A 115343-nucleotide genomic window follows, 5' to 3' on the forward strand; every position below is an offset into this window, starting at 1 on the left:
ACTATTCCGACCGCGACACGGTCGCCCGTTTACTGGGGGTGATGGCATGATCCCGATTTCCCTCGACACACTGGCGAACGTCAGTGGCGGTACGTTGTACGGTAGCGATGCAACCGTCAACGACGTGGTCACTGATACCCGAAAAGTGACAGCAGGATGCCTGTTTGTCGCCCTGGTGGGTGAACGCTTTGATGCACACGACTTTGTCGGCGATGCGATCGCCAGTGGCGCGCAAGCGTTGCTGGTAAGTAAGCACTTGCCTGTGGCGGTACCGCAGGTCGTGGTGACCGACACCCGTATCGCTTTTGGTCAACTGGCTGCCTGGGTGCGCCAACAGGCAAAAGCCCGTGTGGTCGCGTTGACCGGCTCGTCCGGCAAAACCTCGGTTAAAGAGATGACCGCAGCGATTCTGCGCGAGTGTGGTGAGACGCTGTATACCGCCGGTAACCTGAATAATGACTTCGGCGTGCCGATGACGCTGCTGCGTCTGACCAAAGACCATGACTACGCGGTGATTGAGCTGGGTGCGAACCACCAGGGCGAGATTGCCTATACCACCGATTTAACACGCCCGGAGACGGCGCTGGTGAATAACCTTGCCGCAGCGCATCTGGAAGGTTTCGGTTCGCTTGCCGGTGTCGCCAAAGCCAAAGGTGAGATTTTTGGTGGCTTACCAGAGCATGGCACGGCCATTATCAACGCCGACAGCAATGATCTGGCGAACTGGCAACCGTTGCTGTCGGGTAAAACCTTGTGGCGTTTTTCACCACAACCGCAAGCTGAGGTGGAGTTTGGTGCCAGCGATATCCAACTGCGCGCCGATGCCACCGCATTCACGCTGCACACCCCGCGCGGTGATATCGCGGTGACGCTACCGCTGCCGGGCCGCCACAATATTGCCAACGCCCTGGCCGCAGCCGCGTTGGCACTGTCGGTAGATGCACCTCTCAGCGCAATTCAGGCAGGTCTGACGAAATTACAGCCTGTTCCAGGCCGCCTCTTCCCGGTTCGTCTGGCTGAGCATCAACTGCTGATTGATGATAGCTACAACGCCAATGTGGGATCGATGACTGCTGCCGCGCAGGTGCTGGGCGATATGCCGGGCTATCGCGTCATGGTGGTCGGCGATATGGCGGAACTTGGTGATGAGACGGAGTCCTGTCACCGTCAGGTCGGCGAGGCGGCGAAAGCCGCTGGAATTGATTGTGTACTGAGCACCGGACGCTTTAGTCAGTTGATCAGTGAAAACAGTGGCAATGGCGAACATTTCGCCAGCAAAGCCGCGCTGATTGAACGTTTACGGACGTTATTGTCCGAACATCAGGAGTTAACGATTTTGATTAAAGGTTCGCGTAGTGCCGCCATGGAGCAGGTAGTACAGAGCTTACAGGAGAAAGGAACATGTTAGTTTGGCTGGCCGAGCATCTGGTCGCACTTTATTCAGGCTTTAACGTCTTTTCCTATTTGACGTTTCGCGCCATTGTCAGCCTGCTGACCGCTCTGTTCCTCTCTCTGTGGATGGGCCCACGCCTGATTGCCTGGCTGCAAAAGCTGCAAATTGGTCAGGTAGTACGTAACGATGGCCCTGAGTCGCACTTCAGTAAGCGCGGCACCCCGACAATGGGCGGTCTGATGATTCTCACTTCCATCACTGTATCGGTGTTGATGTGGGCGTATCCGTCCAACCCGTATGTCTGGTGCGTATTGGTGGTACTGGTTGGATTCGGTGTGATTGGCTTTGTCGATGATTACCGCAAAGTGGTACGCAAAGACACCAAAGGGTTAATCGCCCGCTGGAAATACTTCTGGATGTCGGTGATTTCGCTCGGTGTGGCGTTCGCGCTCTACCTGGCGGGTAAAGACACCCCGGCGACAGAGCTGGTGGTGCCGTTCTTCAAAGACATCATGCCGCAGCTGGGGCTGTTTTACATTCTGCTGGCTTACTTTGTGATTGTGGGGACGGGGAACGCCGTCAACCTGACCGACGGTCTGGATGGTTTGGCAATCATGCCGACCGTGTTCGTCGCTGCCGGCTTTGCGCTGGTCGCCTGGGCGACCGGTAACGTGAAGTTTGCTGAGTATCTGCATATCCCTTATCTGCGTCATGCGGGGGAACTGGTGATCGTGTGTACCGCGATTGTCGGTGCAGGCCTCGGTTTCCTGTGGTTCAACACCTATCCGGCGCAAGTTTTTATGGGTGATGTCGGTTCGCTGGCGCTGGGTGGCGCGCTCGGAACCATCGCGGTGTTGCTGCGTCAGGAATTTTTGCTGGTGATCATGGGTGGCGTGTTCGTGGTAGAGACGCTGTCAGTGATCCTCCAGGTGGGGTCGTTCAAGCTGCGCGGACAACGCATTTTCCGCATGGCACCGATTCACCATCACTATGAATTGAAAGGCTGGCCGGAGCCGCGCGTGATCGTGCGCTTCTGGATTATTTCGCTGATGCTGGTGCTGATTGGCCTGGCAACGCTGAAGGTACGTTAATCATGGCTGACTATCGGGGCAGAAAAGTCGTCATCATCGGGTTGGGGCTGACCGGCCTCTCCTGTGTTGATTTCTTTTTAGCGCAGGGCGTAACGCCCCGCGTGATGGACACCCGTGTGTCACCGCCGGGTCTGGATAAGCTGCCAGAACAGGTGGAGCGCTATGTCGGTGGACTGAACAACGACTGGTTGCTGGCGGCCGATTTAATTATCGCCAGCCCAGGTATTGCCCTTGCGCACCCGGCGTTGAGCGAAGCGGCAGATGCCGGTATCGAAATCGTGGGTGATATCGAGCTGTTCTGTCGTGAAGCGCAGGCACCGATTGTGGCGATTACCGGCTCTAACGGTAAAAGCACCGTGACCACCCTGGTGGGCGAAATGGCGCGTGCCGCAGGCTGGCAGGTGGGCGTGGGTGGCAATATCGGTTTACCGGCGTTGTCACTGCTGAAATCCCCGGCTCAGCTGTACGTGCTGGAACTCTCCAGCTTCCAGTTGGAAACCACTTACAGCTTGAAAGCGGCAGCGGCGACCATCCTCAACGTGACGGAAGATCATATGGATCGCTATCCGTTGGGCATGCAGCAGTACCGCGCTGCCAAACTGCGCATCTACGAAAACGCCCGGATTTGTGTGGTTAACGCCGATGACGGCATGACCATGCCGGTACGCGGTGCCGATACCCGCTGCGTCAGCTTTGGTATCGATATCGGTGATTATCATCTCAACCGGCAGCAGGGCAGTACCTGGCTGCGCGTGAAAGGTGAGAAGGTGCTGAACACCGACGAAATGAAGTTGGTGGGGCAACACAACTTCACCAATGCGTTAGCGGCGCTGGCGCTGGCTGATGCGGTGAATATCCCGCGAGCCTCCAGCCTGAAAGCGCTGACCACCTTTACCGGCTTGCCGCATCGCTTCCAACTGGCACATGAAGCGCACGGTATTCGTTGGATTAACGACTCCAAAGCCACCAATGTTGGCAGCACTGAAGCCGCGTTGAATGGTTTGCAGGTCAAAGGCACGCTGTGGCTATTGCTGGGCGGCGATGGTAAATCCGCTGATTTCAGCCCGTTGGCGCGTTATCTGCAAGGTGACAACGTGCGACTGTTCTGCTTTGGCCGTGACGGCGATGCACTGGCGGCCTTACGGCCGGACGTGGCTACCCGCACTGAAACCATGCAGCAGGCAATGGAACAGATCGCGCAGCAGGCAAAAGCGGGCGATATGGTGCTGCTGTCACCAGCCTGCGCCAGCCTCGATCAGTTCCGTAATTTTGAACAGCGTGGCGATCAGTTCGCGCAACTGGCGAAGGAGTTAGGCTGATGCGCATTCCCGGTGCCGGTGTAGCCAGCTTCCTCTCCCTGCGCCTGAAAGATTGGGTGATGGGCGCGCGGGAAAACGAAGATGCGCCGGTGGTGCTGTACGACCGCACGCTGCTGTGGCTGACGTTTGGTCTGGCCCTGGTGGGCTTCATTATGGTGACCTCGGCCTCAATGCCGGTGGGGCAGCGCTTGAATGAAGACCCGTTCTATTTTGCCAAGCGTGATGCTTTTTATATCGCACTGGCGTTCGGTATGGCGCTGGTCACTTTGCGCGTGCCGATGGATTTTTGGCAACGCTACAGCAATGCCATGCTGGTGGTGTCCGTAGTGATGCTGCTGGTGGTGCTGGTGGTGGGTAGCTCGGTCAACGGTGCATCGCGCTGGATTGCATTGGGACCGCTGCGTATTCAGCCTGCGGAGCTATCGAAGCTGTCGCTGTTCTGCTATCTCGCCAGCTATCTGGTGCGCAAAGTGGAAGAGGTACGTAACAACTTCTGGGGCTTCTGTAAACCGATGGGCGTGATGGTGGTGCTGGCGGTGTTACTGCTGGCGCAGCCCGACCTCGGAACGGTGGTGGTGCTGTTTGTCACCACGCTGGCGATGCTGTTTCTGGCAGGTGCGAAGTTGTGGCAGTTCCTCGCAATCATCGGTTCCGGTATTTTCGCCGTGGTGCTGCTGATTATCGCGGAACCCTATCGTATGCGTCGTGTGACGTCTTTCTGGAACCCGTGGGAAGATCCGTTTGGTAGCGGCTACCAGTTAACCCAGTCATTGATGGCGTTTGGCCGTGGTGAGTTCTGGGGGCAGGGGCTGGGCAACTCGGTGCAGAAACTGGAGTATCTGCCGGAAGCGCATACCGACTTTATCTTCTCCATCATCGGTGAAGAATTGGGTTATGCCGGTGTGGTTTTGGCGCTGTTGATGGTATTCTTCGTCGCTTTTCGCGCGATGTCGATTGGCCGTCGCGCGCTGGAGATCGACCAACGTTTTTCCGGCTTTCTGGCCTGTTCCATCGGCGTATGGTTCAGCTTCCAGGCATTGGTTAACGTCGGTGCGGCTGCCGGTATGCTGCCGACCAAAGGTCTGACGTTACCGCTAATTAGTTACGGTGGTTCCAGTTTGATCATTATGTCGACGGCCATCGTGTTTTTGTTGCGCATAGATTATGAAACGCGTCTGGCGAAAGCCCAGGCGTTTACCCGAGGTGGTCGATGAGTGGGAAGCGACTGATGGTGATGGCAGGTGGAACCGGTGGACATGTGTTCCCTGGTCTGGCTGTCGCCCATCATCTGATGGAACAGGGCTGGCAGGTACGCTGGCTGGGGACCGCCGATCGCATGGAAGCCGATCTGGTGCCAAAACATGGTATCGAGATTGATTTTATCCGCATCAGCGGATTACGTGGCAAAGGGATGAAAGCCCAACTGCTGGCACCGCTGCGCATCTTTAATGCCTGGCGTCAGGCGCGCCGCATCATGAAGAACTGGCAGCCAGATGTGGTATTGGGTATGGGCGGTTATGTGTCTGGCCCTGGTGGTCTGGCGGCATGGAGCTGCGGTATCCCGGTGGTGTTGCATGAACAGAACGGTATCGCCGGGCTGACCAACAAATGGCTGGCAAAGATCGCCAGCAAAGTGATGCAGGCTTTTCCCGGCGCATTCCCCAATGCGGATGTGGTTGGAAACCCGGTACGTACCGATGTGTTGGCACTGCCGTTACCTGCTGAACGCCTGACTGGCCGTAGCGGTCCGGTACGTGTGCTGGTCGTAGGGGGCAGCCAGGGGGCGCGTATCCTCAATCAGACGCTGCCGCAGGTTGCCGCTGAACTGGGTGATGTCATCACGTTATGGCATCAGACCGGCAAAGGTGCGCTGGAGACGGTGCAACAGGCGTATCGCGATGCCGGTCAGCCGCAGCATAAAGTCACCGAGTTCATCGATGACATGGCTGCTGCTTATGCCTGGGCTGATGTGGTGGTGTGCCGTTCCGGTGCGCTGACCGTCAGTGAAGTGGCCGCCGCAGGCTTACCGGCGATTTTCGTGCCTTTCATGCATAAAGATCGTCAGCAGTACTGGAATGCGTTGCCGCTGGAGCAGGCCGGCGCAGCCAAAATTTTTGAGCAGCCGCAGTTCACCGCAGCTGTGGTCGCGGAGACGCTGCGCCACTGGGATCGCGCTACCTTGCTGGAGATGGCAGAAAAAGCCCGCCAGGTGGCGATTCCCGATGCAACTGAACGGGTTGCTCAGGAAGTTGCGCGCGCCGCGAAGTAAGTTAATCGGTCAGTCAGATTGACCCGTACCTGGTTCAGGTACAAATGGAAAACACAGGTAACAGAGACAGATGAATACACAACAATTGGCAAAACTGCGTTCCATTGTGCCCGAGATGCGTCGCGTCCGGCACATCCACTTTGTCGGCATTGGCGGTGCTGGCATGGGCGGTATTGCCGAAGTGTTGGCGAACGAAGGTTATCATATTAGCGGTTCCGATTTGGCACCCAACCCGGTGACGCAGCATCTGGCATCGCTGGGCGCAACGATCTATTTCAATCATCGCCCGGAAAACGTGACCGATGCGAGTGTGGTGGTGGTCTCCACTGCCGTGGCGCAGGACAACCCGGAACTGGTGGCGGCGCGTGAACAGCGTATCCCGGTGATTCGTCGCGCAGAGATGCTGGCGGAGCTGATGCGCTTCCGCCACGGCATCGCGATTGCCGGTACGCACGGCAAAACCACCACTACCGCGATGGTAGCCAGTATTTATGCCGAAGGTGGCCTGGATCCGACCTTCGTCAACGGTGGCCTGGTGAAAGCCGCAGGTACCCATGCACGGCTGGGCAGCAGTCGTTATCTGATTGCTGAAGCGGATGAAAGCGATGCGTCGTTCTTGCATCTGCAACCGATGGTGGCGATTGTCACCAATATCGAAGCCGATCATATGGATACCTATCAGGGCGATTTCGAGAACCTGAAACAGACGTTTATCAATTTCCTGCATAACCTGCCGTTCTACGGCCGTGCGGTGATGTGTGTCGATGATGTGGTGATCCGCGATTTGATCCCGCGCGTCGGCCGTCAACTCACCACCTACGGTTTTAGCGAAGATGCTGATGTGCGCATCGAAAATTATGAGCAGCGTGGTGCACAGGGGCACTTCACCCTGATTCGTCACGACAAGCCAGTGCTGCATGTGACGCTGAATGCGCCGGGTCGCCATAACGCGCTCAACGCAGCGGCTGCGGTGGCGGTAGCGACCGAAGAAGGCATCGACGACAACGCGATTCTGGCTGCGCTCGAAAGCTTCCAGGGCACGGGCCGACGTTTTGATGTGCTGGGTGAGTTTGATACCGCCCCGGTTAACGGTACGCCGGGTAGCGCGATGCTGGTCGACGATTATGGTCATCACCCCACCGAGGTGGATGTGACGATCAAAGCTGCGCGCGCTGGCTGGCCTGAGAAAAAATTGGTGATGGTATTTCAGCCGCATCGCTACACGCGCACCCGCGATCTGTTTGACGACTTTGCCAACGTGTTGTCACAGGTGGATGTGTTGCTGATGCTGGATGTGTATCCGGCGGGCGAAGCCGCGATTCCGGGAGCGGATAGCCGTTCGCTGTGCCGCGCGATTCGTGGTCGCGGTAAAGTTGACCCGATTCTGGTGTCTGAACACGATGCGCTGCCAGAGACGCTGGCACCCCTGTTGAGTGGCAACGACCTGGTGATTGTTCAGGGCGCAGGTAATATTGGCAAAATCGCGCGCAAGCTGGCGGAAATCCGTTTACAGCCCGCAGTGAAGGCGGAGGTGCGCAATGGCTGAGAAGGTAGCGGTTTTGTTTGGCGGCACCTCGGCGGAGCGTGAAGTTTCGTTGATGTCCGGTAGCGCGGTGCTGGCTGGATTGCGCGAGATGGGTATTGACGCGCATCCGGTGGATACGCGCGATGTTTCAGTTCTCACCCTGAAACAACAAGGATTTGATAAAGCTTTCATTGCCCTGCATGGTCGTGGCGGTGAAGACGGTACTTTGCAGGCGGTGCTGGAATTCCAGCAGATCCCCTACACCGGCAGCGGTGTTATGGCCTCGGCGATCACCATGGATAAACTGCGCAGCAAATTGCTGTGGCAGGGCAGGGGATTGCCGGCTGGAAAATTTGTCTGGCTGACGCGTCAGCAGCAGGAAAACGGGCTGGATGCGCAGACGTTGGCCGATATTGATGCACTGGGCTTACCGGTGTTCGTCAAACCAAGCTGCGAAGGTTCAAGCGTGGGGATCAGCCGGGTTAATACGCGTGATGCGTTACCGGCGGCGCTGGCAGAAGCGTTTCGTCACGATGATGACGTGCTGGTGGAAGCGTTTTTGAGTGGTGCGGAATACACCGTCGGCATTTTAGGCGACCAGATTCTGCCATCCATCAAAATTCAAACTGCCAGTGAGTTCTATGACTATGAAGCAAAATACATTTCTGACGATACTCAATACTTCTGCCCGAGCGGCTTGAGTGTTGAGCGTGAAGCAGAATTGCAGTCGTTGGTACTGGCGGCCTGGCGGGCATTAGGTTGCAGCGGCTGGGGACGAGTGGATGTGATGGTCGACGGTGAGGATAATTTCCAGCTGCTGGAAGTGAATACTTCGCCAGGAATGACCAGCCATAGTCTGGTGCCGATGGCAGCGAAGCAGGCGGGACTCAGCTTCCCGCAGCTGGTTGCCCGTATTCTGGAGTTGGCCGACTGATATGTCACAGGCGGCGCTGAACGTACGCAACCGCGAACCCCAGGAGCGCACGCGCTCCGGGCGTAGCAACGGTGCCCGGCTTTTCGGCATCGTGTTCCTGCTGATTGTGTTAGGCATTATGGTGGCTGGCGGGCTGGTGGTGTTGAAGTGGATGAACGATGCATCTCGCCTGCCATTATCGAAACTGGTGGTGACCGGTGAAACGCATTACACCACGCATGATGACATTCGCCAGGCGATTTTGTCACTCGGCGCACCGGGCACCTTTATGTCGCAGGATGTCGACATTATCCAGCAGCAAATTGAACGTTTGCCGTGGATTAAACAGGTCAGCGTGCGTAAGCAGTGGCCTGATGAGCTGAAGATTAACCTGGTGGAGTATGTTCCGGTGGCTCGCTGGAATGACCTGCACATGGTGGACGCTGATGGTGTCTCCTTCAGTATCCCGGCCAGTCACATTGGTAAAGAAACCATGCCAATGCTGTACGGGCCGGAAGGCAGTGAGAAAGAGGTGCTGGCCGGGTATCACACCATGAGTGATGTACTGAAGGCCAGCAAGTTTACCCTGAAGGTCGCGTCGATGACGGCGCGGCGCTCGTGGCAGCTGGTGACCAGCGATGATGTGCGCATCGAGTTGGGGCGCAGCGATACCATGAAGCGTCTGAACCGTTTTATTGAGCTCTACCCGGAACTGCAACAGCAGGCCCAGAGCGGTAACAAGCGCATCAGCTATGTCGATTTGCGCTATGACTCGGGTGCTGCCGTAGGATGGACACCGGCACCGTTAGAGCCACAGGAAGTCAATCAGCAACAGAACCAGGCACAGGCTAAACAACAATGATCAAGGCAACGGACAGAAAACTGGTAGTAGGACTTGAAATCGGCACCGCGAAGGTCGCCGCCCTGGTTGGGGAAATTCTGCCCGATGGTATGGTCAACATTATTGGGGTGGGCAGCTGCCCGTCTCGCGGTATGGACAAAGGTGGCGTGAATGACCTTGAGTCGGTGGTGAAATGCGTGCAGCGCGCCATCGATCAGGCTGAACTGATGGCAGATTGCCAGATTTCATCCGTCTACCTTGCTTTATCGGGCAAACATATCAGTTGTCAGAACGAAATCGGGATGGTTCCGATTTCCGAAGAGGAAGTCACTCAGGATGATGTAGAGAACGTGGTGCATACCGCTAAATCGGTTCGCGTTCGTGATGAACATCGTATCCTGCATGTGATTCCGCAGGAATATGCCATCGACTACCAGGAAGGCATTAAGAATCCGGTTGGGCTGTCCGGTGTGCGCATGCAGGCGAAAGTTCATTTGATCACCTGCCACAACGATATGGCGAAAAATATCGTGAAAGCGGTGGAACGATGCGGTCTGAAAGTGGACCAACTGATTTTTGCCGGTTTGGCTTCCAGCTTCTCGGTGTTGACGGAAGATGAGCGCGAATTGGGCGTGTGCGTGGTCGACATCGGTGGCGGTACTATGGATATCGCGGTGTATACCGGCGGCGCGCTGCGTCACACCAAAGTGATCCCGTATGCCGGGAACGTGGTGACCAGCGATATCGCTTACGCTTTTGGTACACCGCCGACGGACGCTGAAGCGATTAAAGTTCGTCATGGCTGCGCGCTGGGTTCCATCGTCGGTAAAGACGAAAATGTGGAAGTCCCGAGTGTGGGTGGACGCCCACCGCGTAGTTTGCAGCGTCAGACGCTGGCAGAAGTGATTGAGCCGCGTTACACCGAACTGCTGAATCTGGTGAATGACGAGATTCTGCAATTGCAGGAACAGCTGCGCCAGCAGGGCGTGAAGCACCATCTGGCAGCCGGTATTGTGCTGACCGGTGGCGCGGCGCAGATTGAAGGCCTGGCGGCCTGCGCCCAGCGTGTTTTTCACACGCAGGTGCGTATTGGTCAGCCACTGAACATCACCGGCCTGACGGATTATGCGCAGGAGCCGTACTATTCAACCGCAGTTGGTCTGCTGCATTACGGCAAAGAGTCACATATGAATGGTGATGCGGAAACGGAAAAACGTGCTTCAGTGGGTAACTGGTTCAAACGAATCAACAGCTGGCTGAAGAAAGAGTTTTAATTTTTGTAAAAGGGGATCATGCTGGCAGTTTTTATGATCTCCAGGCGACAGGCACATAACGGAGAGAAATCATGTTTGAACCTATGGAATTGACCAATGACGCGGTGATTAAAGTCATCGGCGTCGGCGGTGGCGGTGGCAACGCCGTAGAACACATGGTACGCGAGCGTATCGAAGGTGTGGAATTCTTCGCTGTGAACACCGACGCGCAGGCGTTACGTAAAACGGCGGTCGGCCAGACTATCCAGATCGGGACCAATATCACCAAGGGTCTGGGTGCGGGTGCAAACCCGGAAGTCGGTCGCACTTCAGCGGAAGAAGATCGCGAAGCACTGCGTTCTGCGCTGGATGGGGCAGACATGGTGTTTATTGCGGCGGGCATGGGCGGCGGTACCGGTACGGGTGCGGCACCGGTGGTTGCGGAAGTCGCGAAAGATTTGGGTATCCTGACCGTTGCGGTGGTGACTAAGCCCTTCAACTTCGAAGGTAAAAAGCGCATGGCTTTTGCCGAGCAGGGTATCGCTGAACTGTCGAAGCATGTCGATTCACTGATCACGATTCCGAACGACAAGCTGCTGAAAGTGCTGGGTCGTGGCATTTCTCTGCTGGATGCCTTCGGTGCAGCTAACGACGTACTGAAAGGTGCGGTGCAGGGTATCGCCGAGCTGATTACCCGTCCGGGTCTGATGAACGTTGACTTCGCCGACGTACGTACGGTGATGTCAGAGATGGGTTACGCCATGATGGGTTCTGGCGTGGCATGTGGTGAAGACCGTGCGGAAGAAGCGGCCGAAATGGCGATCTCCAGCCCGCTGCTGGAAGATATCGACCTGTCTGGCGCGCGTGGGGTGCTGGTTAACATCACCGCTGGCTTCGATCTGCGTCTCGACGAGTTCGAAACCGTGGGTAACACCATCCGTGCCTTCGCTTCAGACAACGCTACCGTGGTAATCGGTACTTCTCTGGATCCAGAGATGAACGATGAACTGCGTGTGACCGTGGTCGCGACTGGTATCGGTATGGACAAGCGTCCGGAAATCACCCTGGTGACCAACAAACCGGCCAGCCAGCCAGTGATGGACCATCGTTACCAGCAGCATGGCATGGCACCGCTGCCGCAGGAGCAAAAACCTGCTGCGAAAGTGGTTAACGACCCGGCGGCTTCGTCAAGCAAAGAGCCTGACTATCTGGATATTCCGGCGTTTCTGCGTAAGCAGGCCGACTAAGAATATCCCGAGAATTGGGATTCTCCGCTCTTTGTGCTAAAGTGTTCGCCCGCCGGTAATTTATACTGGCGGTCGGATGGGTAATATTGCGAGATAATGCGATGATCAAACAAAGGACATTAAAACGTATTGTTCAGGCGACTGGCGTCGGTTTACATACCGGCAAAAAAGTCACGCTGACCTTACGCCCTGCGTCGGCTAATACCGGGGTCATCTATCGTCGCACAGACTTGAATCCACCGGTAGATTTCCCGGCTGATGCAAAATACGTGCGCGACACCATGCTGAGTACTTGCCTGGTGAATGATGAAGGCGTGCGTATTTCGACCGTAGAACACCTGAACGCCGCGCTGGCGGGTCTGGGTATCGACAACATCATTGTTGAAGTCGATGCGCCGGAAATCCCGATCATGGACGGCAGTGCTGCACCTTTTATCTATCTGCTGATGGATGCGGGCATCGAAGAGCTGAACAGCGCGAAGAAATTTGTGCGTGTTAAGCAAGCGGTGCGCGTTGAAGATGGCGACAAGTGGGCAGAGATTAAACCGTACAATGGTTTCTCACTCGACTTCACCATCGATTTCAAACATCCGGCAATTGATTCAAGTTCGCAGCGCTATCAGCTGAACTTCTCGGCCGAGGCGTTTGTTCGCCAGATCAGTCGTGCGCGTACCTTCGGCTTTATGCGTGAAATCGAATATCTGCAGTCTAAAGGCCTGTGCCTGGGCGGTAGTTTAGATTGTGCGATTGGCCTCGATGATTTCCGCGTACTGAACGAAGAAGGTCTGCGCTTTGAGGATGAGTTCGTTCGTCACAAAATGCTGGACGCGATCGGCGACCTGTTTATGTGCGGCCACAACGTTATTGGCGCGTTTACCGCCTTTAAATCAGGCCATGCATTGAACAACAAGCTGCTGCAAGCGGTACTGGCGAAGCAGGAAGCCTGGGAATGGGCAACCTTCGAAGACGAAGCTGAACTGCCGCTGGCATTCAAAGCACCCAATCTGGTTCTGGCGTAAGTCAGACATAAAACGGCGGGTCTCCCTGACACTCTCTCCGGTCAGTGGAACCTGCCGTTTTTTATTCTCTATCCTTTCTGCGTAACGACTCGCATTTCACTGCCAACACGGGTTAGTTCTTGTACGAAAAAGCGTGAATTCGCCCGACGACCATTGAATCACTGGTGTGGAAGCCACACATAAATGCTATTATCAGGCGCCTGAATTGGCAGGGTAAGTACCGCCGCAGGCGGGAATACTATTTTACTGAAGCATTGTGGACGGGTTGTGATCGGGATTTTCTCACGCTGGCGACAATTTGGCAGACGCTACTTCTGGCCGCATCTCCTGTTGGGGATGGTTGCAGCCAGTTTTGGCTTGCCCGCGTGTGCGCAAACCTCCGAACCTACTTCCGCTGATACGCCTGTCAGCAGCCTGTTTGTCGGTAATATCGTCCGTTTCGACCACCTGATCCGTCTCCAGGAAACGGCACGCCGCCCAAGTTTTAATGTCGATTACTGGCATCAACATGCCATTCGCACCGTTATTCGCCATCTCTCTTTCAGCATGACGCCACCGGCGCAGGCGCAGAGCGATCAGGTGGCTCCGCTGGCAGCACAAAAGCTGGCGCTCATCGATTCATTACAAGCATTGCTGACTTCACCGGCGATGCCACAGATGGTTGCCGAACCGCAACGTGCCGTTCGCGTCTCAGAACCGCAAATTAATACCCCCGCTTTCTGGTTGTCTGCTCTTCAGGGCATTCGCGCCGGACCTTCATTGCTCAACTGCTAACCTTTTTCACTCACTTTGTTTAGATTGCGCAGTTCGTGGTGTCACGACTGAATTGAGAAAATAATTATCATGTTAATCAAATTATTAACTAAAGTTTTTGGTAGTAGCAATGATCGTACTCTGCGCCGCATGCGCAAAGTCGTGGATGTCATCAATAAGATGGAGCCGGATTTTGAAAAGCTCTCCGATGACGAATTGAAAGCGAAAACGGGTTTATTCCGCGAGCGTCTGGAAAAAGGTGAAAGCCTGGAAAGCTTGATCCCGGAAGCCTTCGCCACCGTACGTGAGGCAAGTAAGCGTGTGTTTGGCATGCGCCATTTCGACGTGCAGTTGATTGGCGGCATGGTACTCAACGAACGTTGCATCGCTGAGATGCGTACCGGTGAAGGTAAAACCCTGACAGCTACGCTGCCTGCTTACCTGAATGCCCTGAGTGGCAAAGGCGTCCACGTCGTAACCGTGAACGATTACCTTGCTCAACGTGACGCCGAAAATAACCGTCCGCTGTTTGAATTCCTTGGTCTGACCGTGGGTATCAACCTGCCAGGTATGCCGTCAATTGCCAAACGCGCTGCCTATGCTGCCGATATCACCTACGGTACCAACAACGAGTACGGTTTCGACTATCTGCGTGACAACATGGCTTTCAGCCCGGAAGAGCGCGTGCAGCGTAAACTGCATTATGCGCTGGTGGATGAGGTCGACTCCATCCTGATCGATGAAGCGCGTACGCCGCTGATCATCTCTGGCCCGGCTGAAGACAGCTCTGACCTGTATATCAAGGTCAACAAAATCATCCCGCACCTGATCCGTCAGGACAAAGAAGATTCCGATACCTTCCAGGGCGAAGGTGACTTCTGGGTGGATGAAAAAGCGCGTCAGGCACATATGACTGAGCGCGGTCTGGTTAAAGTCGAAGAACTGCTGGTTAGCCAGAACATTATGGATGAGGGTGAATCTCTCTATTCACCGACCAACATTATGCTGATGCACCATGTCACTGCGGCTCTGCGTGCGCATGCGTTGTTCACCCGTGACGTTGACTACATCGTTAAAGATGGCGAGGTTGTGATCGTTGATGAACACACCGGTCGTACGATGCAGGGACGTCGTTGGTCTGATGGTCTGCATCAGGCGGTTGAAGCCAAAGAAGGCGTGGAGATCCAGAACGAAAACCAGACGCTGGCGTCCATCACCTTCCAGAACTATTTCCGTATCTACGAAAAACTGGCCGGTATGACCGGTACAGCGGATACCGAAGCCTTTGAATTTAGCTCGATCTACAAACTCGATACCATCGTGGTGCCAACCAACCGTCCGATGGTGCGTAAAGATATGGCCGATCTGGTCTACATGACCGAGAAAGAGAAGATTGATGCCATCATTGAAGATATTCGTGCCTGTACTGCCAATGGGCAGCCGGTACTGGTGGGTACCATTTCAATTGAAAAATCTGAAGTGGTCTCCAACGAACTGACGCGTGCCGGCATCAAACACAGCGTACTGAACGCCAAATTCCACGCCCGCGAAGCAGATATCGTGGCACAGGCTGGTCAGCCTGGTGCTGTGACCATCGCCACAAACATGGCGGGTCGTGGTACTGACATTATGCTGGGTGGTAACTGGCATGCAGAAGTGGCGGAGCTGGAAGCGCCAACCGACGCACAGATTGAAGAAATCAAAGCCGCCTGGCAGCAGCGTCATGAAGCGGTTCTGGCTGCCGGTGGTTTGCATATTATCGGTACTGAGCGCCATGAATCGCGTCGTATCGATAACCAGCTGCGTGGCCGTGCGGGCCGTCAGGGTGACGCCGGTTCTTCACGTTTCTACCTGTCAATGGAAGATGCATTGATGCGTATCTTCGCCTCGGATCGTGTCTCTAACATGATGCGTAAGCTGGGGATGAAGCCAGGTGAAGCGATTGAACACCCGTGGGTAACCAAAGCGATTGCCAATGCGCAGCGTAAAGTAGAAAGCCGTAACTTCGACATCCGTAAGCAGCTGCTTGAGTATGATGATGTTGCTAACGATCAGCGCCGCGCGATCTACAGCCAGCGTAACGAGCTGCTGGATGTGTCTGATGTATCAGAAACCATCAACAGCATCCGTGAGGATGTGTTTAAAGCAACCATCGACACCTATATTCCGCCGCAGTCGCTGGAGGAAATGTGGGATGTGCCTGGCCTTGAAGAGCGTCTGCGTACTGATTTCGACCTGGATCTGCCGATTGCGGAATGGCTGGATAAAGAACCTGACCTGCATGAAGAGACGCTGCGCGAGCGCATCATGAAGCATGCGACAGAAAGCTACGCTGCCAAAGAAGAAGTGGTGGGCGTGGAAATGATGCGTAACTTTGAAAAAGGCGTGATGCTGCAAACGCTGGACTCACTGTGGAAAGAGCATCTGGCTGCGATGGATTATCTGCGTCAGGGTATTCATCTGCGTGGTTACGCGCAGAAAGATCCGAAGCAGGAATACAAGCGCGAATCTTTCTCCATGTTTGCCGCCATGCTGGAATCGCTGAAATACGAAGTGATCAGCACCCTGAGCAAAGTTCAGGTGCGTATGCCGGAAGAAGTTGAAGCGATGGAGCAACAGCGTCGTGAAGAAGCTGAGCGTCTGGCACAGCAGCAGCAGTTGAGTCATGTTGATGATGAGACCGCAGCGGCTGCCGCGCTGGCGGCGCAGGGCGGCGAACGCAAGGTCGGTCGTAACGATCCTTGCCCATGTGGTTCAGGTAAAAAATATAAGCAGTGCCACGGCCGTCTGGCCTGATAAAGAAAGGAGCCGATTGGCTCCTTTTTTTATGCGTTTTCACGGTGACTGCTTTAGAATCAGCGACTCATTTTATTCTTTTAGCGGAATTCAGCTTATGAAACACCTGCAAGTCGCGGTGGGCATCATTCGCAATGCCAGTCACCAGATCTTCCTTGCTCAACGTGCAGCAAGTTCCCACATGGCTAACAAATGGGAGTTTCCTGGCGGCAAAATCGAACAGGACGAAACCGCTGAACAGGCGTTGAAGCGTGAGCTAATGGAAGAGACGGGGATTGAAGTGACGGCAGCTCAGCCAATTGGGCAGGCTGATCACAGCTATGAAGATTTGCGTGTCACGCTGCACTTCTTTCTGGTGGAAGGTTGGCATGGCGAGCCCTGGGGTAAGGAAGGGCAGCCGCAACGCTGGGTCGAGCAAACAGCCTTGGTTGCAGAAGAATTCCCACCCGCAAACCATGCATTGATTGCACGCCTGGTGGCGGGAGAAATCTGATATCAGGGGCCAGGCCCCTGATAGTTACTGTTGTTCTTCGCTCCAGTCGTCGCTGTCGGTCATATCACCGCTGCTGGCAATACGTTTTTCTTCTGCTGCCCATTCGCCTAAATCAATCAGCTGGCAACGTTTGCTACAAAATGGGCGCCAGGGACTCAGTTCGTCCCACATCACGTCTTTACCGCAATTGGGGCAAGGTACAACAATCATTTCTTCCTGCATAACATCCTCTAACAACAGGCCAGTTCAAAGTTAAGTCGTTCGGGTACTTCACCACGTTCACTGTCCAGCGGCAGGAAGCGAATGGCATAACGGCTCTTATGGCCGGAGACTTGCGGATATAAGGCATCTTCCAGTGTGAGTTGCAACCGCAACAAATCAGCACCTTCGGCGTTATCCTGATAAAACCCGTTCAGGCTGGTTTGATTGCGAAACACACCCGATTGGCGAACTAAATCAAGGATCATCGCAAGGCTGTTACGCAGTGGATTAAGCGATTCCAGCCAGGCGTTGACTTGCGCATCACGCATCGGTTGTTCGAGATGCAACCAGATATGCAGGCCGGGCAAATCAAAACTACAGCAACCACCAGGAATGCTCAGGCGCTGACGAACCAGCCCGATCAGGCGATCTTCACGTAATTGCTGGCCCATACGTGGTGCCTGTAACAGCTCACTCGATTGCTGTTTTAGCTGCTTACTTAACGTCTGCACTCGTTGCAGATCCACTCCCGGGACATCGAGCCAGGCGCGCAACTTTTGCTGCTGGCGTTCCTGTTCTTTCAGCAGTTCAGTGCGCATGTCACCCCGTTCAAAGATGTCCAGCAAATCGGCAAGAATGCGGAAGACACCCAGCGCGGAAACGGAACTGGAGACGGGGATGGTTTCGTGCAATTGGTTAAGCAGAAATTCGACGCGTAACCAGGTACGCATTTTCTCATTCAGGGGATGTTCAAACAGAACGACTGTACTCATGATGTTAATCCTGTTCTGCTGCGGCCAGACGCAAGTAGCGCTGGTGAAGTTCAGCAACACGCGGCAGCGCATCATCAGGCGTGCCGCTATTATCGATGATGTCATCCGCGACGGCCAGGCGCTGTTGTCGGCTGGCCTGCGCGGCAAGAATATTTTGGGCTTGCGCGAGGGATATCCCGTCGCGTTGTTGCGTACGCTGCAATTGGGTTGCCTCATCCACATCCACCACCAGCACGCGATTGGCCTGATGTTGCAGGCCGTTTTCCACCAGCAACGGCACTACCCACAGCACATAAGGTGAGGTAGTGAGTGCCTTTAACTGCTGAGTTCGCGCATTAATTAATGGATGCAACAATTGGTTCAGCCAGTTTTTTTCCTGCGGCTGCTGAAAAATAATTTCGCGCAACCGTGCACGATAAAGCGTGCCTTCTGCCGTCAGGATCGATTCGCCATGACGTTTAACGATCGCCTGCAATGCTGGCGTACCCGGTTCAACTACTTCTCTGGCAATGGAGTCGGCGTCGATGATCTCGGCACCCAGCGCCGCGAAGGCATTGGCGATGGTGGATTTACCACTGCCAATGCCACCCGTTAGCGCAACGGTAAAAGGCATAGCGTTTTCCTGGAATCTGCACCGTCATGCTGCCACAACCTGCGTAAAACTTAAGGCAAGATGAGAGCAGGATCACAATCGATTTTCTCAGCTAAATTTAACGGATTGTAGCTTAAATAAAGTGAAATTCGCAGTCTTGTCGCAGAACGAATGGCGCGTATGATAACGACACTGGAGCCGTGAGCGCTACCCGAACTGAGGTTCGATGCCACTAACCAGGACACCCGTTATGCGTATTGAAGAAGATGTAAAACTGGGCTTTAAAGACGTACTGATCCGCCCTAAACGTTCCACTCTCAAAAGCCGTTCTGATGTTGAACTCGAGCGTACTTTTACCTTTAAACACTCTGCTCTAAGCTGGACTGGCGTACCGGTTATCGCCGCTAATATGGATACGGTCGGTACTTTCACTATGGCAGAAGCGCTGGCAGGATTTGGCGTGCTGACCGCCGTGCACAAACACTACAGCGTCGAAGACTGGCAGGCGTTTATTCAGCGCGTGCCCACATCTGTGCTGGGGCATGTAATGGTGTCTACCGGTACGTCAGAAGCAGACTTCAGCAAACTCAGTGCCGTTCTGGCGCTTTCACCTCAACTTAACTTTATCTGCATCGATGTTGCTAATGGTTATTCCGAGCACTTTGTCGCGTTCCTGCAACGTGCGCGCGAGAGTTTCCCGGATAAAACGATTTGTGCCGGTAATGTGGTCACCGGGGAAATGGTGGAAGAACTGATTTTGTCTGGTGCGGATATCGTAAAAGTGGGTATTGGTCCCGGCTCAGTCTGCACCACACGCGTGAAAACTGGGGTGGGTTATCCGCAGCTTTCAGCCGTGATTGAATGTGCAGATGCTGCTCATGGGCTGGGGGGGCAGATCGTCAGTGATGGCGGTTGTGCCGTACCGGGTGATATCGCCAAAGCCTTTGGTGGCGGAGCCGATTTTGTCATGCTTGGCGGTATGCTGGCGGCACATGATGAGTGTGAAGGCACTATCGTTGAGGAGCAGGGCGAGCAATTTATGCTGTTTTATGGCATGAGTTCAGAATCAGCCATGAAGCGCCATGTTGGTGGTGTTGCGCAGTACCGTGCGGCAGAGGGCAAAACCGTTCGGCTGCCGCTGCGTGGTCCGGTTGACGACACGATTAAAGATATCCTCGGTGGCCTGCGATCGGCATGTACTTATGTTGGGGCGGAAAGACTCAAAGAGCTGACCAAACGCACCACTTTTATTCGGGTGGCGGAACAGGAAAATCGGGTGTTTACTCGCTGATTCACCGGTAGCGGCGCGATTTATCGCGCGACCTTTTCTGACTTCGTGTACGAAATTGCGCGAATAATCAAGCCGCTGCGAATAAAAATGCACACCCATCAGCGAATAGCATCACCCAGGCCAAATACCGGCAGATACATCGCAATCACCAGTGTCCCCACGATGCCGCCAATAACGACCATCATCATGGGCTCAAGTGCTGCGGCCAGAGACTCTGCGCGGCTCAGCGTATTCTGCCGATGCCATTCCGCCAGGCGTGACAGCATGACATCTAAAGCACCCACCTCTTCACCCACTTTAATGAGTTGGGCACACAGGGGAGTGAACAATTGATGTTGTAGCAGAGCCTGATGCAAGGGTGCGCCAGCGGCAATATGTTGCTGCAATTCCCCGATAGCCTCACGCCAGAGTCGGGCAGCCAGTGTGACTTCAACCGCTTGCAAACTTTGCAGCAAGGTCAGGCCGGCCCGCTGTGTCAGTTGCAGAATGTCATAAATTTGCGTGAGTTGGCTGCCGCGCCATAGCGGTGCCAGCAATGGCAGCCGTAATAACCAAAGCTGGCATTGACGCTGCCAGCCGGGAGAGCGTCGATAAAATTGTTGAACCAGAATGGCAACGGCTCCGCAGGTCAACAGTAACGGTAAAGCAACCGCCTGTAGCAAGGCTGATAATGCCATCACACCGGCAGTGAGTGCCGGGAGTGGTGCATCGAAGCTGGCGTACACCGAGACAAATTCCGGCAAGACAAATAGCAGCATGCCAGCACTCACTGCTATCGCGACCAACATTATGAACAATGGATAGCGCAGTGCCTTGACCACTTTCTGACGCAAAAGCTGTTGGCCGGTTTGCTGCTGCGCCAGTTGGCGGCAACATTCGTCTAATTGCCCGGTAAGTTCTCCCACCTGCATTAATGCCGGAAACAACGGCGGGAAAATTTGCGGCCAGTCGCGTAATGCCTGGGAAAAGGGTACTCCTGCAAGCACCCGTTGCTGCAACCCTCTGAGTAATGTACGCCAGCCGATATCGGGATGTCCTTCGGCAAGCAGAGCCAGGCTTTCTGCCAGAGGAAGTCCTGCCTTGAGCAGCGTGGCAAGTTGTTGGATGAGGTTGCTTTTTTGCTGCCACTTCCAGTCGCGCGCACGCCAGCACTTCCCCCGTTTCCAACTCACGGCCATCATTCCACGATCCGCCAACTGGTGCAGCAGTGCATCCGGGGTGGAGATTAATGATTCACCGTTTTGCAGTAAACCCGCGCTATCCAGTGCCTGCCAGCGAAAATGATAGAGATTAGCCATTGCCCAATCCAACCACGCGTTGCATCTCTTCCAGTGAGGTTTCCCCTCGACTGACCGCTTCCAGTCCGGCGGCGACCAGCGTTTTCATTCCCTGTTGATTTGCCAGTGAGAGCAGATGCTCCAATGGCATATCAGCAGAGATGGCGTTCTGCAATTTGGCGGTCATGGGCAGGAGTTCGAAAAGTGCCAACCGCCCATAGTAGCCAGAAAAACAGTGGTCGCACCCCGGAGCCCGCCAGGTCTGAAGCGTTCCCGGCCATAATTCGGGGGGCAGGTGAGCAATTGCCTGCCCCGGTTGGCGGCAATGTATACACAGGCGTCTTACCAGCCGTTGTGCAACAATCAGTTGCAGCGCCGGACCTAGCAGATAGCCGGGGATCCCCATTTGCCGTAGCCGCGTCAGGGTTTCAGCGGTTGAGTTGGTATGCAGCGTAGAGAGGACCAGATGACCGGTTTGCGCGGCTTTGACGGCAATCCCCGCCGTCTCCGCATCACGTATTTCACCCACCATGATGATGTCCGGGTCCTGGCGCAATAAGGCGCGCAACACCAGATTAAAATCCAGCCCACTGCGGGGCTGAATTTGTGTCTGGTTGATACCTTCAAGCGGAATTTCCACCGGATCTTCAACACTACAGACGTTTTTTTCCGGCACATTGAGTGCACTCAATCCGCTGTAAAGGGTGAAGGTTTTGCCGCTACCGGTTGGACCGGTTACCAGAATCAACCCCTGTGGTTTCGCCAGTGCCGTGCTGAACTGACGCAACTGGCTGGTCGGCATGCCGAGTTTATCCAGCGCAATCGCGCTATTTTCGCTCTGCATTAAACGTACAACCGCTTTCTCTCCGTGGCTGATGGGTAAGGTGGAGAGACGAAAGGCGGCCTGCTTCCCTTCCAGTTCCAGGGTAAATTGCCCATCCTGCGGCAACCGTCGTTCAGCAATATCCAGCCCGCCGAGAATTTTCAGCCGGGCCAGCACCGCAGCGGGTTGAGCATCGGGTAATTGCGCCAGCTTGTGCAGGACACCATCAATACGCAGCCGAACACGCAACGCGTGATGCTGTGGCTCAAAATGGACATCGGATGCACGACGTTGTAATGCCTGGCGCAGAATATACTCCACTGCGTTGATGGCAGACTCCACCGCAGCCTGTTCTTTGGGCACCTCAGAACGCCCCGGCTCGTGGAGTTGCTGCTCGATTCGGGCGGCTGGCCAGCACTCCACCTCGACTTTGCACTGACTGGCAAATTGCAGTGCCTCCAGCAGCGCCGGTTCAGGTGTACCGGACACAGCCACGCGCAGCAAAGTGTCATCATGATGCAGGATTATCGCGTTATGACGCCGACACAGCGTCTTGAGCATGTCATCAGGCTTCTCCATGACGTCCACCTTTGTCAGCAAAGCGGAACTGTTCCAGGCAGTTTTCGCGCAGGGTGCTGTTGTCGCTGTTACAGCTACGTTGCCAGTCAAGCGTGCCATCGGTGCTGTTCCACACCGGTTGCATCTCCACCGTTAATCCTGACAGGCTTTCCTGCCCGGTCAGCGTGATGACACCGTTGATGACGGCAAGTGTCGCGACATAACGCGAACCTTTGGCTGCCGGTATCCCCCGATCACCTGCCTGGCATTGAGCAGGGCCACCACGTTCAATGGCACAAAGTTCCACCGCCGTCTTGTAAGGCACCATCGTCTGTAACATATCCGTCAGAGCGGCGCGTTGTAGATAATTTTGATAAGCCGGAACACCGATTGCGCTAAGGATGGCCACAATGCCGATCACAATCATTAATTCGATGAGGGTAAAACCACGTTGTCGTTCCATAAGCAGGCTCCTTGTTGTGGAGCCGTCACGGTAAAAAAGGGGGCAGGAAAGAAAAAGCGATGAAATCAAACGGCTGGAAACGTTACGCAGAAAAGATCCGCATTTGCAGTCTGCTGAACAGGGAACTGGAAGCAACCTCGCAGATTCGCGGTGCAGCGCACCGCGACGGGACTATCAGGTTTCGCGAAAACGCATGGAGAGATCAAGTGCGCGTACGTGTTTGGTTAACGCTCCTACCGAGACATAATCTACCCCGGTTTGCGCAATTTGCGGCAGTGTCGTTTCTGTCACGTTGCCGGACACTTCGAGTAATGCGCGCTTTTGTGTCAGCACCACAGCGTCACGCATCATCTCGAGACTGAAGTTATCGAGCATCACGATGTCGGCACCCGCATCCAGCGCATCCCGCAGCTCATTCAGCGTTTCAACTTCGACCTCGACCGGCACATCAGGGTGCAGCCACAACGCTTTCTCCACGGCCTGGCGCACCGAGCCACTGGCGATAATATGGTTCTCTTTAATCAGAAAGGCGTCAGACAGACCGAGACGATGATTACTACCGCCCCCGCAGAGCACGGCATATTTAAGGGCGGTTCGCAGCCCCGGTAAGGTTTTTCGTGTATCCAGTAACTGCGTATTGCTACCTGCCAGCAAGGCCACATAATGACTGACTTCGGTTGCCACACCAGAGAGCGTTTGTACAAAATTCAGCGCGGTGCGTTCCGCCGTCAACAGCAGACGTGCCGGACCCTGGAGTTCAAACAACAACTGGTCAGCGGTCAGGGTTTGCCCATCTTCAACATGCCAGGTGATGGTGATTTTATTACCCAGTTGGATGAAGACCTCTTCCACCCAGCGTTTACCACAGAAAACACCGGCTTCGCGTGTGATGATTTTGGCTTCGGCTTGTTTGTCTGCCGGGAGCAATAGCGCTGTGATGTCACGATCGGCATTCACTTCGCCGCCTAAGTCTTCCCGAAGTGCAGCGGCAACGGCTTCCGGGATGTCCTGCTCAATGCGCCTGATCAATGCCTGACGACGATGATCGGGATCGTAACGACGCGATGCCATACTATTTCTGCTCCAGATGACGAGAGAATGAGCGCACACCTTAGCCTGATTTTTGCGTCAATGCCAGTTCATGGCGATGAAATGTTTAGTATCCTTAACTTCCTCTGCCTTTCGCATTAACTCACAAGCTCCCGGAAAGAATCATGTTATTCTCAGCCTGACCTCAACGTAGGGAAAACGGCATGAAACTGGAAGATGGCTGGATTAGCAGTGCGCGTAAGGTGCTTTCACCGCACTTCAATCAGCGGCCGGAAAATGAAATACCTTCGGTGCTGATTATTCACAATATCAGTTTGCCGCCCGGCGAATTTGGCGGCCCGTGGATTGATCGTCTGTTCACGGGGACTCTGCCTGCGGATGCGCATCCTTATTTTGCCGATATTGCCCATTTACGTGTGGCTGCGCACTGTCTGATCCGGCGCGACGGTGAACTGGTGCAGTATGTTTCCTTTGACCAGCGAGCCTGGCATGCGGGGGCATCGCAGTTTGACGGTCGGGAAAATTGTAATGATTTTTCGATGGGGATAGAGCTGGAAGGCACCGATATTCTGCCCTATACCGATGCACAGTATGCGACGCTGGCACAGGTAACCGAGCTATTGATGCAACACTATCCGCTGACAGCGGAACGTATCACCGGACACAGTGATATTGCGCCGGAACGTAAAACCGATCCGGGACCGGCATTTGACTGGGTACGCTATAAACATGCCTTAAAGCGGGAGAATCCCTGAATCAGCAGGAGCAGGTATGACGTTGTTTAGCTTGTTATTGGTTTTAGGTTGGGAACGATTGTTTAAGCTGGGTGAGCACTGGCAGCTGGATCATCGGCTGGAGCCATTGTTTCGTGGTCGTCGGCATTTTTCGCTGCTTCGCACTCTGGTGATGACGATTATCGCCATGCTGATTGTCTGGCTGCTGGTCTGGAGCCTGAAAGGGTTGCTTTTTGGTGTGGTGCAGCTGTTGTTCTGGATTGTCGTGGGATTGCTGTGTATTGGCGCAGGTTCGGTACGCCTGCATTATCACACTTATCTGAAAGCGGCGAGTCACGATGACCAGGCGGCGCATCAGGCGATGGCGGCAGAGCTGACGCTGATTCACGGGGTGCCGGTTGAGTGCAGCGAGCGCGAATTTCTGCGTGAGCTTCAGAACGCGCTGATCTGGATTAACTTCCGATTTTATCTGGCCCCGCTGTTCTGGTTCGTGGTGGGCGGTCCTTACGGGCCAGTGCTGCTGGTGGGCTACGCCTTTCTGCGAGCCTGGCAAAGCTGGCTGGCAAAGCATCATACTCCGCTGGAACGCGCGCAATCAGGTGTTGACCGCATTCTACATCTGCTGGACTGGATTCCGGTACGTCTTGCAGGCGTTGCCTACGCGTTACTGGGGCATGGTGAGCGAGCGTTGCCCGCCTGGTTCGCCTCGCTGACTGACTGGCATCGCTCGCAATATCAGGTGTTGACCAGTCTGGCGCAGTTCTCCCTGGCGCGGGATCCCCATGTTGATAAAGTGGAAACCCCGCGCGTGGCTGTTGCGCTGGCAAAACGCATTTCCCTGGTGCTGGTGGTGGTGGTAGCGCTGTTGACCATCTACGGTACGCTGGTGTGATCGGCGGGCGGCACACCAAAATCCGGTGTGCCGTCCTCACGCCAGGCAAAGTATTTCAACCGCGTATGGCGATTAGGATCCCATAACGGATCGCCCTCAATTTCCGTGTAGTTACGCGCGTGATAAACCAGTACATCCTTCCCTTGTTCGTCGACGGTAAAGCTATTGTGGCCTGGTCCGTATTGATGATTGTCCCAACTGGTGTTGAAGACCGGGCGCGCTGATTTTTGCCACGCGGCTGCTTGCAGTGGGTCGGCATCCGCATCAATGCTGAGAATTCCCAGACAATAGTTTTCATCCGTCGCGCTGGCGGAGTAGGTGACAAACAACCGCTTACCATGACGAATCACCGCCGGACCTTCGTTCACGCTAAATCCGGCGCATTCCCATTCATACTCCGGGCGGCTCAGCATCTGTGGCGTGCCTTTCAGCGTCCAGGGATTAAGCAATTCAGCGAGATAAAGATTCGAGTTACCTGGGATAGCGGGATCTTTCTGCGCCCACAGATACCAGTTTCTTCCCTGATGAACAAAATGCGTAGCGTCGAGTGAGAAGCTGTCTAACGGCGTATGCACCCGACGCACCGGCTGCCAGTGGCCGGTCAGCGGGTCAACATCGCTACAAACCAACGCGTACATGCGGTGCTGGAACAAGCCATCTTTAATTTCACGCGTGGGGGCAGCAGCAAAATAGATCACCCACTGGCCGTTGATATGATGCAGCTCGGGTGCCCAAATCAGTGCACTAAACGGTCCCGTGTCCGGTTTGTGCCAAACCACAACCGGTTCAGCCTCGGGCAGTGCTGCCAGCGTGGCTGCATAACGTATTTCCAGACGATCATATTCAGGCACTGACGCGACAAAGTAATACCCGTTGTCATGACGGAGAATAAAAGGATCAGCACGTTGCGTGATAAAGGGATTAGGCCAGGAATGACTCATTTAATTTCTCCGGGTTCGATAACGGCGGCAGAGGAGGGACGTGATGTTTGCAGATCGCGAAAGTTCGCGCGGCGCAACGCCAGATCGTCCTGAATGGTACGCATCAATTTTCGATCCACTTTCAGCAGACGGACGACACCGGCGGTGATCAGATAACCAACGCCAGGAATAACGGTGAATAGCAGCATAATGCCGTTGATTGCCTGGTCTGATTGTTGTTTCGCCCCGGCATCATAGCCATAGATGGAGAGCAGGAAACCGACCATCGCCCCGGCGACGGCCAGACCGACTTTGAGGAAAAACAGGTTGCCAGAGAAGCTCATGCCGGTAATGCGTTTGCCGGTTTTCCACTCGCCATAATCATCAACATCGGCCATCAGCGACCAGTGCAGCGGTGAAGGAATTTGATGCAGGATATTCAGCAGGAAGTAGGCGATCACCACGCTCAGAGTGGCATGCGGGTTGATCCAGTAGAAACCAGAGGAAAACAGCGCCAGGGCGATGTTCGTCCAGAAAAACACTTTTAATTTGCACCAGCGATCGGTCAGCACTTTTGCCAGCGTGCTGCCCAGCATCATGCCAATGACGCCCAGGCTGATAAATAAGGTGGCAAAATGGGTCGACTGACCCATTACCCAGGTGACGTAATACATGGTAGCGGCCATGCGGATAAAACCCGGGCAGACGTTGCAGAATGTCAGCAGCAGAATGCGTACCCACTGGTCATTTTTCCACACGTCACGCAGGTCGTTTTTCAAATCATCATTGGTCGGTACCGCCGGGCGAATACGCTCACGTACTGTGGCAAAGCAGAACAGAAACATCGCCAGGCCAATCAGTGCCAGCACGCTCATCGCCATCTGATAACCACGCGCTTTGTTGTCGCCGCCAAACCACTCGGCCATTGGCAACAGCGACAGGGACAAAATCAATGTGGCAACCCCGACCATGACAAAACGGTATGACTGGCAGGAGACGCGTTCACCCGGATCATTCGTGATGACGCCACCCAGCGAGCAGTAAGGAATATTGATGGCGGTGTAGGTTAATGACATCAAAAAGTAAGTAACAAAGGCCCAGATGACCTTGTTTTCATAGCTCCAGTCCGGAGTGGTGAACATCAACACGCTAAACAGAACATAAGGGACGGAGATCCACAGCAGCCAGGGGCGGAAACGGCCCCAGCGGCTTTGCGTGCGATCGGCAATGGCACCCATAATCGGGTCTGTCACCGCATCCAGTACCCGCACGGAAAGCAATAAGGTGCCGACCAGCGCCGGTGCGAGGCCAAACACATCGGTATAGAAATAGTTAAGGAAGAGCATGATGGCCCCGCCAATCATGTTACATCCGGCATCGCCCATGCCGTATCCCAGCTTTTCCCGAAATGAGAGCGCGGTTCCTTTCATTGTTGTTCTCCAGTAATAACCAGTGGGAAAATTATTAGCGGAAAATCAGCAATCTGGCGGGGACCATTTGGTCAGGATGATGGACAAAACACCTGGGCGGAAAAAAGTGTGAGGAAGATCTAAAGAAGGAAGATCTCTGCCCGCCGATCAAGGGCGGGCAGAGTGGGCAGATTTACGCTTGCTGCGCTTTGTTTTTAATCGCGTAGCCGATAGCCAGTACTACCAGCCAAACCGGAATCAGCCAGACAGAAATCGCCATGCCGGGAGTAATCGCCATAATCACCAGAATACCGGCGAGGAACACCAGGCAGATCCAGTTACCCAGCGGGTAAAGGATGGCGCGGAAACGCGTGGTAACGCCCTGCTGGTCTTTCTTCTTACGGAATTTCAGGTGAGCGAGGCTGATCATCGCCCAGTTAATCACCAGCGCCGAAACCACCAGGGACATCAACAGGCCGAAGGCTTCGCCAGGCATCAGGTAGTTAATCAGCACGCAGAGGGCAGTTGCTACCGCAGACACCAGAATGGTTGCCACCGGTACACCGCGTTTATCGACTTTCAACAGGGCTTTCGGGGCATTGCCCTGCTGCGCCAGGCCGAACAACATGCGGCTGTTACAGTAAACGCAGCTGTTATACACCGACAGTGCCGCCGTCAGGATCACCACGTTGAGTGCATTCGCCACCAGCGCATCACCCAGTTCGTGGAAAATCAGTACAAACGGGCTGGTATCAGCGGTGACGCGAGTCCACGGCAGCAGCGACAGCAGCACCGCCAGTGAGCCGATATAGAAAATCAGAATACGCCACAGCACCTGGTTGGTCGCTTTAGGGATGCTTTGCTCCGGGTTGTCGGCTTCCGCAGCGGTGATCCCCACCAGCTCCAGACCGCCAAACGAGAACATAATGATCGCCATCATCATCACCAACCCACCAAAGCCATTCGGCAGGAAGCCGCCCTGGTTCCACAGGTTGCTGACGGTCGCCTGCGGGCCGCCATTGCCGCTGAACAGCAGCCAACCGCCAAACAGGATCATACCAATGACCGCAACGACTTTGATGATGGCAAACCAGAACTCCATCTCACCAAACACTTTCACGTTGGTCAGGTTGATGGCGTTAATCGCGACAAAGAAGATGGCGGCGGTTGCCCAGGTGGGGAAGTCGGGCCACCAGAACTGGATATATTTACCCACGGCGGTTAACTCGGCCATGGCAACCAGTACATACAACACCCAGTAGTTCCAGCCAGAGGCAAAACCGGCGAAGTTGCCCCAATATTTGTAGGCAAAATGGCTGAAGCTACCGGCAACCGGCTCTTCCACTACCATTTCGCCCAATTGGCGCATAATCAGAAAGGCAATAAATCCGGCAATTGCATAGCCCAGAATAACGGCCGGGCCGGCAGATTTGATGACTGAAGCGCTACCCAGAAACAGACCAGTACCTACGGCACCACCCAGCGCAATCAGCTGAATATGGCGATTTTTCAAGCCGCGGTGCAGCGTGTCGCCATGCTGTTGTTCCATACGAACCTCGTGATGTTGTTATTTTTCGCCCAATGTAAGGCTATTTTTACATAACGTACTCATTTATTTACGGTATCTGGCGTGCTGTGTGCATACGTGAGCTACCTTGGCGACCAGAATAGTGATAAGCGCGACGCTTTGCACCTGCTTTTGCTTTTTGTGCTAAGAGACGCCTGGAAAAGCAGCAGCATCCACTGCCGCGCTGACGCGGTATTTCTGACATGAATTGGTAATAAACACGAATAGCTTTCCCTTATGGTGAGTGTGGAAGGGATACGCTAAGCCTGTGTAAGGTTTGGTAAAAGCGGATTCTGTTAACAATTCGTCCCGCAGCTCTATTTCTGTCTTTATCCCAGCCGTTTAGCGCATTTAACCAATGATAATCCCCTGAAGTGTGACGGCTGCCATATAGACACAAGGTGAATACTTTGTTACTTTACCGGCAACTTTTGGCAATTGGTATTACCAATTTACTCCGGACGTCAGTCACAATAAGAAGGGACGATGGCTTACAGTAAGATTCGCCAACCAAAGCTCTCCGATGCCATTGAGCAGCAGCTGGAATCCCTGATTATGGAAGGGACTCTGCGGCCAGGAGAGAAGCTGCTACCCGAGCGCGAACTCGCCAAACAATTCGATGTATCACGTCCTTCTCTTCGTGAAGCGATCCAGCGCCTTGAGGCGAAAGGGTTGCTGCTGCGCCGTCAGGGTGGCGGCACCTTCGTTCAAAAGCATCTCTGGCAAAGCCTGAGCGACCCGCTGGTCAGCCTGCTTGCCCAACATCCGGAATCTCAGTTTGACCTGCTGGAAACCCGCCACGCGTTGGAAGGCATTGCTGCGTATTACGCGGCGTTGCGTGGTACGGATGAGGATCTGCAACGCATTCGCGACTGCCATGTTCAAATCCAGCAGGCCCAGGACAGCGGCGATCTCGACGCTGAAGCCGACGCCGTGATGCAGTATCAGATCGCTGTCACAGAAGCGGCCCATAATGTGGTGCTTTTGCATTTGCTGCGTTCTATGGGCCCTATGCTGGAACAAAACGTCCGTCAGAATTTTGAATTGCTCTACGCTCGCCGGGAAATGCTGGCGAAAGTGAGCGGTCACCGCGCCAGTATTTTTGAGGCGATTGTGGCTCGTGAGCCAGAACAAGCACGCGAGGCATCACACCGTCACCTGGCGTTCATTGAGGAAATCTTGCTGGATAGAAGTCGGGAGCAGAGTCGTCGTGAACGCTCCCTGCGTCGTTTACAGCAACGTAAGGAATAACGCGCGGCAACGAACGTGCGGATAAAAAGCGACGGGCCTGTCTTCTTGTGCTGTGAACTGAAGCAAAGCACAAGCAGACAGGCTCCTGACAATTCAACGTATTAGACACAGATAAGGAATACACCCCATGTCAGAACGTTTACACAATGACGTGGATCCGATCGAAACTCGTGACTGGCTACAGGCGATCGAATCGGTCATCCGTGAAGAAGGTGTTGAGCGCGCGCAGTATCTGATTGACCAGGTATTAAGTGCTGCACGCAAGGGCGGCGTAAAAGTTGCAGCAGGTTCTTCTGCCGTGAGCAACTACATCAACTCTATTGCCGTTGAAGATGAACCGGACTATCCGGGCAACACCTCGCTTGAACGTCGTATCCGTTCCGCAATCCGCTGGAACGCCATCATGTCGGTACTGCGTGCGTCGAAGAAAGATCTGGAGCTGGGTGGTCACCTCTCATCCTTCCAGTCTTCCGCGACTATCTATGAAGTGTGTTTCAACCACTTCTTCCGTGCGCGTAGCGAGAAAGATGGCGGCGATCTGGTCTACTTCCAGGGCCATATCTCTCCGGGTATCTACTCTCGTGCGTTCCTTGAAGGCCGTCTGACCGAAGAGCAGATGAACAACTTCCGTCAGGAAGTGCATGGCAACGGTCTTTCTTCTTATCCGCACCCGAAACTGATGCCGGAATTCTGGCAGTTCCCGACCGTATCCATGGGCCTTGGCCCACTGAATGCGATCTACCAGGCGAAATTCCTGAAATATCTGGATCATCGTGGTCTGAAAGACACCTCTGCTCAGACCGTTTACGCCTTCCTGGGTGACGGTGAGATGGATGAGCCGGAATCTAAAGGTGCGATCACCATTGCTGTCCGTGAAAAACTGGACAACCTGGTGTTCATCATCAACTGTAACCTGCAACGTCTGGATGGCCCGGTCACCGGTAACGGTAAGATCATCAACGAGCTGGAAGGCATCTTTGCCGGTGCTGGCTGGAACGTGATCAAAGTGATCTGGGGCGCACGTTGGGATGAGCTGCTGAAGAAAGATACCAGCGGTAAACTGATCCAGCTGATGAACGAAACCGTTGACGGCGACTATCAGACCTTCAAATCACGCGACGGTGCCTACGTGCGTGAGCACTTCTTCGGTAAATACCCGGAGACTGCTGCGCTGGTGAAAGACTGGTCAGACGAAGAGATCTTCGCCCTGAACCGTGGTGGTCACGATCCGAAGAAAATCTACGCGGCACTGAAAAAAGCGCAGGACACCAAAGGCCAGCCGACGCTGATTCTGGCACATACCATCAAAGGTTATGGTATGGGTGACACCGCCGAAGGTAAAAACATCGCTCACCAGGTGAAGAAGATGAACATGGATGGCGTTCGCTACATCCGCGATCGCTTCAATGTGCCGGTAGCTGATGAAAACATCGAAAAACTGCCGTACGTGACCTTCGAAAAAGGCTCAGAAGAGTACAACTACCTGCACGGTCAGCGTGAGAAGCTGGGCGGCTACCTGCCGACTCGCCAGCCAAACTTCACCGAGAAGCTGGAAATGCCGGCACTGGAAGAGTTCAGCGCGCTGCTGGAAGAGCAGAGCAAAGAGATCTCTACCACCATCGCTTTCGTGCGTGCGCTGAACGTGATGCTGAAGAACAAGTCGATCAAAGATCGTCTGGTGCCGATCCTCGCGGACGAAGCCCGTACCTTTGGTATGGAAGGTCTGTTCCGTCAGATTGGTATCTACAGCCCAAACGGCCAGCAGTACACCCCGCAGGACCGTGAGCAGGTTGCTTACTATAAAGAAGATGAAAAAGGCCAGATTTTGCAGGAAGGGATCAACGAGCTGGGCGCAGGTTCATCCTGGCTGGCGGCGGCGACCTCTTACAGCACCAACAATCTGCCAATGATTCCGTTCTACATCTATTACTCGATGTTCGGCTTCCAGCGTATTGGTGATCTGATGTGGCTGGCAGGCGACCAACAGGCGCGCGGCTTCCTCGTCGGCGGCACCTCCGGTCGTACCACCCTGAACGGTGAAGGCTTGCAGCATGAAGATGGTCACAGCCATATTCAGTCGCTGACTATCCCGAACTGTATCTCTTACGATCCGTCTTATGCCTACGAAGTGGCTGTCATCATGCATGATGGTCTGGTGCGTATGTACGGCGAAGCGCAGGAAAACATTTACTACTACATCACCACGCTGAACGAAAACTACCACATGCCTGCGATGCCGCAGGGTGCGGAAGAGGGTATCCGTAAGGGTATCTACAAGCTGGAAGCGGTTGAAGGTAGCAAAGGTAAAGTGCAGCTGCTTGGCTCTGGTTCTATCCTGCGTCACGTCCGTGAAGCGGCTCAGATCCTGGCGAAAGACTACGGTATCGGTTCTGACGTCTACAGCGTGACCTCGTTCACTGAACTGGCGCGTGATGGTCAGGATTGCGAGCGCTGGAACATGCTGCATCCGACTGAAACCCCGCGTGTGCCTTACATCGCTCAGGTGATGAATGACGCGCCGGCCGTTGCGTCAACTGACTACATGAAACTGTTCGCAGAACAGGTTCGTAGCTACGTACCGGCGAGCGATTACCGTGTGCTGGGTACTGATGGCTTCGGTCGTTCAGACAGCCGTGAAAACCTGCGTCACCACTTCGAAGTGGATGCATCGTATGTCGTGGTTGCAGCACTGGGTGAACTGGCTAAACGCGGCGAAATCGATAAGAAAGTGGTGGCGGAAGCGATCACCAAATTCAACATCGATGCCGATAAAGTTAACCCGCGTCTGGCTTAAGAGGTAAGAGAGTAATGGCTATCGAAATTAAAGTGCCGGATATCGGGGCAGATGAAGTTGAAGTCACCGAGATCCTGGTCAAGGTAGGTGACAAGGTTGAAGCCGAACAGTCACTGATCACCGTGGAAGGCGACAAAGCCTCGATGGAAGTGCCATCACCGCAGGCTGGCGTAGTCAAAGAGATCAAAATTGCCACCGGCGACAAAGTCGAAACCGGTAAACTGATCATGATCTTTGACGCAGAAGGCGCAGCGGCTGCTGCACCGGCGGCAGAAGAGAAGAAAGCAGATGCCGCGCCGGCACCTGCGGCTGCCGCTGCTGTCAGCAAAGACGTCAACGTGCCGGATATCGGTGGTGATGAAGTCGAAGTCACCGAGATTCTGGTTAAAGTGGGCGACACCGTTGCGGCTGAGCAGTCCCTGATCACCGTTGAAGGCGACAAAGCCTCAATGGAAGTCCCGGCACCGTTCGCGGGCGTAGTGAAAGAGATCAAAATTGCTACCGGCGATAAAGTGAACACCGGTTCACTTATCATGGTATTCGAAGCGCAAGGCGCTGCTGCTCCGGCAGCCCCTGCGGCGGCGGCACAACCTGCTGCGGCCCCGGCACCGGCCGCTGCTGCTGGCGCGAAAGATGTCAACGTACCGGATATCGGTGGTGATGAAGTTGAAGTCACTGAAGTGCTGGTCAAAGTGGGCGACAAAGTTACCGCTGAGCAGTCACTGATTGTGGTTGAAGGCGATAAAGCCTCAATGGAAGTCCCGGCGCCGTTCGCGGGCACCGTGAAAGAGCTGAAAGTTTCCACCGGTGACAAAGTGAAAACGGGTTCGCTGATCATGGTGTTTGAAGTCGAAGGCGCTGCGCCTGCTGCTGCTGCACCGGCGAAACAGGAAGCTGCTCCGGCACCTGCTGCTCAGGCCGCTCCGGCACCCGCTGCCGCCAAAGCGGAGGCGAAGAGTGATTTTGCTGAGAACGACGCTTACGTGCATGCTACCCCGGTGATTCGTCGCCTGGCGCGCGAGTTCGGTGTCAACCTGGCGAAAGTCAAAGGTACTGGCCGTAAAGGTCGCATCCTGAAAGAAGACGTTCAGGCGTATGTGAAAGACGCGGTGAAACGCGCTGAAGCAGCTCCGGCTGCGGCGGCGAGTGGCGGCGGTCTGCCTGGCATGTTGCCGTGGCCGAAAGTGGACTTCAGCAAGTTTGGTGAAATCGAAGAAGTCGAGCTGGGTCGTATCCAGAAAATCTCCGGTGCTAACCTGAGCCGTAACTGGGTCATGATCCCGCATGTGACTCACTTCGACAAAACCGATATCACCGATCTGGAAGCGTTCCGTAAGCAGCAGAACAGCGAAGCAGAGAAACGTAAACTGGATGTGAAATTCACCCCGGTGGTGTTTATCATGAAAGCCGTTGCCGCTGCGCTGGAGCAGATGCCGCGTTTCAACAGCTCACTGTCCGAAGATGGTCAGAAACTGACGCTGAAGAAATACATCAACATCGGTGTGGCCGTGGATACGCCAAACGGTCTGGTGGTTCCGGTGTTCAAAGATGTGAACAAAAAAGGCATCACCGAGCTGTCCCGTGAACTGATGGCGATCTCGAAAAAAGCGCGTGACGGTAAGCTGACTGCGGGCGATATGCAGGGTGGATGTTTCACCATCTCCAGCCTGGGTGGCCTGGGCACCACGCACTTTGCGCCAATCGTGAACGCGCCGGAAGTGGCTATCCTCGGTGTCTCCAAATCGGCGATGGAGCCGGTATGGAATGGTAAAGAGTTTGCTCCGCGTCTGATGATGCCAATCTCTCTTTCCTTCGACCACCGCGTGATTGACGGTGCTGATGGTGCGCGCTTTATCACCATCATCAACAACATGTTGTCAGACATTCGCCGTCTGGTGATGTGAAGTTAATCAAGGCCGGCGAATGCCGGCCTTGTTGTACGCATTCAGAGTCACCGCGGTTGGCAGTTTATTAACAATTCTGTAAACTCTTGCGGTGAAATGTGCCGGTGGAATAAGGGCATCCAGAGCCTGGGACAGGTTCGCGTCTGACCGCCGGAAATCTAATAAGAGGTCATGATGAGTACAGAGATTAAAACTCAAGTCGTGGTACTTGGGGCAGGTCCTGCAGGTTACTCTGCAGCCTTCCGTTGCGCTGATTTAGGTCTGGAAACCGTACTGGTAGAGCGCTACAGCACCCTCGGTGGTGTCTGTCTGAACGTTGGCTGTATCCCGTCAAAAGCGCTGCTGCACGTAGCGAAAGTCATTGAAGAAGCGAAAGCACTGGAAGAACACGGTATCGTGTTTGGCCAGCCTTCAACTGACATCAACAAAATTCGTACCTGGAAAGAGAAAGTCATCACACAACTGACCGGTGGCCTGGCGGGTATGGCCAAAGGCCGTAAAGTCAAAGTGGTGAACGGTCTGGGTAAATTCACCGGTGCTAACACCCTGGTGGTTGAAGGTGAAGGTGGGGCGACCACCATTAACTTCGACAACGCTATCATCGCTGCCGGTTCTCGTCCGATTGAACTGCCGTTCATTCCGCACGAAGATCCGCGCGTGTGGGATTCAACAGATGCGCTGGAACTGAAAGAAGTACCGAAGCGTCTGCTGGTTATGGGTGGCGGTATCATCGGTCTGGAGATGGGTACCGTTTACCATGCGCTGGGTTCAGAGATCGACGTGGTTGAGATGTTTGACCAGGTTATCCCGGCGGCCGATAAAGACGTGGTGAAAGTGTTCACCAAACGCATCAGCAAGAAATTCAACCTGATGCTGGAAACTAAAGTCACCGCCGTTGTCGCGAAAGAAGATGGCATTTACGTTTCCATGGAAGGCAAAAAAGCGCCGTCTGAAGCACAGCGTTACGATGCCGTGCTGGTGGCGATTGGCCGTGTGCCGAATGGTAAAGGTCTGGATGCCGGTAAAGCGGGCGTAGAAGTGGACGATCGTGGTTTTATCCGCGTCGACAAACAAATGCGCACCAACGTGCCACACATCTATGCGATTGGTGACATCGTTGGTCAGCCGATGCTGGCGCACAAAGGCGTGCACGAAGGTCACGTTGCGGCTGAAGTTATCGCCGGTATGAAGCATTACTTCGACCCGAAAGTGATTCCGTCAATTGCTTACACCGAGCCAGAAGTGGCATGGGTAGGTCTGACCGAGAAAGAAGCGAAAGAGAAAGGCATCAGCTACGAAGTTTCCACCTTCCCGTGGGCTGCTTCAGGCCGAGCTATCGCCTCTGACTGTGCTGACGGTATGACCAAACTGATTTTCGACAAAGAAACGCACCGTGTGATTGGTGGCGCCATTGTCGGCACCAACGGCGGCGAGCTGCTGGGTGAAATCGGTCTGGCGATTGAGATGGGTTGTGATGCCGAAGATATCGCGCTGACCATCCATGCGCACCCGACGCTGCACGAGTCTGTGGGCCTGGCAGCGGAAGTGTTCGAAGGTAGCATCACCGACCTGCCGAACGCGAAAGCGAAAAAGAAATAAGCGCTGAAAAATAAAAAAGCGGCTCACTGAGTGAGCCGTTTTTTTTGGCATATTTCGTAACGGCGCGACTTTTTTGATAATCCGTTACCGATTTTCCTTAAGCCAGTCAATGAAATAACGCAATGGCGTAGACAGATATTTACGACTTGGATAATAAAGCCAGAACCCTTCTTCCACCTGAGTAAAATCAGATAAAATTTCCACCAGATCACCACGCTGGATCGCCTCCATCACCGTCCCCTGATGTAGAAAGGCAATACCTGCTCCCGCCAGTGCCGCTTGCAAAATACGTTCATTATTGTCGAGTACTAACGAACCGTTTACCGCCACTTCCTGTTTTTGTCCGTCCTGCCAGAACTCCCAACGGTAACGACGCCCACTGGGAAAGCGGCGTTCGATACAGGAAAAATTCAGCAGTTCAGCGGGGGTGCCCGGCACGCCATAGCGTGCAATGAATTCGGGGGTGGCAACGGCCAATGCGCGCATTGGGATGCCGAAGGGGACCGCCACCATATCCTGTGCCAGCACCGCACCATAGCGCACGCCGGCATCGAAACCGGCGGCCACAATATCCAGCAGCGTATCGTTGCTGTCGATCTCCAGAGTGATGTCTGGATAGCGCTGCATAAACGGCAGGATCAGGGACTGGAAAAACAGCGCTTCTGCTGAACGTGGCATGCTGATACGCAGGCTACCGCGCGGGTCGCTGCGCCAGTCGTTTAGTTCATCAACCGCCTGCGCCAGGTCCTGCAATGCGGGTTGAATACGCTGGAGAAAACGATCTCCGGCTTCGGTAAGGGCCACTTTGCGCGTAGTGCGATTCAACAATCGTACTCCGAGGCGCTCTTCAAAATTACGCATCGCATGGCTGAGCGCCGAGGGGGTGATATTGCGTTCACTGGCGGCTTTGCGAAAGCTCAGATGCTGCGCGATAGCGGCAAACATCTCCAGTTCCTGTAGCGTGGCGCGATAAGGGTTCATTACTGAGTTTTACTCACTAAATCGGCAAGAATGCCTCAATTGTTGCTGCAATTGTTGAGGGTTATAACAATAACACTGACAGCAACGAGGATGAAACAATGCAACAGCGTCAATTAGGCAATCAGGGATTACAGGTTTCAGCATTGGGATTGGGCTGCATGGGCATGTCATTTGCCTATGGCCAGAATGATGAGAAGCAAGCGTTGAATACCCTGGCACGCGCCTTTGAACTGGGTGTCAATTTTCTTGATACCGCCGAGGTTTATGGCCCTTTTACCAATGAAACCTTGCTGGCAAAAGCGTTGCAAGGGCGCAAAGACATTAAAATTGCCACCAAATTTGGTTTCCGTATCAACGAACAGGGGGAAGGCTGGGAGCGCGTTACTGGCGTGAACAGCGACCCGGCGCATATTCGCCGTGCGGTAGAAGGCTCGCTGCAACGTCTCGGTGTAGAGAGCATCGATCTTCTCTATCAACATCGTCTTGATCCTGCGGTACCGATTGAAGACGTGGTGGGCGTGATGGCCGATCTGGTGCGTGAAGGTAAAGTCAAATACCTCGGCTTGTCGGAAGTCTCCTCCGCCACCTTGCGGCGCGCCAATGCGGTACACCCTATCTCGGCGTTGCAAAGTGAATACTCCTTATGGACGCGTGACCCGGAGCAAGAAATCCTCGCCACCTGCCGCGAGCTGAATATAGGCTTTGTGCCTTACAGCCCATTAGGTCGGGGGTTCCTGACAGGACAATTCCCAGCGGGGGAAGCGCTGGCAGAGGATGATTTCCGGCGTAACCTGCCACGCTTCCAGCAGGATGCTCAGGCGCATAACCAGAAGTTAGTGAATCAGTTGACAGAGATGGCTACAGGTTATGATGCCGCGCCTGCACAGCTGGCGCTGGCTTGGGTGCTGGCAAAAGGGGAGTTTATTGTCCCGATTCCTGGCGCCAGCAAAATCGTGCATCTGGAACAAAACTGTGCCGCCGCCACGCTGCCATTGCGCAGCGCCGATATCAGCACCCTGGATACGCTGTTCGATCCGCAACATATCCAGGGTGAGCGTTATAACGCCACAGAATTTGTGCTGGTTGATCGTTAAGGTGCCCTGAAAAATGCTCAACTTAACAGGCACTTGCTGCCTGCTAAGGCACCATTCGTAGCGGCGCGATTTACCGCGCGAGTTTTCCCGGCATCGCTGCTGTTATTGCGTGATAAATCGCGCCGCTACGGAGCAATACGTTTGCCTGCTTTTTTTGTGATGTGTCCTCTGTGCAGCGAAATCTGCTGCTTAACGAAAGGATGTTGCTTTTTTGTAAACAGATTAACAATCAGCCGAAATGCTGCTATGCTGGCCGACGCGGAACCGGGCACCTCACCCTACTGTTGGACTGCGTTAAAGGGTGCACCGGAAAGCTATACAATGAGAGCGAGGAGAACGTCGTGCTAGAAGAATACCGTAAGCACGTTGCCGAGCGTGCTGCCCAGGGAATCGTACCTAAGCCGTTAGATGCTTCCCAAATGGCCGCGCTGGTTGAACTGCTGAAAAACCCGCCAGCGGGTGAAGAAGAATTCCTTACTGACCTGTTGGTCAATCGTGTCCCACCGGGTGTTGATGAAGCGGCGTATGTAAAAGCCGGTTTCCTGGCAGCTGTCGCGAAGGGCGAAGCCCACTCTCCTCTGGTTACTCCTGAAAAAGCAGTCGAACTGCTGGGCACCATGCAAGGTGGCTACAACATCCATGCGCTGATTGAATCGCTTGATGATGAAGCACTGGCACCGATTGCCGCAGAAGCCCTGTCTCACACGCTGCTGATGTTCGATAACTTCTACGATGTCGAAGAGAAAGCCAAAGCGGGTAACCCACACGCGAAAAAAATCATCCAGTCCTGGGCCGATGCAGAATGGTTCCTGAAGCGTCCTAAACTGGCAGAAAAAATCACCACCACCGTGTTCAAAGTGACCGGCGAAACCAACACCGATGACCTCTCTCCGGCACCGGATGCATGGTCTCGCCCGGATATTCCACTGCACGCACTGGCGATGCTGAAGAACGCCCGTGAAGGCATCGAACCCGATGATGCCGGTAACATTGGTCCGATCAAACAAATCGAAGCATTACAGAAAAAAGGTTTCCCGCTGACCTACGTTGGCGACGTGGTCGGAACCGGTTCTTCCCGTAAGTCAGCCACCAACTCGGTGCTGTGGTTTATGGGTGAAGACATTCCGTATGTGCCGAACAAGAAGGGTGGCGGTTTGTGCCTTGGCGGCAAAATTGCGCCGATCTTCTTCAACACTATGGAAGATGCCGGCGCGCTGCCGATCGAAGTGGACGTTGATCGTCTGAATATGGGCGATGTGATTGATGTCTACCCGTATAAAGGTGAAGTGCGTAATCACGACACCGACGAACTGCTGGCAAAATTCGAGCTGAAAACCGAAGTCCTGCTGGATGAAGTTCGCGCGGGTGGCCGTATTCCGCTGATTATCGGTCGTGGCCTGACAGCCAAAGCCCGTGAATCTCTGGGTCTGCCGCACAGCGATGTGTTCCTGCAAGCCAAAGACGTTGCTGCCAGCACCCGTGGTTTCTCACTGGCGCAGAAAATGGTTGGCCGTGCCTGTGGTGTTGAAGGTATCCGTCCTGGCGCGTACTGCGAGCCGAAGATGACTTCAGTAGGTTCTCAGGACACCACCGGTCCAATGACCCGTGATGAGCTGAAGGACCTGGCGTGTCTCGGCTTCTCTGCTGACCTGGTGATGCAATCCTTCTGTCATACTGCCGCTTACCCGAAACCGGTAGACGTGACCACGCACCATACTCTGCCAGACTTCATTATGAACCGTGGCGGTGTGTCGCTGCGTCCAGGTGACGGCGTAATTCACAGCTGGCTGAACCGTATGCTGCTGCCGGATACCGTGGGCACCGGTGGTGACTCGCATACCCGTTTCCCGATTGGTATTTCGTTCCCGGCCGGTTCTGGTCTGGTGGCGTTTGCTGCGGCAACCGGTGTGATGCCGCTGGATATGCCTGAATCGGTACTGGTGCGTTTCAAAGGCGAAATGCAGCCGGGTATCACGCTGCGCGATCTGGTGCACGCTATCCCGCTGTATGCCATCAAGCAGGGTCTGTTGACCGTTGAGAAGAAAGGCAAGAAAAACATCTTCTCTGGCCGCGTGCTGGAAATCGAAGGTCTGCCAAAACTGAAAGTGGAGCAGGCGTTTGAACTGACCGATGCCTCCGCTGAACGTTCTGCTGCTGGTTGTACCATCAAGCTGGATAAAGAGCCGATTATCGAGTACCTCAACTCGAACATCGTGCTGCTGAAGTGGATGATCTCCGAAGGCTACGGCGATCGTCGTACGCTGGAGCGCCGCGTCGAAGGCATGGAAAAATGGCTGGCCGATCCGCAACTGCTGGAAGGCGATGCGGATGCGGAATACGCGGCGGTGATCGACATCGATCTGGCGGAAATCAAAGAGCCAATTCTGTGTGCACCGAACGATCCGGATGATGCGCGTCTGCTGTCTGACGTGCAGGGCGAGAAGATCGATGAAGTGTTTATCGGTTCTTGCATGACCAACATTGGCCACTTCCGTGCGGCGGGCAAGCTGCTGGATAGCCACAAAGGTCAGCTGCCGACCCGTCTGTGGGTGGCTCCGCCAACCAAGATGGATGCGGCACAGCTCACCGAAGAGGGCTACTACAGCGTGTTCGGTAAGAGCGGAGCGCGTATCGAGATCCCAGGTTGCTCGCTGTGCATGGGTAACCAGGCGCGTGTGGCTGACGGTGCGACGGTGGTTTCCACCTCGACCCGTAACTTCCCGAACCGTCTCGGTACGGGCGCGAACGTTTATCTGGCCTCTGCGGAGTTGGCGGCAGTCGCTTCGCTCCTGGGTAAACTGCCGACGCCGGATGAGTATCAACAGTTTATGACTCAGGTTGATAAAACGGCGGCAGATACTTACCGCTACCTCAACTTTGATCAGCTGCACCAGTACACCGATAAAGCCGACAACGTGATCTTCCAGACCGCGTTGTAATTGGGAAAAGGTGTTATCAGGGGGCGATGAGAATCGCCCCCTTTTTTTGTGTGCTTTTTTCCTCTGGCGCGGCCTGGCATAATGCGAGCACGATCCCACTTTATTCAGCGTGTTGCGCACAAAATGCTCTCAGGGAGTGCCTCGTGGCGCGCTATCAGTAAGAGGTAAAACTCATGGAATATGAATTTTTGCGCGATCTGACCGGTAAGGTCAAAGTGCGTATGTCGATGGACCACGAAGCGGTGGGGCACTGGTTCAACGAAGAGGTGGATGAGAATCTTACCCTGCTGGATGAAGTCGAAGCTGCCGTGCAGCAGGTGAAAGGCACCCATCATCAGTGGCAACGTGTCGGGCATGAATATACGCTGTGGCTCGATGAAGAAGAGGTGATGATTCGCGCTAACCAGCTGGCGTTAGAGGATGATGGCCTGGAAGAAGGCATGACCTACTACGATGAAGAGAGCCTGGCGTTCTGCGGCGTAGAAGACTTCCTGGCGGTGATTAGCGCGTATCGGCAGTTTTTAGCGGGGAAATAATCGTCCTGATTGCCTTAAATGAACCGATTCCCCCAATCTGGCAACAAAGCCCGCCTTAATTAGGCGGCTTTTCTCTTGATGCACAGAAGTATAAAAAGAAGAGCATAAACACAAATAAAAGCCAGACTGGAGTATAGCGGCTTCTGTAAGCTTACTGCCCATGAGGAGAGAAAATAACCAATGGTCAACCCTGCGCCAAAAGTCATTAAATTATATGTTGAGAGAAACTTCAATATTTCATGATGGTTGTCTGATTGAGATATCTTCTGCAAAATTATTTGTGGAGTTATTATTTCCCCCAAGGTAAATAATGAAGTAATGACCAGAATGGATGCAGATGAATGACAATATGGACTAGCGATAATGCTTATTAGCGAGCAAAAACTACCGAATATGATTGCGATTACTGAATTGACTCTCCATCTTCTAATTACATTCAATACTGGAATGGTCAGCGTTATCAGCAAGATGGCATTCACAGAAAACATCAACGGCAGGAAGGCAGATGCAGGATTGTTTTTTTCCACTGAAATCGCCATGAATGCATAAATCTGTGCTTCAAAAACAAAATGTACCAGTGCAATGAGGCAGAGTAAAAATACATCGCGTGGCATGTGAAATAAGCTTATCCCTTTAACTCTGGTGGGTACCACTCCATGTGTTTCTGACGTTAGTAGTGAGATCAGTAGTGCAGAAAGCAAAAACAATACAGCTGAGAAAAATAATAATACGATTACATTGTATTGATTGATTAAAAAGCTACCACATATTGGACCAAGTGCACCTCCAACACTGGTTGTGACTTTTATATATCCCAGCATCGAAGCCCGGACTGTTTCCGTCTTGATATCTTTCAGTTGTAGAGTTTTAATTAAATTGGAGGTGTAGCTAATCGAGAAGCGAAATATTATGAGGCTCAGGGAGAAAGAAAATAAAGGAATTAATGCCAATTTGTTAACGATAATAAGGCTAAGAATTGAAGAAAACCCGATAAAGAAAGTCAATACAATTTGTTTTCTTAAGTTGCGAGCCGAAAATAAAGTAGAAAATAAGTAGGCTAGTATGCTACCACCCATCACGCCCGTTCCTGCCGCTGAAGAAGCTTCAGCTGATGTCAAAAGCATCCAAGCAGCGAGGTCGGTACTGATGTAAGGAAAAAATGAGAACGATGCCAAAGAGGAAAATATATTGGCTAAAAGAATAAGATAATCATCACGTGATAGTTTTTTATTTTTCAAGTGAGTTTCTCAAGGGAATTGATTTTGAATAAAGAATTCCTGGGCAAGCGTAAGGGAATTCTTTTCTCATGCTGGATTTTTTATCATAGAAGTATTGTGCGAATAATACGCCATCCTCATCAACATTTAAAAGAGGGTTGTTAATAATGAATTTATAGGCAGAGCTGTTTTCATTTGGGACTCTGAGAAGTAGTCGGAGTTCTTTAAAGACATTATCAGGAATGCATGCTTCAGTGCCGAAGCGTTTTTTATATTGAAAAGTCCCTTTTGTCAGGAATGGCTCGCATCCCTGAAAATCAACAATGTCAATAAACTTTTCATGACAAGACCATTCAAGAATGGAGTGATAGACAAAGTTTTGTGAGCCGTCTGCTCTGTATCTATAATCACCGTCTAATACGCCAATCAATCTGGAGTTCATCTTCTTATTCAATGTGTCAATTTGGCCGACACTTCCTGCAACCCATTTCCCATTTTTGAATATTCTAAATAACAATCCATTCTTAAATAGTGTCTCATAAGCATCTTGGCGAGGTAAACTCCTGGCTTTCGATCCATATCTTTTTGCCATTGTTGGCGCATGCATCTTATCGTAGAAATAGAAGAAATCTTCATTGCTATGCGAAATGTCATAGGAAAAACCCTCTTTCTGGGAGCGAATAAACCTTTTTCTTTCTCGTGTTGACATGTTGTCAAGTATCACATCGAAATTAATGTCTGTCCTAACATACTGATGAATGCGTGAAACTCCAATTATATCATGATCGGTCTTTATTTTTTCAATAGTATCAATGTCTAGTACGACAACGATTAGGTCGCAACTATATTCTGAAATAACTTTGTCTATTTCCAGTGAATTGAAACATAAACTGCTTATGATCAAACTTTCAGAATCCTGACCATAAAATTGCTGTTCCACATAAGGAGATATGTAAGTTAAACCTTCTTTAACACCTAAATATAATATTCGGCTTAATCTTCCTTCTTGACAATACCCTTGCGTCAGACGCAGGTGATATTCAGTTATATCCATACCTAAATCACCTTAATCAGATGTAGTTCATCATTTGGTCTTCATTCATAACTGAAACGTAGTCATCTGACCCAAGGGTTTCATAATCACCGGAGGAGTAATACCCAGTACCATGTATAACAAACTTATTTATATCCTCCCTGATCAGGTTACGATCAATAGCGTTCATAGCGCCGGTCATAGCCATAATTAGTGACCATTCTTTAACATTTTTAGTGTCAGAGACCAACGAAACACCTGCGTTGCACAGCATCTCGCGAATTAATGCATAACGCTCAAGGCACTCCAGAAGCGACACAACAACACCATTTCCACCGTATGTATTAATGATGTCTGTCATTTCATGTACTGTAGCGGGTTTATGACTATAAAATGTCTGCTCCAGAACTTCTTTAATACTGGAGGTACGGAAAGGATAGTTTTTGAGATGACTCTGATGGTAATATCCATCCTTACTTAAAGAATAAATATTTTTTGGAGGCTCAAATGATCCTGTTAAAAGAAAATCTACCATGTCGCTTGTTGCCAGGTGCTGTACCAATAAAAACTCTGGCATTTGTGTTTTACATCCTAAGTCATTAAGTCTATCAACGCCGGTTTTATAACCCAGGAATCCATAGGCGCTGGAAACTGAATGTACGTGAACGCATTTTTTGTTTTCAAGTTCACCAAATTCATAATCATAAAAAGCACGAATTTGGTCAGCGAAACGATAGTTTTCAAGTTTAAGTGAATGCCATAGTTTAGTGTCGCTTTTATTGTTATCATTAAATTTTTCTTTGAATTTGTTTCCAATCTCTTTTACTTTCTCTGGGCTATCCGTATCGAGCACAAATGCTGGGTTAAGATTTTTCAGATGGTTATCTGAAGATAGCTCTGAAATTCTCAATTTTTCTTTAGTGTCTTTAGGCGTTAGCGTAATTATTCTCAATTCTTCTGGTGAGACTAAGTCACTCTTAATTGCTCTTAAGACGGCATCCCTTAATGCAATTGCCTTATTTCCCGATGATGGAGAGAAAACGATGATTTTCTCTCGTTTTTCTCTTATGTGGCTGACTGCTCTGGCGATCATTAGCGTAGCTGCAAACGTTTTTACCGTGTTGGTCGCGGGGTTTTTCATTAAATTAAAAAGACTGATTTCTTTTCCTTTATACTTTCCAATGCTGACTATAGATGCTTTTGTTGGTGAAAGATATTTTTTTAATTTTTCATCCATGAAAGGAATTTTAAAATCAGGCTCAAATGTGTGTGAAGATCCTGAAGGAGTATTATTATTTTCTGAGGAAAAGAACTCTTCTGAGTTGAGTAGTAAATTGTAGTATCGCTCTACAAGATTATCAGAATCGATCAGTGCTTCTGAAAATTTTATTGATTTCATTATATATCCTTGTCCTGACAGGACTTGAGTTATTTGTAGATTGCTATCTGGTTATAACCGATGCTTAGTATTATTAGCGTTTTTCTTATTTAAAAGTCAATAGGCTGGGCGCATTTCTTCTATACCAAGGTATAGTTTTATTTTTTATTCATATAAATCAGATGGGTAGAGGTGTTTCCGTGATTGTCTGGAATAAACAGCTAAAGGTAGTCTACGTGTCTACATACTCATAATGGGTTAATTTATTTTTGTCGGGAGTGGGGTGGAAATAGTAATTTTTTATTTTTGGTGCGAATTATAAGGTGGCTATTGAAACTTTAGTGTGAGATTCGTGAGGAGATGAATGCTAAATGTCTCCGGTAAAATATAAGGAATGATATTGTTTTGCATGGAGTATTAGTGAATGTATTTCTCCATGAAATGAATTTTTCAACTTTTCTATTCAATGAAGTTGTAAGTAAATAACGCGAAATCCGGTTGTAATGAATCCGGTAGTGCCCCGGACTCATTACCAGATATTACTTTATTAAACCGTTGCAATCGGCGTAACAGGCGACCCTACTGCACCCGGCAGCCGCAGCGGCGGGGCCGTCAGCAGAAACGCATGACGCTGATGATGCGCCAGCCAGTCTGCCAGCGGACTCAATAGCCACAGCTCGCCGAGATATACCCCCAGCCGGAACAGGCAGAGATCATGCAACGGATGCGACGGATAAAAATCTTCGTTCAACGGTCGTGCCGGTAGCATCTCCACCGCCGGATTGTCGGCAATCAGCGCCACAACACCGCTTTCTACAATCCACTGCCGCAATTGCGCATCGCTGCCGTCCAGCCCGGCAAAGTGGCTGTTAAGGAAAGTCATATCTGGCTCGCCTTGCATCGACAGAATGGCCTCATCCATGCCGGTACGGAAACACACCAGATCGCCAGGGCGCACTTCAATACCGTCAGCCTGCAAAATCTGTTGCAGATGGGTATAGCCAAAGGCAAAACGCTCGGTGCCAAAGTGGCGCTTGATATCGATCATCACCGCCCGTCCCTGAATACCGTGCTGCGCCATATTTTCGATGCCCAGCGCTTTGGCTCCCAGATGGCTACCGTGGTGGCAGCCACACCCGGCGCGGTAGTCGGTTTCGCCAACGATATCGACATTCGCTTTATAGCCGTTGTAGAACACCATTTCTGGCTCGCCGTTCGCGTTCACGTCAAACCATTGTCCCATGTGTGCAAGGCTGTCCCACTGGGTGGAATATTGCAGCGCCAGCGTCACGGTGTCGTCGCAAATCACATCACTCAACTGTGGATTATCACGCGACAGCGGATAGGTCATATTGGCGTGCTCGCCGCGCCGTGTGGCGTTGAGCTGCGGCGGTGGACGACGTGGGTTCATCGCCGTGCCGCCCGGTAAATCGAGCGGCAAACTCAGGCAAAAGGTTTCTCCGGTCTGCACTTCCGCCACACCTTCCCGCACTTTTTGTGGCGTGAGTAGATTGAGGCGGCCTAACTGGTCATCGGGGCCAAAATCACCCCAGGTGGAGTGGGGCGGGCGTTGTTTCCAACGGCTATTCATACTTCTCTCCTCAACGCGCCATCCGGCGCAGCGTTGTCGGCCACACCCATCGGCTGCACGCGCGGCAGCCAGAAGGCATACACCAGCGCGCCGACCACACCGATGACGCCAGCGATTTCCAGCGGAATCACAAACGAATGGGTGAACTGCATGATCACACCGATCAGAATCGGCGAAATGATGCCAGCAAGGTTGGCCGCCATATTCTGGATACCCCCAATGGTGGCGACATTGGCGCGGTTGGGTGCCACGTCTGACGGCAGCGCCCACAAAGCCGCCGAAGCAAAGGTTGCGGCAAAGTTAGCGAAGCACAGCGCAGACAGCGCCAGACCTACCGTCGGGGAAAAGGCCGCCAGGCCGATAGTCGCGCTGCCAAGCATCCCACCGACCAGCGGGATTTTGCGCGCCACGCTGAGTGAATAACCTCGGCGCACCAACGAATCCGACAGCAAACCGCCACACCAGCCACCGACAATCGCAGCGATACCCGGCAGCATCCCCAGCAGGCCGAACTTCATCAGCGAAAGATGGAAGGTTTCCACCAGATAGGTTGGGAACCAGGTGAAGAAGAAATAGGAAACGAAGTTGATGCAGAAGAAACCCGCCATCATCGCCTGCACGGTGCGCTGCGCCAGCAACTGACGTACGCTCATCGGTTCGCCGTTTTGCGGGTCCTGATTGGCCTCAATAAACGCCACTTCTTCTGCGGAGACGGCCTTGTGTTCGCGCGGATCGCGATACCACAGATACCATGCCAGCGCCCAGACCACCGCCACCAGGCCGGAGATGACAAAGGTCATACGCCAGCCAACCAGCGCAATCAAAAACGAGATGATTGGAATCGCCAGGGTGCCGCCAATTTTGCTGCCGTTGTTAAAGGTGGCGGCGGCGAAGCTGCGTTCCTGGCGCGGGAACCAGCGTGTCACGGTCGAGGAACTGGCGGGATAGCTGGGGGCTTCGACCGCACCGAGGACAAAACGGAAACCCACCAGCGCAGCGATGCTGCTGGCGAGGCCGCAGGCCGCGGTAGCCAGTCCCCAGCCGAGGCTACTGAGGGCGAAAGTGATGCGTGGGCCGAGTTTATCCACCAGCCAACCGCCTGGTAACTGGAACAGGACATAACTCCAGAAGAAGGCGGAGAGCAGCAACCCGCTGTCGGTGGGCGAGAAGTGTAACTCCTGGCTCATAAACGGGATGGCGACGCTCATTGCGGCGCGGTCGATGTAGTTGATGGCGATGCCGACAGACAGCACCGTCAGAATGATGAAACGAAATTTCCCTTTTCTTGCCGAAACAGCAGCAGATGCTCCATTGGAATTCAGCGACATCATCGCCTCCAATTGTTTTTTATAGTGAGTTGTAGGGAACGCCGCATCAGGACGATGCGGCGGGTCAGGGCGCTTACGCGCCGCTGGTCAGGGTTTGTGAATGATGAACCTGTTCCTCATCCACGATAGGTTCTACTTTGCCCATCAGGAACAGGTAATTAAGGATGCCAATCACCACCAGTACGGCAGAGAACACCAGCGCCCAGGTGAAATGGCCGGTGGCACCCACGATAGCGCCGGTAATGATCGGGCCAACCGCCCCGCCCATATTGGAAACGGTATTCTGCAATCCGGCGACAATTGACACGCTGTTTTTCGGTGCCACGTCACCCGGCAACGCCCACACCTGGGAAGCCGCTACGGTCGTACCCGATTTGGCGATGCACAGCAGCAGCACTGTCATAAATACCGAGTCAGTGAAGGGTGCAAAACCGATGCACAGCGCCATCACCAGGCCAATGGTCAGGAACAGTTTACGCGTCGCGGTCAGCGACAGGACTTTGTTGTGCACCATCCGGTCGGATGCCCAACCAGCCAGCACTTCAATCACCATGCCGCAAATCAACGGCAGTGCTGCCACCATCCCCATTTTCAGGAAGTCCATGCCTTTATCTTTCACCAGGTAGGTCGGCAGCCAGGTGATAAAGAAATAGGAGGTGTAGTTGATGGTGAAGAAGCCAATGCACATTGCCCAGATATTGCGATAGCGCAGCAGCTTGTACCACTTCATCGGCAGCACGCTTTTATCACCGTGCTTGTTAGCCTGGCCATCACGGATCAGGTGCACTTCATCGCGGCTGATCGACTTATGATCTTCCGGGTTCTCGGCATAGATAAAGTACCAGGCAATTACCCAGAACAGACCGACCGCACCGATGGCGAGGAAGGTGATGCGCCAGTCAAACATGGCGATCATCCATACAATCAGCGGCATGGCGATAGCACCACCAAATTTGGAGGCGCTGTCAAACAAGCCAGAGACGGTGGCGCGTTCGCGGTCCGGGAACCAGCGGGCTGCGATCCCGGCGTTGCTCGGGTAGGCCGCCGCTTCACCGACACCCAGCGCCAGACGCAGCGCCAGTAGCGATTTAAAGCCCGTTGCCAGGCCCATTGCCATAGTGGCGATTGACCACCAGCCAACGGCAATCCCCAGCCCTTTTTTCTGACCGAAACGGTCAGCAAACCAGCCAGCCGGAATTTGCAGTAGTGCGTACGACCAGAAAAACGCGGCCATGATTACGCCCATCATCTCTGGATTGATTTCCAGTTCTTTGATCAGATGCGGGGCAGCAGCAGAGAGTACAGTACGGTCAATATAGTTAATGGCGACAGCCAGCCACATCAGGCCAGCTATCCACCAGCGAATACGGGTCGAGCGTGAGGGTGTATTCATAATAATCACTCGATTCAGGGGGGCGGCCCTCAGGCCAGCCCGTTCATCACGTTAACCGGGCGTTCGCCCTGTTTAATGCACTGCACAATTTGCGTCACGCAACGTTCGCCAATGGCGCTGATTGCCCCGTCGGTGTAGCCCGCAATATGTGAGGTCGGAATAAAGTTGCTCAGGGTGAACAGCGGATGTCCGGCCAGAGGTTCCTGCTCAAAGACATCCGCAGCCGCTCCGGCGATCACGTTGTCCTGCAACGCCTGGAACAGATCCTGTTCATTCACCACGCCACCGCGCGATACATTGATCAGGAACGCGCTTTTCTTCATCCGTTTGATACGAGCTGCATCAAACAGGTTGCGCGTTTCATTGGTCAGCGGGGTATGCAGGGTGATGAAGTCACTCGCTTCGGTCAGTTGATCCATGCTGACGAATTCGATGCCATGTTCCGCAGCGAATTTCTCATCCGGGTAGAAATCGAAGGCGATCACGCGCATGTTGAAGCCTTTGGCGCGCAGTGCGACCTGCTTACCAATGTTGCCCAGCCCAACGATGCCAAGCGTTTTGCCGTAAACGTCGGTGGCAAAAATACGCGGCCAGTTGCCGGCACGGGTTTCCACCGCCGCTTGGGTGACCTGACGGGCGCTGTTGAGGATCAAAGCAAAAGCGAAGTCAGCCACGGCATGCTTGTTGGCATCCGGCACGTTGGTCACGTAAATACCGCGTGCGCGGGTGGCTTCCAGATTGATGTTGTCGACGCCAACGCCGTGCTTACAGACAATCTTCAGCTGTGGCGCTTTGCTCAATAGTTCTTCATTGACGTCGGTAAAGGCGACAATCATCGCCACGGTGTCGGGCAGATGCGGCTCCAGCGCGCTGAGCGGGGCATCGGCGGGCAGGGTGATCAGTTCAAAACCCTGCTGTTGCAACGTGGTGATTGGCGTTGCGTCATATTTAGCGAATGATGGTGAGGTACAGATGACTTTCATAACGCTTCCCGGTGTAAAAAGTGGAACAGGCAAGGGCAGCACACGCTGCCCTGACGGCCATTACTGCAAATACTGGTTCACGATCTGACGGATCTTCTGCTCTTCTTCGGCAGTGAAACGCACCGCATAGCGGCTGTCACCGACGTTATAACCGAGCAGAGAAACCGCCTTTTTCACCGCTGCCGGTGAGAAGCCGACGCTGTACAGGTCGGTGCGTAAGCCGGTGACGTTTTCCTGTGCCAGGCGCGAACCTTCGATATCGCCGGCGTGGAAGCGTGCCCAGATGGCGTTGATCTCTTTCGGTGCCACGTTGGCAAGGCCGGAGATGCAGGCTGAGCAGCCATCAACAAAACCCTGATGAATCAGCGAGTCCGGGCCATTCAGCACGTCAAAATTATCGATACCTTTGGCGGCTTGCAGGAAACCGCTCAGGCTTTCGTAGCTGCCCGCGCTGTCCTTGATACCGATGATGTTGGGATGTGACGCCAGCGTGCGCACGGTTTCCGGTTGCAAGGTATTGCCGGTACGCGCCGGGATGTTGTAGAGGAACAGCGGCACGTTCAGCGCATCCGCCACCGTCTGATAGTGGTAAATCAACTCATTCTGCTTCAACGGCACGAAGTACGGGGTGATCACCGATACCGCATCAACACCCAGTTTCTCAATCTGCTTACCGAGACGGATGGTTTCACGGGTGGAGATCTCGCCAATATGTGCCACTACGGGCGCGCTGCCGTTCACTTCATCCACGCAGGTTTCAGTGACCGCCAGTTTCTCCTGCTCATTCAGCACGAAGAATTCACCGTTGGTGCCGCCGCAGAAAATACCGTTACCGGCGCTCAGTTGACGCTTCACCTGCTCACGTTGTGTGGCAGGGTTAAAGGCACCGTCGCGGTCGAAGGTGGTGACAATGGCGGTCAGTACGCCCTGAATTTTGTTGCTCATGATTTCCTCGATAGTCCTTAGTGATTCAATGCCGGAAACAGCGTCAGGTAGACGTTTCGCACGTCATCGGCGCTCACTTTCATCGGTACATTCTTCATCAGGCGTTGCACGTCGAGCGCGGCTTCCACCAGATAGGGCAGGTGATCCGGGCCGATACCCAGCTCTTCCAGGCTGGCAGGCAGTTTCAGGCGCTGTACCAGCGCGGCGAAGTACTCAACCAGCGCGTGCGATTTCGCTTCTTCATCCAGAGTCTGGTCGGCATCAGGCAGCAGGTCATAAGCCTGAGCAAATTTACTCACTGCTGCCGGGCGTACGAAACGCATACAGGGTGCCAACAGGATGGCGTTCGCCACGCCGTGCGGAATGTGATATTTGCCGCCCAGCGGATAAGACATCGCGTGCACCAGATGCGTACCGGCGTGGGCAATCGATGCGCCGCCGTAATATGACGCCCACAGCATATTCAGACGCGCTTCAAGATTACCCGGCTCGGCAACGGCGGTTTCCAGGCTGGCAAACAGCTTTTTCATGCCAATCATCGCGTAGTTATCACTCACCGGGTTGGCGACCGTGGCGGTGAAGCACTCAATCAGGTGGCACAGTGCATCAATGCCGGTAGAAGAGGCGATGTGTGGCGGCATGCTGGTGGTCAGCTCCGGCACCAGCGCGACATAGTCCGGCAGCATCACCGGGGTAATAATGCCGACTTTGGTTTCTTTCTCCGGGATCGCCAGGATGGCGTTCGGCGTGGCTTCTGAACCGGTGCCTGCGGTGGTCGGGATCAGCAGCGAAGTGGTGCGGGTTAGCGGTTTTTCCCCGGCCAGCAGGGCCTCAAGGGTAGGCGCGCCTTTCACGCACAGAATAGAGAGCAGTTTGGCAACGTCCAGTACGCTACCGCCGCCTACACCAATCACCAGATCGACATCGGTCGTCGGCAGGGCAGCAACAATCGCCGCCACATCATGCTGGCTGGGTTCTGGCGGCACGCTGTTGACCACACTGAGGCTGGCAATGTGCTGCTTCAGTTGGGCAATCAACGTCTGGACTGCCGGGATGCCCTCTATATTCTTATCAGTGACCAGCAGCGCTTTCTGCCGACCTTTCAGCAGGTAGCTGAGGTCATTGAGTGCCTGATAGCCGCTAATCACGGTGCTGTTGATATTCATTTCGTACCCTTTTCCCGATGTTATCGCGCTGATTGATTGGTTTTGCTCATCAGTCTGCGATATCTGTCACTAACTGTGCCTGAATTTATAGGGCATATTGATTTCAATTAATTTGATCTTGCTCACATATAATCAATCATGATTGAATATAATCAATCTCAACACGGCAAGCTGCCCGTTACAGGAGAGAGGATGCGTTCACAACCTTGGAAAACGCCGGTTCTGGTGATTGCCGATGATTTTACCGGCGCTAACGATGCCGGAAGCGGTCTGGCCCGGGCAGGGGCGCGCGTGCATGTGCTGTTTAATAGCGATACGCCGCATGATGCCAATGCCGCCGATGTACTGGTGATTAGCACCGACAGCCGGGCAGTAAGTGCCACCGAGGCCGCGCAACGCACTGAACGCGCGGTACAGCAGCATCAGGCGATTGCGCGGGATGGCTGGTTGTTTAAGAAGATGGATTCCACGTTACGTGGCAACCCCGGTGCGGAAATTGCCGCAGCGATGGCGGCCAGTGGCAAAGCGCTGGCACTGGTCGTGCCTGCGGTACCAAAGCTGGGGCGCACCACGCGAGGGGGCGAGGTGTGGATCAATCAGCAGCGCCTGACTGACACCGAATTTGCCAGCGACCCGAAAACGCCCGTTACCAGCAGCAATGTGCTGATGCGCTTGCAGATGCAGAGCGATTTGCCAGGTGAAGTGATCAATATCGACACGCTACGCAGCGGCAAGCTGGCGCAGGTGCTGGCAGGGAAGCAGGGGCTGGTGGTGATTGATATTGAGCAGGACGCCGATTTACGCGTTTTGATGCAGGCGGCAGCTGTGCTGTCAACGCGTCCGCTGTTGGCCGGGGCATCTGGTCTGGGTGACGCGCTGGGTGAGTATCTGGCAGGCCGGGAGGCGCGGCCGGTGCTGGCGGTGGTGGGTTCGATGAGCGCCATTGCCCAACAGCAGATTGATCGTCTCAATAGCCAGCGGGCGATTCGCATTATCGATATTGATATCCGTCAGTTGTTTGCCCAGCCAGCATGGCCGCAGGCCAGCAACTGGCAGCAGGCGATGGAGCAGGCATTGCGCATGGGTGAACACTGCGTGGTGCGCACCACCCAACATGCCGCACAGCGTCATGAGATTGACAGGCTGTGCCAGCAGCAACAGGTTTCCCGCCAGCAACTGGGCGAGCGTATCTGCCAGTTTTTGGCCCAACTGACCGAAGCAGTGTGCCGCAACGTCCAGCCTGCCGGGCTGTATCTCTCCGGTGGGGATGTGGCGATTGCCGTGGCACAGGCGTTGGGGGCCAGCGGTTTTCAAATTCAGGGTCTGGTGGCGGGCTGTGTGCCGCACGGGGTTCTGCTTAATAGTGATTTACACCTGCCGGTGATGACCAAAGCGGGTGGCTTTGGCGACGAAAACACCCTGGTAGAAGCCATTCGTTTTATTGAGGAGATGTCGAGTGAATAAAATTATTGCGGTGACCATGGGCGATCCGGCGGGCATCAGCCCGGAGATCATCATTAAAGCGCTGGCGGAAGGCGAGCTGGCCGGTGTTCCGGCGGTGGTGGTGGGCTGTGCCGCAACGCTGCGTCGGGTGATGGGATTGAACATTACGCCGCAGGCTGAGCTGCGCGTGCTGGACCAGGTAAAAGACGCGCATTTTGCGCCGGGTATCATCAACGTGATTGACGAGCCGCTGGCGAACCCGGAAGCGCTGCAACCCGGTGTGGTGCAGAAAGAAGCGGGCGATCTGGCATGGCGCTGCGTGAAACGTGCCACCGAACTGGCTCTGGCTGGGGAAGTGCAGGCGATTGCGACTGCGCCGCTGAACAAAGAAGCCCTGCATTCGGCGGGTCATATCTATCCCGGCCACACCGAACTGCTGGCGCAACTGACCAACACCAAAGATTACGCGATGGTACTGTACACCGATCATCTGAAGGTGATTCACGTCACGACGCATATCGCGCTGCGTAAATTCCTCGACACCCTCAATCGTCCGCGTATTGAGACGGTGATCGGCATGGCAGATACTTTCCTGCGCCGTGTCGGATTCGACAAACCGCGTATTGCGGTTGCCGGGGTTAACCCGCATGCCGGTGAGAATGGTTTGTTTGGTGATGAAGAGATCACTACCGTGGCACCGGCCATCAAAGCGATGAAGGAAAAAGGCATCGATGTTTATGGCCCGTGCCCACCGGATACGGTGTTCCTGCAATGCCAGCAAGGCCAGTATGATATGGTGGTGGCGATGTACCACGATCAGGGGCATATCCCGCTGAAATTGCTTGGTTTTTATGATGGCGTCAATATTACAGCCGGTTTGCCGTTTATCCGTACTTCTGCGGACCACGGCACCGCCTTTGATATCGCCTGGACAGGTAAGGCGAACTCTGCGAGCATGGCGATCTCCATCAAACTCGCGATGCAACTTGCATAGGGAAATATGAAGGGACAAAGTCGCCTCGACCAGATTATGGACTATCTGAAAAGCCATAATCTGGTTACTGTTGAACAGCTGGTGAGCGCTATTTCTGCCTCACCGGCCACTATTCGCCGCGATCTGATCAAGCTGGATAAAGAAGGCGTGATTAGCCGTAGTCACGGCGGCGTTACCCTTAATCGCTTTATCCCCGCCCAGCCAACCACTCTGGAAAAGATGCAGCGTAACCTGGCGGAAAAACAGGCGATCGCTCATTTTGCTGCCGGTTTTGTACAGTCCGGAGATGCGGTGGTACTGGATGCTGGCACCACCATGCTGGAGCTGGCGCGTCAACTGACCCATTTACCGCTGCGGGTGATCACTGCCGACCTGCACATCGCGCTGTTTTTGTCTGAATTCAAACAGATTGAAGTCACCATCATTGGCGGGCGGATCGATGATTCCAGCCAGTCATGCATCGGTGAACATGGTCGCCGCCTGCTGCGTAGCATCAACCCGGATGTGGCCTTTGTCAGCTGTAACTCGTGGAGTATCGAACGCGGCATAACTACGCCAACCGAAGAGAAGGCCGGGCTGAAGATGGATTTGCTGGCGAATGCGCGTCGCCGGATTCTGCTGGCCGACAGCAGCAAATACGGTTCATGGTCACTGTTCTGTGCCGCACCCATTGAGAGTCTGACCGATATCGTGACCGATGCGCGCCTGGATGACGAAGTGTGTCGCAATCTGCGGGAACGTGGAATTGCGCTGCAACTGACAGAATAAATCGATATCCTCACCCTGTCGTGGCTCAAGAGTTCAGGCGCAAATGCGCCGACTCGCTCTTGAGCACGATGATGCCATTCCACGTACTCTTTTCTGAATTCAGTTTGGCATGATGTTAATTCTACCGGCGATGAGTGGTTATTATTTCAGGAACCGGATCAAAAATAGACTCTGCTGTATGCAAAGAATATTATCAATGCCAGTATTATCACTGCCGTGATAAAAACCAGAAGATCGGCAAATAATTTACGCATTTTCGCCTCTTTATACAAAGTGATAGCGTTCTGAGTGATATTTCGCTAACGGAACCTGTAAAGCTGCCAGCGTTTTTTCAATCTCATCCATCATTCTGTTTGGGCCACAGATAAAGTATTCATGTTGTTCATATGGCGCTGGAATATAACGTTGTATCAGTTCACTGCTAATGATACCCGTTTCTCCCGTCCAGTCTTTCGGGGGTTGTTCAAGAACATGTATGACCTGTAGATTAATTCTGTCTGACAAGGCTTCCAGTTCTTCTCTAAAAGTAATGCCATCCCAATTTTTATTACCATAGATTAGTATTATCGGACGTTTATCACCGAGATCGGCAAAAGTTCGGATGATACTCATCATCGGGGTAATACCAATCCCCCCGGCAATTAACACATGCATATCCGCCGGATTACCCACAGTGAATGCGCCATAGGGACCATCAATATAAACACGCTTACCCGCCGTCACATTTCTGATCTTCCGGGTGTAATCGCCAGCATCTTGTATGGTCATTTCAATCGTCTCTTTCGCCATTTCCGCGCTGGATGAAAAAGAGAAGGGATGAGACGTCAATTTGAAAGGACTTCCCCAGACATTCAGCCAGCCAAATTGACCGGGGACAAATGGAAACCCTGCATGACCAACAGGTTGCATCACCAGCGTGGTACTGCCTCCTCGTTCATGGCGCGTTGCAATGACCTGGTAGGGTTTTCGCAACATCAGGAAAGGACGGACGATGCGTGTATAAATCAGCAGGCAGCACCAGAGTATGGCTAATCCTGTCCACAAGGCACGTTTTAAGGGCGCATCTAAATAGAACCCCCAGGCAACCGTATGAAGTAGCCCCGCGCCAATAACTAAAACTGCCAAAATAATATGAGTATAGTGCCAGACTTCGTAGCTAATTTTTAGTTTCACACGCCACAGTGCCATCACCATTAAGGCAATAAGAGAATAGGTAGATATTGCCGCAAAGCGTGCCCGCCACGGTGCTTCAATGAAATTAAGTAGTGCCAGTCTTTCTGGTCGCAAAATAAAAAGGATGACAGGATGGGCAATAATCAGGACCAGGGCTATAAAAGACATTTGTTTATGGAAATGATAAATAGTATCTTCGCCCCACGGGCTTGTCACCGCACGAAAGCGGGCGGTAAGACCAACCTGCAATCCTAAAATGGCCAGGCCAGCATAGCCTGCCGCAGCAGAGAATTCTGTCCAAAAATCCCTGGAGGGGGGGAGTGGACCTATCAGAAGAACAAATAACGGACCGGCAGTGAAAAATAGATAGAACAATACCCAGAGAGTATTTCGTGTGAAAATGTTCATGTCCACAACCCCGTGCAGAGTTATTACGGATTATAAATCATTTATTCTGCCATCAGCCTTGTGTTGGTGAAATAATGGTCAATCTATTGTACATACGAAGCGTAGACGAACATTTCTGTTTATACCAAATAATAACTGATACCACACGGGCGTGTGTTTATTAATGGGTGGTATTAAAGTGCATCTGAATAATGAATTTATTGATAAATTTTCGCGGCATCCAGGAGGTGGCGGGTTGTTGCCCGCCATAAAGAATTGGCTGGATCACTTTCGTGAACCGTATCAGAACGCTCCGGGTTTCAGGCCCACAGACGGAATATTGCGGCCATAGTAGATCTCCCGCATCTCTTTCCACAGCAAGCCGGTAATGCGCTGGTGTTCTTCCGGGCTGAGATCTTCCGGTTTGGTGTTGAACAGGTAATGCTTCAGATCGAACTCTTTCAGCAACATTTTGGTGTGAAAGATATTTTCCTGATAAACGTTCACATCCAGCATGTCATACATCGACTTCATATCATCCGACATAAAGTTCTGAATCGAGTTGATCGCATGGTCGATAAAGTGCTTCACGCCATTCACATCACGGGTAAAACCGCGCACGCGATAGTCAATGGTGACGATGTCAGATTCCAACTGGTGAATCAGGTAATTCAACGCTTTCAACGGTGAAATCACGCCGCAGGTCGAGACTTCAATATCGGCGCGGAAGGTGCATAATCCGCCTTCCGGATGGCTTTCCGGATAGGTATGCACGCAAATATGGCTTTTATCGAGGTGCGCGACGACGGAGTTGGGCAGCGGGCCGGGATGTTCTGAGTTATCGATGTCTTTCGGATCGATCGGCTCCTCGCTGACCAGAATGGTCACGCTTGCTCCCTGTGGTTCATAGTCCTGGCGTGCGATGTTGAGCACGTTGGCACCGATGATCGAGCAGGTCTCCGTCAGAATTTCCGTCAGACGGTTGGCGTTGTATTGCTCATCAATATAGGCGATGTAACCATCACGCTCGGCTTCAGTATTTGCATAGCAAATATCGTAAATACAAAAACTCAGGCTCTTTGTCAGGTTATTGAAGCCATGTAGTTTTAGCTTTTGCAATTTCGTTCACCCCCTTATAAATATCCGGTCAGCGCACGTCTGACAGGGCATTCAGCAGATATTGCGGCAGGGCAAAGCTGCCAGTGTGGATTGCCGGATTGTAGTAACGGCAGTGCAGGCCAGCGGCCGCAAAACGCGACTGCAAGGTGGCGCTATCAAGTTGACGTAGCGCCGGATTGTCGCTAGCCCAGGCAAAGGTCATGATGCCACCGTAATAGGTCGGAATCGCTGCCTGGTAAAAGCTGACATCGGAAAAGTAGTGGCTGAGTTTGCGATGGCTGTTAATCGCCTCGTCTTGCTGTAAAAAGCAGACGCCGTTCTGTGCGACAAAAATACCGCCCGGGTTGAGGGCGTTTTTGCAGCCGGCATAAAATTCTGAGGTGAACAGGCTCTCTCCCGGACCGATCGGGTCGGTGCAGTCAGAGATGATCACATCGAATTTCTCCGGCGTCTGGTTGACGAAATTGACGCCATCATCAATCACCAGCTGCAAACGCGCATCGTCATAGGCACCCGCGCTGTGGTTGGGCAGATACTGTTTGCAGAAGTTCACCACCCCGGCATCGATCTCCACCATGGTGATCTGTTCAATGCTGGCATGGCGTGATACTTCGCGCAGCATGGCACCGTCGCCACCGCCGATAATCAGCACACGCTTTGCCGCCCCGTGCGCCAGAATCGGCACATGGGTCATCATTTCATGATAGATAAATTCATCGCGCTCGGTGGTTTGTACCACGCCGTCCAGCGCCATAACGCGACCGAAAGCCGCATTTTCAAAGATGACTAAATCCTGGTGCGCAGTTTTCTCGCGGTAAAGTTCCTTATCCACCGTGAAATACTGTCCGAAACCGGCATGAAGGGTTTCATACCACATTTCATTTTGGGCCATGATTGAGGCTCTCCTGTGATGACATCGCCATGAAAATGGGCGGCAAATCATAGCGAATTATGACCGTGGTTGCACGGTCAAATGTTCAGCAGCAGAGCGGGGCGGCGGGTTATTTCACGTAGGCGAGCAGGCTTAACGAGTCGCGTGCCAGTGACTTACATTTTTTGTCATTGGTGATGGCGATGCCGCTCAAATCTTTGTAGCTGTCTTCGCCGAGCGCTTTCATGTTGAAGGTACTGTAGTTGCTCAGATCCCAGCGGTTTTGCTGGGCGAAGAACACCAGTGCTTTGCGAATCTGCGCATCGGGTAAGTCCTGATAGCCGCAATCATTCTTCAGATAAACAAATACTGCGGTGAGATCAGCCAGATCTTCCGCTTCGGATTCGCTCAGGGCAAAGCTGGTGGAGGAGAAGCCAAGGAGTCCCGCCAGCAGCAGGATCTTGATGCTTTTCGTCATAATCATTCTCAACAAGGGACAATAAACTGACGTTAGCACAGATACTGGCAGGATTCCGATAAATTTGCCGTCGTGCCGCACTTCGCAATTTTTTCGCTGCATTATACAGCAGGGCTTGACCCTCCCGCAGGGGCAAGGTTTACGCTGAGGCCTTATGCACAATAAGGATATGAATATGCAACGTCGTCATTTTCTGAAGCTGACTGCTGCTCTCAGCGCGGCAGGTGCCCTGCCCCTGTGGAGCCGCTCATTGATGGCCGCCACGCGCCCTTTATTGCCGATCCCCGCGCTGCTGGAAGCGGATGCGCACGGCACCTATAACCTTATCGCTCAGGCTGGCACCAGCCAGTGGAACGGCAAAGCGGTGCCGACCTGGGGTTACAACGGTAGCCTGCTCGGCCCCGCCATTGCCTTGCAGCGCGGTAAACCGGTGAACGTCAATATCCATAACCGTCTGCCGGAAGCGACGACCGTCCACTGGCACGGGCTGGAAGTACCCGGTGCGGTGGATGGGGGGCCTCAGGCGGTCATCGCGCCCGGAGCAACCCGGCAGGTGAGTTTTACTCCGGATCAACCCGCAGCGACCTGCTGGTTTCATCCCCATCAGCATGGCAAAACCGGCCATCAGGTCGCTCAGGGGCTGGCTGGACTGGTGCTGCTTCAGGATGACGCATCCGGCAAATTGCGCCTGCCCATCCAGTGGGGCGTTGACGATGTCCCCCTGATTTTCCAGGACAAGCAGCTAACGAAAGATGGCAGCCGCATCGAATATCAACTGGATATTATGCGCGCGGCAGTGGGTTGGTTCGGCGATATGATGCTGACCAACGGCGCGCAATATCCACAACATGCGGTGCCTCGCGGCTGGTTGCGCCTGCGTCTGCTGAATGGATGTAACGCCCGTTCACTGCATATCGCCACCAGCGATAAACGTCCGTTATATGTGATTGGCAGCGACGGTGGTTTGCTGGCGGAACCGGTGAAGGTGGAGAGTCTGCCGCTACTGCCAGGCGAACGTTTTGAAGTGATGGTCGATACTTCCGACGGCAACGCCTTTGATATGGTGACGCTGCCGGTGACACAGATGGGTATGATGCTGGCCCCGTTCGATCAGCCGCTGCCGTTGGTGAACATCCTGCCGCTGCGTGTCATGGCGAGCGGCGCGTTGCCAGATAAGCTGGTGGATCTGCCGCCAGTACCCGCGACTGAGGGGCTGCAAACCCGTTGGTTGCAACTGATGATGGACCCGCAGCTCGACAGCCAGGGGATGCAGGCGTTGATGGATCGCTACGGGGCAAAAGCGATGGGTAATCATCACGGCATGGCCATGCCAGCCGACAAAAAGCCGATGGACATGAAGATGGACATGGGCGGCATGCAGATGGATCACGGCAACATGGCGATGGATCACAGCGGCCATGCTAAGGCTGCGCCGGGTTACGATTTTCATAATGGGAACAAAATCAATGGCGTTGCCTTTGATATGGCGAAGCCGATGTTCGGTGCGAAACTTGGCAGCATGGAGAAATGGACCATCTCCGGCGAAGGCGACAGCATGCTGCACCCGTTCCATATCCACGGCACCCAGTTCCGTATTCTGTCAGAAAATGGCAAGCCGCCGGCTCCACACCGCCAGGGCTGGAAAGATATGGTCAGCGTCGATGGCTGGCGCAGTGAGGTGTTGGTGCGCTTCAACTATGTTGCCAGCGCTGAACATGCCTACATGGCGCACTGTCACCTGCTGGAACATGAAGACACCGGCATGATGCTGGGCTTTACCGTGACTTAACTGGCTAACGCCTGCCGGATATCTTCAATTAAATCATCGGCATGTTCGATGCCGATGGATAATCGCACGGTGGCGTCAGTGATACCAATACGCTGACGTACTTCGGCGGCGACACCGGAATGGGTGGTGCTGGCCGGATGGCTGGCGAGTGATTCGGTGCCGCCGAGGCTCACCGCCAGTTTGAACAACTTCAGGACGTTGAGAAAACGGAAAGCGGCAGGCTGACCGCCGCGAATATCAAAAGAGAAGGTGGAACCTGCGCCAAAGCACTGACGACGATAGGTTTCCCCGGCGCTGCTGTTTTTATCGAGGAAGGGGAGCCAGTACAACTTCTCCACCTGCGGTTGATCGCGCAGAAACGCCGCCACTAACGCTGCGTTGTGCGCGGCTTTCTCCATCCGCAACGACAATGTTTCCAGCGAACGGCCAATCATCCAACTGGAGTGAGGGTCAAGCTGGGTACCAATGGCGCTGCGCAGCGACCGTACCTGATCAATCAACGCTTTTCTACCCAGTACCGCACCGGCAATCAGGTCAGAGTGGCCGCCGACATATTTGGTCAGGGAATAGAGCGACAGGTCAGCACCCTGTTCCAGCGGGCGCTGAAAAATCGGGCCGAGCAGGGTGTTATCACAGGCAATAATCGGGCGGGAACCCTGGTGCTGAGCAATCACCTCGGCGACTTCCACCATCAATTCAATATCCACCAGACTGTTGGTGGGGTTGGCGGGGGTTTCAATCAAAATCAACGCCACGCGTCCACGTTGCCAGGCCAGTTTAGCGGCTTCGTGGACTTTCTCTTCATCGGTGCCATCGCTGAAACCAACGGCTTTAATTTCGAGATTATGTAGCGTCTTGCTGAGCAGGGTTTCGGTGCCGCCGTACAGCGGCTGTGAATGCAAAATCACCTCACCTGGCCGGGCAAAGGTTAGCAAGGTGGTGGCAATCGCCGCCATGCCGGAAGAGAACAGGGCGGCGCGTTCTGCCCCTTCGTAAATTGCCAGCCGATCTTCAACAATTTCGCTATTGGGATGATTAAAGCGTGAATAGACCAGTCCGCCGCTTTGGCCCTCGGGCGGTTCCCGGCGACCGGCGACGAAATCAAAAAAATCCTTCCCTTCTTCGGCGCTGTTAAACACAAAGGTGGAGGTGAGGAATACCGGTGGCTTAACTGCCCCTTCCGACAGGCGTGGATCGTAACCGTAATTCAGCATTTGTGTTTCGGGATGGAGCGAAGAGGTATCAGGCGGCGATTTTTTGCTGGATGAAGAGGTCATAACGTCTCCGGTTGGCTGGGTGCTTTTTATACAGTTAACGTCAGAGCAATATTTTTCGCCACGGTAACGTTTGCGTTGTGTGCGCGGCGTCAGCGCTTAATTGGACTATGATAGACTGCGTGGCTTTCTTAAGACACCTAACCGGGCTGAATGCAATGAAACACACCGTCGACGTGATGATCTCTGAGCAGGAGATCGCAACCCGTATTGCCGAGCTGGGCAAACAGATTAGCGACCATTACCGTAACAGCGGCCGTGAAATGGTGCTGGTCGGGCTGTTACGCGGTTCCTTTATGTTTATGGCCGATCTGTGCCGCACCATTGAGGTGCCGCACGAAGTCGACTTTATGACCGCCTCCAGCTACGGCAGCGGCATGTCCAGTACCCGTGATGTGAAGATCCTGAAAGATCTCGATGAAGATATTCGCGGTAAAGACGTGCTGATCGTCGAAGACATCATCGATTCCGGCAACACCCTGAGCAAAGTGCGCGAGATCCTGCGTCTGCGTGAGCCGCACTCGCTGGCGATTTGTACCCTGCTGGACAAGCCGGAACGTCGTGAAGTGGATGTCACCGTTGAATATGTTGGCTTCGCCATCCCGGACGAATTTGTGGTGGGTTTTGGTATCGACTACGCCCAGCGCTATCGTCATCTGCCGTACATCGGCAAAGTGGTGCTGCTCGACGAGTAACCGCACAATCTTCCAAGGCTAACCTTTCCCGCCTGCGATAAGATGCGCCACCCGTCGGCCAGTGGCTGACAGGTGGCGCTGCACGCGTTTCCCCCGCGCTGCGCTGAGTGGTAACATAATCTCTGCTAAACTCCTTTAAATTCACGACTTTTATCACCTGGTCACTCATTTCTGATTACAACAAGGTATGGATTCGCAATGACTTATGCACTGGAACTTTCCGGGCTGACCAAGACCTATCCCGGCGGCGTACAGGCGCTGAAAGGGATCGATCTCAGCGTGGAAGCAGGTGATTTTTATGCCTTACTGGGGCCGAACGGTGCCGGTAAGTCCACTACCATCGGCATTATCAGCTCGCTGGTGAATAAATCTGGCGGCAGCGTGCGGGTGTTCGGCTATGACCTGGAAAAGGATGTGGTCAATGCCAAGCGCCAGCTGGGACTGGTGCCGCAGGAATTTAACTTCAACCCGTTTGAAACCGTATTACAGATTGTGGTTAATCAGGCCGGTTATTACGGTGTGGAACGTCGTGAAGCGAATATCCGCGCCGAAAAATACCTGAAACAACTCGATCTGTGGGGCAAGCGCAACGAACGTGCGCGTATGTTGTCTGGCGGGATGAAACGCCGCCTGATGATTGCCCGCGCGCTGATGCACGAACCCAAGCTGCTGATCCTCGATGAGCCAACTGCGGGTGTCGATATCGAACTGCGTCGCTCCATGTGGGTGTTCCTGAAGGAGCTGAATGCGCAGGGCACCACCATCATTCTGACCACCCATTACCTGGAAGAGGCGGAAATGCTGTGCCGTAATATCGGCATTATCCAAAGCGGTGAGCTGGTGGAAAACACCTCGATGAAAGGTTTGCTCTCTAAGCTGCAATCCGAAACCTTTATCCTCGATTTAGCGCCGCGCAGTCCGCTGCCGAAGTTGGAAGGTTTCCAGTATCGTCTCGTCGATACCTCGACGCTGGAAGTTGAGGTGATGCGTGAGCAGGGGCTGAACAGCGTTTTCAGTCAGCTCAGCGCGCAGGGTGTTCAGGTATTGAGTATGCGAAACAAAGCTAACCGCCTTGAGGAGCTGTTTGTCAGCCTGGTGCAGGGAAAAACAGGAGCCAAAGCATGACGCATTTATATTGGGTGGCGCTCAAGAGCATCTGGACCAAAGAGATCAACCGTTTTGCCCGCATCTGGATTCAGACGCTGGTGCCACCGGTGATCACCATGACGCTGTATTTCATCATCTTCGGCAACCTGATTGGATCGCGCATCGGTGATATGCATGGTTTTAGTTACATGCAATTTATCGTGCCGGGTCTGATCATGATGGCGGTAATCACCAACGCCTACGCTAACGTGGCCTCCTCGTTTTTCAGCGCCAAGTTTCAGCGCAACATTGAAGAACTGCTGGTGGCACCGGTGCCGACGCACATTATCATCGCCGGGTATGTCGGTGGTGGTGTGGCGCGTGGTGTCTGTGTCGGGATCCTGGTGACAGCGATATCGTTGTTTTTCGTGCCTTTCCAGGTCTATTCGTGGACGATGGTGGCGGTTACGCTACTGCTGACGGCGATTCTGTTCTCGCTGGCCGGTTTGCTGAACGCGGTATTTGCCCGCACCTTTGACGATATCAGCCTGATTCCGACCTTCGTGTTGACGCCGTTGACCTATCTTGGTGGGGTGTTCTATTCGCTGGCGCTGCTGCCGCCATTCTGGCAGGCGGTGTCTAAGCTGAATCCGATCGTGTATATGATCAGTGGCTTCCGCTACGGTTTCCTTGGCATCCATGATGTACCGCTGGAGCTGACCCTGTCAGTGCTGGTGGCGTTTATCGTGGTGTTTTACGCGCTGGTGTATGTGTTGATTCAGCGTGGGCGGGGACTGCGAAGCTAAGGCAGAACTGTGACGTAGCGGCGCGATTTATCGCGCGATTTTTTCCGGCAGCCCGCGCGGAATCGCGCGATAAATCGCGCCGCTACAATGCTATCAGGCGACCTGCACCGGCAGCGCTTTTGCGATGCGCTTCATCTCGTTATCGCCCTCAAAATAGGCCACTTTGGGCTGCCAGCTACGGGCAACTTCATCCTCCACCTGCACATAAGAACAGATGATCATGATGTCGCCTTCACAGGCGCAGCGTGCGGCAGCACCGTTGACGGAGATAATCTTTGAACCACGTTCAGCGGCAATGGCGTAGGTGGAGAAACGCTGGCCGTTGGTGACGTTGTAGATGTCGATGGCTTCATATTGCAGAATGCCAGAGGCATCCAGAAAGTCCTGGTCAATGGCGCAGGAACCTTCGTAATTCAAGTCTGCCTGGGTCACTTTGACGCGATGCAGCTTGCCCTGTAATACGGTACGAATCATAGCGGTATAACCTTATAAAAATGATCCCTTACTGGGTCAGATCCACTTGCTGATTATCAATCAGACGGGCGTTGCCCAGCCAGGCAGCCATCAGAATCACGGCTCGTTGGCTATCGACGGTCAGCGGCTGGAGCGTTTCGGCATCGCAAATCGCCAGACCATCCGGGCGGAAACCTTTCTCACGCAGCGTCTGTTCGGCAGTCTCGATAATCTCTTCGACATGGCGCTCGCCGTTGCTGAGACGCTCAGCCATGCTATTCATCACCTGACTTAAACCGGGTGCCAGTTTACGCTCATCGGCGGTGAGATAACCATTGCGAGAACTGAGCGCCAGGCCATCTTTGGCACGTACCGTTGGCACACCGACAATCTCGATGTCGAAGCCCATATCCGCAACCATTTTGCGGATGATAGCCAATTGCTGAAAATCCTTTTCACCGAAACAGGCGATATTGGGTTGCACCAGGTTGAACAGCTTGCTGACGATGGTGGAGACGCCACGGAAGTGGCCCGGACGGCTGGCGCCTTCCAGCAGCGATGACAGTCCCGGCACTTCAACAAAGGTTTGGGTGTCCAGGCCTTTGGGATAGACATCAGCCGGTGCAGGAGCGAATACCAGGTCCACGCTGTGGCGATTCAGTTTTTCGCAGTCGTCCTGCAAAGTACGCGGATAGCGCGCTAAATCGTCGGGACGATCGAATTGCATCGGGTTCACAAAAATCGACACCACCACGATATCGGCGCGCTCACGCGCAGCATCGACCAGTGTTAAGTGTCCATCGTGCAGGTTGCCCATGGTAGGCACCAGCGCGATACGTTTGCCTTCCTGCCGCCAGCGACGAATCTCGCGACGCAGCATCGGCAGTGTTTCAATGATCAGCACTGCACATCTCCTGATTTACTGGAAACTGTGTTCGGCGGCCGGATAGCTGCCCGCCTCAACTTCGGCAATATAGTGGCGAATCGCCGCGCGAATGTCGCCGGTTTCTGCGAGGAAATTTTTGGCAAACTTCGGGATATGGCCGCCGGTAATGCCAAAGGCATCGTGCATCACCAGAATTTGTCCATCGGTGACATTGCCTGCGCCGATACCGATAACCGGAATCGCCAGCGCTTTGGTGACGCGTTCTGCCAGCGCCACCGGCACGCACTCCAGCACCAGTAACTGCGCACCTGCCGCTTCCAGCGCCAGCGCATCTGCCAGCAGACGTTCTGCACCCGCTTCGTCGCGGCCCTGAACTTTATAACCGCCGAAGATGTTCACCGACTGCGGCGTTAAGCCAAGATGACCACATACCGGCACCGCACGCTCGGTCAGCATCTGCACGGTTTCTGCCAGCCAGGCACCGCCTTCCAGTTTGACCATGTTGGCCCCGGCACGCATCAACTGTGCCGCGTTGTCGAAGGTCTGTGCGGGCGTGGCATAACTCATAAACGGCAGGTCAGCCATCACCAGCGCCTGTGGCGCACCACGACGCACTGCGGCGGTATGATAAGCGATATCGGCGACCGTCACCGGCAGGGTCGATTCATGGCCCTGTACCGTCATGCCGAGCGAATCACCAATCAGCAGCACCTGAATACCTTCGTCGGCAAACAGGCGGGCAAAACTGAAGTCATAGGCCGTCAGCGTGGCAAATTTGCGGCCACTGGCTTTCCACTGACGTAAATGGGAGATGGTTGTGGGTTTCATCGCACTCTCTCAGTATTTTCTGATGGGCGCAGTGTAATGGATTGACGGTGCCGGTGATATGACTGGCGTGCGATTTTACCGGGTTATTCAGGGGATATCAGACCAGAAACGAATAGCAGCGCTTTGGTCGAGCGCCGCCAGCACCGGGGCTAACGGGGTGCCATCGGGTAAGGTCTGCTGAGGGGAGATCTCCAGCAGCGGCAGCAGCATAAACGCGCGGTTGTGCATGTCATAATGCGGTACCGTCAGGCGTGGCGTGTTAATCACCGCATCGCCAAACAGCAGGATATCCAGATCGAGGGTGCGGGGTCCCCAACGCTCGGCTTTGCGCACCCGGCCATGTTCCAGCTCAATGCGCTGGGTATGGTCGAGCAAGGTTTCTGCGGGCAAATCTGTCTCCAGCGCCACCACCGCGTTGAGGTAATCCGGTTGATCCGGTGGGCCGTAGGGCGGGGTGCGGTACAGCGACGACGTAGCAACGCGGGTGGTGTGCGGCAGTGCATCCAGCGCCGCCAGCGCTGCATCAACCTGATGCAGCGGGTCGGCGAGGTTACTGCCTAAAGCGAGATAGACGCGGGTCATGGCGCGCTGTTGCTGCGTGGGGCAGCAGGACGGCGACGAGGACGACGTGGTTTACGGCGTGGTGCCGGATCGTCGCCCAGCGTATTCAGCATGTTTTTCTGCGTCGTCGGGGCGGCGGCCTGGAATTCCCCCCACCACTGCGTCAGACGTTGCAGCTCCGGGTTGTTTTCCACTTCGGCACGCAGCGCCAGCAGGTCATAGGCCGCGCGGAACTTAGGATGTTCCATCAGCTTCCACGCACGTTTGCCGTGGCGACGCGACATACGCAGTTGTAACTGCCAGATATCACGAATCAGCGTGGTGATGCGCTTCGGAATCGCCAGCGCGCGGCAGGCTTCATCCAGCGTTTCGTTCATCGCCAGAGCAAAGGCATCGTAATAGGTCAGGCCGCTTTCCTGGGCGATTTGTTCGGCAGATTCCAGCTGCGGATACCAGAACATCGCGGCAAACAGGAATGCCGGATTGACGCGCATATCATTCTGTAGGCGGGTATCGGTGTTTTTCAGCACCTGTGCCAGCATGCGCTCCATCGGGCTGTCGCTGTGTTCGGTGAAGCCACGCGTCAACGTCGGGAACAGCGGCTGGAACAGTTGATACTCACGCATCATCTGATAGGTGCGGTAGCCATAACCGGCTTGCAGCAGCTTGAGCGACTCTTCGAACAGGCGTGCGGGCGGAATGTCATGCAGCAGGGTGGCAAGACGCGGAATCGGCTCGGCAGTCTCCGGCGCAATACGCATATCCAGCTTGGCGGCAAAACGCACCACGCGCAGCATACGCACCGGGTCTTCGCGATAGCGCGTTTCCGGATCGCCAATCAGGCGAATGATGCCTTGCTGCAAATCCTGCAAACCGCCGACATAATCGCGCACCGTAAAATCGGCCACGCTGTAGTACAGGCTGTTGATGGTGAGGTCACGACGCTGGGCATCATCTTCGATGCTGCCGAAGATGTTATCGCGCAGCAGCATACCGTTTTGCCCGCGCTGTGAGCTGTTGCGATCTTCTTCGCCTTCATCCATCTGATGATGGCCACGGAAAGTGGCAACTTCGATCACTTCCGGCCCGAACATGACATGGGCCAGGCGGAAACGGCGTCCCACCAGACGGCAGTTGCGGAACAATTTGCGCATCTGCTCCGGGGTCGCGTTAGTGGTGACATCGAAATCTTTTGGTTTCTTACCCAACAGTAAATCGCGCACACCGCCGCCTACCAGGTAGGCTTCGTAACCGGCTTTGTTCAGGCGATAGAGCACTTTGAGGGCATTTTCGCTGATATCTTTGCGTGAGATGTTGTGGCTTTCACGGGGAATGACGGTCATCAGACTTTCGGTTTCCACCTCTTCAGGCACCTCCTCGTCACGCTTGAGGACTCTCCGGCAAAAATTAGCGACTCGGGTAAAAATGGGACACCTCGACAGTGACATTAATGGTGTTGGTAAAATCAGCGGCTAATCATAGCTTGTTGCGAACCATTTGAGAATGGCGTTGTCGTTTCATCCGGCTTCAGGGCGTTTTCCTGTGGGATCAGACGGATATTCCACCGGGCGACCGCCTGTTTTAACAGGGTTTCCAGCGATTCATCCTGCCATCCTTCAGATACCGGTTGACCCAAAAAGTTTAACGCCTGAACCAGCAACGGTCGCGCATCGCCCGCGGGTAGCGCGGGGGCATGGTTCTGCTTGGACAGTTTGTTGCCATCGGTATTCACCGCCAGCGGCAAATGCAGATACGCAGGGACTGGCCAGCCAAACTGTTGATACAGGGCCACCTGGCGCACCGTTGGTGCAATCAAATCCGCGCCGCGAACAATCTCGCTGACACCCTGAAAATGGTCATCTACCACCACCGCCAGGTTATAGGCAAACAGGCCATCACGGCGGTGAATAATAAAATCTTCCTCTGCCAGCCGGGTATCAGCAACCAGATGACCGCGCAGACGATCGTCAAAGCCATACACCGGCGTATGCTGGCGCAGGCGTAGCGCGGCATGGTGTGATCCGAGCTGCAAATCGCGGCAATGACCATCATAAAAACCGCCCAACTGCTGAATACGGCTGCGCGTACAGGTGCAAAAATAGCTCTGGCGCTGCTCGCGTAGCCAGTTTAAGGCTTCACGGTATGCCTCATGGCGGTGCGACTGCCACAACACTTCGCCATCCCAATGCAATCCATATTGCTCCAGCTGCTGCAAAATGCGGCTGGCGGCACCGGGCACTTCACGCGGTGGATCGATATCTTCGATACGCACCAGCCAACGCCCTTGTTGTGCACGCGCACTCAGGTAGCTGCCTGTTGCAGCAATCAGCGAGCCAAAATGAAGTTCACCAGAGGGAGAGGGGGCGAAACGCCCAATGCAGGGAAGATTAGACATTTTTTAATGTGCACCGCACGGCGGGAAAACAGTGGTTTTCCCTGCTGTGCGGCGACAGTCTGTTCACGGCCATTAGCCAGCCATCTGCTTCTCGCGGATTTCTGCCAGCGTCTTGCAGTCAATGCAGAGATCGGCGGTCGGACGCGCTTCCAGACGACGAATACCAATTTCAACACCGCAGGATTCGCAGTAGCCGAAATCGTCATCTTCCACTTTCTTCAGCGTCTTCTCGATCTTTTTGATCAGCTTACGCTCGCGATCGCGGTTACGCAGTTCCAGACTGAATTCCTCTTCCTGCGCGGCACGGTCAACCGGATCCGGGAAGTTGGCAGCTTCGTCCTGCATATGCGATACAGTACGGTCGACTTCATCCCTGAGTTGATTGCGCCAGGCTTCCAGAATCTTGCGGAAATGGCTCAGCTGGGCTTCGTTCATATACTCTTCGCCCGGTTTCTCCTGATACGGCTCCACCCCAGCGATGGCGAGGATACTCAGGGACGATGTTTTACGGTTTTGCCCTTCTTGCATGTTGTTTCTCCTGGATAACACGCACCACCCGTCATATGTCAAGTTCCAGCATGTTGGCTGCGCTGATGCTGGCGGCCGGTCTGCAACTTGCATTACTAAGGGTATATCGATTCCCAACAGGGAAAAAAACAGGCCGCTATAAATAGCAGAAGCAATCAAGGTTGGCAATTATTCATGATCACACCTTGACAAGCCTGTGAGGAACAGCGTATTCAGCGCACCGCTCAGAACATTCCTATCACAACAAATTGCTAAGAATATTACAACTCTACCCTTATCGGCTGCGTCAGTAACATTTTTAGCGGTGATATGTGAGCCTGATACGCCAATACTTCCACGCCACACCGTTGCGCCTGTACCAGTAGTTCTGCATATTGCGCGTCGATATGGCGCGCCGGGGAAACGTCCTCAATCCCCGTGTGCAAAACGGCAAACAACAAAACGGCCCGATGACCCTCTGCCACGATATGTCGCAGTTCGCGCAGATGCTTTTGCCCGCGGGCCGTCACCGCATCCGGAAAATAGCCTTTACCATGCTGTAAAAGGGTGACGGACTTGACTTCAATATAGCAGTTCGATCTGCCCTTCGCTTGTAGCAGGAAGTCAATTCGGCTTTTTTCCGTGCCATATTTCACTTCAGACTGGTAGTGGTCATAAGAGGAAAATTCTGGAATTACACCGAGATTTATCGCTTCTTTCACCAGTTGATTGGCGCGCAGCGTATTGACGCAGATCCAGTGCCCCTGCTGGGTTTCGGTCAGTTCCCAACTGTGAGGATATTTACGTGTGGGGCTGTCGGACGTGGAATACCACACGGTATCGCCAGGCGTGGCGCAACCGGTCATCGCGCCAGTATTGGCACAGTGGATGGTCAGCGTCTCACCTTCCGGGGTGATGACATCCGCTAAGAAACGCTTATATCGGGCGATTAAACGGGCCGGTTTGAGTGGCGGGGAGAAATGCATTCAGTCTCCTTTCGGGGTGGATAACGGCCAGCGGGCCAGCACCTGATAGCGGGTTTGGCCCTTTTCGAAGCGCGAGGAGCATAAGACGAAATGGCTCACATCCAGACGCCAGTGAAAACCGCGCGGCGGAAGGGCAACTTTATGGGCCGCGTTGCGCAGCAAGGTGACATGCGGGTGAAACGATGGCGCGCTTTGCGCACAGCCGTGTCGTGCCGCCTGGGCGCGCAGCAGATTGGCCAGTTGCAGCAAACCGCGTGGCGGACGCTGGCAACCCAACCACACTACGCCAGGACGGGGCCAGTGTCCGGCATCATCCAGATCGATAGCAAAACCCGGCTGGCTAATCCGTCCGGCGAGTTGTTGCAGGCGCAGCGAGGTTTCATCGCTGACTTCACCGAGGAACGCCAGCGTCAGATGCAGATTGGCTGCCGCTATCGGGCGCCCGGCGTCTTCGGCAAAGTTTTCGGCTCGCCAGCGTACCAGCTCCTGCTGCAAAGGCGCAGGCAGTTCGAGAGCAAAAAACAGACGTTGGGTGGTCATCGTAGCCTCCGATAATCCGCGCTGGGTGGTACAATGCGCGCCATCTTAGCACAGGCAGAAAGGGAGTTGAGTTTGAGTGAATTACCGGTAAGCGAGGTACTTCCTGAGCTGCTGACCGCGCTGGCGCAAGCGCCACAGGTATTACTGGCAGCACCGACCGGCGCAGGCAAATCCACCTGGTTACCGTTGCAGTTGCTGCAACAGGCGCAACTGCCCGGTCGCATCATTATGCTGGAGCCACGGCGGCTTGCCGCGCGCAACGTGGCGCAGCGGCTGGCGGAGCTGCTCGGTGAACAACCGGGCGGCACGGTGGGGTACCGGATGCGGGGTGAAAACTGCTGCGGGGCGAACACCCGGCTGGAGGTGGTCACCGAAGGTATCCTGACGCGCATGTTGCAGCGCGATCCGATGCTGGACGGTGTTTCGCTGGTGATCCTCGATGAATTCCACGAACGCAGTTTACAGGCCGATCTGGCGTTAGCGCTGTTGCTGGATGTGCAACAGGGGCTGCGCGAGGATCTGAAGATTCTGCTGATGTCGGCGACGCTGGATAATGATCGCCTGCGTGCGCTGCTACCGGACGCCCCCTTTATTGCTTCGGAAGGTCGTAGCTTTCCAGTGACGCGCCGTTTTGCTTCCCTGAATAATCAGCTGCGCTTTGAAGAGGCGGTGGCGCGTGAAGTGGCGCAGTTGTTACGCGAAGAAACAGGTTCATTGTTGCTGTTCCTGCCTGGCGTGGCGGAGATTGAACGGGTGAAACGTGAACTGGAAGCGCGTGTCAGTGAGGATGTCGATCTTTCTCCTTTATATGGTGCGTTGTCACTCGACGCGCAGCGGCGAGCGATCCTGCCGTCCCCGCCTGGGCGTCGCAAAGTGGTGTTGGCGACCAATATCGCGGAAACCAGTCTGACCATTGAGGGCATCCGCCTGGTGGTGGACAGCGCGCTGGAACGCACCGCGCAGTTTGAGGTGCGCAGCGGTGTCACGCGGCTGCAAACCCAACGCATCAGCCAGGCCTCAATGACGCAACGTGCCGGGCGTGCGGGCAGGCTGGAACCGGGGATCTGTCTGCATTTGCTAGCGCAGGAGCAGGCGCTCCGGGCGGCGGCACAAAGTGAGCCGGAAATCCTGCATAGCGATCTGGCGGCCCTGCAAATGGATTTGCTGCAATGGGGCTGCCCGGATGTGGCGCAACTTCGTTGGCTGGATATGCCACCGCCACGTCATCTGCGTGCGGCGCGAACGTTGCTGACCCGCCTGGCGGCGCTGGATGACGCCGGACGCCTGACCGCCGTTGGGCGCAAAATGGCTGAGCTGGGTAGCGATCCGCGTCTGTGCGCCATGCTGTGCGTAGCCGGGCAGAATAAGGATGCCATCGCCAGCGCGGCCTTATTGGTGGCTATTCTCGAGGAGCCGCCGCGCAGCGGCAGCGCCGACCTGCGTGACGCGCTGCATCGTCCTCAATCCAGCTGGCAACGGCGCGCCCGTCAGTGGCAACAGCGCCTCAATGTCAGCGGTGGCAACGTTGATGCCGATCTTTTCCCGGCACTGCTGGCCGCCGGGTTTGCCGACCGCCTGGCCCAGCGCCGTGGCAACAGCGCGCGTTATCAACTGGCGAACGGTATCGGGGCGATGCTGGATGAGCAGGATGGCCTGAGCCGCAGCGAATGGCTGATCGCCCCGTCGCTGTTACAAGGGGCCAGCGCTGCCGATGCGCGTATCTTGCTGGCACTGCCGGTGGATATTGAGGCGTTGCGTCAGCAGTGCCCACAACTGGTCGAGCAACGTACCGATGTGGAGTGGGATGAAGAGAAAGGCACGTTGCGTGCCTGGCGGCGTGAAGTCTCGGGTGCGCTGGTCCTGAAAGCACAACCGATGTCACGTCCGGAACCGGAGGTATTGCACGCGGCGATGCTGCGTTGGATCCGTGAGAAAGGTCTGTCGGTGCTGGGCTGGACGCCGGAAGCCGAACAGCTGCGCCTGCGTCTGCACTGCGCCGCACAGTGGCTGCCGGACGAGGCGTGGCCCGCTTTTGATGACGAGACGCTGTTGGAGTCGCTGGAAGCATGGCTGTTGCCGGAGATGGATGGGGTGCGCGACCTGAAGGGGTTGCAGAACGTCAATCTTGTCAGTGCATTATTACATTTGCTGACATGGTCACAACGTCAGCGGCTGGATACTGTGCTGCCAACTCATTACACTGTGCCGACCGGAAGCCGCCTGCCGATTCGCTATGATGCGGAGAAGCCCCCGGCGCTTGCGGTGCGTATTCAGGAGATGTTTGGTGAAGCCAGCAATCCTGCGGTGGCTGAAGGCCGGATACCGTTGGTACTGGAGTTGTTGTCACCGGCGCACCGGCCGTTGCAGATCACCCGTGACCTGGCGGCGTTCTGGCGTGGGGCATATCCTGAAGTGCAGAAAGAGATGAAAGGGCGTTATCCCAAACATCCCTGGCCGGACGATCCGGCCAACGCCTTACCCACGAGGCGTACCAAGAAATTTTCATCGTGACCTCTGGTGACAATTCAGAGGGTTCTGCCATGCGCGGCACGAGAAAGCAGTTAGAGTAACGGCGCAGCCGTAGCTATACCTGGAGAATAACAGCATGTCTGGGAATGATCGCGAACCGATTGGGCGCAAAGGAAAACAGCCCAAACCGCCGCGCAACACCGCGCGTCGGGGTCGCCGCAGGGAACTTGATGATGATATCGATCAGGACGATTTTGATGATGACGAGGAGAGTGAGCCAGTGCCACGCAAAGGTAAAGGAAAGCGCCCGCCGCGCGCGAAACGTCGCTGGTTAGGCTGGTTCATCAAGCTATTTTTGGTTTTTGTCGTGGTGATGGTCGCCTGGGGCGTCTATCTCGACTCGGAAATCCGCAGCCGTATTGACGGTAAAGTGTGGCAATTGCCTGCTGCCGTTTATGGTCGCATGGTCAGTCTTGAGCCGGGCATGGCGTATGACAAAAAAGAGATGATTGCGCTGCTGGAAGGCACGCAGTATCGCGAAGTGTCGCGCATTACCCGCCCTGGTGAGTTCAGCGTCAAAGGCAACACCATCGACCTGCTGCGCCGCCCGTTTGATTTCCCGGACAGCAAAGAAGGCCAGATCCGTGCGCGTATGACGTTCAACGGTGACGAACTGAGCGAGATTAAAAACCTCGAAACCGGACGCGATTTTGGCTTCTTCCGCCTCGATCCGCGCCTGATCACCATGTTGCAATCGCCGAACGGCGAGCAACGCTTGTTCGTGCCGCGTGCCGGTTTCCCGGATCTGCTGGTCGATACGTTGATCGCCACCGAAGACCGCCATTTCTACGAGCATGATGGCATCAGCCCTTACTCGATTGGTCGTGCCTTCCTTGCCAACATTACGGCCGGTAAAGCGGTGCAGGGCGGCAGTACCCTGACGCAGCAGTTGGTCAAAAACCTGTTCCTCACCAACGAGCGTTCGCTGTGGCGTAAAGCGCGTGAAGCCTATATGGCGGTGATCATGGATGCGCGCTACAGCAAAGATCGCATTCTGGAGCTGTACCTCAACGAGGTGTACCTCGGTCAGGCGGGTAACGATCAGATCCGTGGCTTCCCGCTGGCGAGTTTGTACTACTTTGGCCGCCCGGTTGATGAGCTGAGCCTCGATCAACAGGCGATGCTGGTGGGGATGGTGAAAGGCGCATCGCTGTACAACCCGTGGCGTAATCCGCAGCTGGCATTGGAACGTCGTAATCTGGTGCTGCGTTTGCTGCAACAGCAGAAGATCATCGATGAAGATCTGTACAACATGCTGTCGGCGCGCCCATTAGGCGTACAGCCGAAGGGTGGGGTGATTACCCCGCAGCCCGCCTTTATGCAGATGGTGCGTAACGAGTTGCAGGCGAAACTCGGTGATAAAGTGAAAGATCTCTCCGGCGTGAAGATCTTCACCACGCTCGATCCGATTTCGCAGGATGCGGCAGAAAAAGCGGTTGAAGATGGCATTCCGACGCTGAAAAAACAGCGTGGCCTGAAAGATCTGGAAACCGCGATGGTGGTGGTTGACCGCTTCAGCGGTGAAGTGCGGGCGATGGTGGGCGGTTCCGATCCGCAGTTCGCCGGTTACAACCGTGCGTTGCAGGCACGCCGCTCCATCGGTTCGTTGGCTAAACCGGCCACTTACCTGACCGCGTTAAGCCAGCCGAACAGCTACCGTCTGAATAGCTGGATTGCTGATGAACCGATCGCCCTGAAACAACCGAATGGCACGGTGTGGAAGCCGCTCAACGATGATCGTCGCTTCAGTGGCAAAGTGATGCTGGTGGACGCACTGACCAACTCGATGAACGTGCCGACAGTAAACCTGGGTATGACGCTGGGGCTGAACTCGGTGGTCGATACCTGGACCAAGCTTGGCGTGCCGAAAGACCAGCTCCATCCGGTTCCGGCGATGCTGCTGGGTGCGCTTAACCTGACGCCGATTGAAGTGGCGCAGGCGTTCCAGTCCATCGCCAGTGGCGGTAATCGTGCTGAGCTGTCGGCGGTGCGTTCGGTGATTGCCGAAGATGGCACCGTGCTGTACCAGAGCTTCCCACAGGCGCAGCGTGTGGAACCGGCGCAGGCGGCATATCTGACGTTGTACAGCATGCAGCAGGTGGCGGATCACGGTACGGCGCGTGCGCTGGGTGCGCGTTTCCCGAATGCGCATCTGGCGGGTAAAACCGGTACCACGAACGACCTGATCGATAGCTGGTTCGCCGGTATTGACGGCAAAGAAGTGGCGATCACCTGGGTTGGACGCGATAACAACCAGACGACGAAACTGTACGGTGCCAGTGGCGCAATGCAGCTGTATCGCCGCTATCTGGATAACCAGGCACCGATGCCGCTGGTGTTGACGCCGCCGGAAGATATCACTCAGATGAACATCGATTCGGCCGGTAACTTTGTCTGTGGTTCGGGCAGCAGTACCTGGCGCTCACTGCCGGTCTGGACGCTTGATCCTAACTCGCTGTGCCAGCAACAGCAGCAGCAGGTTCAGCAGCAGCAACAGTTGCAACAGCAGCAACAGGAAGAGCAGAAAGACAGCAACGGCGTGGCTGGCTGGATCAAAGAGATGTTTGGCAACAACTAAGTTGCTGAATCTTAAAAAAAGGGTGCTTCGGCACCCTTTTTTATAGATGTGAAAATGAGCGAACGTGCGGCAAACGCACCGCTATCAGGCTTTAAATCTTGCGGATCTTGCGCGATATCGCCTAAAATCCAACCTTTCTAATAATCATTCTCGTTTACATTCGCCTGCGTCGATTACTTTTCGAGAGATTCCTGATATGAATGCGCATTTTCCCTCTGTTGATCCGCGCGGAGCGTCTACCAAACGTCCGATCGCGTTACTGATTTCAATAGCCCTTGGCACCCTGAGCGCGCAAGCGCTGGCTGAAGATACCGTAGTCGTCACCGCTGATGGTGGTTCTGCGGCACCTCAGGAGAGTGCGTGGGGACCGGCCCCGACCATCGCTGCAAAACGCAGTGCCACGGCCACCAAAACCGACACGCCTATCGAGAAGACCCCGCAGTCGGTTTCGGTGGTCACGCAGGAAGAGATGGCGATGCACAATGTCCAGTCGGTCAAACGTGCTTTCAGTTACACCCCAGGGATCAGCGATAACCGTGGCAGCTCGGATGTGATCGATGCTTTCTCGATTCGCGGCTTTAGTGAAGTCAATACCAACCAGTATCTCGATGGCCTGAAATTGCAGGCTGATAACTACTCTGAGTTCGCTATTGATCCTTACTTTCTTGAGCGCGCTGAATTGCTACGTGGCCCGGCGTCGGTGCTGTATGGCAAAAGCAACCCCGGTGGTGTGGTGTCATTGGTGAGTAAGCGCCCGACCCAGGAGACGCTGCGTGAAGTGCAGTTCCAGATGGGCACCGATAACCGTTTCTCAACCGGTTTTGATTTCGGTGGCGCGCTGGATGACAGTGGCGTCTACAGCTATCGACTGACCGGCCTGGCGCGCAGCCAGGATGCGCAGCAGGAGATGAACAAAGAGAAGCGCTACACTATCGCGCCTTCCTTTAGCTGGCGCCCTGATGCCAATACCCGTTTTGACCTGTTGACCTATTTCCAGAACGAACCGGAAACCGGCTACTACGGCTGGCTGCCGCGTGAAGGTACGGTGATACCGATAACCCGTGCCGACGGCAGCCAGTTCAAACTGCCGACCAATTTTGATGAAGGCGAACCGAGCAACAAGATTGCGCGCAACACCAAAATGGTGGGTTACAGCTTTGAGCACAGCTTCAACGATACCTGGACGATGCGCCAGAATCTGCGCTATGCCGATCTGCGTACCGATTATCGCAGCATCTACGGTAGCGGTTACGATCCCTCGACTGAGATGATTAACCGTGGGTATGCGCGTTCTAATGAGAAGCTCAATCAGTTCGCGGTCGACACACAGGCGCAGGCGAAATTCCTGACTGGTGTTGTGGATCATACCCTGTTGATGGGCGTGGATTATCAGCGTACCCGTAACGATATTGATGCGGTATATGCTGGTGCCGAGCCGATTAGCCCGTTCAATCCACAATACGGCAATGATGCGATGGTGGGGACGCCGTTCCCTTATCAGTACCTGAACCGCCAGGAGCAGACCGGCCTCTACACCCAGGATCAGATGGAGTGGAACCGCTGGGTGCTGACATTGGGTGGCCGCTACGATTACGCCATGACCTCAGCGCTGAACCGTAATGGCAACAGTGAAGAGAAAAACCACGATCAGGCGTTTACCTGGCGTGGGGGGCTGAACTACGTATTTGATAACGGTATCGCCCCGTACTTCAGCTATAGCGAATCCTTTATCCCGACACCGGGCACCACCGCAGACGGGCAGCCGTTTGATCCTTCGCGCGCCAAACAGTATGAAGCCGGGGTGAAATACGTACCGAAAGATCGTCCGATTGTTATCACCGCCGCAGTGTATCAGCTGACCAAAAGCAAGAACCTGACCGCCGATCCGAATAACCTCAATTTCAGCGTGCAGAGCGGTGAGATCCGTTCGCGTGGGGTGGAGCTGGAAGCCAAGGCGGCTCTGACCGCCAATATCAACCTGACGGCGGGCTATAGCTATACCGATGCGGAATACACCCATGATACCGATTTGCAGGGCAAAACCCCGGTACAGGTGCCGAAACAGACCGCGTCATTGTGGAGTGATTACACTTTCCACGAAACCGCACTTTCTGGTCTGACACTGGGGGCCGGCGTGCGCTATACCGGTGCCAGCAAAGGGCTATACAGCAGCGGTGCTAACGAAAACCAAAACTTCGATGTGAAGGGCTATACCGTGGTTGATGCCGTGGTGAAATATGATCTCGCGCGCTTTGGCCTGCCGGGTTCATCACTGGGTATCAACGTCAACAACCTGTTTGATCGCGAATATGTTGCCAGCTGCTATCGCGAATATGCCTGCTACTGGGGCAGCGATCGCCAGATTGTTGGTACTGCAACCTTCCGTTTCTGATAGAAAAGGGCGCATTGTGCGCCCGTAACGCCAGGGATTACCATGCAGCATCCGCACCACGAAGAAACCACCTTTACGCTGGATAACGTCAGTTTTCGCGTGCCGGGACGCACGCTGCTTCATCCGCTCTCATTGACCTTCACGCCGGGCAAAGTCACGGCTTTGATTGGACATAACGGTTCGGGAAAATCCACGCTGCTGAAAATGCTGGGACGCCATCAGGCGGCAAGTGTTGGTCGCGTGTTATTGAACGGCGAAGCGGTAGATCAGTGGGGCAGCAAGGATTTTGCCCGTCAGGTGGCGTATCTGCCGCAGCAGTTACCGGCGGCAGAAGGCATGACGGTGCGCGAGCTGGTGGCGATTGGGCGTTATCCGTGGCACGGGGCGCTGGGGCGTTATGGTCAGGAAGATCGTGACCGTGTAGAAGAAGCGATAGCGCTGGTCGGGCTGAAGCCGTTCGCCGGACGACTGGTGGATAGCCTGTCTGGCGGTGAACGTCAGCGCGCCTGGCTGGCGATGCTGGTAGCGCAAAACAGCCGCTGCCTGCTGTTGGATGAACCCACCTCAGCGCTGGATATTGCCCATCAGGTTGAAGTGCTGGCTTTGATCCAGCGTCTCAGCCAGGAGCGGGGCTTAACGGTGATTGCGGTGCTGCATGATATCAATATGGCGGCGCGTTATTGCGACCGGCTGGTGGCGTTGCGCGGTGGTGAAATGATTGCCGAAGGGGGACCAGAGGTGATCATGCAGGCCGATGTGCTGGGCAGCATTTATGGCATCCCGATGGGGATTCTGCCGCATCCGCAGGGCGGTGCGCCCGTCAGTTTCGTTTACTGAGGCCCGTGATGCTGGATATTTCTCGCCGTCGTTTGCTGGCGGCGCTGGCGTTGTCGCCGCTGATGAAGCTCGCGCCGCTGCACGCGGCGTTGCCGGATACCCAACGCATTCTGGCGCTGGAGTGGTTACCCACGGAGTTGTTGATGGCGCTGGGCGTAGCACCGCTTGGCGTGGCAGACATGGTTAACTATCGGGTGTGGGTGGGGGAGCCGGAACTGCCTGCCTCCACCATCGATCTTGGTCTGCGCACCGAACCCAATCTGGAGTTGATGACCCAGCTTAATCCCTCTTTGATCCTGCATTCCAATGGCTATGGTCCCTCTGCCGAAACCTTGTCACGCATCGCGCCCACTATGGGGTTTGATCTGAACAGCGGCGATGGCAAACCGTTAAGTACCGCCAGAAAATCTTTGCATGAATTGGGCGCGCGCATTGGTCGTGAAGCGCAGGCGGTGCAACATTTGCAGTATGTCGATAGCGTGCTGGCGGCAGCGCGTGAGCGGCTAAAACCCTGGGCGGGACGGCCAATTCTGCTGATGTCATTGCTGGACAGCCGTCATGCCATTACCTTCGGCAAAGGCAGCCTGTTCCTGGAAGTGATGGACAATCTTGGTTTGCAAAGCGCCTGGCAGGGAGAAACCAATTTTTGGGGCAGCGCCGTTATCGGGCTGGAGCGTCTGGCGGCGGTAGGGGATGTGCCGGTGATCTGCTTCGACCACGATAATGAGTTGCAGATGCAGGAAGTGATGCGCACGGCATTATGGCAGGCGCTGCCGTTTATCCGTGCCGGGCATTTTCAGCGGGTGCCTGCCGTCTGGTATTACGGTGCCACTTACTCGGCACTGAAATTTATCCGCGTGCTGGAACACGCGCTGGAGTCGCACTGATGCGCAATCGTCTGTTTTCCGTCGCGCTATTGAGTGCGTTGTTCCTGCTGGCGTTGACCTTAACCCTGATCAATTTTCGCCAGGCCTTGCCGATGGCGCAGTGGGCGCAGGCGTTTGTTGCGCCGGACGTCAACAATATCCAACAGGTGGTGTTTCATCACAGCCTGTTGTCGCGTCTGGCGCTGGCGTTGTTGGTCGGGGCCGGATTGGGGCTAGCGGGTTTGCTGTTTCAGCAGGTGCTGCGCAATCCCCTGGCAGAACCTACCACGCTGGGGGTTTCGTCTGGCGCCCAACTGGGCCTGACGGTCGCAACCTTGTGGCAACTGCCTGGCGGTGCCGTGACGCAGCAGTTCGCTGCGATGGGCGGTGCAGTAGTGGTTGGCATTCTGGTCTTCGGGGTTGCCTGGGGTAAACGGCTTTCGCCAGTGACCTTGATTCTCGCCGGGTTGGTGCTCAGCCTGTACGTTGGTGCGGTGAATCAAATCTTTGCCATCTTTAATCATGACCAGTTGCAGAACATGTTCCTGTGGAGCACGGGCGCGCTCAACCAACTGGATGGACACAACGTTGCGTTACTGTGGCCGCGTCTGCTGCTGGCCTTTGTGTTGGCGCTGGCGTTGCTGCGTCCACTGACCCTGATGGGCCTGGATGATGGTGTCGCGAAAAACCTCGGGCTGGCACTCTCGCTGGCGCGCGTAGCGGCGCTGGCAGTGGCGATTTTGCTGAGCGCGCAACTGGTTAATGTCGCCGGTATCATCGGCTTCATTGGTTTGTTTGCCCCTCTGCTGGCGAAGATGCTCGGTGGCCGTCGTTTAATCAGCCGGATGCTGCTGTCCCCGCTGATCGGTGCGTTGCTGCTGTGGCTGGCGGACCAATGCGTGTTGTGGCTGACCAACCATTGGCGCGAAGTCTCTACCGGTACGGCAACGGCACTGATCGGCGTGCCGATTCTACTGTGGCTGTTGCCGCGTCTGCGTACCGGTTCGGTGCCGCCACCCCTTAATCAGGGCGATAAAGTGCCTGCCGAACGTCAGGCCGTATTGCGTTGGTGCCTGTGCGGCGTCGTGGTGTTAGCGCTGTTGGGCCTGGTGGGTGTGGCCTTTGGCCGAGATGCGCACGGCTGGGCGTGGGTCAGCGGCGATATGCTGCATCAATTGCTGCCGTGGCGTGCACCGCGCGTGTTGGCCGCCATAATGGTCGGACTGATGCTTGGCGTGTCCGGGGCGTTGATTCAGCGTTTAACCGGTAACCCGATGGCCAGCCCGGAAGTGTTAGGCATCAGTTCTGGTGCTGCCTGTGGCGTGGTGGTGATGCTGTTTTTCGTGCCCGGCAATGCGGTGGCCTGGCTGTTACCGGCAGGTGCGTTGGGCGCAGCGTTGACGCTGTTGACCATTATGCTGGTCGCCAGCCGTGGCGGTTTTTCGCCGGAACGCATGCTACTGGCGGGCATGGCCCTCAATAGTGCCTTTGTGACCTTGCTGATGCTGCTGATGGCGAGCGGTGATCCGCGTATGGGTGGGTTGCTCAGTTGGATCTCTGGTTCGACCTACAACATCACCCTGCATCAGGCATTACAAAGCGCGGTGTGTGCCGTGGTACTGGTGGCATTAGCCCCGTTGGCGAGCCGCTGGTTAACGCTGCTGCCGCTGGGGAGTACGACGGCGCGTTCGGCAGGGATGGCGCTGACCACTTCGCGGCTCGCCCTGTTGCTGCTGGCGGCCGCATTAACCGCTACCGCGACCTTAACCATTGGACCGTTAAGTTTTGTCGGGTTGATGGCACCGCATATCGTGCGCATGCTGGGCTTCCGTCGTGCCTTACCACAGGTGTTGATGGCCGGTTTGCTCGGCGCGGTGTTGATGGTGTTTGCTGACTGGTGTGGCCGTATGCTGGCGTTCCCGGATCAAATCCCGGCGGGACTGATGGCCACCTTCTTTGGCGCGCCATACTTTATCTGGCTGCTGAGGCGGGCGTAGCGGCACGATTTATCGCGCGGGTTTTCGACAGAGCAAATCAGGGCACCTTGCGGTGCCCTGATGCATTACAGCTGCGCGAAGCAGCGGCGTGCGGCATCGATGGTGCGCTGAATATCTTCCTGGCTGTGCGCCAGTGACATAAAGCCCGCCTCGAAGGCGGAAGGGGCCAGATAGACGCCTTCCTGCAACATCAGATGGAAGAAACGCTTGAAGCGTTCGACATCGCACCTGGTCACGTCCTGATAGCAGGTCACGCTGTCGGCATCGGTGAAGAACAGGCCAAACATGCCACCAACGTGGTTGATTACCAGCGGGATGTTTTCTGCTTGCGCTGCTGCCAGCAAGCCTTCCGCCAGTTGCGTGGTCAGGTCAGTCAGGGTTTGATGGGTGCCGGGCTGGGCAATCTGCGTCAGGCAGGCAAAACCGGCAGCCATCGCAATTGGGTTACCGGACAAGGTTCCTGCCTGGTAGACCGGACCAGTCGGTGCCAGCGCTTCCATGACATCACGGCGCCCACCAAATGCGCCCACTGGCATACCGCCACCGATGATTTTACCCAGGCAGGTCAGATCCGGCGTCACCTCGTAGTACGCTTGCGCTCCACCCAGGGCCACACGGAAACCGGTCATCACCTCATCGATAATCAGCAGCGCGCCAAACTCATCACACAATGCGCGCAGGCCCGGCAGGAAGTCCGGTTGCGGTGGAATGCAGTTCATATTACCCGCTACCGGCTCGACGATGATGCAGGCGATATCTGTCGGATACTGTTCAAACGCGCTGCGCACCGAGGCCAGATCGTTATAGTTACAGGTCAGGGTATGTTTGGCGAAATCTGCCGGAACACCCGGCGAGTTCGGCTGACCGAGGGTCAATGCACCGGAACCGGCTTTCACCAGCAGGCAGTCAGCGTGGCCGTGGTAGCAGCCTTCAAATTTGATGATTTTGTCGCGATGGGTAAAACCACGCGCCAGACGAATGGCGCTCATGGTGGCTTCAGTGCCGGAGTTGACCATGCGCACCATGTCCATGCTCGGCACCAGTTCGCAGACCAGCTGCGCCATTTTGACTTCCATCTCGGTCGGTGCACCGAAGCTCAGGCCACGAGAGGCGGCTTCAATCACCGCGTTGCGGATGGTGGCGTTGTTATGGCCGAGTACCATCGGACCCCAGGATCCGACATAGTCGATATAGGCTTTGCCGTCGGCATCGTACAGATAAGCGCCATCAGCGTGTTCAATGAACAGCGGCACACCGCCTACACCGGTAAATGCGCGTACCGGGGAGTTCACACCGCCAGGGATCAGGCGTTGCGCTTCGGCAAACAGGTTTTCTGACTTACTCATTCTACGGCTCCTGCTGTGTCTTAAAAAAACTCGCGCCATTCTACGGGAAGATAGGCATGAGGTGAAAGGCAGCCGCGCGCTAAAGGCGTATCATCGCTATACTTTAGGGCATAACAGGCGGCACGCAGTGCGAAGGGCAACACTTGATTGCACTGTGCGGCTGGCAGATAATAGCGTGATTGAGGTCGTTTTCTGACCTGGACGTTTACCCGGAGTAAAAGATGAGTGACGATGTAGCAGCACTGCCTTTGCAATTCACCGATGCAGCAGCGAAAAAAGTGAAGAATCTGATCGCGGATGAAGAAAATCCGGAGCTGAAATTGCGTGTTTACATCACCGGTGGTGGCTGTAGCGGCTTCCAGTACGGTTTTACTTTTGACGATCAAATGAACGACGGCGACATGACCATTGAAAAACAGGGCGTGGCGCTGGTGGTGGATCCGATGAGCCTGCAATATCTGGTGGGTGGGTCGGTTGATTACACCGAAGGGCTGGAAGGCTCACGTTTCATCGTGACCAACCCGAACGCCAAAACCACCTGCGGCTGTGGTTCTTCTTTCAGTATCTGATTGCACTGGCCGCCGTTCTGGCGGCCGGTTACCACTCTACCGTTACTAACTGTGACCCTTCGTTGTGCTCCAATGCGCTGTGCATCACCCGTGGTTGGGCGCTAACCTGGCGACCGCAATCAATCGCGGGTAGGGATTGCGTATTGGGACGTGAGATATCACAGCGAGAGAAAATCGTCAGCGAAACGGCAATAGAGCCGGTGGTGGAGGCCGCACCAATCGGTGCAGCAATCACAAGCCCTATGGCCAGTAGCAAAGCTCTGGTCATGTTGAATTCCTGGTGTAGTCAAAATTGCGCTTTGCGCAAAAAGGGCACAGAGCATACGTGGCTGCCGTGCCTTGTTACTTGATTAACGACAATTTTTGCTGATTCTTTAATCAATTTTGGTGCTGTTTTTCGCCGGATGAAGCGCCGCACAGAGCTGCTGAGCTGCCAGCAACAGGCGTGGTCCAGGTCGACTCAGCCAGTCATCATTAATGGCAATCACCGGAACCGCCAACTGCGGTTGCCAGAACTGCGCGATACTGGCGGCCTGTGCGGTTTTGCCGCCGATCACTATCGCCTGTGGGTGCCGTGCCAGCACCTGTTCGCGGCTGACCTGCGGCCAGCTCACCGTGCTATCGGCAAAGATATTGCGGCCGCCACACAGTTCAATCACTGCATTTTGCAGTGTATTGCGTGAGGCGGTAAACAACGGTTGTTGTCCAAACTGCAAAAAAATGCGGACCGGCTGTTGCTGCTGGTATTGCTGGCGCAGCTGCATTTCCTGCGCGCGTAACGCCTGAGCCGCATCTTCTGCCTGTTGTGGATGCGGGCTCCAGCGTCGCAGATCCGCCAATGCATCGATCATCTGATCAAGGGTCTGCGGATCGATCCACTCCACCTTAATGCCCAGCCGTTGCAGTTGTTCGACCTGGCGCTGAGGATTGCCACCGCGCCACGCCAGCACCACATCCGGTTTAAGCTGGACAATCCGCTCGATCCTGATGCCTTGCCAGTTTGCCACTTGCTCCAGCGATGCGGCACTGGCGGGAAAATCTGACCAGGCGCTGACCGCCACTGGCGTGATACCGGCGGCGAACGCCAGCTCGGTCAGGTGTGGCGCTAAGGTGATAACGCGTGGGGTTGCGGCAAGCAGGCTGCTGCAAAACAGCAGCAGCCCGACAAGCCAGGTCGATTTAACCACGAGCCAGTTGTGCCAGCAGGTTTTCCACCATCAGAGAGGATTGCTTCGCTGCAACGCTGAGGAACTCATCGAAGCTGAGATGCGATTCCTGGTCGGCGACATCAGAGATGGCGCGCACCACCACAAAGGGCACCTTGAATTGATGGCATACATGACCAATCGCAGTGGCTTCCATTTCGACGGCAATCGCCTGTGGGAAGGTGTGGCGAATGCGTGCCAGCGGCTCGGCACCATTAATAAAGGCATCACCGCTCACCACCAGGCCACGCACTGCGTTGAGATCCAGCTGCTTGATCACCTGCTCAGCGGTGGCAATCAGTTTATCATCGGCAATGAACGCCGCCGGGCAACCGGCCATCTGGCCCGGTTCGTAACCGAAAGCGGTAACGTCTGCATCGTGGTAACGCACTTCGTCGGATACTACGATATCGCCGACTTTCAGCGTTGGTGCCAGACCGCCAGCAGAACCGGTGTTGATGACGACATCCGGCTTGCACAGTTCCAGCAGTAACGTTGTACCCAGTGCTGCTGCGGTTTTACCAATGCCCGATTTCAGCAGGGCAACCTCAACGCCATTCAGCGTGCCAGTGTAAATTTCGCACCCGGCCAGCGTCAGCGTCTGACGGTTTTCAATTTTGTCACGCAGCAGGGTAACTTCCTGCTCCATCGCGCCAATAATGCCTGCTTTCATAAAAGAGTCTCGCTAATGTTGTGGATGTAAACCGCAAAAGTGAGGCATAGTCTATCATGGCTGTCAGAGGAAGAATTCACGAAAAAATAAGGGGTAATTATGGCGACGATCAATTTCAGGAAGAAGATCAGCTTCACCCGCCCCTATACCAGCCGTAAAGATCCCGAAGGGGAATACTTTATTACCCGCCATTTTGAAAGCGATCGTGGGCGTATCATTAATTCGGCCGCGATTCGTCGTCTGCAACAAAAAACCCAGGTCTTTCCGCTGGAGCGGAATGCCGCGGTGCGTTCGCGTCTGACCCATTCTCTCGAAGTGCAACAAACCGGACGTTATATCGCGAAAGAAGTGCTGCAAACCCTGAAAACCCAGGGGGGTGGGCTGGCGAAATATGGCCTTGATGAGCTGGAGGGTGCCTTTGAAAGCCTGATTGAGATGGCCTGTCTGCTGCATGATGTTGGCAATCCGCCCTTTGGTCACTTTGGTGAGGCCGCTATCAATGACTGGTTTGATGATAATTTACCGGCTGAATTGGTGGATCCGCTGGTGGCTGGGGTAGAAAACGAGGTGCAGCGGGCCGATTTTGACCGGTTAAATGCAATGATTCGTCAGGATTTGTGCCACTTCGAAGGCAATGCGCAGGCGATTCGCATGGTCCATACCTTGCTACAACTGAACCTCAGTTATGCTCAGGTGGCCTGTATTTTAAAATATACCGCCCCCGCCTGGTGGCAAGGCGATAAACCGGCTGAGTTCAGCGTATTAATGAAAAAGCCGGGTTTTTATTTATCCGAAAGAGAATATGTCGCCGATCTTCGTGCGGCTACCGATATTCCTGAACATCATCGCTATCCGCTTACCTGGATAATGGAAGCCGCTGACGATATTTCTTATTGCATTGCCGATCTCGATGATGCGGTAGAAAAAGACATCTTTAATGTCGACACGCTGTACGATTATTTGCTCAAAGCCTGGGGGCCGGTAAAACCTGGTGATGCATTCAGCCGCACCATTGGTGAAGCGTGGAAAGAAGCCTGCCAGAAGAAATGGCGAACCAAAGGCGACCAGTTTTTTATGGCGCTACGTGTTAACGTGCAAAACGTGTTAGTCAGTCATGCCGTACGGCGCTTTATCGATAACTTACCGGCTATTTTTACAGGGAATTTTAATCATGCTCTGCTGGAGGATGATGGTGAGGAAGGGCGTCTGTTGATGTTATTTAAAACGGTTGCGCGCCAGCAGGTGTTTAATCATCCCGAAGTCGAACAACTGGAATTGCAAGGCTATCGTGTCATTAAAGGGTTACTGGAAATTTATCAGTCATTAATGTTGCTCGATTATGAGCAGTTTACCACCCTGATGAATGATGATTTCTTAGCCAAACATCCGATTGAGACCCGTCTGTTTCATAAACTATCCGGGAAACATCGCAAAGCTTATCAGCAAAAAATGCGAACCTTAATTGTGGCGCATAAATATGAACGCCTGCTGTGGGAACGCTATTATCGCTCACGCCTGATTCAGGACTATATCAGCGGAATGACGGATCTTTATGCCTGGGATGAGTACCGCCGTTTGATGGCGGTAGAATAAGAGAAGTTTTGTAAAGACGAAGAATAATTTTTTACTTTTACCCAAAACTTTATCAGGAACTTCGCGCTTACAATTTAATCTCATCATCACGACCACAGCAATGGTCCGGACGTAAATCTTATATGAGACACAGATGAATGAAAAAAAGCACATTAATGTTAAGTGCACTGGCACTTAGTCTTGGCATGGCGTTAAGCCCTGTCAGTGTTTTCGCGGCGGAGACAGCTTCTTCCTCCAGCCAACAGCTGCCCAGCCTTGCACCGATGCTGGAAAAAGTGATGCCTTCCGTGGTGAGTATCAGCGTGGAAGGGAGCACCACGGTGAAGACCCCACGTATGTCACAGCAATTCCAGCAGTTCTTTGGTGATAACTCACCGTTCTGCCAGGACGGTTCACCGTTCCAAAGCTCACCGATGTGCCAGGGGGGTGGCGGAGATAACAGCGGCGGCGGTGATAACACTCAGCAGGAGAAATTCCGCGCGTTGGGTTCAGGCGTGGTGATCAATGCTGATAAAGGCTACGTGGTGACTAACAACCATGTGGTTGAAAATGCGACAAAAATCCAGGTGCAGTTGAGTGATGGCCGCCGTTATGATGCGAAAGTCATTGGTAAAGATCCGCAGTCGGATATTGCGCTGATCCAGCTGAAAGATGCGAAAAACCTGACGGCGATTAAGATTGCCGATTCAGATAACCTGCGTGTGGGCGATTACACCGTAGCGATCGGTAACCCCTATGGTCTGGGCGAAACCGTTACTTCGGGTATCGTTTCAGCACTGGGTCGCAGCGGCCTGAACGTTGAGAACTATGAAAACTTTATCCAGACCGATGCTGCGATCAACCGTGGTAACTCGGGTGGTGCGTTGGTGAACCTTAACGGTGAACTGATTGGTATCAACACCGCGATCCTGGCTCCGGACGGCGGTAACATCGGTATTGGTTTTGCCATCCCGAGTAATATGGTGAAAAACCTCAGTGCGCAGATGGTCGAGTATGGCCAGGTGAAACGCGGTGAGCTGGGGATCATGGGTACCGAGCTGAACTCCGAGCTGGCGAAAGCGATGAAAGTCGATGCGCAGCGTGGTGCCTTTGTAAGCCAGGTTCTGCCGAATTCCGCTGCCGCGAAAGCGGGCATTAAAGCTGGTGATGTGGTGGTGTCGATGAATGGCAAACCGCTGACCAGCTTCTCAGCACTGCGTGCTGAAGTCGGTTCACTGCCGGTTGGCACCAAGCTGCAACTCGGTCTGCTGCGTGACGGCAAACCAGTAAGCGTCACTGTGGAGTTGCAGCAGAGCACTCAGGATAAAGTACAGTCCGCTACGATCTATACCGGCATTGAAGGTGCAGATCTGAGTAATGTCGACAGCAACGGCCAGAAAGGCGTGCGAGTTGATAGCGTGAAACCGGGCAGTGCCGCGGCGCGCATCGGCCTGAAAAAAGGCGATGTGATTCTCGGTGTGAACCAGCAGTCGGTGGCGAATCTGGGCGAACTGCGCAAGATCCTCGACACCAAACCTTCGGTACTGGCGTTGAATGTCCAGCGCGGCGACAACAGCCTGTACCTGCTGATGCAGTAATCTCTTGTAGCTAAGCAAAGGCGGACTTCGGTCCGCCTTTTTTATGCAGAAAACGTAACGACGCGATTTAACGCGCGGTTTTGCACCTGGTGCCAAAATTCGCACGATAAATCGTGCCGCCACAAGCATCACAGATGTGACCTCCCCCGCAATTCCCGCAATCTCTATCCGGCTATGTGCAGTTGCACAATGCCAGCCGTTAAGCGGGCGCGTATTCTGTCGGCAGTTCCTTTTATCTGGAGTGATTAATGGCCACCTATCATCTTGATGCGCGACTGGCTCAGGACATTGTTGCCCGCACCATGAAAATTATTGACAGCAATGTCAACGTGATGGATGCCCGTGGCCGCATCATTGGCAGTGGCGACCGCGAGCGTATTGGCGAATTGCACGAAGGTGCGCTGCTGGTACTGTCGCAGGGTAGGGTTGTAGACATCGATGAAGCGGTGGCTAAGCATCTGCATGGTGTACGCCCGGGGATTAACTTGCCGCTGCGTATTGATGGTGAAATCGTAGGTGTGATCGGTCTGACCGGGCAACCCGTAGCGTTACGGCATTACGGTGAACTGGTTTGCATGACGGCAGAGATGATGCTGGAACAGGCACGGCTGCTGCATATGCTGGCCCAGGATAGCCGCCTGCGCGAGGAGTTGGTTCTCAACCTGGTACGCAGCGAAACCCTGTCACCGGCGTTGAGCGAATGGGCGCAACGGCTGGGTATCGATCTTAATCAACCGCGTGTGGTTGCGGTGGTCGAGGTGGACAGCGGGCAACTTGGTGTCGATAGCGCCATGTCGGAATTGCAGCAACTGCAAACGCTGCTGACCACGCCCGAGCGCGATAACCTGATTGCCATTGTCTCGCTCACCGAAATGGTGGTATTGAAACCGGCACTGAATGCGCACGGTCGCTATGATCAGGACGATCATCGGCGTCGGGTTGAGCAGTTATTACAACGTATGAAAGAGAGCGGGCATCTGCGCATGCGTATTGCGCTGGGGAACTATTTTACCGGTCCCGGCAGCATCGCACGTTCCTATCGTACCGCCCGTACCACCATGATGGTCGGCAAACAGCGTATGCCGGAACAACGCAGCTATTTCTATCAGGATTTGGTGTTGCCGGTACTGCTCGATAGCTTACGCGGTGGCTGGCAGGCCAATGAGCTGGCCCGACCGCTGGCGAAACTGAAAAATATGGATAGCAATGGTTTGCTGCGGCGTACCTTAATCGCCTGGTTCAGCCATAACGTACAACCCAGCGCTACGGCGCGTGCGCTGTTTATCCATCGTAATACGCTGGAATATCGTCTGAATCGTATCTCGGAACTCACCGGGTTGAATCTCGGCAACTTTGACGATCGCCTGTTATTGTACGTGGCATTGCAACTTGATGAGCAGGGCGGATGAAACGGGCTGGGATACTGGCGTTCGCGCTATGGGTATGTAGCGGTTTTAGCCAGGCGACTGAGCTGGCTTTTCTCTCGCTGAGTGATTTACAGCAGGTTAAGCAACAACTGGCGCAGCACCGGGCTGCGTCGCCAACGCTGGCGGCGTGGCAACAATTACAGCGGGAAGCGCAACAGGCGTTGAAGCATCCTGATCCCAGCGTCATCGATAAAGGGCTGTTACCGCCAGGTGGTTCGAAGCATGACTATCTCAGTCTGAGCGCCTATTGGTGGCCAGACGCGTCGCAACCCGCTGGCCTGCCGTGGCTGCGACGCGACGGTGTGGTGAATCCAGCCAGCAAAAATGATCAGAGCGATGGTGTCCGGTTGGCACGCTTTAGCGCTGATGTGCAGGCACTGACGCTTGCCTGGTATTTCTCCGGTGAGCAGCGTTATGCCGATAAAGCACAGTCGCTGGTGCGCCACTGGTTTATCGATCCTGCCAGTCGAATGAATCCCAACCTTAACTTTGCGCAGGGTGTCCCTGGGATAGCGGATGGACGTCATACCGGGGTGCTCGACGGGCGCTATTTTGCGACCCGAGTAGTGGATGCCTTGCAGTTACTGAGAACCTCTCCAGGTTGGCAAGCGGCCGATCAGCAGGGGGTAGAACGCTGGTTTCGCGACTATCTGCATTGGTTACAGCATAGCCCGCTCGCACAACAGGAAGCGGCAGCGCCCAATAATCACGGTAGCTGGTACTGTACCCAGCTGGCGGGCATCGCCTGGTATCTTGGGGATGATGCTGCGGTGCGGGCGATGGTGACTCTGGCGCGTGGTAAAATTGATCAACAGATCCGGGCCGATGGCAGCCAACCCTATGAACTGGCGCGCACCCGATCTTTTCATTACAGCTATTTTAATTTGCAGGCGCTGACCGCCCTCGCGCAGCTGGCACAAAAAAGTGGCAACGGTGATCTCTGGCATTATCAGAACGCACAGGGCGGATCGTTACTCGCCGCGTTGGCGGCGCTTGCCCCTTATAGCGATCCGGTTAAACCCTGGCCGTGGAAAAACCGTGATCGTGTCAGCCAGAGGATCATTCCTTTGTTGTCGTTGGCGGATAACAGTCTGCACCAAACGCGCTGGGAATCCGCCATCGCCCGCACTGACTGGACCGCCTTTAGCGGTTCAGCGCGCGGGGCTGTGGAGCAGGCGCAGCGTGATACCTGGTTGATTTCGTTGCCTTATGGGCAGAAAAAAGGCCAGCAATAGCTGGCCTGAGAAAAGCGCGAGGCGAAATTAACGACCGTTGCGAGTCAGTTTATCGAGGTCGGATTCAATCTCAGCGATCTTATTAGACACCACGTTTTCCAGATGACGCAGATCGGCCAGGATTTTGCGTTTCAGATCGACTTCAACCTGATCACGCTGGCAAATCTGATCCAGCTCATCAATCACATAACGCAGGTTAGGGCTGATTTCCTGAACTTCTTTGTAACCCTGGCTGCTGTGGTCAGCCACTACGGTTTTGCGCTGACGTGGGTATTTGAACTTCACGCTTTTCGCGAAGAACTCGCCTTTATCTTTGCGGAAATAGATTTTCAGGATGTCGTTATTGGCTTCCTGACGCAGGCTGTAACGGTCAATGTCTTCAGGGGTGCTGATACCTAAGCTTTTCAGGTTGTCGTACATAGCTTTATATTCCATCAAAAGTGGGGGAGAGCGCGCAGGACTATCATCATTCGGGATGCGGCTAAAACGCAGCAACCAGCTTAATCAACTGTAGACAAAAATCGGGATGAATATCGCGCGGCCTGAGTTAACTGGCGCGGATTATGACCTGTTTGAAAAATAAACGCACTTGTTAATTCGCGGTGAGAAACAGGTTGTTTGCCAGGCAGTGTAAAGAAAAAATTACGGGCCTGATTACAGACCCGTCGGATTAGTTAATTTAAGGCAAATTCGCCTTAGTCGATGGTGCGCAGCAGTTCATTGATACCGACTTTGCCACGGGTTTTCGCATCAACTTTCTTCACGATGACCGCGCAGTACAGGCTGTAGCTGCCATCTTTAGAAGGCAAGTTGCCTGAAACCACCACTGAGCCAGCCGGAACGCGACCGTAATGCACTTCGCCAGTTTCGCGGTCATAGATTTTGGTGCTCTGGCCGATGTAGACGCCCATTGAAATCACGGAACCTTCTTCCACGATTACGCCTTCAACGATTTCTGAACGCGCACCGATAAAGCAGTTGTCTTCGATGATGGTCGGGTTAGCCTGGAGCGGCTCCAGAACACCGCCGATGCCGACGCCGCCAGACAGGTGAACGTTTTTACCGATCTGCGCGCAGGAACCTACGGTTGCCCAGGTATCAACCATTGAACCTTCGTCAACGTAAGCACCGATGTTCACGTAAGAAGGCATCAGCACGGTATTACGGGCGATAAATGCGCCCTGACGCACCGCTGCCGGAGGAACAACGCGGAAACCTTCTTTCTTGAAGCGCGCTTCGTCCCAGTTGGCGAATTTCATCGGGACTTTGTCGTAGAAACGGGTTTCTGCGCCTTCCATCACCTGGTTGTCATTGATGCGGAACGACAGCAGAACTGCTTTCTTCAGCCACTGATGCGTTACCCACTCACCGTTGATCTTTTCCGATACGCGCAGTTCACCGCTGTCCAGCAGACCGATGACCTGGTTGATGGCTTCACGAGTGACGCTGTCCACGCTGGTTGGCGTGATATCGGCGCGGCGCTCAAAGGCAGATTCAATAACGCTCTGTAACTGTTGCATGATGATTTCCTGAGTCTGTCATACGGGTGCCAGCGTCACGCTGGCACAGAAAAAAAGGATGATAAATCGATTGCGGTCACACTTTATCGTTTGGATTAAGGGCCTCTGTCAACCGTTGTTGCAATACATTGCGCATTTCGGCATCAAGTGCGCGGCGCTCGCTGTTCGCGAGGATGAAAAGATCCTCAACCCGTTCGCCAATTGTACTGATACGTGCGCCATGAAGCGAGACACCTAAATCTGCAAAAACTTCGCCAACGCGCGCCAGCAGACCTGGCTGATCGAGGGCGATCAATTCCAGATAGCTGCGGCGATCGGTATGCGTCGGCAGGAAGTTGACTTCGGTTTCCACGCTGAAGTGTTTCAGGCGCGATGACTGACGGCGCACGCGCGGCGGCACCCATTGTGTTTGGGTGATCGCCTGCTCCAGCGCCTGAATAATCATCGGGTGACGATCGGATGCCAACGGGCTGCCATCCGGCTCCAGCACAATAAAGGTATCCATTGCCATACCGTCACGGCTGGTAAAGATCTGCGCGTCATGCACGCTGAGATTGCGGCGATCGAGTTCACCCGCCACAGCAGCAAACAGATATGGACGATCGGGACTCCAGATAAAAATCTCAGTCCCGCCGCGTGTTGCCTGCGGGCTGACCAGCACCAGCGGTTTGCTCAAATCGTGGTTGATCAGATGTCGCGCATGCCATGCCAGCTGATTGGGGGTGTGGCGCAGGAAATAGTCGGAACGGCAGCGGCTCCAGATATGTTGCAGTCGCTCTTCGTCGAGGTTCTCCATTCGCAGCAGCGCCAGCGCCTGCAAGCGATGATGACGGACACGCTCGCGCAGGTCCGGGCTGTTTTCCATGCCGCGACGCAGCTGTTTTTCCGTGGCGAAGAACAGTTCGCGCAGCAGGCTCTGCTTCCAGCTGTTCCACAAGCTTTCGTTGGTGGCGCAGATGTCTGATACCGTTAAGCACGCCAGGTAGCGCAGGCGGTTCTCATTTTGCATCACTTCAGCGAATTGCTGAATGACGGTAGGATCCTGAATATCGCGGCGCTGGGCGGTGACCGACATCAGCAGGTGATGACGCACTAACCAGGCAACCAACTGCGTTTCCCTTGAGTTCAGGCCATGTAATTCAGCGAAATCGAGGGCATCCTGCGCACCCAAAATCGAGTGATCGCCGCCACGCCCTTTGGCGATGTCATGCAACAGCGCCGCCATCAGCAGCAGTTCCGGCTGCGGCAGACGCGGCCAGAGTTCTACGCACAGCGGGTGCATCGGGCGTGTCGCTTCGTCAGCAAAGCTCTCCAGTTTCTGCAACACGCGGATGGTATGTTCATCCACCGTGTAGGCATGGAACAGGTCAAACTGCATCTGACCGACGATATTGCCCCACAGCGGCGTATAAGCCCAAAGCACGCTGTGACGATGCATCGGCACTAACGCACGGCTCACCGCGCCGGGATGGCGCAGAATCGCCATGAAGGTCTGACGCGCCTCGGCGATCTGGCACAATGGTTGTTTGAGATGGCGGCGGGCGAAACGTAACTGACGTAAGGTGGTGGAGTAAATGCCTTTGATGTTTTCGTTGCGTACCATCACGTAAAACATACGCATAATTGCCTGAGGCTCACGTTCAAATAACGTGGGATCACGCAGGTCGATCAACTCGCCACGCAGCTGGAAGTCGTCATCGATGTTACGCGGCTTTTCGGTGGCGGAAAGGCCGAGGATCGCCTCATCAAACAGTTGCAGCAGCATCTGATTTAACTCGCCAATGCGGCGCGTGACCCGGTAAAAATCTTTCATCATGCGCTCAACCGGTTCGTTACCTTCGCCGAGATAGTTGAGACGCTGCGCCACATTCAGCTGGCGATCAAACAGCAGGCGGTTATCGTAACGCGTTAGCGTCAGATGCAACGCGAAGCGGATGCGCCAGAGAAACTCCTGACATTCATTAAGTTCATTACGCTCGGCTTCAGTGAGAAAGCCGAAGCCAACCATCTCATCAAGGGTGGTGGCACCAAAGTGGCGGCGTGCCACCCATTGCAGCGTATGAATATCCCGCAGACCGCCGGGGCTGCTTTTGATATCCGGCTCGAGGTTATAGCTGGTGCCGTGGTAGCGTTTATGGCGCTCTTGCTGCTCTTCAATTTTGGCGGCGAAGAAGCGTGACGAAGGCCAGAAACCATCGCTAAAGATGTTTTTTTGCAGCTCAAGAAATAATGCGACGTCGCCGGTCAGCATGCGCGATTCAATCAGGTTGGTGGCGACGGTCAAATCCGACAGCCCCTCCAGCAGACACTCCTCGAGTGTACGCACGCTGTGGCCGACTTCGAGCTTGAGATCCCACATCAGCGTGAGCAACTCACTGGTGCGTTGTGCGGCATGCTCGTCCAGCGGGCGGCGGCTCAGGATCAGCACATCAATGTCCGACAGCGGATGCAGCTCGCCACGGCCATACCCGCCCACCGCCAGCAGGGCGATCTCTTTCATCTGATCAAAGCCAAAGAAGCGCCATAAGCGGCGCAGCAGCCGATCAATAAACAGGGTACGCGCATCAATCAGGGATTCGACATCGGTACCGGCATCAAACGCCGTCCCCATATGCTGCTGAAATTGTTCGAGATAGAGTTTGAGTTTCTCGCGGGTTAGGGCTTCATCAGGCCAGTCGGCTGGGGAATCGGTCAGGCCTTTGTGTACTGCTTCGGTCACGCTACCACTCATCGACATCGTCTCTTCTTCGCGCCATTGACATAAAAAAGCCGACTCAAGGTCGGCCTGGTACTGTTGGGAAGAGATTTACGCGACGTTTTCCAGCACCGCTGGGATGGTGTCGTCTTCACGTAGCGTCAGAATCTCACAGCCGTTCTCCGTCACCACAATAGTATGCTCGTACTGCGCGGACAAGCTGCGATCTTTGGTTTTCACGGTCCAGCCATCCTTCATGGTGCGGATGCGGTAATCACCGGCGTTGACCATCGGCTCGACGGTAAAGGTCATGCCGGCCTGAAGCACCACGCCGCCGTCATCAGCATCGTAATGCAGCACCTGCGGCTCTTCGTGGAAACCTTTACCAATGCCGTGGCCGCAATATTCGCGCACCACAGAGAAATCCTGTGCTTCAACATACTTCTGAATCGCACGTCCCAGTTCACGCAGGCGGATGCCGGGTTTCACCAGACGCAGGGCCAGATACAGGCTTTCCTGGGTGACGCGACACAGGCGCTCGCCCTGAATGGTCGGCTTGCCGACGATGAACATTTTTGAGGTGTCGCCGTGATAGTCATCTTTGATCACCGTGACATCAATGTTGACGACATCGCCATCTTTCAGCAGACGATCGTCGCTCGGGATACCGTGGCAGACCACTTCATTGATGGAGATACACACCGATTTCGGGAATCCGTGGTAGCCGAGGCACGCGGAGATTGCCTGCTGTTTGTTGGTGATATGTTCGTGGCAAAGACGATCCAGTTCGCCGGTGGAGATACCGGGCACCACATGCGGTGCAATCATTTCCAACACTTCAGCTGCCAGGCGACCGGCAACACGCATTTTTTCGATTTCTTCAGGAGTTTTTATTGAAATAGCCATTAAATTAATCCGCGGCTGTCGAAAATTTCGACAATAATTGAGTTCTGTGCAGTCATGTTAGCAGCAGGCATTTGGGCTGCCAAATCGGGAAGTCTCAAGCCAATTTCTGTTAACGACTATTGGCGTATTCCTGCGCATTGTGGTATAAAGCGCGCCGACGATTCTCTGTCAGCCCCCTGGGCGAACAGGAAACGCATAAATCTCATTATGTGTACTAAAACACACATGTATCGACACGTACGCCGGGGTGCCTCGTAAGAGGTCGGTTGTATGGGATACATGGAGGCCCAACCCCAATCAAACTTTAGAGGTAATCATGGCAACTGTTTCCATGCGCGACATGCTCAAGGCTGGTGTTCACTTCGGTCACCAGACCCGTTACTGGAACCCGAAAATGAAGCCGTTCATCTTCGGTGCGCGTAACAAAGTTCACATCATCAACCTTGAGAAAACTGTACCGATGTTCAACGAAGCCCTGGCTGAGCTGAACAAAATTTCTTCCCGTAAAGGTAAGATCCTGTTCGTCGGTACTAAGCGCGCTGCTGCCGAAGCGGTAAAAGAGTCTGCACTGAGCTGCGACCAGTTCTTCGTAAACCACCGCTGGTTGGGTGGCATGCTGACCAACTGGAAAACCGTTCGTCAGTCCATCAAACGCCTGAAAGATCTGGAAACTCAGTCTCAGGACGGTACTTTCGACAAACTGACCAAAAAAGAAGCGCTGATGCGCGCTCGTGAACTGGCCAAGCTGGAAAACAGCCTGGGCGGTATCAAAGATATGGGCGGTCTGCCGGACGCACTGTTCGTTGTTGATGCTGACCACGAGCACATTGCAATCAAAGAAGCAAACAACCTGGGTATTCCGGTATTTGCTATCGTTGATACCAACTCTGATCCGGACGGCGTTGATTTCGTTATCCCGGGTAACGACGATGCAATCCGTGCTGTAAGCCTGTACCTGACTGCCGTTGCCACTACCGTGCGCGAAGGCCGTTCTCAGGATCTGGCTGAGCAAGCTGAAGACGCGTCTTTAGAGAACGCCTGATAAGGTCTGCTCTTTCACAGAGCCCTTAGACATCAGATGTAATCTGTTAAGGGGGCCGCACGGCCCCTTTATTATATCCAAGTCTGTCACGCTTCCATTAAGGCGAGCGGGGCAGAGTAAATTTTCCGCAACAAGTTTCTGGCAGTGTGCAAGCACTGAGAAACGAATCGAGGATTCTGGAATGGCTGAAATTACCGCTGCACTGGTAAAAGAACTGCGCGAGCGTACTGCCGCTGGCATGATGGACTGCAAAAAAGCGCTGACTGAAGCGAATGGCGATATCGAACTGGCCATCGAAAACATGCGTAAGTCTGGCGCAATCAAAGCAGCGAAAAAAGCGGGTAACGTGGCTGCTGACGGCGTGATCAAAACCAAGATCGTTGACGGTTTCGGTGTGATCCTGGAAGTTAACTGCCAGACCGACTTCGTCGCAAAAGATGCTGGTTTCCAGGCATTTGCTGACAAAGTGATCGACGCTGCTGCCGCTGGCAAAGTGACCGACGTTGAAGTTCTGAAAGCACAGTTCGAAGAAGAGCGTGTGGCACTGGTTGCGAAAATCGGTGAGAACATCAACATCCGTCGTGTTGCTATTCTGGAAGGTGCTGAGCTGGGTAACTACCTGCACGGCGCACGTATCGGCGTTCTGGTTTCTACCAAAGGCGCTGACGAAGAGCTGATCAAGCAGGTTGCAATGCACATTGCAGCAAGCAAGCCGGAATTCGTGAAGCCGGAAGATGTGTCTGAAGACGTGGTAGCGAAAGAGTACCAGGTTCAGCTGGACATCGCGATGCAGTCTGGTAAGCCGAAAGAAATCGCAGAGAAAATGGTTGAAGGCCGTATGAAGAAATTCACCGGCGAAGTTTCTCTGACTGGTCAGGCTTTCGTTATTGACCCGAGCAAAACCGTTGGTCAGGCGCTGAAAGAGAAAGGCGCTGATGTCATTAACTTCATCCGCTTCGAAGTGGGCGAAGGCATCGAGAAAGTTGAGACTGACTTTGCAGCAGAAGTTGCTGCGATGTCCAAACAGTCTTAACTGGTCCGAAAGAACCGCCAAAAGGCGGTTCTTTTTTGCCTGCATTTTGCTGCGGGCCTATTTTCAGTCACTTCCCAATAGCTTTTCTCTCTCGCTAAGCGGATGATTGATCAGATTTAACTTCTCCTTTTCATCATATCTTCCAGGAAGAATTGACCATGGCGACCAACGCAAAACCTGTATATCAACGTATCCTGCTAAAACTGAGTGGCGAAGCACTGCAAGGTGCTGAAGGTTTTGGTATTGACGCGAGTGTGCTTGACCGCATGGCGCAAGAGGTGAAAGAGCTGGTTGAGCTGGGTATCCAGGTGGGTGTGGTTATTGGTGGCGGTAACCTGTTCCGTGGCGCAGGCCTGGCGCAGGCAGGTATGAACCGTGTGGTCGGTGACCATATGGGGATGCTGGCTACCGTGATGAACGGCCTGGCGATGCGTGATGCGTTGCACCGTGCTTATGTCAATGCGCGCCTGATGTCAGCGATCCCGCTGAACGGCGTTTGTGATAACTACAGCTGGGCAGAAGCAATCAGCCTGCTGCGTAATAACCGCGTAGTTATCTTCTCTGCCGGCACTGGCAACCCGTTCTTTACAACCGACTCTGCCGCCTGTCTGCGTGGTATTGAAATCGAAGCTGATGTGGTACTGAAAGCCACTAAAGTGGATGGCGTTTACTCCGCCGATCCGGTGAAGAACCCGGATGCCACGCTCTATGAACAGCTGACGTATGCCGAAGTGTTGGATAAAGAGCTGAAAGTGATGGATCTGGCGGCCTTTACGCTGGCACGCGACCATCAACTGCCGATCCGCGTCTTCAATATGAACAAACCTGGCGCTCTGCGTCGTGTCGTGATGGGTGAAAAAGAAGGCACCCTGATTACGCATTAATACCCGACGCAAGATAAAATAGGGTATATTCTGTTGGCGCGGCGCTTGGGCGCTGCGCTATGCCCTGAATAATCCGTGCCCGATAGGGAACTCGAATTATTTAGGGTATCAGGATGATCGATGATTATCGATACCGCTTCCGGTTAGCCCGGAAATGGCCAGGTCAAACCGAATCCAAGGGTTTCAACGTGATTAACGAAATTAAAAAAGATGCTGAAACGCGCATGGACAAATGCGTGGAAGCATTCAAAAACACTATCAGCAAAGTGCGCACTGGTCGCGCTTCGCCCTCTCTGCTCGACGGCATTGTTGTTGAATATTACGGCACGCCGACGCCCCTGCGTCAGCTGGCCAGTGTTACAGTAGAAGATTCGCGCACGCTGAAAATCAACGTCTTCGATCGTTCTATGGGTCCGGCAGTTGAGAAAGCGATCATGGCATCTGATTTGGGTCTGAACCCAAGCTCTGCCGGTAGCGACATTCGTGTTCCGCTGCCACCGCTGACCGAAGAGCGTCGTAAAGACCTGATCAAAATTGTTCGCGGTGAAGCGGAGCAGGGCCGTGTGTCCGTCCGTAACGTACGTCGTGACGCGAACGACAAGATCAAAGCGCTGCTGAAAGACAAAGAAATCAGCGAAGACGACGAGCGTCGCGCGCAGGACGATGTGCAGAAAATGACCGATGTGCGTATCAAAAACGTTGATGCGGCACTGGCCGAGAAAGAAAAGGAACTGATGGAATTCTGATTCCATCATTATCTTATATATCCGAAATAATTCGGATTGCAGGTTGGCGGCAAGGGAATGAATCCCCAGGAGCTTACATCAGTAATTGACTAGGGTGAACGAGCGCAGCCAACGCATCTGCAATTTGAAGTATGACGGGTATAAACGCCGTCAAGAGAGGTATTCTTCGTGAATGCGCTGTCTTGCGGCGTTTTATTTTGGTCCTGAAGAAGTGGGAAATTATCTGTCTCCTTCCTCTGAGTACACACGGAAAGCGTCATGAAGCGATTAACTCTGCTGGGTTCCACTGGCTCGATTGGCACCAGTACACTGGCGGTAGTACGGGAAAATCCTGAGCAATATCAGGTAACAGCCTTGGTAGCCGGTCAGAATGTGGCCATGATGGCCGAGCAATGTCAGCAGTTTCAGCCTCGTTATGCGGCGATGGCGGATGAAGCCTCGGCACAGGCGCTGCGTGAGCGACTGAGAGCACTCAACATCAACACCGAAGTGCTCTCCGGCGTTCAGGCGGCCTGTGAACTGGCTGCGCTTGATGAAGTTGATCAGGTGATGGCGGCGATTGTCGGCGCATCAGGTTTGCTTCCGACGCTGGCGGCCATCCGTGCCGGAAAAACTGTCCTGCTGGCCAATAAAGAATCGCTTGTCACATGCGGCCGTCTGTTTATGGAGGCGGTTCAGCGCCATCAGGCCCAGTTGCTGCCGGTCGATAGCGAGCACAACGCCATTTTTCAGAGTTTACCGGCTTCCATACAGCATCAGTTGGGGTACGCTGATCTGCGGGATAACGGCATCGAGTCGATTATTCTCACGGGATCAGGTGGTCCTTTTCGTGACACGCCATTAACCGATTTGGCCGGTATGTCACCCGATCAGGCTTGTGCGCATCCGAACTGGTCAATGGGGCGTAAAATCTCCGTTGATTCGGCCACCATGATGAATAAAGGTCTTGAATACATTGAAGCCCGCTGGCTATTTAACGCCACTGATGCGCAGATGGAGGTTATCCTGCATCCGCAGTCGGTAATCCATTCGATGGTGCGTTATTGCGATGGTAGCGTGCTGGCGCAACTGGGATCGCCGGATATGCGAACCCCGATTGCCCACAGCATGGCATGGCCAGCACGTATTCCTGCCGGCGTCACGCCGCTCGATTTCACCCGAATGAAAGCGCTGACCTTTTCTGAGCCGGATTACGCGCGCTATCCCTGCCTGAAGCTGGCAATTGACGCCTGTGCCACTGGCCAGGCCGCTACGACAACGCTAAATGCAGCGAACGAAGTGGCGGTGGCCGCATTCCTGCAGCATCAGATCCGCTTTACCGATATCGCTGCGTTAAACAGCGAAGTGTTGGCGTCGCTGAGCTGCGGTGAGCCCGACAGCGTTGAAGCAGTGATGGAGATCGATCGGTTAGCGCGGGTGTGTGCCAATGAAATGTTGCCACGCTTGCGTATAGCAGGTTGATTGTCCGCGCTATTTGTTAGCTCAGGGTGAAAATGGTATAGTCGCTCGCTCGCGTTTTTCGGCCTGGTGTTATTTTGATGCCAGCTGACCTTGAGGTTGGTACTTGCCGCAGGCGCAATGTATTCAGAAACCACAGCATTTCTGATTAAAGGAATTATTACGCGTTATGTCGTCCAACAATCACAACACATTCGATGACCGGGCTGATTGTACGCCGCGTCACGTAGCCATCATTATGGATGGTAATGGTCGCTGGGCAAAAAATCAGGGCAAACTGCGTATTTCAGGCCACAAAGCCGGGGTAAAATCAGTACGCCGGGCCGTCAGCTTTGCGGTCAGCCATAAGTTGGAAGCGCTCACGCTTTATGCGTTCAGCAGTGAAAACTGGAGCCGACCGGTTCAGGAAGTGACGGCCTTAATGGAACTGTTTGTCTGGGCGCTCGACAGTGAGGTCAAAAGCCTGCACAAACACAATGTACGTTTGCGTGTTATTGGCGATATCAGTCGTTTCAATTCCCGTATCCAGGAACGCATTCGTCGCGCCGAGGAACTGACTCAGCAAAATAATGGACTGACTCTCAACATTGCTGCTAACTACGGTGGCCGTTGGGATATTATCCAGGGTGCCAGAAAACTGGCCGAACAGGTTCAGGAAGGTCTGTTACGTCCTGACCAGATAACCGAAGAGAGCCTGGCTCCGTATCTTTGTATGAACGAGCTGGCGCCGGTGGATTTAGTGATAAGGACCGGGGGAGAGCATCGGATTAGCAACTTCCTGCTGTGGCAGATTGCCTATGCTGAGTTCTGGTTTACCGATGTTCTCTGGCCTGATTTTGATGAACACGTTTTTGAAGGTGCACTGAATGCTTTCTCTCTGCGGGAGCGTCGCTATGGCGGCGCTGCACCAGGCGGCGCCTGAGCAACCTGGGGGTAACCTTTGCTGAAGTCTCGTTTAATTACCGCGTTGATTTTAATTCCGCTGGTGATTGCTGCGCTGTTCTGGTTACCACTGTCCGGTTTTGCGATAACAACTATCATCATCTGCATGCTTGCCGCCTGGGAATGGGGGCAACTGGCGGGCATGGCGTCTCGCCAGCAACGCATCTGGCTGGCTGTGCTTTGCGGTTTATTATTGGCCGTGATGCTGTTCACCCTGCAACCTTATCAACGCGATTTGCATCAATTTCAGATGGAAAGCTCCTTGTGGGCATCGCTGGCTTGGTGGATTGTGGCGTTGGTTTTAGTGCTTTTCTATCCCGCATCCGCTGCGGTCTGGCGTCATTCTCGCCCGCTTCGTCTCCTGTTTGGCGTACTCACTGTTATCCCCTTCTTCTGGGGCATGATGGCGCTGCGCCAGTATCATTATGATACCGACCATTTCGCGGGTGCCTGGTGGCTACTGTTCGTGATGTTTCTGGTATGGGGTGCCGACTCCGGTGCCTACATGTTTGGGCGGTTGTTTGGCAAACACAAACTGGCGCCAAAAGTGTCTCCCGGTAAAACCTGGGAAGGCTTTTTGGGAGGGTTGCTCTCTTCAGCGCTGATTGCCTGGTTGTTCGCCCTGTTTGCACCGCTGACGATTGCCGCGTCCACGCTGGTTATCTGTGCCGTCATTGCCGCACTGGCTTCGGTACTGGGTGATTTGACGGAAAGTATGTTCAAACGTGAAGCCGGCATCAAAGACAGTGGTAACTTAATTCCGGGCCACGGTGGTATCCTCGATCGCATTGATAGCCTGACAGCAGCGGTGCCGGTTTTTGCCTGCCTGTTGCTGCTGGTGTTCCGCACCCTCTGAGGATTGGCGACCATGTTGAGCATACTCTGGAGTTTTGCAGCCTTTATTGTGGCGCTCGGCGTGCTGATTACCGTGCACGAGTTTGGTCATTTTTGGGTTGCGCGTCGCTGCGGTGTGAAAGTCGAACGATTTTCGATTGGTTTCGGCAAAGCGCTGTTCAGTCGCCGCGATCGTCAGGGGACTGAATACGTCATTGCCCTGATCCCTCTTGGCGGCTACGTCAAAATGCTTGATGAACGCGTTGAAAGCGTTCCGGCTGAACTGCGTCATCAAGCCTTCAACAACAAAGCGGTCTGGCAGCGGGCATCGATCATTGCCGCAGGTCCGATAGCTAACTTCATTTTTGCCATTATCGCGTATTGGGCGGTGTTTATTCACGGCGTCCCTGGCGTGCGCCCGGTGGTTGGTGAAATTCTGAACGGTTCCGTTGCGGCAGAAGCGCAAATTACCTCCGGGATGGAACTTAAAGCGGTAGATGGTATCGAAACGCCTGATTGGGATGCTGTGCGCATGGCGCTGATCGGCAAAATCGGTGATCAGAGTGCCACGCTAACCGTCTCGCAATTTGGTGAGGATGCCACGCAGCAGAAGCAGTTGGATTTGCATGACTGGCAGTTCGAACCCGATAAGCAGGACCCGGTTGTTGCGTTGGGCATCCGCCCTCGCGGACCACAAATCGAAACAACCCTGGCCGAAGTTCAGGCTAACTCTCCGGCGAGTGAAGCCGGTTTGCAAGCAGGCGACAGGATCGTTAAAGTCGATGGTCAGCCGTTAACACAATGGCAGGCTTTTGTGGTGCAGGTGCGGGATAACCCCGGCAAAAATATGGCACTTGAGGTGGAGCGAAACGGCGAATCACTGGCGTTGACGCTGACACCGGAAGCAAAACCGGGTAACAAGGCGGAAGGCTTTGCAGGGGTTATACCCCGCGTGATTCCGTTGCCTGACGAGTACAAAACGGTAAGGCAGTATGGGCCTTTTGCCGCCATCGGCGAAGCCAGTGTTAAAACCTGGCAACTGATGAAGCTGACGGTTTCCATGCTGGGCAAATTGATAACCGGGGACGTGAAGCTGAATAATCTGAGCGGGCCGATTTCGATCGCGCAAGGTGCCGGGTTATCAGCAGAATATGGGGTGATTTACTACCTGATGTTTCTGGCGCTGATCAGCGTTAACCTGGGCATCATTAACCTGTTCCCACTGCCGGTTTTAGATGGTGGACATCTGCTCTTTCTGGCGATCGAAAAGATCAAAGGTGGACCGGTGTCCGAGCGAGTTCAGGACTTCAGTTACCGCATTGGCTCAATTCTGCTGGTGCTGTTAATGGGGCTTGCACTTTTCAATGATTTCTCACGCCTGTAATAGCTGGAATGCAGACAGGCGTGGGATGTGTTAGGAAAACGCATAACAACGATGGCGATGAAAAAGTTGCTCATAGCGTCGCTGCTGTTTAGCAGCGCCACCGTTTACGGTGCAGACGATTTCGTGGTGAAGGATATTCATTTCGAAGGGCTACAGCGAGTCGCCGTCGGCGCGGCTCTGCTGAGTATGCCGGTACGAGTCGGCGATACAGTGAATGATGATGACATCAGAAATACCATTCGCTCACTGTTCGCCACTGGTAACTTCGAAGATGTTCAGGTTCTGCGCGACGGTACTACGCTGATTGTCCAGGTGAAAGAACGTCCGACCATTGCCAGCATCACTTTCTCCGGCAACAAAGCGGTGAAAGAAGATCAGCTGAAACAGAATCTTGAGGCTTCTGGTATCCGTGTCGGTGAAGCACTTGACCGCACCACGCTTTCTTCAATTGAGAAGGGCCTGGAGGATTTCTACTACAGCGTCGGTAAATACACCGCCAGCGTTAAAGCGATTGCTACTCCGCTGCCACGTAACCGTGTTGACCTGAAATTTGTTTTCCAGGAAGGTGTTTCTGCTCAGATTCAGCAGATCAACATCGTGGGCAACAAAGCCTTTAGTTCTGATGAACTGATCTCCCGTTTCCAGCTGCGTGACGAAGTGCCGTGGTGGAACGTGGTGGGCGATCGTAAATACCAGAAACAGAAACTTGCCGGGGACCTCGAAACCCTGCGCAGCTTCTATCTGGATCGCGGTTATGCGCGTTTTAATATTGATTCAACGCAGGTGAGCCTGACGCCGGACAAGAAAGGGATCTACATCACCGTCAACATTACCGAAGGCGATCAGTACAAGATCGCGGGTGTGATTGTTAACGGCAGCATGGCGGGTCACTCGGCGGAAATTGAACATCTGACGAAGATCCCATCGGGTGAGCTGTATAACGGCACCAAAGTCACTCAGATGGAAGACGACATCAAAAAACTGTTGGGTCGCTACGGTTATGCTTATCCGCGCGTGGTCACTCAGCCGGAAATTAATGATGCCGACAAGACGGTAAAACTGCATATCAACGTTGATGCCGGGAACCGTTACTACGTGCGTAAAGTCCGTTTCGAAGGTAACGATACCTCGAAGGACTCGGTACTGCGTCGTGAAATGCGTCAGATGGAAGGCGCATGGTTGGGCAGCGATCTGGTTGAGCAGGGTAAAGAACGTCTGAACCGTACCGGTTACTTCGAAACGGTAGACGTGGATACGCAGCGCGTGCCGGGCTCACCTGACCAGGTTGACGTGGTCTACAAGGTTAAGGAACGTAACACCGGTACATTCAACTTCGGTGTGGGCTACGGCACAGAAAGTGGCGTGAGCTTCCAGGTTGGCGTGACCCAGGACAACTGGCTCGGCACGGGTAACACCGTGGGTATCAGTGGGACCAAAAACGATTATCAGACCTATGCTGAATTCTCACTGACCGATCCGTATTTCACGGTGGACGGTGTCAGCCTGGGCGGTCGTATTTTCTATAACGACTTTAAAGCGGATGATGCTGACCTGTCTGACTACACCAATAAAAGTTATGGTGTTGATGGCACGCTGGGCTTCCCGATCAATGAAAACAACACCTTACGTGTTGGTTTAGGTTATGTTCATAACGACCTTTCCAATATGCAGCCGCAGGTGGCGATGTGGCGTTATCTTGATTCGGTAGGACGTCATCAGGAGCTGAATGATGATGGTGATTTCTCCGCGAATGACTTCACCTTCAACTATGGTTGGACGTACAACACCCTGGACCGCGGTTTCTTCCCGACATCCGGTAACCGTACCAACCTGAACGGTAAAGTGACCATCCCGGGTTCAGATAACAGCTTCTACAAAGCGACGCTGGATACCCAACAATACGTTCCGATCAACCGTGATCGTACCTGGGTGCTGTTAGGTCGTGGCCGTGTTGGTTATGGTGACGGACTCGGCGGTAAAGAGATGCCGTTCTATGAGAACTTCTATGCGGGTGGCTCCAGCACGGTTCGTGGCTTCCAGTCCAACACCATTGGTCCGAAAGCGGCGTATCTGAATGATGGCTCGTCGACCTGTACGCTGTCCGATCCGAATGGCATCTGTAAGTCAGATGATGCGGTCGGTGGTAACGCGATGGCGGTGGCAAGCCTTGAGCTGATCACCCCAACACCGTTCCTGAGCGAGAAGTATGCTAACTCAGTACGTACGTCGGTATTTTTCGATGCGGGTACTGTCTGGGATACCAAATGGCAGAACACCGCAGAAACGCGTGCGGCAGGGATCCCGGATTACAGCGATCCAAACAATATTCGCGTATCCAGCGGTATCGCACTACAGTGGATGTCACCGTTGGGACCGTTGGTCTTCTCGTATGCCCAACCGATCAAGAAAGTCGAGGGAGACAAGTCAGAGCAGTTCCAGTTTAACATCGGTAAAACCTGGTAAAGCTCTGAGCAGGGAAGTGTATACCCAAAGGGTATAAAGAGAGTCTGCATGCGTGTAGCCTGGCTACACGCTGCAAACACACATGTTGAGGGTAAGGAGTTTATAGTGAAAAAGTTGTTCTGTGCCGCTGCTCTGGGTGTTGCATTAGCTGCTTCTGCTGGCGCCCAGGCGGCAGACAAAATCGCCGTTGTTAACCTGAGCCAGGTTTTCCAGCAGTCTCCGCAGCGTGCTGTCGTTGCTAAGCAACTTGAGAGTGAGTTCCAGGGCCGTGCCTCTGACCTCCAGTCTCAGCAGCAGAAAATCCAGCAGGAGATTCAGGATCTGCAACGCAATGCTTCAACCATGAAAGCCAGCGACCGTACCAAGAAAGAGAAGCAGATCGCTTCTGAACGTGCGGCTTTCGAATCAAAAGCTCAGGCTTTTGAGAAAGACAACCAGACCCGTCAGATGCAGGAACGTAACAAGCTGCTGGCTAAAATCCAGACTGCTGTTCAGTCTGTAGCGAAAAGCGGAGGGTACGATCTGGTCCTGGACTCTCAGGCTGTGCTGTACACTTCTTCTGATGCTAAAGACATCACTGCTGACGTTGTAAAACAGGTTAAATAATCGATGTCATCTATTCGACTGGCTGATTTAGCCCAGCAGTTGGATGCAGAATTGCACGGAGATGGCGATATCGCCATCTCCGGCATTGCTTCTATGCAATCCGCCACAACTGGCCAAATCACTTTTCTTGCAAACAGCCGTTACCGCGAGCAACTCGCCCAGGTGCAGGCTTCGGCCGTGGTGCTGACGGAAGCGGATCTGGAGTGGTGTAATACGGCCGCGCTGGTGGTGAAAAATCCTTACCTGACCTATGCCCGCATGGCACAACTGCTGGACACCACGCCTCAGCCCGCGCAGAATATCGCGCCCAGCGCCGTGATCGACCCAACGGCCAAGCTGGGAAGCAATGTCTCGGTGGGGGCGAATGCGGTGATCGAGTCCGGTGTTGAGCTGGGCGACGACGTCGTCATCGGCGCCGGGTGTTTTGTTGGTAAGCACACGCGTATTGGTCGCGGTTCACGCCTGTGGGCTAACGTGACGATTTATCACGAAATCCAGATTGGTCAGGATTGTCTGATTCAGTCAGGCACCGTCATCGGTGCGGATGGATTCGGGTATGCTAACGATCGTGGCAATTGGGTGAAAATCCCGCAGTTGGGCACGGTGGTGATTGGTGATCGGGTGGAAATTGGCGCCTGTACAACCATCGATCGCGGTGCGTTGGATAACACTCTGATCGGCAATGGTGTTATCATAGATAACCAATGTCAGATTGCACACAATGTTGTGATCGGTGATAACACCGCGGTTGCCGGTGGTGTGATCATGGCGGGTAGTCTGAAGATTGGCCGTTACTGTATGATTGGCGGCGCCAGCGTCATTAACGGACATATGGAAATCTGTGACAAAGTCACCGTGACGGGAATGGGCATGGTTATGCGCCCAATCACAGAGCCTGGGGTATACTCTTCGGGTATTCCGCTGCAACCCAACAAAACCTGGCGTAAAACGGCAGCGTTGGTGATGAATATCGATGACATGAGCAAACGCCTCAAAGCCATCGAGCGTAAAGTCGGTAAAGACGAGTAACGCCATCCCACGACACCGGCTTCATAATAAGCAGCGTACCTTCTTTACCCGCTCAGACTTTGTCTGAGCATGTGCAGCAGGTATCGCAGGGAAGCGAGACGCCACCGAACTGATTTGCGGCCTGCGGATGATCATTTTGATCGTTGCAGGCCGTGTTATTGTTGCCATCAGAATTTTTAGGACAGGAAGAGTATTTTGACTACTGAAACGCATACTCTGAAAATTGAAGAGATTTTAGAACTGCTGCCGCACCGCTATCCATTCCTGCTGGTTGACCGTGTATTGGAATTTGAAGAGCATAAATATCTGCGTGCGGTGAAGAACGTTTCTGTAAACGAACCGTTTTTCCAGGGGCACTTCCCTGGTAAACCGATTTTCCCAGGCGTTCTGATCCTGGAAGCGATGGCGCAGGCCACCGGTATTCTGGCATTCAAAAGTGTCGGCAAACTGGAGCCGGGCGAGCTTTACTACTTCGCCGGCATCGATGAAGCCCGTTTCAAGCGTCCGGTGGTACCGGGCGATCAGATGATCATGGAAGTGACATTCGAGAAAACCCGTCGTGGCCTGACGCGCTTCAAAGGCGTAGCAACCGTAGACGGTAAGATTGTCTGTGAAGCGACCATGATGTGTGCCCGTAGCCGGGAGGCATAATTAGTGATTGATTCAACCGCCAGCATCCATCCCAGTTCCGTTATTGAAGAAGGTGCCGTGATCGGCGCCAATGTTCACATCGGCCCGTTTTGCTTTATTGGTGCCAACGTGGAAATTGGTGAAGGTACGGTGCTTAAATCGCATGTGGTGGTGAATGGCCATACGCGTATTGGTAAGGATAACCAGATCTACCAGTTTGCTTCGATTGGCGAAGTGAATCAGGACCTGAAGTATGCGGGTGAGCCGACGCGTGTGGAAATTGGCGATCGCAACCGTATCCGCGAAAGTGTCACGATTCATCGCGGTACGATACAGGGTGGTAGCCTGACCAAAATCGGCAGTGACAACCTGCTGATGGTGAACGCGCATATTGCGCATGATTGCGTGATTGGCAATCGCTGCATTTTCGCCAATAACGCTACGCTGGGTGGCCACGTCACGGTTGATGATTTCGCTATCATCGGTGGGATGACGGCAGTACACCAGTGGTGCACCATTGGCGCTCATGTGATGGTCGGCGGTTGTTCCGGTGTCGCGCAGGACGTACCACCGTACGTCATTGCGCAGGGTAACCATGCGACACCTTTTGGTATCAACATCGAAGGTTTGAAGCGTCGTGGGTTCAGCAAAGAAGCCCTGCATGCGATTCGCAATGCGTACAAGTTGCTGTATCGCAGCAGTAAAACGCTGGATGAAGTGAAGCCTGAGATTGAAGCGCTGGCAAAACAGCATAGCGAAGTTCAGCCTTTCTATGACTTCTTTGCCCGCTCAACCCGTGGATTGATTCGTTAATCCATGTCAGTGCGTCCCTTAACGATTGCCCTGGTCGCCGGAGAAACCTCCGGCGATATTCTTGGTGCCGGTCTCATTCGTGCGTTAAAAGCGCGCCATCCTGATGCTCGCTTTGTCGGCGTTGCCGGTCCGCGTATGCAGGCTGAAGGCTGTGAAGCCTGGTATGAGATGGAAGAGTTGGCGGTGATGGGCATTGTTGAAGTGCTGGAACGTCTGCCGCGGCTGCTGAAAATCCGCCGTGACCTGACGCAGCGCTTCACTGCGCTGCAACCGGATGTGTTTGTCGGCATTGATGCGCCTGATTTCAATATCACGCTCGAAGGTCGTCTGAAACGCGCCGGAATTCGCACCATTCATTATGTCAGTCCCTCAGTCTGGGCCTGGCGTCAAAAACGCGTATTCAAAATCGGCCGCAATACTAACCTCGTATTGGCATTTCTGCCGTTTGAAAAAGCGTTCTATGATCGTTTCAATGTGCCGTGCCGTTTTATCGGCCACACTATGGCCGATGCGATGCCGATGCAGCCGGATAAACTGGCAGCGCGTCGTGGTTTAGGGATTGCTGATGATGCCATCTGCCTGGGCCTGTTGCCGGGTAGCCGTGGTGCCGAAGTGGAAATGCTGAGCGCCGATTTTCTGCGTGCCGCGCAACTGCTGCGCCAGCGCTATCCTCGTCTTGAAATCGTGGTGCCTCTGGTGAATGCGAAGCGTCGTGAACAGTTCGAGCACATCAAAGCAGAAGTGGCACCGGAATTACCGATGCACCTGCTGGATGGTAAAGGACGTGAAGCGATGATTGCCAGCGATGCAGCGATTCTGGCATCGGGAACCGCGGCACTGGAGTGTATGTTGGCGAAATGTCCGATGGTGGTGGGTTATCGCATGAAACCTTTCACCTTCTGGCTGGCGAAGCGGCTGGTCAAAACCCCTTACGTCTCCTTACCGAATCTGCTTGCCGGGCGCGAGTTGGTGAAGGAGTTGTTGCAGGATGAATGTCAGCCGGCAGCCTTAGCCGCTGCGCTGGAGCCGCTGTTACATGCGGGTGCCGAGCGTGATGCGTTGCTTGCGACGTTTAACGAACTACATGCACAAATTCGCTGGAATGCTGATGAGCAGGCCGCGGATGCCGTACTGGAGATTGCTCATGGCTGAGTTTATTTATCCCAATGCGCGGCTGATTGCCGGTGTTGATGAGGTCGGGCGTGGCCCGCTGGTCGGCGCGGTGGTGACGGCAGCGGTGATCCTTGACCCTGCAAAGCCGATTGTCGGTCTGGCCGATTCCAAAAAATTGTCGGAAAAACGTCGTCTGGCGTTGTATGACGAGATCAAAGAAAAAGCACTGGCCTGGAGTCTGGGCCGTGCGGAACCGGAAGAGATCGATCAGATCAACATTCTGCATGCGACCATGCTGGCGATGCAGCGTGCGGTGGCAGGTTTACCTGTGGTGCCTGATTTTGTTTTGATCGATGGCAACCGTTGTCCGGCTTTGCCGATGCCATCACAGGCGGTAGTTAAGGGGGATAGCCTGGTTGCAGAGATCAGCGCCGCGTCGATCCTGGCGAAGGTGACGCGCGATCGTGAAATGGCCGAACTGGATCTTCTCTTCCCGCAGTATGGCTTCGCTCAGCACAAGGGTTATCCGACGGCACTGCATATGGAAAAATTGACCCAGTATGGTGCTACGCCTCATCATCGCCGCAGCTTTGCGCCGGTGCGTAACGCTCTGATTGATGCCGACGTGCTGGCCGCACGCCAGCCGACTACGCTTTAATAGCCTGACGCTGTTTTAACCGGAAACTGATATGGCTGAACCCCGTTATATACATCTGCGCGTTCACAGCGACTACTCAATGGTTGATGGCCTGGCGAAGACCGGGCCGCTGGTAAAAAAGGCTGCCTCA

At 54.1% G+C, this 115343-nt stretch carries 101 protein-coding genes (2 of these 101 only partly in view); 59 read left to right on the forward strand and 42 right to left on the reverse strand.

All coding sequences use genetic code 11. The features are described 5' to 3' along the window. From murE to mutT, 15 genes are all read left to right on the forward strand, one after another. Nucleotides 1-50, forward strand: the 3' portion of a protein-coding gene (gene murE, locus AC6I8T_RS03550) for a UDP-N-acetylmuramoyl-L-alanyl-D-glutamate--2,6-diaminopimelate ligase (RefSeq protein WP_021184742.1). 1438 nt of this gene lie to the left of the window's left edge; only the last 50 of its 1488 coding nucleotides appear in the window; its start codon lies off the left edge, out of view; it ends in the stop codon at nt 48-50. After that, complete coding sequence (gene murF / locus AC6I8T_RS03555; RefSeq protein ID WP_208724779.1) at nt 47-1408, forward strand: UDP-N-acetylmuramoyl-tripeptide--D-alanyl-D-alanine ligase; 1362 nt, start codon at nt 47-49, stop codon at nt 1406-1408. Before murE ends, murF begins: the two co-directional genes overlap by 4 nt. Next, a complete protein-coding gene (gene mraY / locus AC6I8T_RS03560; protein WP_013507854.1) occupies nt 1402-2484 on the forward strand; it encodes a phospho-N-acetylmuramoyl-pentapeptide-transferase in 1083 nt (360 codons plus the stop codon). The genes murF and mraY overlap by 7 nt, the downstream gene beginning before the upstream one ends. A gap of 2 nt (nt 2485-2486) precedes the next feature. Next, on the forward strand, nt 2487-3803 hold the full coding sequence (gene murD / locus AC6I8T_RS03565; protein ID WP_208724780.1) for a UDP-N-acetylmuramoyl-L-alanine--D-glutamate ligase: 1317 nt from the start codon (nt 2487-2489) through the stop codon (nt 3801-3803). Continuing rightward, nucleotides 3803-5017 carry a cell division protein FtsW gene (gene ftsW, locus AC6I8T_RS03570; protein ID WP_021184739.1) on the forward strand — a complete coding sequence of 405 codons (1215 nt, stop codon included), beginning with the start codon at nt 3803-3805 and terminating at the stop codon, nt 5015-5017. Before murD ends, ftsW begins: the two co-directional genes overlap by 1 nt. Next, the gene (gene murG, locus AC6I8T_RS03575) at nt 5014-6072 is read left to right on the forward strand and encodes an undecaprenyldiphospho-muramoylpentapeptide beta-N-acetylglucosaminyltransferase (protein WP_208724781.1); all 1059 of its coding nucleotides are present in this window, start codon (nt 5014-5016) and stop codon (nt 6070-6072) included. The genes ftsW and murG overlap by 4 nt, the downstream gene beginning before the upstream one ends. A gap of 70 nt (nt 6073-6142) precedes the next feature. After that, nucleotides 6143-7618 (forward strand): UDP-N-acetylmuramate--L-alanine ligase, encoded by a 1476-nt coding sequence (gene murC / locus AC6I8T_RS03580; protein WP_208724782.1) that lies wholly within the window; start codon nt 6143-6145, stop codon nt 7616-7618. Next, entirely contained in the window at nt 7611-8531 is a 921-nt protein-coding gene (locus AC6I8T_RS03585) for a D-alanine--D-alanine ligase (RefSeq protein ID WP_208724783.1), read from the forward strand. The genes murC and AC6I8T_RS03585 overlap by 8 nt, the downstream gene beginning before the upstream one ends. A gap of 1 nt (nt 8532) precedes the next feature. Further along, a complete protein-coding gene (ftsQ, locus tag AC6I8T_RS03590) occupies nt 8533-9372 on the forward strand; it encodes a cell division protein FtsQ (protein WP_021184735.1) in 840 nt (279 codons plus the stop codon). Beyond that, nucleotides 9369-10625 (forward strand): cell division protein FtsA, encoded by a 1257-nt coding sequence (ftsA, locus tag AC6I8T_RS03595; protein WP_013507861.1) that lies wholly within the window; start codon nt 9369-9371, stop codon nt 10623-10625. The genes ftsQ and ftsA overlap by 4 nt, the downstream gene beginning before the upstream one ends. A 71-nt stretch (nt 10626-10696) precedes the next feature. Further along, entirely contained in the window at nt 10697-11851 is a 1155-nt protein-coding gene (gene ftsZ, locus AC6I8T_RS03600) for a cell division protein FtsZ (protein ID WP_021184734.1), read from the forward strand. 101 nt (nt 11852-11952) lie between these two features. Next, nucleotides 11953-12870 (forward strand): UDP-3-O-acyl-N-acetylglucosamine deacetylase, encoded by a 918-nt coding sequence (gene lpxC / locus AC6I8T_RS03605; protein ID WP_021184733.1) that lies wholly within the window; start codon nt 11953-11955, stop codon nt 12868-12870. Between the two features lie 267 nt (nt 12871-13137). Next, the gene (gene secM, locus AC6I8T_RS03610; RefSeq protein WP_208724784.1) at nt 13138-13644 is read left to right on the forward strand and encodes a secA translation cis-regulator SecM; all 507 of its coding nucleotides are present in this window, start codon (nt 13138-13140) and stop codon (nt 13642-13644) included. A 69-nt stretch (nt 13645-13713) separates the two neighbouring features. Further along, nucleotides 13714-16419 carry a preprotein translocase subunit SecA gene (gene secA, locus AC6I8T_RS03615; RefSeq protein WP_208724785.1) on the forward strand — a complete coding sequence of 902 codons (2706 nt, stop codon included), beginning with the start codon at nt 13714-13716 and terminating at the stop codon, nt 16417-16419. A gap of 97 nt (nt 16420-16516) precedes the next feature. Beyond that, nucleotides 16517-16912 (forward strand): 8-oxo-dGTP diphosphatase MutT, encoded by a 396-nt coding sequence (mutT, locus tag AC6I8T_RS03620; RefSeq protein WP_021184730.1) that lies wholly within the window; start codon nt 16517-16519, stop codon nt 16910-16912. 24 nt (nt 16913-16936) lie between these two features. Here the strand turns inward: mutT and yacG are convergent, their stop codons facing one another. From yacG to coaE, 3 genes are read right to left on the reverse strand one after another with little or no spacing between them, the layout of a single operon-like run. Further along, nucleotides 16937-17134 carry a DNA gyrase inhibitor YacG gene (yacG, locus tag AC6I8T_RS03625; RefSeq protein WP_021184729.1) on the reverse strand — a complete coding sequence of 66 codons (198 nt, stop codon included), beginning with the start codon at nt 17132-17134 and terminating at the stop codon, nt 16937-16939. A gap of 8 nt (nt 17135-17142) precedes the next feature. Beyond that, nucleotides 17143-17886, reverse strand: coding sequence for a cell division protein ZapD (gene zapD, locus AC6I8T_RS03630; RefSeq protein ID WP_208724786.1), 744 nt, complete (start codon nt 17884-17886; stop codon nt 17143-17145). A gap of 4 nt (nt 17887-17890) precedes the next feature. Next, nucleotides 17891-18499 (reverse strand): dephospho-CoA kinase, encoded by a 609-nt coding sequence (coaE, locus tag AC6I8T_RS03635; RefSeq protein ID WP_208724787.1) that lies wholly within the window; start codon nt 18497-18499, stop codon nt 17891-17893. Between the two features lie 229 nt (nt 18500-18728). Between coaE and AC6I8T_RS03640 the strand changes: the two genes are divergently transcribed. Continuing rightward, nucleotides 18729-19769, forward strand: coding sequence for a GMP reductase (locus AC6I8T_RS03640; protein ID WP_208724788.1), 1041 nt, complete (start codon nt 18729-18731; stop codon nt 19767-19769). Nucleotides 19770-19867: 98 nt separating this feature from the next. Here AC6I8T_RS03640 and hofC read toward each other — a convergent pair whose 3' ends face one another. The 4 genes from hofC to nadC all read right to left on the reverse strand — a co-directional run bounded on the left by hofC (nt 19868) and on the right by nadC (nt 23961). Further along, entirely contained in the window at nt 19868-21067 is a 1200-nt protein-coding gene (gene hofC / locus AC6I8T_RS03645) for a protein transport protein HofC (RefSeq protein ID WP_208724789.1), read from the reverse strand. Further along, nucleotides 21060-22448: a type II secretion system protein GspE gene (gene gspE, locus AC6I8T_RS03650; protein ID WP_208724790.1), complete on the reverse strand. Its 1389-nt coding sequence runs from the start codon at nt 22446-22448 to the stop codon at nt 21060-21062. The genes hofC and gspE overlap by 8 nt, the downstream gene beginning before the upstream one ends. Next, the gene (gene ppdD / locus AC6I8T_RS03655; RefSeq protein ID WP_021184723.1) at nt 22435-22890 is read right to left on the reverse strand and encodes a prepilin peptidase-dependent pilin; all 456 of its coding nucleotides are present in this window, start codon (nt 22888-22890) and stop codon (nt 22435-22437) included. The genes gspE and ppdD overlap by 14 nt, the downstream gene beginning before the upstream one ends. Nucleotides 22891-23064: 174 nt before the next feature. Continuing rightward, on the reverse strand, nt 23065-23961 hold the full coding sequence (gene nadC / locus AC6I8T_RS03660) for a carboxylating nicotinate-nucleotide diphosphorylase (protein ID WP_208724791.1): 897 nt from the start codon (nt 23959-23961) through the stop codon (nt 23065-23067). Nucleotides 23962-24143: 182 nt separating this feature from the next. On the opposite strand from nadC, the gene ampD reads away from it, so the two are divergent. Continuing rightward, entirely contained in the window at nt 24144-24695 is a 552-nt protein-coding gene (ampD, locus tag AC6I8T_RS03665) for a 1,6-anhydro-N-acetylmuramyl-L-alanine amidase AmpD (RefSeq protein WP_208724792.1), read from the forward strand. A gap of 16 nt (nt 24696-24711) precedes the next feature. After that, nucleotides 24712-25566 (forward strand): beta-lactamase regulator AmpE, encoded by an 855-nt coding sequence (gene ampE / locus AC6I8T_RS03670; RefSeq protein WP_021184720.1) that lies wholly within the window; start codon nt 24712-24714, stop codon nt 25564-25566. On the opposite strand, the gene AC6I8T_RS03675 is transcribed toward ampE, so the two are convergent. The 3 genes from AC6I8T_RS03675 to aroP all read right to left on the reverse strand — a co-directional run bounded on the left by AC6I8T_RS03675 (nt 25548) and on the right by aroP (nt 29444). Beyond that, the gene (locus tag AC6I8T_RS03675; protein ID WP_208724793.1) at nt 25548-26507 is read right to left on the reverse strand and encodes a glycoside hydrolase family 43 protein; all 960 of its coding nucleotides are present in this window, start codon (nt 26505-26507) and stop codon (nt 25548-25550) included. The genes ampE and AC6I8T_RS03675 overlap by 19 nt on opposite strands. Further along, nucleotides 26504-27916 (reverse strand): glycoside-pentoside-hexuronide (GPH):cation symporter, encoded by a 1413-nt coding sequence (locus AC6I8T_RS03680; RefSeq protein WP_208724794.1) that lies wholly within the window; start codon nt 27914-27916, stop codon nt 26504-26506. The genes AC6I8T_RS03675 and AC6I8T_RS03680 overlap by 4 nt, the downstream gene beginning before the upstream one ends. A 172-nt stretch (nt 27917-28088) precedes the next feature. Then, nucleotides 28089-29444, reverse strand: coding sequence for an aromatic amino acid transporter AroP (gene aroP / locus AC6I8T_RS03685; RefSeq protein ID WP_208724795.1), 1356 nt, complete (start codon nt 29442-29444; stop codon nt 28089-28091). Between the two features lie 504 nt (nt 29445-29948). Between aroP and pdhR the strand changes: the two genes are divergently transcribed. From pdhR to lpdA, 4 genes are all read left to right on the forward strand, one after another. Continuing rightward, nucleotides 29949-30713 (forward strand): pyruvate dehydrogenase complex transcriptional repressor PdhR, encoded by a 765-nt coding sequence (gene pdhR, locus AC6I8T_RS03690; RefSeq protein WP_021184716.1) that lies wholly within the window; start codon nt 29949-29951, stop codon nt 30711-30713. A 127-nt stretch (nt 30714-30840) separates the two neighbouring features. Then, the gene (gene aceE, locus AC6I8T_RS03695) at nt 30841-33507 is read left to right on the forward strand and encodes a pyruvate dehydrogenase (acetyl-transferring), homodimeric type (RefSeq protein WP_208724796.1); all 2667 of its coding nucleotides are present in this window, start codon (nt 30841-30843) and stop codon (nt 33505-33507) included. 14 nt (nt 33508-33521) lie between these two features. Next, nucleotides 33522-35411, forward strand: coding sequence for a pyruvate dehydrogenase complex dihydrolipoyllysine-residue acetyltransferase (gene aceF / locus AC6I8T_RS03700; protein ID WP_208724797.1), 1890 nt, complete (start codon nt 33522-33524; stop codon nt 35409-35411). A 174-nt stretch (nt 35412-35585) separates the two neighbouring features. Beyond that, nucleotides 35586-37010 carry a dihydrolipoyl dehydrogenase gene (gene lpdA / locus AC6I8T_RS03705; RefSeq protein WP_036626678.1) on the forward strand — a complete coding sequence of 475 codons (1425 nt, stop codon included), beginning with the start codon at nt 35586-35588 and terminating at the stop codon, nt 37008-37010. 84 nt (nt 37011-37094) lie between these two features. Here lpdA and AC6I8T_RS03710 read toward each other — a convergent pair whose 3' ends face one another. After that, nucleotides 37095-37991 (reverse strand): LysR family transcriptional regulator, encoded by an 897-nt coding sequence (locus AC6I8T_RS03710; protein WP_208724798.1) that lies wholly within the window; start codon nt 37989-37991, stop codon nt 37095-37097. A gap of 98 nt (nt 37992-38089) precedes the next feature. Between AC6I8T_RS03710 and AC6I8T_RS03715 the strand changes: the two genes are divergently transcribed. The 3 genes from AC6I8T_RS03715 (at nt 38090) to yacL (ending at nt 42560) form a co-directional block, all read left to right on the forward strand. After that, complete coding sequence (locus AC6I8T_RS03715; RefSeq protein WP_208724799.1) at nt 38090-39085, forward strand: aldo/keto reductase; 996 nt, start codon at nt 38090-38092, stop codon at nt 39083-39085. A gap of 341 nt (nt 39086-39426) precedes the next feature. Continuing rightward, nucleotides 39427-42024: a bifunctional aconitate hydratase 2/2-methylisocitrate dehydratase gene (acnB, locus tag AC6I8T_RS03720; protein ID WP_021184710.1), complete on the forward strand. Its 2598-nt coding sequence runs from the start codon at nt 39427-39429 to the stop codon at nt 42022-42024. A 173-nt stretch (nt 42025-42197) separates the two neighbouring features. After that, nucleotides 42198-42560 carry a protein YacL gene (gene yacL / locus AC6I8T_RS03725; RefSeq protein WP_497833508.1) on the forward strand — a complete coding sequence of 121 codons (363 nt, stop codon included), beginning with the start codon at nt 42198-42200 and terminating at the stop codon, nt 42558-42560. Between the two features lie 59 nt (nt 42561-42619). Here yacL and AC6I8T_RS03730 read toward each other — a convergent pair whose 3' ends face one another. The 9 genes from AC6I8T_RS03730 to AC6I8T_RS03770 all read right to left on the reverse strand — a co-directional run bounded on the left by AC6I8T_RS03730 (nt 42620) and on the right by AC6I8T_RS03770 (nt 53594). Further along, entirely contained in the window at nt 42620-43798 is a 1179-nt protein-coding gene (locus AC6I8T_RS03730; protein WP_497833509.1) for an MFS transporter, read from the reverse strand. Continuing rightward, a complete protein-coding gene (locus tag AC6I8T_RS03735; protein WP_497833510.1) occupies nt 43788-44831 on the reverse strand; it encodes a GNAT family N-acetyltransferase in 1044 nt (347 codons plus the stop codon). Before AC6I8T_RS03735 ends, AC6I8T_RS03730 begins: the two co-directional genes overlap by 11 nt. A 16-nt stretch (nt 44832-44847) precedes the next feature. After that, the gene (locus tag AC6I8T_RS03740; RefSeq protein WP_497833511.1) at nt 44848-46209 is read right to left on the reverse strand and encodes a DUF6002 family protein; all 1362 of its coding nucleotides are present in this window, start codon (nt 46207-46209) and stop codon (nt 44848-44850) included. Between the two features lie 526 nt (nt 46210-46735). Then, nucleotides 46736-47779, reverse strand: coding sequence for a cyclase family protein (locus tag AC6I8T_RS03745; RefSeq protein ID WP_497833512.1), 1044 nt, complete (start codon nt 47777-47779; stop codon nt 46736-46738). Further along, entirely contained in the window at nt 47776-49107 is a 1332-nt protein-coding gene (locus AC6I8T_RS03750) for an MFS transporter (RefSeq protein WP_497834277.1), read from the reverse strand. The genes AC6I8T_RS03745 and AC6I8T_RS03750 overlap by 4 nt, the downstream gene beginning before the upstream one ends. A gap of 73 nt (nt 49108-49180) precedes the next feature. After that, complete coding sequence (locus AC6I8T_RS03755; RefSeq protein ID WP_021184706.1) at nt 49181-50500, reverse strand: MFS transporter; 1320 nt, start codon at nt 50498-50500, stop codon at nt 49181-49183. 29 nt (nt 50501-50529) lie between these two features. Continuing rightward, nucleotides 50530-51483: a phosphoglycerate dehydrogenase gene (locus AC6I8T_RS03760; protein WP_208724803.1), complete on the reverse strand. Its 954-nt coding sequence runs from the start codon at nt 51481-51483 to the stop codon at nt 50530-50532. Nucleotides 51484-51543: 60 nt separating this feature from the next. Further along, the gene (locus AC6I8T_RS03765) at nt 51544-52428 is read right to left on the reverse strand and encodes a dihydrodipicolinate synthase family protein (RefSeq protein ID WP_208724804.1); all 885 of its coding nucleotides are present in this window, start codon (nt 52426-52428) and stop codon (nt 51544-51546) included. 17 nt (nt 52429-52445) lie between these two features. Continuing rightward, nucleotides 52446-53594 carry an iron-containing alcohol dehydrogenase gene (locus AC6I8T_RS03770; protein WP_021184703.1) on the reverse strand — a complete coding sequence of 383 codons (1149 nt, stop codon included), beginning with the start codon at nt 53592-53594 and terminating at the stop codon, nt 52446-52448. A gap of 192 nt (nt 53595-53786) precedes the next feature. Here AC6I8T_RS03770 and dtnK point away from each other — a divergent pair, with 192 nt between their 5' ends. The 3 genes from dtnK to AC6I8T_RS03785 are packed head-to-tail and all read left to right on the forward strand — an operon-like array spanning nt 53787 to nt 56799. Continuing rightward, nucleotides 53787-55058: a D-threonate kinase gene (gene dtnK / locus AC6I8T_RS03775; protein ID WP_208724805.1), complete on the forward strand. Its 1272-nt coding sequence runs from the start codon at nt 53787-53789 to the stop codon at nt 55056-55058. After that, a complete protein-coding gene (locus AC6I8T_RS03780; protein WP_021184701.1) occupies nt 55051-56031 on the forward strand; it encodes a D-threonate 4-phosphate dehydrogenase in 981 nt (326 codons plus the stop codon). The genes dtnK and AC6I8T_RS03780 overlap by 8 nt, the downstream gene beginning before the upstream one ends. A gap of 6 nt (nt 56032-56037) precedes the next feature. Beyond that, the gene (locus AC6I8T_RS03785) at nt 56038-56799 is read left to right on the forward strand and encodes a DeoR/GlpR family DNA-binding transcription regulator (protein WP_021184700.1); all 762 of its coding nucleotides are present in this window, start codon (nt 56038-56040) and stop codon (nt 56797-56799) included. Nucleotides 56800-57063: 264 nt separating this feature from the next. Here the strand turns inward: AC6I8T_RS03785 and AC6I8T_RS03790 are convergent, their stop codons facing one another. The 4 genes from AC6I8T_RS03790 to AC6I8T_RS03805 form a co-directional block, all read right to left on the reverse strand. After that, a complete protein-coding gene (locus AC6I8T_RS03790) occupies nt 57064-58380 on the reverse strand; it encodes a ferredoxin reductase family protein (RefSeq protein ID WP_497833513.1) in 1317 nt (438 codons plus the stop codon). Between the two features lie 282 nt (nt 58381-58662). Then, on the reverse strand, nt 58663-59478 hold the full coding sequence (speD, locus tag AC6I8T_RS03795; RefSeq protein WP_021184698.1) for an adenosylmethionine decarboxylase: 816 nt from the start codon (nt 59476-59478) through the stop codon (nt 58663-58665). A gap of 28 nt (nt 59479-59506) precedes the next feature. Continuing rightward, a complete protein-coding gene (speE, locus tag AC6I8T_RS03800; protein WP_497830092.1) occupies nt 59507-60370 on the reverse strand; it encodes a polyamine aminopropyltransferase in 864 nt (287 codons plus the stop codon). Between the two features lie 109 nt (nt 60371-60479). Next, nucleotides 60480-60827: a YacC family pilotin-like protein gene (locus AC6I8T_RS03805; protein WP_013507908.1), complete on the reverse strand. Its 348-nt coding sequence runs from the start codon at nt 60825-60827 to the stop codon at nt 60480-60482. Nucleotides 60828-61002: 175 nt separating this feature from the next. Here AC6I8T_RS03805 and cueO point away from each other — a divergent pair, with 175 nt between their 5' ends. Beyond that, the gene (gene cueO / locus AC6I8T_RS03810; RefSeq protein ID WP_497831928.1) at nt 61003-62616 is read left to right on the forward strand and encodes a multicopper oxidase CueO; all 1614 of its coding nucleotides are present in this window, start codon (nt 61003-61005) and stop codon (nt 62614-62616) included. Here the strand turns inward: cueO and AC6I8T_RS03815 are convergent. Beyond that, nucleotides 62613-63893: a cystathionine gamma-synthase family protein gene (locus AC6I8T_RS03815; RefSeq protein WP_497833514.1), complete on the reverse strand. Its 1281-nt coding sequence runs from the start codon at nt 63891-63893 to the stop codon at nt 62613-62615. The two genes, cueO and AC6I8T_RS03815, sit on opposite strands and share 4 nt — an antisense overlap. A gap of 155 nt (nt 63894-64048) precedes the next feature. On the opposite strand from AC6I8T_RS03815, the gene hpt reads away from it, so the two are divergent. The 3 genes from hpt (at nt 64049) to AC6I8T_RS03830 (ending at nt 66477) form a co-directional block, all read left to right on the forward strand. Beyond that, nucleotides 64049-64585, forward strand: coding sequence for a hypoxanthine phosphoribosyltransferase (gene hpt / locus AC6I8T_RS03820; RefSeq protein ID WP_021184693.1), 537 nt, complete (start codon nt 64049-64051; stop codon nt 64583-64585). 198 nt (nt 64586-64783) lie between these two features. Further along, nucleotides 64784-65710 (forward strand): ABC transporter ATP-binding protein, encoded by a 927-nt coding sequence (locus AC6I8T_RS03825; protein ID WP_013507912.1) that lies wholly within the window; start codon nt 64784-64786, stop codon nt 65708-65710. Further along, a complete protein-coding gene (locus AC6I8T_RS03830; RefSeq protein WP_021184692.1) occupies nt 65707-66477 on the forward strand; it encodes an ABC transporter permease in 771 nt (256 codons plus the stop codon). The genes AC6I8T_RS03825 and AC6I8T_RS03830 overlap by 4 nt, the downstream gene beginning before the upstream one ends. Before the next feature lie 93 nt (nt 66478-66570). On the opposite strand, the gene panD is transcribed toward AC6I8T_RS03830, so the two are convergent. The 9 genes from panD to thpR form a co-directional block, all read right to left on the reverse strand. After that, complete coding sequence (panD, locus tag AC6I8T_RS03835; RefSeq protein ID WP_013507914.1) at nt 66571-66951, reverse strand: aspartate 1-decarboxylase; 381 nt, start codon at nt 66949-66951, stop codon at nt 66571-66573. Nucleotides 66952-66979: 28 nt separating this feature from the next. Then, nucleotides 66980-67834: a pantoate--beta-alanine ligase gene (panC, locus tag AC6I8T_RS03840; protein WP_497833515.1), complete on the reverse strand. Its 855-nt coding sequence runs from the start codon at nt 67832-67834 to the stop codon at nt 66980-66982. A gap of 15 nt (nt 67835-67849) precedes the next feature. After that, entirely contained in the window at nt 67850-68644 is a 795-nt protein-coding gene (gene panB / locus AC6I8T_RS03845; protein ID WP_021184690.1) for a 3-methyl-2-oxobutanoate hydroxymethyltransferase, read from the reverse strand. A gap of 87 nt (nt 68645-68731) precedes the next feature. Beyond that, a complete protein-coding gene (folK, locus tag AC6I8T_RS03850; protein WP_208724812.1) occupies nt 68732-69226 on the reverse strand; it encodes a 2-amino-4-hydroxy-6-hydroxymethyldihydropteridine diphosphokinase in 495 nt (164 codons plus the stop codon). After that, nucleotides 69223-70632 (reverse strand): polynucleotide adenylyltransferase PcnB, encoded by a 1410-nt coding sequence (gene pcnB / locus AC6I8T_RS03855; RefSeq protein WP_209012101.1) that lies wholly within the window; start codon nt 70630-70632, stop codon nt 69223-69225. Before pcnB ends, folK begins: the two co-directional genes overlap by 4 nt. 38 nt (nt 70633-70670) lie before the next feature. After that, on the reverse strand, nt 70671-71600 hold the full coding sequence (gluQRS, locus tag AC6I8T_RS03860) for a tRNA glutamyl-Q(34) synthetase GluQRS (RefSeq protein WP_497833516.1): 930 nt from the start codon (nt 71598-71600) through the stop codon (nt 70671-70673). Between the two features lie 72 nt (nt 71601-71672). After that, the gene (gene dksA, locus AC6I8T_RS03865; protein ID WP_013507920.1) at nt 71673-72128 is read right to left on the reverse strand and encodes an RNA polymerase-binding protein DksA; all 456 of its coding nucleotides are present in this window, start codon (nt 72126-72128) and stop codon (nt 71673-71675) included. Nucleotides 72129-72388: 260 nt separating this feature from the next. Continuing rightward, on the reverse strand, nt 72389-73093 hold the full coding sequence (gene sfsA / locus AC6I8T_RS03870) for a DNA/RNA nuclease SfsA (RefSeq protein WP_497833517.1): 705 nt from the start codon (nt 73091-73093) through the stop codon (nt 72389-72391). Further along, on the reverse strand, nt 73094-73633 hold the full coding sequence (gene thpR, locus AC6I8T_RS03875; protein ID WP_208724816.1) for an RNA 2',3'-cyclic phosphodiesterase: 540 nt from the start codon (nt 73631-73633) through the stop codon (nt 73094-73096). Nucleotides 73634-73666: 33 nt separating this feature from the next. Here thpR and hrpB point away from each other — a divergent pair, with 33 nt between their 5' ends. The 6 genes from hrpB to fhuB all read left to right on the forward strand — a co-directional run bounded on the left by hrpB (nt 73667) and on the right by fhuB (nt 84832). Then, nucleotides 73667-76144, forward strand: coding sequence for an ATP-dependent helicase HrpB (gene hrpB / locus AC6I8T_RS03880; RefSeq protein ID WP_497833518.1), 2478 nt, complete (start codon nt 73667-73669; stop codon nt 76142-76144). 94 nt (nt 76145-76238) lie between these two features. Then, nucleotides 76239-78740 carry a bifunctional glycosyl transferase/transpeptidase gene (gene mrcB, locus AC6I8T_RS03885; RefSeq protein ID WP_208724823.1) on the forward strand — a complete coding sequence of 834 codons (2502 nt, stop codon included), beginning with the start codon at nt 76239-76241 and terminating at the stop codon, nt 78738-78740. A 196-nt stretch (nt 78741-78936) separates the two neighbouring features. Then, nucleotides 78937-81132 carry a ferrichrome porin FhuA gene (fhuA, locus tag AC6I8T_RS03890; RefSeq protein ID WP_497833519.1) on the forward strand — a complete coding sequence of 732 codons (2196 nt, stop codon included), beginning with the start codon at nt 78937-78939 and terminating at the stop codon, nt 81130-81132. Between the two features lie 42 nt (nt 81133-81174). Continuing rightward, nucleotides 81175-81969, forward strand: a complete 795-nt coding sequence (gene fhuC, locus AC6I8T_RS03895; protein WP_208724826.1) for a Fe3+-hydroxamate ABC transporter ATP-binding protein FhuC — start codon at nt 81175-81177, stop codon at nt 81967-81969. Nucleotides 81970-81977: 8 nt separating this feature from the next. Next, complete coding sequence (gene fhuD / locus AC6I8T_RS03900) at nt 81978-82856, forward strand: Fe(3+)-hydroxamate ABC transporter substrate-binding protein FhuD (protein ID WP_208724828.1); 879 nt, start codon at nt 81978-81980, stop codon at nt 82854-82856. After that, entirely contained in the window at nt 82856-84832 is a 1977-nt protein-coding gene (gene fhuB / locus AC6I8T_RS03905) for a Fe(3+)-hydroxamate ABC transporter permease FhuB (protein ID WP_497833520.1), read from the forward strand. The genes fhuD and fhuB overlap by 1 nt, the downstream gene beginning before the upstream one ends. 65 nt (nt 84833-84897) lie before the next feature. Here fhuB and hemL read toward each other — a convergent pair whose 3' ends face one another. Further along, nucleotides 84898-86178 carry a glutamate-1-semialdehyde 2,1-aminomutase gene (hemL, locus tag AC6I8T_RS03910; RefSeq protein WP_021184678.1) on the reverse strand — a complete coding sequence of 427 codons (1281 nt, stop codon included), beginning with the start codon at nt 86176-86178 and terminating at the stop codon, nt 84898-84900. Nucleotides 86179-86399: 221 nt separating this feature from the next. Between hemL and erpA the strand changes: the two genes are divergently transcribed. Continuing rightward, nucleotides 86400-86747 carry an iron-sulfur cluster insertion protein ErpA gene (erpA, locus tag AC6I8T_RS03915; RefSeq protein ID WP_013507930.1) on the forward strand — a complete coding sequence of 116 codons (348 nt, stop codon included), beginning with the start codon at nt 86400-86402 and terminating at the stop codon, nt 86745-86747. A 28-nt stretch (nt 86748-86775) separates the two neighbouring features. On the opposite strand, the gene AC6I8T_RS03920 is transcribed toward erpA, so the two are convergent. From AC6I8T_RS03920 to mtnN, 3 genes are all read right to left on the reverse strand, one after another. After that, nucleotides 86776-87015: a hypothetical protein gene (locus AC6I8T_RS03920; RefSeq protein ID WP_208724832.1), complete on the reverse strand. Its 240-nt coding sequence runs from the start codon at nt 87013-87015 to the stop codon at nt 86776-86778. Nucleotides 87016-87121: 106 nt separating this feature from the next. Then, nucleotides 87122-87934 carry a vitamin B12 ABC transporter substrate-binding protein BtuF gene (gene btuF, locus AC6I8T_RS03925; protein ID WP_208724833.1) on the reverse strand — a complete coding sequence of 271 codons (813 nt, stop codon included), beginning with the start codon at nt 87932-87934 and terminating at the stop codon, nt 87122-87124. Next, on the reverse strand, nt 87927-88625 hold the full coding sequence (gene mtnN, locus AC6I8T_RS03930) for a 5'-methylthioadenosine/S-adenosylhomocysteine nucleosidase (protein WP_497833521.1): 699 nt from the start codon (nt 88623-88625) through the stop codon (nt 87927-87929). The genes btuF and mtnN overlap by 8 nt, the downstream gene beginning before the upstream one ends. Before the next feature lie 99 nt (nt 88626-88724). On the opposite strand from mtnN, the gene dgt reads away from it, so the two are divergent. The 4 genes from dgt to AC6I8T_RS03950 all read left to right on the forward strand — a co-directional run bounded on the left by dgt (nt 88725) and on the right by AC6I8T_RS03950 (nt 94457). Next, nucleotides 88725-90218, forward strand: coding sequence for a dGTPase (dgt, locus tag AC6I8T_RS03935; RefSeq protein WP_021184674.1), 1494 nt, complete (start codon nt 88725-88727; stop codon nt 90216-90218). Nucleotides 90219-90355: 137 nt separating this feature from the next. After that, nucleotides 90356-91795, forward strand: a complete 1440-nt coding sequence (gene degP / locus AC6I8T_RS03940; protein ID WP_036626616.1) for a serine endoprotease DegP — start codon at nt 90356-90358, stop codon at nt 91793-91795. Between the two features lie 248 nt (nt 91796-92043). Further along, nucleotides 92044-93204, forward strand: coding sequence for a CdaR family transcriptional regulator (locus tag AC6I8T_RS03945; protein ID WP_208724836.1), 1161 nt, complete (start codon nt 92044-92046; stop codon nt 93202-93204). Next, nucleotides 93201-94457 (forward strand): alginate lyase family protein, encoded by a 1257-nt coding sequence (locus tag AC6I8T_RS03950; RefSeq protein ID WP_208724838.1) that lies wholly within the window; start codon nt 93201-93203, stop codon nt 94455-94457. The genes AC6I8T_RS03945 and AC6I8T_RS03950 overlap by 4 nt, the downstream gene beginning before the upstream one ends. A gap of 27 nt (nt 94458-94484) precedes the next feature. Here the strand turns inward: AC6I8T_RS03950 and AC6I8T_RS03955 are convergent, their stop codons facing one another. The 4 genes from AC6I8T_RS03955 to map all read right to left on the reverse strand — a co-directional run bounded on the left by AC6I8T_RS03955 (nt 94485) and on the right by map (nt 99578). Continuing rightward, nucleotides 94485-94877: a DUF3461 family protein gene (locus AC6I8T_RS03955; RefSeq protein WP_021184671.1), complete on the reverse strand. Its 393-nt coding sequence runs from the start codon at nt 94875-94877 to the stop codon at nt 94485-94487. A gap of 275 nt (nt 94878-95152) precedes the next feature. Beyond that, nucleotides 95153-95977, reverse strand: coding sequence for a 2,3,4,5-tetrahydropyridine-2,6-dicarboxylate N-succinyltransferase (dapD, locus tag AC6I8T_RS03960; RefSeq protein WP_013507939.1), 825 nt, complete (start codon nt 95975-95977; stop codon nt 95153-95155). A 76-nt stretch (nt 95978-96053) separates the two neighbouring features. Then, nucleotides 96054-98708: a bifunctional uridylyltransferase/uridylyl-removing protein GlnD gene (glnD, locus tag AC6I8T_RS03965; RefSeq protein WP_036626670.1), complete on the reverse strand. Its 2655-nt coding sequence runs from the start codon at nt 98706-98708 to the stop codon at nt 96054-96056. A gap of 75 nt (nt 98709-98783) precedes the next feature. Beyond that, nucleotides 98784-99578, reverse strand: a complete 795-nt coding sequence (gene map, locus AC6I8T_RS03970) for a type I methionyl aminopeptidase (RefSeq protein WP_021184669.1) — start codon at nt 99576-99578, stop codon at nt 98784-98786. A gap of 316 nt (nt 99579-99894) precedes the next feature. Here map and rpsB point away from each other — a divergent pair, with 316 nt between their 5' ends. The 16 genes from rpsB to dnaE form a co-directional block, all read left to right on the forward strand. Further along, complete coding sequence (rpsB, locus tag AC6I8T_RS03975; protein WP_013507942.1) at nt 99895-100620, forward strand: 30S ribosomal protein S2; 726 nt, start codon at nt 99895-99897, stop codon at nt 100618-100620. Nucleotides 100621-100801: 181 nt separating this feature from the next. Next, complete coding sequence (gene tsf, locus AC6I8T_RS03980; protein ID WP_021184668.1) at nt 100802-101653, forward strand: translation elongation factor Ts; 852 nt, start codon at nt 100802-100804, stop codon at nt 101651-101653. Between the two features lie 158 nt (nt 101654-101811). Beyond that, nucleotides 101812-102537, forward strand: coding sequence for a UMP kinase (pyrH, locus tag AC6I8T_RS03985; protein WP_013507944.1), 726 nt, complete (start codon nt 101812-101814; stop codon nt 102535-102537). Between the two features lie 188 nt (nt 102538-102725). Beyond that, nucleotides 102726-103283: a ribosome recycling factor gene (gene frr, locus AC6I8T_RS03990; RefSeq protein ID WP_021184667.1), complete on the forward strand. Its 558-nt coding sequence runs from the start codon at nt 102726-102728 to the stop codon at nt 103281-103283. A gap of 258 nt (nt 103284-103541) precedes the next feature. Next, nucleotides 103542-104744 carry a 1-deoxy-D-xylulose-5-phosphate reductoisomerase gene (ispC, locus tag AC6I8T_RS03995; RefSeq protein WP_021184666.1) on the forward strand — a complete coding sequence of 401 codons (1203 nt, stop codon included), beginning with the start codon at nt 103542-103544 and terminating at the stop codon, nt 104742-104744. Between the two features lie 166 nt (nt 104745-104910). Continuing rightward, nucleotides 104911-105663, forward strand: a complete 753-nt coding sequence (ispU, locus tag AC6I8T_RS04000) for a (2E,6E)-farnesyl-diphosphate-specific ditrans,polycis-undecaprenyl-diphosphate synthase (protein ID WP_021184665.1) — start codon at nt 104911-104913, stop codon at nt 105661-105663. 18 nt (nt 105664-105681) lie between these two features. Then, nucleotides 105682-106539: a phosphatidate cytidylyltransferase gene (cdsA, locus tag AC6I8T_RS04005; protein ID WP_021184664.1), complete on the forward strand. Its 858-nt coding sequence runs from the start codon at nt 105682-105684 to the stop codon at nt 106537-106539. 12 nt (nt 106540-106551) lie between these two features. Further along, a complete protein-coding gene (gene rseP / locus AC6I8T_RS04010; protein ID WP_021184663.1) occupies nt 106552-107901 on the forward strand; it encodes a sigma E protease regulator RseP in 1350 nt (449 codons plus the stop codon). 51 nt (nt 107902-107952) lie between these two features. Beyond that, the gene (gene bamA, locus AC6I8T_RS04015) at nt 107953-110364 is read left to right on the forward strand and encodes an outer membrane protein assembly factor BamA (RefSeq protein ID WP_036626612.1); all 2412 of its coding nucleotides are present in this window, start codon (nt 107953-107955) and stop codon (nt 110362-110364) included. A 105-nt stretch (nt 110365-110469) separates the two neighbouring features. Then, nucleotides 110470-110970 carry an OmpH family outer membrane protein gene (locus AC6I8T_RS04020; protein WP_013507951.1) on the forward strand — a complete coding sequence of 167 codons (501 nt, stop codon included), beginning with the start codon at nt 110470-110472 and terminating at the stop codon, nt 110968-110970. Nucleotides 110971-110973: 3 nt separating this feature from the next. Then, nucleotides 110974-111999, forward strand: coding sequence for a UDP-3-O-(3-hydroxymyristoyl)glucosamine N-acyltransferase (gene lpxD / locus AC6I8T_RS04025; RefSeq protein WP_208724840.1), 1026 nt, complete (start codon nt 110974-110976; stop codon nt 111997-111999). A gap of 195 nt (nt 112000-112194) precedes the next feature. Then, nucleotides 112195-112650 carry a 3-hydroxyacyl-ACP dehydratase FabZ gene (gene fabZ / locus AC6I8T_RS04030; RefSeq protein ID WP_013507953.1) on the forward strand — a complete coding sequence of 152 codons (456 nt, stop codon included), beginning with the start codon at nt 112195-112197 and terminating at the stop codon, nt 112648-112650. 3 nt (nt 112651-112653) lie between these two features. Next, nucleotides 112654-113442 (forward strand): acyl-ACP--UDP-N-acetylglucosamine O-acyltransferase, encoded by a 789-nt coding sequence (lpxA, locus tag AC6I8T_RS04035; protein WP_021184660.1) that lies wholly within the window; start codon nt 112654-112656, stop codon nt 113440-113442. 3 nt (nt 113443-113445) lie between these two features. Next, a complete protein-coding gene (lpxB, locus tag AC6I8T_RS04040) occupies nt 113446-114594 on the forward strand; it encodes a lipid-A-disaccharide synthase (protein WP_208724842.1) in 1149 nt (382 codons plus the stop codon). Next, entirely contained in the window at nt 114587-115213 is a 627-nt protein-coding gene (gene rnhB, locus AC6I8T_RS04045; RefSeq protein ID WP_021184658.1) for a ribonuclease HII, read from the forward strand. Before lpxB ends, rnhB begins: the two co-directional genes overlap by 8 nt. Before the next feature lie 31 nt (nt 115214-115244). Further along, nucleotides 115245-115343: the beginning of a DNA polymerase III subunit alpha gene (gene dnaE, locus AC6I8T_RS04050; protein WP_497833522.1), read on the forward strand. The gene runs 3384 nt beyond the window's last position; 99 of the gene's 3483 nt are visible here — the first part of the coding sequence; the start codon lies at nt 115245-115247; the stop codon falls past the right edge of the window.

It is taken from the genome of Pantoea sp. X-Soil-OKNW-556 (assembly GCF_059730695.1).

Coding starts and splice junctions, on each gene's coding strand:
- murF (WP_208724779.1), top strand. CDS start 47: ATGATCCCGATTTCCCTCGACACACTGGCGAACGTCAGTGGCGGTACG.
- mraY (WP_013507854.1), top strand. CDS start 1,402: ATGTTAGTTTGGCTGGCCGAGCATCTGGTCGCACTTTATTCAGGCTTT.
- murD (WP_208724780.1), top strand. CDS start 2,487: ATGGCTGACTATCGGGGCAGAAAAGTCGTCATCATCGGGTTGGGGCTG.
- ftsW (WP_021184739.1), top strand. CDS start 3,803: ATGCGCATTCCCGGTGCCGGTGTAGCCAGCTTCCTCTCCCTGCGCCTG.
- murG (WP_208724781.1), top strand. CDS start 5,014: ATGAGTGGGAAGCGACTGATGGTGATGGCAGGTGGAACCGGTGGACAT.
- murC (WP_208724782.1), top strand. CDS start 6,143: ATGAATACACAACAATTGGCAAAACTGCGTTCCATTGTGCCCGAGATG.
- AC6I8T_RS03585 (WP_208724783.1), top strand. CDS start 7,611: ATGGCTGAGAAGGTAGCGGTTTTGTTTGGCGGCACCTCGGCGGAGCGT.
- ftsQ (WP_021184735.1), top strand. CDS start 8,533: ATGTCACAGGCGGCGCTGAACGTACGCAACCGCGAACCCCAGGAGCGC.
- ftsA (WP_013507861.1), top strand. CDS start 9,369: ATGATCAAGGCAACGGACAGAAAACTGGTAGTAGGACTTGAAATCGGC.
- ftsZ (WP_021184734.1), top strand. CDS start 10,697: ATGTTTGAACCTATGGAATTGACCAATGACGCGGTGATTAAAGTCATC.
- lpxC (WP_021184733.1), top strand. CDS start 11,953: ATGATCAAACAAAGGACATTAAAACGTATTGTTCAGGCGACTGGCGTC.
- secA (WP_208724785.1), top strand. CDS start 13,714: ATGTTAATCAAATTATTAACTAAAGTTTTTGGTAGTAGCAATGATCGT.
- mutT (WP_021184730.1), top strand. CDS start 16,517: ATGAAACACCTGCAAGTCGCGGTGGGCATCATTCGCAATGCCAGTCAC.
- yacG (WP_021184729.1), bottom strand. CDS start 17,134: ATGCAGGAAGAAATGATTGTTGTACCTTGCCCCAATTGCGGTAAAGAC.
- zapD (WP_208724786.1), bottom strand. CDS start 17,886: ATGAGTACAGTCGTTCTGTTTGAACATCCCCTGAATGAGAAAATGCGT.
- coaE (WP_208724787.1), bottom strand. CDS start 18,499: ATGCCTTTTACCGTTGCGCTAACGGGTGGCATTGGCAGTGGTAAATCC.
- AC6I8T_RS03640 (WP_208724788.1), top strand. CDS start 18,729: ATGCGTATTGAAGAAGATGTAAAACTGGGCTTTAAAGACGTACTGATC.
- hofC (WP_208724789.1), bottom strand. CDS start 21,067: ATGGCTAATCTCTATCATTTTCGCTGGCAGGCACTGGATAGCGCGGGT.
- gspE (WP_208724790.1), bottom strand. CDS start 22,448: ATGGAGAAGCCTGATGACATGCTCAAGACGCTGTGTCGGCGTCATAAC.
- ppdD (WP_021184723.1), bottom strand. CDS start 22,890: ATGGAACGACAACGTGGTTTTACCCTCATCGAATTAATGATTGTGATC.
- nadC (WP_208724791.1), bottom strand. CDS start 23,961: ATGGCATCGCGTCGTTACGATCCCGATCATCGTCGTCAGGCATTGATC.
- ampD (WP_208724792.1), top strand. CDS start 24,144: ATGAAACTGGAAGATGGCTGGATTAGCAGTGCGCGTAAGGTGCTTTCA.
- ampE (WP_021184720.1), top strand. CDS start 24,712: ATGACGTTGTTTAGCTTGTTATTGGTTTTAGGTTGGGAACGATTGTTT.
- AC6I8T_RS03675 (WP_208724793.1), bottom strand. CDS start 26,507: ATGAGTCATTCCTGGCCTAATCCCTTTATCACGCAACGTGCTGATCCT.
- AC6I8T_RS03680 (WP_208724794.1), bottom strand. CDS start 27,916: ATGAAAGGAACCGCGCTCTCATTTCGGGAAAAGCTGGGATACGGCATG.
- aroP (WP_208724795.1), bottom strand. CDS start 29,444: ATGGAACAACAGCATGGCGACACGCTGCACCGCGGCTTGAAAAATCGC.
- pdhR (WP_021184716.1), top strand. CDS start 29,949: ATGGCTTACAGTAAGATTCGCCAACCAAAGCTCTCCGATGCCATTGAG.
- aceE (WP_208724796.1), top strand. CDS start 30,841: ATGTCAGAACGTTTACACAATGACGTGGATCCGATCGAAACTCGTGAC.
- aceF (WP_208724797.1), top strand. CDS start 33,522: ATGGCTATCGAAATTAAAGTGCCGGATATCGGGGCAGATGAAGTTGAA.
- lpdA (WP_036626678.1), top strand. CDS start 35,586: ATGAGTACAGAGATTAAAACTCAAGTCGTGGTACTTGGGGCAGGTCCT.
- AC6I8T_RS03710 (WP_208724798.1), bottom strand. CDS start 37,991: ATGAACCCTTATCGCGCCACGCTACAGGAACTGGAGATGTTTGCCGCT.
- AC6I8T_RS03715 (WP_208724799.1), top strand. CDS start 38,090: ATGCAACAGCGTCAATTAGGCAATCAGGGATTACAGGTTTCAGCATTG.
- yacL (WP_497833508.1), top strand. CDS start 42,198: ATGGAATATGAATTTTTGCGCGATCTGACCGGTAAGGTCAAAGTGCGT.
- AC6I8T_RS03735 (WP_497833510.1), bottom strand. CDS start 44,831: ATGGATATAACTGAATATCACCTGCGTCTGACGCAAGGGTATTGTCAA.
- AC6I8T_RS03740 (WP_497833511.1), bottom strand. CDS start 46,209: ATGAAATCAATAAAATTTTCAGAAGCACTGATCGATTCTGATAATCTT.
- AC6I8T_RS03745 (WP_497833512.1), bottom strand. CDS start 47,779: ATGAATAGCCGTTGGAAACAACGCCCGCCCCACTCCACCTGGGGTGAT.
- AC6I8T_RS03750 (WP_497834277.1), bottom strand. CDS start 49,107: ATGTCGCTGAATTCCAATGGAGCATCTGCTGCTGTTTCGGCAAGAAAA.
- AC6I8T_RS03755 (WP_021184706.1), bottom strand. CDS start 50,500: ATGAATACACCCTCACGCTCGACCCGTATTCGCTGGTGGATAGCTGGC.
- AC6I8T_RS03760 (WP_208724803.1), bottom strand. CDS start 51,483: ATGAAAGTCATCTGTACCTCACCATCATTCGCTAAATATGACGCAACG.
- AC6I8T_RS03765 (WP_208724804.1), bottom strand. CDS start 52,428: ATGAGCAACAAAATTCAGGGCGTACTGACCGCCATTGTCACCACCTTC.
- AC6I8T_RS03770 (WP_021184703.1), bottom strand. CDS start 53,594: ATGAATATCAACAGCACCGTGATTAGCGGCTATCAGGCACTCAATGAC.
- dtnK (WP_208724805.1), top strand. CDS start 53,787: ATGCGTTCACAACCTTGGAAAACGCCGGTTCTGGTGATTGCCGATGAT.
- AC6I8T_RS03785 (WP_021184700.1), top strand. CDS start 56,038: ATGAAGGGACAAAGTCGCCTCGACCAGATTATGGACTATCTGAAAAGC.
- AC6I8T_RS03790 (WP_497833513.1), bottom strand. CDS start 58,380: ATGAACATTTTCACACGAAATACTCTCTGGGTATTGTTCTATCTATTT.
- speE (WP_497830092.1), bottom strand. CDS start 60,370: ATGGCCCAAAATGAAATGTGGTATGAAACCCTTCATGCCGGTTTCGGA.
- AC6I8T_RS03805 (WP_013507908.1), bottom strand. CDS start 60,827: ATGACGAAAAGCATCAAGATCCTGCTGCTGGCGGGACTCCTTGGCTTC.
- cueO (WP_497831928.1), top strand. CDS start 61,003: ATGCAACGTCGTCATTTTCTGAAGCTGACTGCTGCTCTCAGCGCGGCA.
- AC6I8T_RS03815 (WP_497833514.1), bottom strand. CDS start 63,893: ATGACCTCTTCATCCAGCAAAAAATCGCCGCCTGATACCTCTTCGCTC.
- hpt (WP_021184693.1), top strand. CDS start 64,049: ATGAAACACACCGTCGACGTGATGATCTCTGAGCAGGAGATCGCAACC.
- AC6I8T_RS03825 (WP_013507912.1), top strand. CDS start 64,784: ATGACTTATGCACTGGAACTTTCCGGGCTGACCAAGACCTATCCCGGC.
- AC6I8T_RS03830 (WP_021184692.1), top strand. CDS start 65,707: ATGACGCATTTATATTGGGTGGCGCTCAAGAGCATCTGGACCAAAGAG.
- panD (WP_013507914.1), bottom strand. CDS start 66,951: ATGATTCGTACCGTATTACAGGGCAAGCTGCATCGCGTCAAAGTGACC.
- panB (WP_021184690.1), bottom strand. CDS start 68,644: ATGAAACCCACAACCATCTCCCATTTACGTCAGTGGAAAGCCAGTGGC.
- folK (WP_208724812.1), bottom strand. CDS start 69,226: ATGACCCGCGTCTATCTCGCTTTAGGCAGTAACCTCGCCGACCCGCTG.
- gluQRS (WP_497833516.1), bottom strand. CDS start 71,600: ATGTCTAATCTTCCCTGCATTGGGCGTTTCGCCCCCTCTCCCTCTGGT.
- dksA (WP_013507920.1), bottom strand. CDS start 72,128: ATGCAAGAAGGGCAAAACCGTAAAACATCGTCCCTGAGTATCCTCGCC.
- sfsA (WP_497833517.1), bottom strand. CDS start 73,093: ATGCATTTCTCCCCGCCACTCAAACCGGCCCGTTTAATCGCCCGATAT.
- thpR (WP_208724816.1), bottom strand. CDS start 73,633: ATGACCACCCAACGTCTGTTTTTTGCTCTCGAACTGCCTGCGCCTTTG.
- hrpB (WP_497833518.1), top strand. CDS start 73,667: ATGCGCGCCATCTTAGCACAGGCAGAAAGGGAGTTGAGTTTGAGTGAA.
- mrcB (WP_208724823.1), top strand. CDS start 76,239: ATGTCTGGGAATGATCGCGAACCGATTGGGCGCAAAGGAAAACAGCCC.
- fhuA (WP_497833519.1), top strand. CDS start 78,937: ATGAATGCGCATTTTCCCTCTGTTGATCCGCGCGGAGCGTCTACCAAA.
- fhuC (WP_208724826.1), top strand. CDS start 81,175: ATGCAGCATCCGCACCACGAAGAAACCACCTTTACGCTGGATAACGTC.
- fhuD (WP_208724828.1), top strand. CDS start 81,978: ATGCTGGATATTTCTCGCCGTCGTTTGCTGGCGGCGCTGGCGTTGTCG.
- fhuB (WP_497833520.1), top strand. CDS start 82,856: ATGCGCAATCGTCTGTTTTCCGTCGCGCTATTGAGTGCGTTGTTCCTG.
- hemL (WP_021184678.1), bottom strand. CDS start 86,178: ATGAGTAAGTCAGAAAACCTGTTTGCCGAAGCGCAACGCCTGATCCCT.
- erpA (WP_013507930.1), top strand. CDS start 86,400: ATGAGTGACGATGTAGCAGCACTGCCTTTGCAATTCACCGATGCAGCA.
- AC6I8T_RS03920 (WP_208724832.1), bottom strand. CDS start 87,015: ATGACCAGAGCTTTGCTACTGGCCATAGGGCTTGTGATTGCTGCACCG.
- mtnN (WP_497833521.1), bottom strand. CDS start 88,625: ATGAAAGCAGGCATTATTGGCGCGATGGAGCAGGAAGTTACCCTGCTG.
- dgt (WP_021184674.1), top strand. CDS start 88,725: ATGGCGACGATCAATTTCAGGAAGAAGATCAGCTTCACCCGCCCCTAT.
- degP (WP_036626616.1), top strand. CDS start 90,356: ATGAAAAAAAGCACATTAATGTTAAGTGCACTGGCACTTAGTCTTGGC.
- AC6I8T_RS03945 (WP_208724836.1), top strand. CDS start 92,044: ATGGCCACCTATCATCTTGATGCGCGACTGGCTCAGGACATTGTTGCC.
- AC6I8T_RS03950 (WP_208724838.1), top strand. CDS start 93,201: ATGAAACGGGCTGGGATACTGGCGTTCGCGCTATGGGTATGTAGCGGT.
- AC6I8T_RS03955 (WP_021184671.1), bottom strand. CDS start 94,877: ATGTACGACAACCTGAAAAGCTTAGGTATCAGCACCCCTGAAGACATT.
- dapD (WP_013507939.1), bottom strand. CDS start 95,977: ATGCAACAGTTACAGAGCGTTATTGAATCTGCCTTTGAGCGCCGCGCC.
- glnD (WP_036626670.1), bottom strand. CDS start 98,708: ATGAGTGGTAGCGTGACCGAAGCAGTACACAAAGGCCTGACCGATTCC.
- map (WP_021184669.1), bottom strand. CDS start 99,578: ATGGCTATTTCAATAAAAACTCCTGAAGAAATCGAAAAAATGCGTGTT.
- rpsB (WP_013507942.1), top strand. CDS start 99,895: ATGGCAACTGTTTCCATGCGCGACATGCTCAAGGCTGGTGTTCACTTC.
- tsf (WP_021184668.1), top strand. CDS start 100,802: ATGGCTGAAATTACCGCTGCACTGGTAAAAGAACTGCGCGAGCGTACT.
- pyrH (WP_013507944.1), top strand. CDS start 101,812: ATGGCGACCAACGCAAAACCTGTATATCAACGTATCCTGCTAAAACTG.
- ispC (WP_021184666.1), top strand. CDS start 103,542: ATGAAGCGATTAACTCTGCTGGGTTCCACTGGCTCGATTGGCACCAGT.
- ispU (WP_021184665.1), top strand. CDS start 104,911: ATGTCGTCCAACAATCACAACACATTCGATGACCGGGCTGATTGTACG.
- rseP (WP_021184663.1), top strand. CDS start 106,552: ATGTTGAGCATACTCTGGAGTTTTGCAGCCTTTATTGTGGCGCTCGGC.
- bamA (WP_036626612.1), top strand. CDS start 107,953: ATGGCGATGAAAAAGTTGCTCATAGCGTCGCTGCTGTTTAGCAGCGCC.
- lpxD (WP_208724840.1), top strand. CDS start 110,974: ATGTCATCTATTCGACTGGCTGATTTAGCCCAGCAGTTGGATGCAGAA.
- lpxB (WP_208724842.1), top strand. CDS start 113,446: ATGTCAGTGCGTCCCTTAACGATTGCCCTGGTCGCCGGAGAAACCTCC.
- rnhB (WP_021184658.1), top strand. CDS start 114,587: ATGGCTGAGTTTATTTATCCCAATGCGCGGCTGATTGCCGGTGTTGAT.